At 56.9% G+C, this 114,391-nt stretch carries 103 protein-coding genes and 2 tRNA genes (2 of these 105 running past the window's edge); 60 read left to right on the forward strand and 45 right to left on the reverse strand.

Translation table 11 applies throughout. The annotated features are described in order from the left end of the window. The 3 genes from IEW65_RS02670 to IEW65_RS02680 all read left to right on the forward strand — a co-directional run. Positions 1–368: the 3' portion of a gluconokinase gene (locus IEW65_RS02670; protein WP_188638274.1), read on the forward strand. 133 nt of this gene lie to the left of the window's left edge; only the last 368 of its 501 coding nucleotides appear in the window; its start codon lies off the left edge, out of view; the stop codon is at positions 366–368. 79 nt (positions 369–447) lie between these two features. Beyond that, the gene (gene gntR / locus IEW65_RS02675; protein WP_188638275.1) at positions 448–1,443 is read left to right on the forward strand and encodes a gluconate operon transcriptional repressor GntR; all 996 of its coding nucleotides are present in this window, start codon (positions 448–450) and stop codon (positions 1,441–1,443) included. An 89-nt stretch (positions 1,444–1,532) separates the two neighbouring features. Beyond that, complete coding sequence (locus IEW65_RS02680; RefSeq protein WP_188637965.1) at positions 1,533–2,375, forward strand: MOSC domain-containing protein; 843 nt, start codon at positions 1,533–1,535, stop codon at positions 2,373–2,375. On the opposite strand, the gene IEW65_RS02685 is transcribed toward IEW65_RS02680, so the two are convergent. Further along, positions 2,329–3,234: a DMT family transporter gene (locus tag IEW65_RS02685; protein WP_188637966.1), complete on the reverse strand. Its 906-nt coding sequence runs from the start codon at positions 3,232–3,234 to the stop codon at positions 2,329–2,331. The two genes, IEW65_RS02680 and IEW65_RS02685, sit on opposite strands and share 47 nt — an antisense overlap. Positions 3,235–3,437: 203 nt before the next feature. Here IEW65_RS02685 and IEW65_RS02690 point away from each other — a divergent pair, with 203 nt between their 5' ends. The 3 genes from IEW65_RS02690 to IEW65_RS02700 all read left to right on the forward strand — a co-directional run bounded on the left by IEW65_RS02690 (position 3,438) and on the right by IEW65_RS02700 (position 5,631). Further along, on the forward strand, positions 3,438–4,226 hold the full coding sequence (locus IEW65_RS02690; RefSeq protein WP_188637967.1) for a MotA/TolQ/ExbB proton channel family protein: 789 nt from the start codon (positions 3,438–3,440) through the stop codon (positions 4,224–4,226). A 3-nt stretch (positions 4,227–4,229) separates the two neighbouring features. Next, on the forward strand, positions 4,230–5,099 hold the full coding sequence (locus IEW65_RS02695; protein ID WP_188637968.1) for a flagellar motor protein MotB: 870 nt from the start codon (positions 4,230–4,232) through the stop codon (positions 5,097–5,099). A gap of 109 nt (positions 5,100–5,208) precedes the next feature. Then, a complete protein-coding gene (locus tag IEW65_RS02700) occupies positions 5,209–5,631 on the forward strand; it encodes an OsmC family protein (protein ID WP_188637969.1) in 423 nt (140 codons plus the stop codon). Positions 5,632–5,779: 148 nt separating this feature from the next. Here the strand turns inward: IEW65_RS02700 and IEW65_RS02705 are convergent, their stop codons facing one another. Continuing rightward, positions 5,780–6,259 (reverse strand): PRC-barrel domain-containing protein, encoded by a 480-nt coding sequence (locus tag IEW65_RS02705; RefSeq protein WP_188637970.1) that lies wholly within the window; start codon positions 6,257–6,259, stop codon positions 5,780–5,782. 341 nt (positions 6,260–6,600) lie between these two features. Here IEW65_RS02705 and IEW65_RS02710 point away from each other — a divergent pair, with 341 nt between their 5' ends. Next, positions 6,601–7,566: a L,D-transpeptidase family protein gene (locus IEW65_RS02710; RefSeq protein ID WP_188637971.1), complete on the forward strand. Its 966-nt coding sequence runs from the start codon at positions 6,601–6,603 to the stop codon at positions 7,564–7,566. Between the two features lie 22 nt (positions 7,567–7,588). On the opposite strand, the gene IEW65_RS02715 is transcribed toward IEW65_RS02710, so the two are convergent. From IEW65_RS02715 to IEW65_RS02730, 4 genes are read right to left on the reverse strand one after another with little or no spacing between them, the layout of a single operon-like run. Next, a complete protein-coding gene (locus tag IEW65_RS02715; RefSeq protein ID WP_188637972.1) occupies positions 7,589–8,242 on the reverse strand; it encodes a response regulator transcription factor in 654 nt (217 codons plus the stop codon). After that, the gene (locus IEW65_RS02720) at positions 8,242–9,768 is read right to left on the reverse strand and encodes a PAS domain-containing sensor histidine kinase (protein WP_188637973.1); all 1,527 of its coding nucleotides are present in this window, start codon (positions 9,766–9,768) and stop codon (positions 8,242–8,244) included. The genes IEW65_RS02715 and IEW65_RS02720 overlap by 1 nt, the downstream gene beginning before the upstream one ends. Positions 9,769–9,771: 3 nt before the next feature. Further along, a complete protein-coding gene (locus IEW65_RS02725; RefSeq protein WP_188637974.1) occupies positions 9,772–10,440 on the reverse strand; it encodes a 2OG-Fe(II) oxygenase in 669 nt (222 codons plus the stop codon). After that, a complete protein-coding gene (locus tag IEW65_RS02730; protein WP_188638276.1) occupies positions 10,437–11,111 on the reverse strand; it encodes a CoA pyrophosphatase in 675 nt (224 codons plus the stop codon). Before IEW65_RS02730 ends, IEW65_RS02725 begins: the two co-directional genes overlap by 4 nt. A gap of 94 nt (positions 11,112–11,205) precedes the next feature. On the opposite strand from IEW65_RS02730, the gene IEW65_RS02735 reads away from it, so the two are divergent. Continuing rightward, positions 11,206–11,763, forward strand: coding sequence for an NUDIX hydrolase (locus IEW65_RS02735; RefSeq protein ID WP_188637975.1), 558 nt, complete (start codon positions 11,206–11,208; stop codon positions 11,761–11,763). Between the two features lie 8 nt (positions 11,764–11,771). Here the strand turns inward: IEW65_RS02735 and IEW65_RS02740 are convergent, their stop codons facing one another. Next, positions 11,772–12,083 (reverse strand): YqfO family protein, encoded by a 312-nt coding sequence (locus tag IEW65_RS02740; protein WP_188637976.1) that lies wholly within the window; start codon positions 12,081–12,083, stop codon positions 11,772–11,774. Positions 12,084–12,208: 125 nt separating this feature from the next. Between IEW65_RS02740 and IEW65_RS02745 the strand changes: the two genes are divergently transcribed. From IEW65_RS02745 to xylB, 10 genes are all read left to right on the forward strand, one after another. Beyond that, positions 12,209–13,162 (forward strand): sugar-binding transcriptional regulator, encoded by a 954-nt coding sequence (locus IEW65_RS02745; protein WP_188637977.1) that lies wholly within the window; start codon positions 12,209–12,211, stop codon positions 13,160–13,162. A 164-nt stretch (positions 13,163–13,326) separates the two neighbouring features. Further along, complete coding sequence (locus tag IEW65_RS02750; protein ID WP_188637978.1) at positions 13,327–14,649, forward strand: ABC transporter substrate-binding protein; 1,323 nt, start codon at positions 13,327–13,329, stop codon at positions 14,647–14,649. Between the two features lie 77 nt (positions 14,650–14,726). Beyond that, positions 14,727–15,617, forward strand: a complete 891-nt coding sequence (locus IEW65_RS02755) for a carbohydrate ABC transporter permease (RefSeq protein ID WP_188637979.1) — start codon at positions 14,727–14,729, stop codon at positions 15,615–15,617. 32 nt (positions 15,618–15,649) lie between these two features. Then, positions 15,650–16,501 (forward strand): carbohydrate ABC transporter permease, encoded by an 852-nt coding sequence (locus IEW65_RS02760; RefSeq protein ID WP_188637980.1) that lies wholly within the window; start codon positions 15,650–15,652, stop codon positions 16,499–16,501. A gap of 11 nt (positions 16,502–16,512) precedes the next feature. Continuing rightward, complete coding sequence (locus tag IEW65_RS02765) at positions 16,513–17,670, forward strand: ABC transporter ATP-binding protein (RefSeq protein ID WP_188637981.1); 1,158 nt, start codon at positions 16,513–16,515, stop codon at positions 17,668–17,670. Continuing rightward, a complete protein-coding gene (locus IEW65_RS02770; RefSeq protein WP_188637982.1) occupies positions 17,667–18,365 on the forward strand; it encodes an HAD family hydrolase in 699 nt (232 codons plus the stop codon). Before IEW65_RS02765 ends, IEW65_RS02770 begins: the two co-directional genes overlap by 4 nt. Continuing rightward, the gene (locus tag IEW65_RS02775) at positions 18,349–19,134 is read left to right on the forward strand and encodes an L-iditol 2-dehydrogenase (RefSeq protein WP_188637983.1); all 786 of its coding nucleotides are present in this window, start codon (positions 18,349–18,351) and stop codon (positions 19,132–19,134) included. Before IEW65_RS02770 ends, IEW65_RS02775 begins: the two co-directional genes overlap by 17 nt. A 7-nt stretch (positions 19,135–19,141) precedes the next feature. Then, entirely contained in the window at positions 19,142–19,762 is a 621-nt protein-coding gene (locus tag IEW65_RS02780; RefSeq protein ID WP_188637984.1) for a nucleoside/nucleotide kinase family protein, read from the forward strand. A gap of 36 nt (positions 19,763–19,798) precedes the next feature. Next, on the forward strand, positions 19,799–21,286 hold the full coding sequence (locus IEW65_RS02785; protein ID WP_188637985.1) for a mannitol dehydrogenase family protein: 1,488 nt from the start codon (positions 19,799–19,801) through the stop codon (positions 21,284–21,286). Beyond that, positions 21,286–22,770 carry a xylulokinase gene (xylB, locus tag IEW65_RS02790; protein WP_188637986.1) on the forward strand — a complete coding sequence of 495 codons (1,485 nt, stop codon included), beginning with the start codon at positions 21,286–21,288 and terminating at the stop codon, positions 22,768–22,770. Before IEW65_RS02785 ends, xylB begins: the two co-directional genes overlap by 1 nt. A gap of 85 nt (positions 22,771–22,855) precedes the next feature. Here xylB and cynS read toward each other — a convergent pair whose 3' ends face one another. From cynS to IEW65_RS02810, 4 genes are read right to left on the reverse strand one after another with little or no spacing between them, the layout of a single operon-like run. Further along, positions 22,856–23,296, reverse strand: coding sequence for a cyanase (cynS, locus tag IEW65_RS02795; protein ID WP_188637987.1), 441 nt, complete (start codon positions 23,294–23,296; stop codon positions 22,856–22,858). Continuing rightward, positions 23,289–24,245, reverse strand: coding sequence for an ABC transporter ATP-binding protein (locus tag IEW65_RS02800; protein WP_188637988.1), 957 nt, complete (start codon positions 24,243–24,245; stop codon positions 23,289–23,291). The genes cynS and IEW65_RS02800 overlap by 8 nt, the downstream gene beginning before the upstream one ends. A 10-nt stretch (positions 24,246–24,255) precedes the next feature. Beyond that, entirely contained in the window at positions 24,256–25,113 is an 858-nt protein-coding gene (ntrB, locus tag IEW65_RS02805; protein ID WP_188637989.1) for a nitrate ABC transporter permease, read from the reverse strand. A 2-nt stretch (positions 25,114–25,115) separates the two neighbouring features. Next, positions 25,116–26,540 carry a CmpA/NrtA family ABC transporter substrate-binding protein gene (locus IEW65_RS02810; RefSeq protein ID WP_188637990.1) on the reverse strand — a complete coding sequence of 475 codons (1,425 nt, stop codon included), beginning with the start codon at positions 26,538–26,540 and terminating at the stop codon, positions 25,116–25,118. 292 nt (positions 26,541–26,832) lie between these two features. Here IEW65_RS02810 and IEW65_RS02815 point away from each other — a divergent pair, with 292 nt between their 5' ends. From IEW65_RS02815 to IEW65_RS02835, 5 genes are all read left to right on the forward strand, one after another. Beyond that, positions 26,833–28,791 (forward strand): sigma 54-interacting transcriptional regulator, encoded by a 1,959-nt coding sequence (locus IEW65_RS02815; protein WP_188637991.1) that lies wholly within the window; start codon positions 26,833–26,835, stop codon positions 28,789–28,791. Between the two features lie 149 nt (positions 28,792–28,940). Continuing rightward, a complete protein-coding gene (locus IEW65_RS02820) occupies positions 28,941–30,416 on the forward strand; it encodes a TolC family outer membrane protein (RefSeq protein WP_188637992.1) in 1,476 nt (491 codons plus the stop codon). A 65-nt stretch (positions 30,417–30,481) separates the two neighbouring features. Continuing rightward, a complete protein-coding gene (locus IEW65_RS02825) occupies positions 30,482–31,750 on the forward strand; it encodes an efflux RND transporter periplasmic adaptor subunit (RefSeq protein ID WP_188637993.1) in 1,269 nt (422 codons plus the stop codon). Then, a complete protein-coding gene (locus tag IEW65_RS02830; RefSeq protein ID WP_188637994.1) occupies positions 31,750–34,938 on the forward strand; it encodes an efflux RND transporter permease subunit in 3,189 nt (1,062 codons plus the stop codon). Before IEW65_RS02825 ends, IEW65_RS02830 begins: the two co-directional genes overlap by 1 nt. Positions 34,939–35,157: 219 nt before the next feature. Continuing rightward, the gene (locus IEW65_RS02835; protein ID WP_188637995.1) at positions 35,158–35,832 is read left to right on the forward strand and encodes a hypothetical protein; all 675 of its coding nucleotides are present in this window, start codon (positions 35,158–35,160) and stop codon (positions 35,830–35,832) included. A gap of 12 nt (positions 35,833–35,844) precedes the next feature. Here IEW65_RS02835 and IEW65_RS02840 read toward each other — a convergent pair whose 3' ends face one another. After that, a complete protein-coding gene (locus IEW65_RS02840) occupies positions 35,845–36,771 on the reverse strand; it encodes an alpha/beta fold hydrolase (protein ID WP_188637996.1) in 927 nt (308 codons plus the stop codon). Between the two features lie 73 nt (positions 36,772–36,844). Beyond that, positions 36,845–37,456 carry a TetR family transcriptional regulator gene (locus IEW65_RS02845; protein WP_188637997.1) on the reverse strand — a complete coding sequence of 204 codons (612 nt, stop codon included), beginning with the start codon at positions 37,454–37,456 and terminating at the stop codon, positions 36,845–36,847. Positions 37,457–37,701: 245 nt separating this feature from the next. On the opposite strand from IEW65_RS02845, the gene IEW65_RS02850 reads away from it, so the two are divergent. Then, positions 37,702–38,733 (forward strand): succinylglutamate desuccinylase/aspartoacylase family protein, encoded by a 1,032-nt coding sequence (locus IEW65_RS02850; protein WP_188637998.1) that lies wholly within the window; start codon positions 37,702–37,704, stop codon positions 38,731–38,733. A 187-nt stretch (positions 38,734–38,920) separates the two neighbouring features. After that, positions 38,921–40,372 carry a catalase gene (locus IEW65_RS02855; RefSeq protein ID WP_188637999.1) on the forward strand — a complete coding sequence of 484 codons (1,452 nt, stop codon included), beginning with the start codon at positions 38,921–38,923 and terminating at the stop codon, positions 40,370–40,372. Between the two features lie 66 nt (positions 40,373–40,438). On the opposite strand, the gene dusA is transcribed toward IEW65_RS02855, so the two are convergent. Next, entirely contained in the window at positions 40,439–41,482 is a 1,044-nt protein-coding gene (dusA, locus tag IEW65_RS02860; protein WP_188638000.1) for a tRNA dihydrouridine(20/20a) synthase DusA, read from the reverse strand. Positions 41,483–42,468: 986 nt separating this feature from the next. On the opposite strand from dusA, the gene IEW65_RS02865 reads away from it, so the two are divergent. Together IEW65_RS02865 and IEW65_RS02870 are read left to right on the forward strand one after the other, a co-directional pair. After that, the gene (locus tag IEW65_RS02865) at positions 42,469–43,539 is read left to right on the forward strand and encodes a nucleoid-associated protein (protein WP_188638001.1); all 1,071 of its coding nucleotides are present in this window, start codon (positions 42,469–42,471) and stop codon (positions 43,537–43,539) included. A gap of 7 nt (positions 43,540–43,546) precedes the next feature. Beyond that, positions 43,547–44,995 carry a hypothetical protein gene (locus IEW65_RS02870; protein ID WP_188638002.1) on the forward strand — a complete coding sequence of 483 codons (1,449 nt, stop codon included), beginning with the start codon at positions 43,547–43,549 and terminating at the stop codon, positions 44,993–44,995. Between the two features lie 62 nt (positions 44,996–45,057). Here the strand turns inward: IEW65_RS02870 and IEW65_RS02875 are convergent, their stop codons facing one another. The 3 genes from IEW65_RS02875 to IEW65_RS02885 all read right to left on the reverse strand — a co-directional run bounded on the left by IEW65_RS02875 (position 45,058) and on the right by IEW65_RS02885 (position 46,754). Beyond that, complete coding sequence (locus tag IEW65_RS02875; RefSeq protein ID WP_188638003.1) at positions 45,058–45,480, reverse strand: PIN-like domain-containing protein; 423 nt, start codon at positions 45,478–45,480, stop codon at positions 45,058–45,060. Beyond that, a complete protein-coding gene (locus IEW65_RS02880; protein WP_188638004.1) occupies positions 45,464–46,144 on the reverse strand; it encodes a MerR family transcriptional regulator in 681 nt (226 codons plus the stop codon). Before IEW65_RS02880 ends, IEW65_RS02875 begins: the two co-directional genes overlap by 17 nt. A gap of 298 nt (positions 46,145–46,442) precedes the next feature. Further along, positions 46,443–46,754, reverse strand: coding sequence for a type II toxin-antitoxin system HicB family antitoxin (locus IEW65_RS02885; protein ID WP_268234697.1), 312 nt, complete (start codon positions 46,752–46,754; stop codon positions 46,443–46,445). A 744-nt stretch (positions 46,755–47,498) separates the two neighbouring features. Here IEW65_RS02885 and IEW65_RS02890 point away from each other — a divergent pair. Both IEW65_RS02890 and IEW65_RS02895 read left to right on the forward strand, forming a co-directional pair. Further along, positions 47,499–47,861, forward strand: a complete 363-nt coding sequence (locus tag IEW65_RS02890; RefSeq protein ID WP_188638005.1) for a helix-turn-helix domain-containing protein — start codon at positions 47,499–47,501, stop codon at positions 47,859–47,861. Between the two features lie 224 nt (positions 47,862–48,085). After that, positions 48,086–48,664, forward strand: coding sequence for a hypothetical protein (locus tag IEW65_RS02895; protein ID WP_188638006.1), 579 nt, complete (start codon positions 48,086–48,088; stop codon positions 48,662–48,664). 17 nt (positions 48,665–48,681) lie between these two features. On the opposite strand, the gene IEW65_RS02900 is transcribed toward IEW65_RS02895, so the two are convergent. Then, positions 48,682–49,206 carry a helix-turn-helix domain-containing protein gene (locus tag IEW65_RS02900; protein WP_188638007.1) on the reverse strand — a complete coding sequence of 175 codons (525 nt, stop codon included), beginning with the start codon at positions 49,204–49,206 and terminating at the stop codon, positions 48,682–48,684. A gap of 288 nt (positions 49,207–49,494) precedes the next feature. On the opposite strand from IEW65_RS02900, the gene gltX reads away from it, so the two are divergent. The 3 genes from gltX to IEW65_RS02915 all read left to right on the forward strand — a co-directional run bounded on the left by gltX (position 49,495) and on the right by IEW65_RS02915 (position 51,304). Further along, complete coding sequence (gene gltX, locus IEW65_RS02905; RefSeq protein ID WP_188638008.1) at positions 49,495–50,973, forward strand: glutamate--tRNA ligase; 1,479 nt, start codon at positions 49,495–49,497, stop codon at positions 50,971–50,973. Between the two features lie 129 nt (positions 50,974–51,102). Continuing rightward, positions 51,103–51,178, forward strand: a tRNA-Ala gene (locus IEW65_RS02910). 50 nt (positions 51,179–51,228) lie between these two features. After that, a tRNA-Glu gene (locus IEW65_RS02915) sits at positions 51,229–51,304 on the forward strand. A gap of 376 nt (positions 51,305–51,680) precedes the next feature. On the opposite strand, the gene IEW65_RS02920 is transcribed toward IEW65_RS02915, so the two are convergent. Together IEW65_RS02920 and gltA are read right to left on the reverse strand one after the other, a co-directional pair. After that, on the reverse strand, positions 51,681–52,562 hold the full coding sequence (locus IEW65_RS02920) for an NAD(P)-dependent oxidoreductase (protein ID WP_188638009.1): 882 nt from the start codon (positions 52,560–52,562) through the stop codon (positions 51,681–51,683). Between the two features lie 113 nt (positions 52,563–52,675). Continuing rightward, on the reverse strand, positions 52,676–53,962 hold the full coding sequence (gene gltA, locus IEW65_RS02925; protein WP_083026630.1) for a citrate synthase: 1,287 nt from the start codon (positions 53,960–53,962) through the stop codon (positions 52,676–52,678). Positions 53,963–54,450: 488 nt separating this feature from the next. On the opposite strand from gltA, the gene sdhC reads away from it, so the two are divergent. From sdhC to sucD, 9 genes are all read left to right on the forward strand, one after another. Further along, complete coding sequence (sdhC, locus tag IEW65_RS02930; RefSeq protein WP_229755454.1) at positions 54,451–54,828, forward strand: succinate dehydrogenase, cytochrome b556 subunit; 378 nt, start codon at positions 54,451–54,453, stop codon at positions 54,826–54,828. Next, a complete protein-coding gene (gene sdhD, locus IEW65_RS02935) occupies positions 54,822–55,169 on the forward strand; it encodes a succinate dehydrogenase, hydrophobic membrane anchor protein (protein ID WP_062373586.1) in 348 nt (115 codons plus the stop codon). Before sdhC ends, sdhD begins: the two co-directional genes overlap by 7 nt. A 3-nt stretch (positions 55,170–55,172) precedes the next feature. After that, entirely contained in the window at positions 55,173–56,948 is a 1,776-nt protein-coding gene (sdhA, locus tag IEW65_RS02940) for a succinate dehydrogenase flavoprotein subunit (protein ID WP_188638011.1), read from the forward strand. 27 nt (positions 56,949–56,975) lie between these two features. Next, the gene (locus tag IEW65_RS02945) at positions 56,976–57,686 is read left to right on the forward strand and encodes a succinate dehydrogenase iron-sulfur subunit (RefSeq protein WP_188638012.1); all 711 of its coding nucleotides are present in this window, start codon (positions 56,976–56,978) and stop codon (positions 57,684–57,686) included. A gap of 333 nt (positions 57,687–58,019) precedes the next feature. Beyond that, the gene (locus IEW65_RS02950) at positions 58,020–60,854 is read left to right on the forward strand and encodes a 2-oxoglutarate dehydrogenase E1 component (protein ID WP_188638277.1); all 2,835 of its coding nucleotides are present in this window, start codon (positions 58,020–58,022) and stop codon (positions 60,852–60,854) included. 38 nt (positions 60,855–60,892) lie between these two features. Then, positions 60,893–62,455: a 2-oxoglutarate dehydrogenase complex dihydrolipoyllysine-residue succinyltransferase gene (gene odhB, locus IEW65_RS02955; protein ID WP_188638013.1), complete on the forward strand. Its 1,563-nt coding sequence runs from the start codon at positions 60,893–60,895 to the stop codon at positions 62,453–62,455. Positions 62,456–62,568: 113 nt separating this feature from the next. Next, positions 62,569–64,008, forward strand: coding sequence for a dihydrolipoyl dehydrogenase (gene lpdA, locus IEW65_RS02960; protein WP_188638014.1), 1,440 nt, complete (start codon positions 62,569–62,571; stop codon positions 64,006–64,008). A 165-nt stretch (positions 64,009–64,173) separates the two neighbouring features. After that, positions 64,174–65,340: an ADP-forming succinate--CoA ligase subunit beta gene (gene sucC / locus IEW65_RS02965; protein ID WP_188638015.1), complete on the forward strand. Its 1,167-nt coding sequence runs from the start codon at positions 64,174–64,176 to the stop codon at positions 65,338–65,340. Continuing rightward, the gene (gene sucD / locus IEW65_RS02970) at positions 65,340–66,212 is read left to right on the forward strand and encodes a succinate--CoA ligase subunit alpha (RefSeq protein WP_188638016.1); all 873 of its coding nucleotides are present in this window, start codon (positions 65,340–65,342) and stop codon (positions 66,210–66,212) included. Before sucC ends, sucD begins: the two co-directional genes overlap by 1 nt. Positions 66,213–66,302: 90 nt before the next feature. Here the strand turns inward: sucD and IEW65_RS02975 are convergent, their stop codons facing one another. Together IEW65_RS02975 and IEW65_RS02980 are read right to left on the reverse strand one after the other, a co-directional pair. Beyond that, positions 66,303–67,319: a glucosaminyl phosphatidylglycerol flippase gene (locus tag IEW65_RS02975; protein WP_188638017.1), complete on the reverse strand. Its 1,017-nt coding sequence runs from the start codon at positions 67,317–67,319 to the stop codon at positions 66,303–66,305. Further along, positions 67,297–68,415: an N-acetylglucosaminyl phosphatidylglycerol synthase gene (locus IEW65_RS02980; RefSeq protein WP_188638018.1), complete on the reverse strand. Its 1,119-nt coding sequence runs from the start codon at positions 68,413–68,415 to the stop codon at positions 67,297–67,299. Before IEW65_RS02980 ends, IEW65_RS02975 begins: the two co-directional genes overlap by 23 nt. Before the next feature lie 361 nt (positions 68,416–68,776). Between IEW65_RS02980 and IEW65_RS02985 the strand changes: the two genes are divergently transcribed. Further along, the gene (locus tag IEW65_RS02985) at positions 68,777–69,193 is read left to right on the forward strand and encodes a CopG family transcriptional regulator (protein WP_188638019.1); all 417 of its coding nucleotides are present in this window, start codon (positions 68,777–68,779) and stop codon (positions 69,191–69,193) included. A gap of 53 nt (positions 69,194–69,246) precedes the next feature. Continuing rightward, the gene (locus IEW65_RS02990) at positions 69,247–70,452 is read left to right on the forward strand and encodes an extracellular catalytic domain type 1 short-chain-length polyhydroxyalkanoate depolymerase (protein WP_188638020.1); all 1,206 of its coding nucleotides are present in this window, start codon (positions 69,247–69,249) and stop codon (positions 70,450–70,452) included. Between the two features lie 83 nt (positions 70,453–70,535). Here the strand turns inward: IEW65_RS02990 and IEW65_RS02995 are convergent, their stop codons facing one another. Continuing rightward, the gene (locus tag IEW65_RS02995) at positions 70,536–72,476 is read right to left on the reverse strand and encodes an exoribonuclease II (protein WP_188638278.1); all 1,941 of its coding nucleotides are present in this window, start codon (positions 72,474–72,476) and stop codon (positions 70,536–70,538) included. A 180-nt stretch (positions 72,477–72,656) separates the two neighbouring features. Here IEW65_RS02995 and IEW65_RS03000 point away from each other — a divergent pair, with 180 nt between their 5' ends. The 7 genes from IEW65_RS03000 to IEW65_RS03030 all read left to right on the forward strand — a co-directional run bounded on the left by IEW65_RS03000 (position 72,657) and on the right by IEW65_RS03030 (position 80,410). Further along, a complete protein-coding gene (locus tag IEW65_RS03000; protein WP_188638021.1) occupies positions 72,657–73,460 on the forward strand; it encodes a Cof-type HAD-IIB family hydrolase in 804 nt (267 codons plus the stop codon). 120 nt (positions 73,461–73,580) lie between these two features. Beyond that, positions 73,581–74,306, forward strand: coding sequence for a response regulator (locus IEW65_RS03005; protein ID WP_188638022.1), 726 nt, complete (start codon positions 73,581–73,583; stop codon positions 74,304–74,306). 82 nt (positions 74,307–74,388) lie between these two features. Further along, positions 74,389–75,792 (forward strand): ATP-binding protein, encoded by a 1,404-nt coding sequence (locus IEW65_RS03010; RefSeq protein ID WP_229755468.1) that lies wholly within the window; start codon positions 74,389–74,391, stop codon positions 75,790–75,792. A 154-nt stretch (positions 75,793–75,946) separates the two neighbouring features. Next, a complete protein-coding gene (locus tag IEW65_RS03015) occupies positions 75,947–77,227 on the forward strand; it encodes an ABC transporter substrate-binding protein (protein WP_422822591.1) in 1,281 nt (426 codons plus the stop codon). A 99-nt stretch (positions 77,228–77,326) separates the two neighbouring features. Continuing rightward, the gene (locus tag IEW65_RS03020) at positions 77,327–78,241 is read left to right on the forward strand and encodes a carbohydrate ABC transporter permease (RefSeq protein WP_054645204.1); all 915 of its coding nucleotides are present in this window, start codon (positions 77,327–77,329) and stop codon (positions 78,239–78,241) included. Then, on the forward strand, positions 78,234–79,112 hold the full coding sequence (locus IEW65_RS03025) for a carbohydrate ABC transporter permease (RefSeq protein WP_188638024.1): 879 nt from the start codon (positions 78,234–78,236) through the stop codon (positions 79,110–79,112). Before IEW65_RS03020 ends, IEW65_RS03025 begins: the two co-directional genes overlap by 8 nt. Positions 79,113–79,288: 176 nt before the next feature. Beyond that, positions 79,289–80,410: an ABC transporter ATP-binding protein gene (locus IEW65_RS03030; protein ID WP_188638025.1), complete on the forward strand. Its 1,122-nt coding sequence runs from the start codon at positions 79,289–79,291 to the stop codon at positions 80,408–80,410. A gap of 18 nt (positions 80,411–80,428) precedes the next feature. Here the strand turns inward: IEW65_RS03030 and IEW65_RS03035 are convergent, their stop codons facing one another. From IEW65_RS03035 to IEW65_RS03050, 4 genes are read right to left on the reverse strand one after another with little or no spacing between them, the layout of a single operon-like run. Continuing rightward, positions 80,429–81,466, reverse strand: a complete 1,038-nt coding sequence (locus IEW65_RS03035; protein WP_188638026.1) for a YcjF family protein — start codon at positions 81,464–81,466, stop codon at positions 80,429–80,431. After that, positions 81,463–82,851: a YcjX family GTP-binding protein gene (locus IEW65_RS03040; protein WP_188638027.1), complete on the reverse strand. Its 1,389-nt coding sequence runs from the start codon at positions 82,849–82,851 to the stop codon at positions 81,463–81,465. Before IEW65_RS03040 ends, IEW65_RS03035 begins: the two co-directional genes overlap by 4 nt. A gap of 22 nt (positions 82,852–82,873) precedes the next feature. Continuing rightward, positions 82,874–83,065: a hypothetical protein gene (locus tag IEW65_RS03045; protein WP_188638028.1), complete on the reverse strand. Its 192-nt coding sequence runs from the start codon at positions 83,063–83,065 to the stop codon at positions 82,874–82,876. A gap of 59 nt (positions 83,066–83,124) precedes the next feature. Continuing rightward, a complete protein-coding gene (locus IEW65_RS03050; protein WP_188638029.1) occupies positions 83,125–83,994 on the reverse strand; it encodes a D-hexose-6-phosphate mutarotase in 870 nt (289 codons plus the stop codon). Between the two features lie 117 nt (positions 83,995–84,111). On the opposite strand from IEW65_RS03050, the gene IEW65_RS03055 reads away from it, so the two are divergent. From IEW65_RS03055 to IEW65_RS03070, 4 genes are all read left to right on the forward strand, one after another. Beyond that, complete coding sequence (locus tag IEW65_RS03055) at positions 84,112–84,354, forward strand: GlsB/YeaQ/YmgE family stress response membrane protein (RefSeq protein ID WP_188638030.1); 243 nt, start codon at positions 84,112–84,114, stop codon at positions 84,352–84,354. 181 nt (positions 84,355–84,535) lie between these two features. Further along, positions 84,536–87,001, forward strand: a complete 2,466-nt coding sequence (locus tag IEW65_RS03060) for a DUF1266 domain-containing protein (protein WP_188638031.1) — start codon at positions 84,536–84,538, stop codon at positions 86,999–87,001. Between the two features lie 106 nt (positions 87,002–87,107). Beyond that, the gene (locus IEW65_RS03065; protein WP_188638032.1) at positions 87,108–87,743 is read left to right on the forward strand and encodes a C40 family peptidase; all 636 of its coding nucleotides are present in this window, start codon (positions 87,108–87,110) and stop codon (positions 87,741–87,743) included. 37 nt (positions 87,744–87,780) lie between these two features. Then, on the forward strand, positions 87,781–88,971 hold the full coding sequence (locus tag IEW65_RS03070; RefSeq protein ID WP_188638033.1) for an MFS transporter: 1,191 nt from the start codon (positions 87,781–87,783) through the stop codon (positions 88,969–88,971). On the opposite strand, the gene IEW65_RS03075 is transcribed toward IEW65_RS03070, so the two are convergent. Genes IEW65_RS03075 through IEW65_RS03095 form a run of 5 tightly spaced genes read right to left on the reverse strand, consistent with a single transcriptional unit; the run spans position 88,936 to position 93,759 of the window. After that, entirely contained in the window at positions 88,936–89,571 is a 636-nt protein-coding gene (locus IEW65_RS03075) for an ABC transporter ATP-binding protein (RefSeq protein ID WP_188638034.1), read from the reverse strand. The two genes, IEW65_RS03070 and IEW65_RS03075, sit on opposite strands and share 36 nt — an antisense overlap. Then, complete coding sequence (locus IEW65_RS03080; RefSeq protein ID WP_188638035.1) at positions 89,564–90,382, reverse strand: ATP-binding cassette domain-containing protein; 819 nt, start codon at positions 90,380–90,382, stop codon at positions 89,564–89,566. The genes IEW65_RS03075 and IEW65_RS03080 overlap by 8 nt, the downstream gene beginning before the upstream one ends. A 28-nt stretch (positions 90,383–90,410) precedes the next feature. Next, positions 90,411–91,208 (reverse strand): ABC transporter permease, encoded by a 798-nt coding sequence (locus IEW65_RS03085; protein ID WP_188638036.1) that lies wholly within the window; start codon positions 91,206–91,208, stop codon positions 90,411–90,413. Beyond that, positions 91,205–92,185 (reverse strand): ABC transporter permease, encoded by a 981-nt coding sequence (locus IEW65_RS03090; protein WP_188638037.1) that lies wholly within the window; start codon positions 92,183–92,185, stop codon positions 91,205–91,207. The genes IEW65_RS03085 and IEW65_RS03090 overlap by 4 nt, the downstream gene beginning before the upstream one ends. Further along, entirely contained in the window at positions 92,176–93,759 is a 1,584-nt protein-coding gene (locus IEW65_RS03095) for an ABC transporter substrate-binding protein (protein WP_188638038.1), read from the reverse strand. Before IEW65_RS03095 ends, IEW65_RS03090 begins: the two co-directional genes overlap by 10 nt. Before the next feature lie 105 nt (positions 93,760–93,864). On the opposite strand from IEW65_RS03095, the gene nikR reads away from it, so the two are divergent. After that, a complete protein-coding gene (nikR, locus tag IEW65_RS03100) occupies positions 93,865–94,266 on the forward strand; it encodes a nickel-responsive transcriptional regulator NikR (RefSeq protein WP_188638039.1) in 402 nt (133 codons plus the stop codon). Between the two features lie 60 nt (positions 94,267–94,326). Here the strand turns inward: nikR and IEW65_RS03105 are convergent, their stop codons facing one another. Further along, complete coding sequence (locus tag IEW65_RS03105; RefSeq protein ID WP_188638040.1) at positions 94,327–94,809, reverse strand: FKBP-type peptidyl-prolyl cis-trans isomerase; 483 nt, start codon at positions 94,807–94,809, stop codon at positions 94,327–94,329. Between the two features lie 176 nt (positions 94,810–94,985). On the opposite strand from IEW65_RS03105, the gene IEW65_RS03110 reads away from it, so the two are divergent. Continuing rightward, positions 94,986–95,267 (forward strand): hypothetical protein, encoded by a 282-nt coding sequence (locus tag IEW65_RS03110; RefSeq protein WP_188638041.1) that lies wholly within the window; start codon positions 94,986–94,988, stop codon positions 95,265–95,267. A gap of 72 nt (positions 95,268–95,339) precedes the next feature. Here IEW65_RS03110 and IEW65_RS03115 read toward each other — a convergent pair whose 3' ends face one another. The 9 genes from IEW65_RS03115 to IEW65_RS03155 form a co-directional block, all read right to left on the reverse strand. Further along, the gene (locus tag IEW65_RS03115) at positions 95,340–95,807 is read right to left on the reverse strand and encodes an outer membrane lipoprotein (RefSeq protein WP_188638042.1); all 468 of its coding nucleotides are present in this window, start codon (positions 95,805–95,807) and stop codon (positions 95,340–95,342) included. 286 nt (positions 95,808–96,093) lie between these two features. Further along, the gene (locus IEW65_RS03120; protein WP_188638043.1) at positions 96,094–97,692 is read right to left on the reverse strand and encodes an isocitrate lyase; all 1,599 of its coding nucleotides are present in this window, start codon (positions 97,690–97,692) and stop codon (positions 96,094–96,096) included. A 383-nt stretch (positions 97,693–98,075) separates the two neighbouring features. Continuing rightward, positions 98,076–98,501, reverse strand: coding sequence for a GNAT family N-acetyltransferase (locus IEW65_RS03125; RefSeq protein ID WP_188638044.1), 426 nt, complete (start codon positions 98,499–98,501; stop codon positions 98,076–98,078). A 3-nt stretch (positions 98,502–98,504) separates the two neighbouring features. Beyond that, positions 98,505–99,686, reverse strand: a complete 1,182-nt coding sequence (locus IEW65_RS03130; RefSeq protein WP_188638045.1) for a cupin domain-containing protein — start codon at positions 99,684–99,686, stop codon at positions 98,505–98,507. A 50-nt stretch (positions 99,687–99,736) separates the two neighbouring features. Continuing rightward, positions 99,737–101,122, reverse strand: coding sequence for an adenylosuccinate lyase (gene purB, locus IEW65_RS03135; RefSeq protein WP_188638046.1), 1,386 nt, complete (start codon positions 101,120–101,122; stop codon positions 99,737–99,739). 55 nt (positions 101,123–101,177) lie between these two features. Continuing rightward, positions 101,178–101,816, reverse strand: coding sequence for a high frequency lysogenization protein HflD (gene hflD / locus IEW65_RS03140; RefSeq protein ID WP_188638047.1), 639 nt, complete (start codon positions 101,814–101,816; stop codon positions 101,178–101,180). Then, complete coding sequence (gene mnmA, locus IEW65_RS03145) at positions 101,813–102,970, reverse strand: tRNA 2-thiouridine(34) synthase MnmA (protein WP_188638048.1); 1,158 nt, start codon at positions 102,968–102,970, stop codon at positions 101,813–101,815. The genes hflD and mnmA overlap by 4 nt, the downstream gene beginning before the upstream one ends. A 73-nt stretch (positions 102,971–103,043) precedes the next feature. Then, positions 103,044–103,514 carry an NUDIX hydrolase gene (locus IEW65_RS03150; protein WP_188638049.1) on the reverse strand — a complete coding sequence of 157 codons (471 nt, stop codon included), beginning with the start codon at positions 103,512–103,514 and terminating at the stop codon, positions 103,044–103,046. After that, positions 103,511–104,218, reverse strand: a complete 708-nt coding sequence (locus IEW65_RS03155) for a pseudouridine synthase (RefSeq protein WP_188638050.1) — start codon at positions 104,216–104,218, stop codon at positions 103,511–103,513. Before IEW65_RS03155 ends, IEW65_RS03150 begins: the two co-directional genes overlap by 4 nt. A 314-nt stretch (positions 104,219–104,532) precedes the next feature. On the opposite strand from IEW65_RS03155, the gene IEW65_RS03160 reads away from it, so the two are divergent. The 3 genes from IEW65_RS03160 to clpA all read left to right on the forward strand — a co-directional run bounded on the left by IEW65_RS03160 (position 104,533) and on the right by clpA (position 109,814). Beyond that, entirely contained in the window at positions 104,533–106,767 is a 2,235-nt protein-coding gene (locus IEW65_RS03160) for an NADP-dependent isocitrate dehydrogenase (protein WP_188638051.1), read from the forward strand. A 308-nt stretch (positions 106,768–107,075) separates the two neighbouring features. After that, complete coding sequence (gene clpS / locus IEW65_RS03165; RefSeq protein ID WP_044627932.1) at positions 107,076–107,384, forward strand: ATP-dependent Clp protease adapter ClpS; 309 nt, start codon at positions 107,076–107,078, stop codon at positions 107,382–107,384. A gap of 153 nt (positions 107,385–107,537) precedes the next feature. Next, positions 107,538–109,814, forward strand: coding sequence for an ATP-dependent Clp protease ATP-binding subunit ClpA (clpA, locus tag IEW65_RS03170; RefSeq protein WP_188638052.1), 2,277 nt, complete (start codon positions 107,538–107,540; stop codon positions 109,812–109,814). Positions 109,815–109,986: 172 nt separating this feature from the next. Here clpA and infA read toward each other — a convergent pair whose 3' ends face one another. The 3 genes from infA to aat all read right to left on the reverse strand — a co-directional run bounded on the left by infA (position 109,987) and on the right by aat (position 111,858). Then, the gene (gene infA / locus IEW65_RS03175; RefSeq protein WP_007111068.1) at positions 109,987–110,205 is read right to left on the reverse strand and encodes a translation initiation factor IF-1; all 219 of its coding nucleotides are present in this window, start codon (positions 110,203–110,205) and stop codon (positions 109,987–109,989) included. Between the two features lie 138 nt (positions 110,206–110,343). After that, positions 110,344–111,078: an arginyltransferase gene (locus IEW65_RS03180; protein ID WP_188638053.1), complete on the reverse strand. Its 735-nt coding sequence runs from the start codon at positions 111,076–111,078 to the stop codon at positions 110,344–110,346. Between the two features lie 30 nt (positions 111,079–111,108). Next, positions 111,109–111,858 (reverse strand): leucyl/phenylalanyl-tRNA--protein transferase, encoded by a 750-nt coding sequence (gene aat, locus IEW65_RS03185; protein WP_188638054.1) that lies wholly within the window; start codon positions 111,856–111,858, stop codon positions 111,109–111,111. Positions 111,859–111,975: 117 nt separating this feature from the next. On the opposite strand from aat, the gene IEW65_RS03190 reads away from it, so the two are divergent. Beyond that, a protein-coding gene (locus tag IEW65_RS03190; RefSeq protein WP_188638055.1) for a DNA translocase FtsK crosses the window boundary here: on the forward strand, positions 111,976–114,391 show its 5' portion. The gene runs 893 nt beyond the window's last position; only the first 2,416 of its 3,309 coding nucleotides appear in the window; it begins with the start codon at positions 111,976–111,978; its stop codon lies beyond the right edge, outside the window.

Below are 114,391 nucleotides of genomic sequence, written 5' to 3' on the forward strand. Positions count from 1 at the left end.
ATGATGATGACCGCCGCGACTGGCTGGCGACCCTGGCCGGGCTATTTGCCCAGTACAATGCGCAAGATGCGTCGGTGGTGATTGCCTGCTCCGGCCTGAAACGGCGCTACCGTGACCGCCTGAGAGAGGGGGATAGTGCTCTGCGTATCCTTTACCTGGAAGGCTCCCATGAACTGCTGCGCGAGCGCTTAGAAACTCGCGCCGGGCACTTTTTCAAAGGCGATAGCATGCTGGCCAGCCAACTGGCCGACTTGGAGCCACCGCAGGCGGATGAAGCCGTAACGCTTTCTATCAGCCTTACGCCCGCTGTAATCGTAGAGCGTTTTAGCGCCACGCTGGTACCCGAACAGCGCCGCTCATTAGGCTAAAGGAAGGGATAGGCGAGGGGCCCTACTATTCGCTATGGTAGGGCCCGAGCGCCATCCACTGTACAAGGCAGCGACGCCATTGAAGAAAAAACGCCCTACATTACAAGATATTGCGGATCGCGTTGGTGCCACCAAAATGACCGTGAGCCGCTGTTTGCGCGACCCGGAGACGGTGTCGGAAGGGCTTCGGGAGCGCATTTTTAGCACCGCCGAGCAGATTGGCTACATTCCTAACCGCGCCCCCGACTTGCTATCCCGTGCCACCAGCCACTCCATTGGCGTGTTGGTGCCCTCGCTGACCAACCAAGTATTTGCTGATGTCATCGTTGGTATCGAAGCCTATACCGAGCCAGCAGGCTACCACCTAATGCTTTCCCACTACGGCTACAGCCAGGAGCTGGAGGAGCGCAGCCTTGCCTCGCTGCTGTCGTATAACGTTGACGGCGTGATTTTGTCGGACCGTGACCATACCCCGCGCAGCCTGCGGATGTTGGAAACGGCGGGTATTCCCATTGTGGAAATTATGGATACTCACCGCCCACCGCTGCAGCAGGCGGTGGGCTACGATAACGTCCGTGCCGCTTACGATATGGTCAGCGAGATGATTCGCCGAGGGCGTCGCCACGTTATTTACTTAGCCGTGCGGCTAGATGAGCGTACCCGTCAACGCGAACAGGGTTACCGCCAAGCCATGGAAGAGCAGGGGCTAGCGCCAGTAACGCTGCAGAGCAGCCAGCGCTCCTCCTATACCGTTGGGGCCGCGCTGATGCAGGAAATTCAGCGCGACTACCCCGAGGCAGACGGTATTTTCTGCACCAACGATGACGTCGCCGTGGGCGCTTACTTTGAGTGCCTGCGCCAGGGAATTAACGTGCCTGAGCACATGGCGATTGCGGGGTTCCACGGCCACGATGTGGGCCAGGCCATGACGCCACGGTTGGCCAGTGTAGTGACACCTCGCCAAGCGATTGGTGAAGCAGCGGCCAAGGCGCTATTGGCGCGTATTCGCGGCGAAGCGCTGGCGCAGAAGGTGCTGGATTTAGGGTACCGTATTGAAGCGGGCAGCACGCTGTAGCGGCCAGTCTAAAAACTGTTTGGCTGCTTACCATAACCTCGTTAGGCTAGCGTTTTATCCTGTTACGCTTGAGCGCGCGCGAGGCCGCTGTGAAGATTACTCAATTAACGGTTTATCCGGTGAAATCCCTGCAAGGGATTGATGTGACCCAAAGTGAGATCCATGCCCACGGCTTGGCCTGGGACCGGCGCTGGATGCTGGTAGATGCCCAGCAGCGCTTTGTCACCCAGCGTCAGTTGCCCGCTTTGGCCACCGTGTCGGTCGCGTTAACGTCCGATTCGCTTGTGCTGTCTCACTCCGCCGTCGAGCCGCTCTCTATTTCACTGGAAGAGCCCCAGGGTAACCTGCGGCTTGTCTCGGTATGGGACGACCACTGCAAAGCGCTACCGGAGAGCGAAGCGGTATCTGAATGGCTGGAGGCCGCGTTGGGCGAGCAGGCCAAAGGCATCAGCCTGGTCCGCTTTGCCACCACCTTTACCCGTGCGGTGGAAGAGGACTTTCTGGCAGGTGGCGAAGCCCATACATACTTTGCTGATGGCTACCCCTTTTTGATCACCACCACCGGTTCGCTGGATGCTTTAAACAACGCCCTGGTCGCAGCAGGTAATCCCCCCGTACCCATGAATCGCTTTCGGCCCAATATCGTGGTGGCGTGCGATAACGCCTGGGAGGAGGATCGCTGGGCGATGCTGGTTGCAGATAGCTACCAGTTAACGCTGCGTAAACCCTGCCAGCGCTGCAAAATTACGACTGTGGATCAACAAACCGGCACGATTCCCACGCAGGCCGAGCCGCTAAAAACGCTCTTGGCGTTGAATACCCAGCCCCATTTGAAAGGCGCGCATTTTGGCCAAAACGCCACGTTAACGGCAGGAGATGGCAGCGTTATTCGTGTGGGGGATGAGGTGACGGCAACGCCCCGCGAGGTCTGAAGCGCAACAGCTTAGTGGCAATCGCGGTGCCCAGCAGGGTAATCACCATGCCTGCCACTACCTGCAGGCTTAGGGTTTCATCCAGCAGCAGATAGCCCCACAGCAGCGCACTGACCGGTACCAAGAAAGTCACCGTCGATGTGGCGGTGGCTCCGGCGCTCGCGAGCAATCCAAAGTAGAGCAGGAATGCCAATGTGGTGCTGAGCATGGCCAGTGCTAAGGCGTTGCCCCACGCGAGCGTGCTCACCGGCTCGCTTGGCCATAGCAGTACCCCAGGAATCAGTAACACCAACGCTGACATAGCGCTGCTGCCAGCGGCGAGCACCCGCGTGGGCAAGTGGCTCAGGCGCGTTTTCGAGTAGTTGCCCGCAATGCCGTAGCAGAACGTGGCACCTAACACCGCAATGATAAACCAGCCGTCGCCGCCTAAGCTGAAGTCCAGTCGATTCGCTGAGAGTATATAGACGCCCAGTAGGGCCAGTGCCAGACCCACGTACTGCTGGCGCTGTATGGGGGTGGCAAAAAAAGCGGCCCCCAAGAGTGCGGTGAAAATAGGCGTGGTGGCGTTAATCAGCGAAGTAAAACCCGCCTCTAGGCGTGTGGTTGCCAACGCTAGGAGCGAAAACGGCAGAACATGGTTAACGATCCCCAACAGCAATAGTGGCCCTTTGTGCTGCCAGATCAAACGCAAGTAGTGCAGGCTCAGTAGCAGTGGCACCAGCAGCAGGGCACCAATGCCCATCCGCACGAACACCAATGGCACCGCCCCAAACTCAGGCGCTGCCACGCGCATAAAAATAAACGAAAGCCCCCATAACGATGAAAGCAGTACAAGGCGCAGTGCGTCGGCCGATGACATGGTGTGTCCTTACGTGGAAAAACGCCGTGTTAAATGCTCGTCAGCTTATCTATAAAGCGTACGAAAGCGAAGTAGCCATAAGGAGATAAATAGGATTGTCAATATTTGTTATGTGACTAAATTGACGTTGACGCCTATGGTGGGAGTCTCTACTGTCTCAGCCAATCGTAGGATTGCAATTGATGACCCGTTGAGGAAAAGCCGTGGATCTCGCAACGCTGATTGGCTTGGTAGGAGCTGCCGTGCTGGTGGGTGCCTCTGTCATTATGGGCACATCGCCGGAAGTGTTTATGAACCCTACCGGCTTACTGTTGGTGGTAGGGGGTAGCTTATTTGTTGTTCTCGCCAAGTTCAGCATTACACAGTTCAAGTTTGCGTTTAAAGCAGCGGCGCGGGCGTTTAAGTTTCAACTGCCCAGTATTCAAGAGAGTATTGATGAGCTGGTGGAGCTTTCGAAAGTCGCTCGCCGAGAAGGCATGATTGCCTTAGAGAGTCGGGAAGTAAACTCTCCGTTTTTAAAGAAAGGCCTGCAAATGCTGGCAGACGGCTTTAGTGCCGACATGATCAAAGAGATGATGGAGAAGGAGCGTTTACTGACCCTGGAGCGTAATGAAGCCGGTGGCCAGGTGTTCTCAGCGCTTGGCGAAGTATCGCCTGCCATGGGGATGATCGGTACGCTCGTGGGGCTTGTTCAGATGCTCTCTAATATGGGTGATCCCTCGCTTATTGGCCCGGCCATGGCGGTGGCGTTGTTAACGACCATGTACGGAGCCATGATCGCTACCATGTTCGCGAACCCCATTGCCGAGAAGCTCTGGGTGCGCATGAATCAAGAAGCCAAGATGCAAGAGCTTTGGATCGATGCAGTGCTGGCGATCAAAGGTGATAAAAATCCTCGTGTACTGGAGCAGATGCTCACCATTTACCTGCCGCCGGAGCATCGCAGCGCGGAGAGTAGCGAAGAGCGCAATGCAGCAAGCGAGCGGACCTAACCCATGGCGCAAAAGCAGACCAATATTCCTGCCTGGATGGTGACCTACGCTGACCTAATGTCACTGTTGCTATGCTTTTTTGTACTGCTGCTCTCATTTGCAGAAATTGATGCACAGAAGTTTCGTCGCGTGGCGGACGAGCTTTCCAAAGCGTTTGGAGTGCAGCGTGATATTGAGGCCATGCAGGTGCCTATGGGAACCAGCGCCACGCTCCAGCACTTCTCTCCGGCAACGCCGGATCGTACCTTACTTGAAGAAGTTCGCCAGCGCACGATGCAGCAGCAGCCTCAGCTTGAGTCAATGCGCAGCATGCTGGAAACACAGCAGCGCCAGCGTAGTCTGCAGGTGGCCAGCCGTGTGGAAGCACTTTTAGAGTCTTCATTACCCGAGGGAGTGGCCGAGATCACGGTAGATGAGTATCGGGTAGTGGTGCGCATCGCTGAAAATGGCACCTTTGGTTCGGGAACCGCTACCGTAACGCCCGCATTTGCCAGTGTGTTACAAGAGCTGGCCACGCTGTTGGGCGACCTAACCGGCACCGTGTCGATTGACGGACACACCGACAACGTACCCATTCGTACCGCTCAGTTTCGCAGCAACTGGGATCTATCGGCGATGCGCGCTGCTTCAGTGGCCAACGTGCTGGTGGAGAGCGGGGAAATAGCGCCTGGGCGGCTGCTTATCCAAGGGTTTGCAGAGACGCGCCCGCTGGCCGCTAACGACACTCCGGATGGCCGTGCGGTCAACCGCCGGGTTGAGCTAACGATCGATGCCACTACCCCCTTTGACGAGCGTGGAGAGCGTTCCATGGATGCGCTTCAGGCTGACTCCCCAGCGATATCGCCTCCTTTGGCGGCAGTAACACCGCTGTAAGGCGAGAGCGATAGAATCGTCGTCTAGAATCAGCTACGCTGAATAAGCACGGAACGTAAACCTGCGTTCACCCTGTGAGAAGCACACTACCCTAGGAAAGGAGAACAGAATGGATAGTAAAGCAAGCGCACATTGGGAAGGCGGTCTGAAAGATGGCCAAGGCAAAGTGGCTACCGAAAGCGGTGCATTGAATGCAGGCTACTCCTTTAAGCAGCGTTTTGAAGGCGAGCCCGGCACCAACCCGGAAGAGCTGATCGGTGCCGCCCACGCCAGCTGCTTCTCTATGGCCCTTTCCATGATTTTGGGTGAGAAAGGCTACACGGCAGACGCTATCGATACCCAGGCACGTGTGACGCTATCGCAAAGCGACACGGGGTTTGATATTTCCAGTATTCACCTGGATGTGGAAGCGAGCGTGAGTGGTGCCGATGAGGCCGCTTTCAAAGAAGCTGCTGAAACTGCGAAGGCGAACTGCCCGGTGTCCAAAGTGCTTAATGCAGACATCACCATGTCGGCCAAGCTGAAAGGCTAATACCCGAAGCGCTGCCAGGCGCTGCCATAGAGCAGCGCTTGGCAGCGTTTTTTGAATGGCGCTGCCGTTAACACGAGAAGGGCCTTGCCGAGTGGCAAGGCCCTTTTTGCGAGCAGCGACGGGTGAATGCCAGTGCCGGACGCTACGATTAGCTCTGGGCGTCGCTGACGTCGTCAGCGTCTTCTTCGCTGTTATTCATCTCGGTGTTGCGTTCGGTGCGAAGGTCGCTGTCGCGATCGTACTCTTGGGCTTCCTGGAGTGCTTCTTCGGAAGCATTGACGGAAATGACATACTCTTCACCGTCTTCCCCTTTTGTTAGCTCAAGAGAGTCCCATTCAATGGCGACATCTTTTTCGCCCATGCCCAGAAAGCCACCAACGCCCACCACCACGGCTTGAATCTGGCCATCTTCATCAATGATCAAGTCATTGATGGTGCCAATATCTTCATCATTTTCAACGCTGCTGCGCACCTGATTGCCCGTCAGCGAGTCGGAATGGAAGGTGTTTTCCGGTGCGTGAGTTAGGTAGGAGGCTTCCATGCTAGTGCTATTTTCGGTGGCCTGTGTGATGCCTGAAGTGACCAGCAGTGCCGGTAGTATCAGCGTGCTAAGAAAAGTCGGTTTCATCGTTATTGCTCCTTGCGTGTTGATGAAGAGACATCGCCGCACACCTGTTAATCCCCATATAACCGAGTGGCGATAACGTAGCGGCAAGCAGATGCCGCGTGCAACGGTGCCCCTGGTCGTCCTCATTGGCCCTGCACTTCGCTGTGCAAGGACACTTCTCAAGGTAGGAGCTGAAGGGTGATTTGCAATGTAAGTGGCTAACTCTTAATCAATATCAATGCCGCTAAGAACCTGTGTTAAACGCTGCGACAGTCTGACGAATTGACCGATTGCCCGTGGCTGGGCATATTCATACCTACTAGGTCTATCGCGCAGCGTGGGCCGCATAAAAAGGAGAACCCATGACCCTGACTGCACATTTATTGCCGTTTCAGCAATTTAAGCACCGTTTGGCAAGCGGTGTGGTAGCGCTAAGCACCTGGCTAATAGCAACCGGAGCCCTGGCCAGCGAGACTGAGCTGCCAAAAGGGCACTTTTTGTTACCCGAAGCAGGCAATATGATTGGGCAGGTTTATACCGTTACCGCCAGCGATGAAGATACGCTGTTGGATATTGCCCGGGAACATAATGTGGGCTACGAAGAGATTCGTATGGCTAACCCGGATGTCAGCATATGGGTGCCGGGTGAGGGCACCGAGGTGACCATTCCCAGCCAGTTTATTTTGCCGGATGAACCCCGCACGGGTATTGTCATTAACGTCGCCGAACTGCGCCTCTACTACTATCCCGAGCCAGAGAATGGCGAAGCTCCACGGGTAGAAACCTATCCCATTGGTATCGGGCGAGATGCCTACAATACGCCGCTGGGTATTACCGAAACCACCATGCGTCTGGAAAATCCGGCCTGGTACCCCCCAGCATCAATCCGCCGGGAAGCTGCCGAGCGTGGTGATCCACCGCCCGCTGTTGTGCCCCCAGGCCCGGATAATCCGCTTGGCCAGTACGCGATTTTGCTGGATATTCCGGGCTACCTGATTCACGGCACGAACCAGCCTGACGGTATTGGTATGCGCGCCAGCCGTGGCTGTATCCGTATGCATCCTGAGGATATTGAGTCCGTTTTCTGGCGCGTACCGGTGGGCACGCAGGTAAACATTATTGATGCACCCATCAAGCTGGGTTGGGGGGCCGAAGGCAACGCCTATATTCAGGCGTTCACGGCGACCGATGAGCAAGCATTTGGTATGGAAACACTGCTGAATGTGGTGGGCCTGATTGAAGAGCATGAAGGTGAAGGCCGCGCGAACTACGAGCAGGTGAGCCGCGTACTGGAAGAAGCCAATGGCCAAGTGGTGCCGTTAAGCTAGTCAGCACTGGCGAGCTTCGCCTTTAAGAGGAAGTGGGCAGTAGCGCCGGTACCAATGAAAGCGCTACTGCCTGACGCACCAGTTCAGCCACATGAGTGGCTCCCATCGCTTTCATCGCGCGCAGTCGATACACCTCGACAGTTTTGGCGCTAATCCCCATATGCTCAGCAATTTCACGGCTGGTCATACCCTCTGCCACATGAATCACGATGCGCTGCTCTTTTGGGCGCAGTGCCTCAAAGCAAGCCTGTAACTGTGCTATTGCCTGCTGTTGCTGGTGGTGCTGCTCGGCACGGCTTAATGCCCGCTGCACGACTTCAATCAGTTGCTGATGGTTAAACGGTTTTTCGATGAAATCAAAGGCACCGTTTTTCAGCGCTGTCACCGCCATGGGTACGTCGCCGTGTCCCGTCATGATGATGATGGGTAGGCTGGCATGCTGATCGACTAACTGTTGCTGCACCTGCAGCCCGCTCATCCCCGGCATGCGAACATCCAACAGTAGCGCGCCAAATACTTCAGGAGTGGCGGCTAAAAAGGCGTCACCGCTTGTAAAGGCGCGGGTGCTAAGCCCCACTGATTCCAACAGCCATACCAGCGATTCACGCAGGGCTTGGTCGTCGTCGACCACCGCAATCATGCTAGGAGATGCTGACGTGTGAGTAGACAAGGGCATTAGGCATCGGTCTCCGTTCGTAGTGCCACATCAAAACAGGCACCTTGGGGGGTGTCGGTGCGAAGGGAGAGCGCACCTCCCATACTCTCCACCAGCGTGCGGCTAATGGCCAGCCCCATGCCGAGTCCTTCGTCGCGTGTCGTGAAAAAGGCATCAAAAATCGTTTGCTGATGCGCTTGGTCGACCCCTGGCCCTTCATCTTCAATGCTGAGCGTGATCTGGCGCTGGCCGCTTCGCCGCGCACTTATGCGTACTGTCTTTGCCTCACTTATCCGTCGGCTAGCGGCCAACGCGTTAAGCAGCAAGTTAACAATGACTTGTTCCAAGGCGATGGCATCGGCGTAGATACGCGGTAATCCACTGGGAAGCTGGGCCGTGAGGGTGATGGATGCCTGCTGATACTGCCACTCACAGAGCCGGCAAGCGGCCGCGACTACGTCTGACAGCACCAGCGGGCGCACTTGGTGGCTGCGTTTACGCACGAAACTACGCAGGTGGCGCAGCCGCTGGGCGAGGCGCTGCACCTGCTCATCAATGCGCTCCAGTGGTAGCTGCAGATCGCTTGCCGGGGGAGTGGGGTGCTGTTGGCACTTTAACAGCGCACCGCTGGTGTAGTTGGCAATCGCGCCTAAGGGCTGGTTTAGCTCATGGGCGATATTGGAAGCAAGCTCGCCTGCGGCAGCCAGCCGATTGGCGTGGGCAATTTGTTCTTGGTGACGTCGCGCCTGAGCCTCGGCCGCTTTGCGGGCGCTAATATCACGATTCACCAGGGCATAATGGCCCGGCTCGGCCCCTCGGCTGCGATGGGCTAATACCACGCTGAGCACCGGCACGCTGCCGCTCGCGGTGCGCATACCCAGCTCGCCGCTCCAAGAGCCGTAGCGTTCAACGGCAGGAAACACCACCTCATGCAGCAGTCGCAGCGACTCCTCCTGATAGAGTTCGCTCAGCGCGGTGGGCGCGGTGGTGGGCAGAGAAAAGCAGCGGCGGGCGGCTTCGTTAGCACTAAACACCTGCTGATGTGGCCCTAAAAACAGCACGTAGTCGGTGGTGGACTCGACCACTTGGGCTAAACGCTCTCGCGTGGCTTCTGCCTCAATGCGTCGCCCGACATCTCTGGAAACGCACAGGATATCTAACAGCTCGCCAGTGGTGGGATCACGCCGAGTACGGCTGGTGGTTTCAAACCAAACGTAGTGGCCTGCTTTAGCACGAAAACGGTAGGTTTGCTGGTAGAAGCCGTCGTGGTAGTACACCCGCGGCGATTTATTGAGCAGGTCGCTTAAATCCGCCGGATGAAACAGCTGGTAGGCGGAGACGCCGATCAGCTCGTTGGGCTCGTAGCCGAGCAGCTCCCGGGCAGCCTGGGAGGCATACAGAAACGTGCCGTCCCGTGCGTGGCGAGAAATGAGATCGGTGGTGCTCTCGGCGAGCCATTGGTAGTGGCGCTTTTCTTCTTCAAGCACGGCGTTGCGCGATTCCAAAGCGGCCACTTTCGCTGCTAGGGCGGCGTCTGCATCGCTCATAAATTAGCGCGCAGGGTCTAGCACCCCACCCATCGATGCGTTGCGGCGGAACCAGCCCGCAATGCTGGCGCGGGGCTGGCGGGTGGGCAGCACTTCGTGGGGGATGGTTTCCGATAAAAAGCAGGCAAAGGTGCCGGCTTCGGGCACCACGCGGGCGACTTCCAGGGTGGGATCGTCCGGGTGATAAATCACCATTTCGCCGCCGCCATCGCTCGGCCAGTCGGGGTTTAAGTAGCCTACGGTGGAAATCACTCGGTTGGCGCGCCCGCGAAAGCTGTCCAGGTGACGCTGGTAGAAGGCACCGGCGGGGTAATGGGCAAAGTGGGCCTCGTACTCAAACAGGCCAAGAAACAGCGCTTGGTTGAGCGACTGCTGCAGTTCCGCCATGGCGTTTAAATAGCGGCGTTGGGCTTCGCTCTCCCGGTCTAACCAATGGATAGCATCGCCTCGGATATCTTTACGCAGATGGTGCTGCTGGCCTCGGCCAATGCCCGCTTCATCCAGCGCATCGTGTTCGGCTAGGTGGTGAATCTCGCGGTGCAGCGCTTGACAGAGTGCCGAGTCGATCACCCCTTTGCCCACATACCAACCCTGTTCCACCAGCGCGTCGACCAGCTCCAAATGGGCTTTTGGATCAAGGGCGGGTGCATCCAGTTCAGATAAAGCGATCATTTAGTGGTTCTCGTAACGGGCGTTGGGGCGGCCGAGCGGCGTTGGCGGCTTCTGTTCGGCGTGTGGCGCTCAGGGTAATGACGGAGTGCTCCGGGAGGGCGCTGATAAAGATCAATGCCCATGCCAAACCCTTCGGCTAACAGCTCGACCAGCATCATTGCGGAAAGCCCCCAAATCACGTGGCCCTCTACCCGGTAGCTGGGCACATAGTGGGCAACGCCATCGACGGTAATCACATCGGTATGGGTGCGTTGGTCGTTTAAAAAGTGGCTGAGTGGGACTTCAAAAATAGCGTCTAACTCTGCGGGGTCAGCTACCAGCGGCAGGTCGGGCGGGATAATGCCGACCCAAGGCGTCACACGAATGCCGTGCAGCGAAATCACGTCGGACAGTCGCCCCAGAGGCTGCACCAACCCAGGGGCGAGCGCAATCTCCTCCTCCGCTTCCCGTAGCGCCGTGGCGTACAGGTCAGTATCCTCTGGCTCACGCTTGCCGCCCGGAAAAGCCACTTGACCGCGATGGGTGTTTAGGTGGCTGGCTCTGCGTGTAAAAAGCAGTGTGGGGGCAGGGCGCTCCACAATCGGCATCAGCACGGCGGCTTCTGGCAGCGCTACGTGGTCTAGCCGTTGAGGGGTATGCTGTTGCAGCTGTTGGCGCAGTTTCTCTAACATAGGGATTCCCGTTGCTTTGCTCTCTTTTACCCAGCCACGGTGATCATCGTCAAGCACGTTGATGCCTCGACCCACCAGCCGTAGAGAAAACGCGATGAACTTTTGTAGTCAGTGCGGTGAGAAAGTCCGATTTGCCGTTCCCGAAGGTGACGACCGCCCACGCTACCTATGCGACGGCTGTGGCACTATCCATTACCAAAACCCGCGGATCGTAGCAGGCACGCTGCCTGTCAGCGGTTCCAAAGTCCTACTCTGCAAGCGGGCGATATCCCCACGCAAAGGCTACTGGACGCTACCTGCGGGCTACATGGAGAACGCTGAAACCACGCAACAGGCCGCCACGCGAGAAACCTGGGAAGAGGCGTTTGCGGAGGTCACGCTGGGAGATTTGTACACGCTGATTGATCTACCGCATATCAACCAAGTGTATATGATTTTCCTGGCCGACTTGTTAGGGGGTTTCAGCGCAGGGCCAGAGAGCCTGGAGGTGGCACTGTTTGAGGAAGACGAGATCCCCTGGGACGCACTCGCTTTCCCCACCATCGAGCGCACGCTGCGCCACTACTTTGCCGACCGGGAAAGCGCTGTTTTTCCGCTCCATACCAGCAAAATTACGCCCGAAGATCGCGAGCGCTATGTGGGCAGCGCTTAGTGCGTTACTTAAAGGTTGGCAAGCTGCCAGACATCGTACGCCACTTCTTCATAGGGGTGAGCCAGCTTGAGGGCGGCAATGGCGGCCTGGATATGTTCGTCGGCGCAGACCAGTTCGACCTTGAACTCCTCGACAGTTTCCAGTGTGCCGACCTGCCCAATATGCGGTTCGGCACCCTTCATTGGGCGGAACTGTCCGGTGCCCCGGGTTTGAAAGCACACATGCTCGTAGTCGCCAATGCGACCAGCGCCAGCTTCAAAGACAGCGTTTTTGACGCTTTCAACATTCTCAATGGGAACAAAAAACGCGAGTTTATACATGCCAAGCTACCTCTGTGCATCGGGATACGTCGTCAGGTGCCCATGTTAACGGATAGGGCACTACTGGTCTTGGCGTAGGCTTTGTATGATGAGGTTTTTTTAAGCATAAGGCGGCGAGCCAATCCATGGATAAGTTTGAAGTAAAGCTCGATCAGGCGGCGCGAGCCGCCTGGATGTCCTACGTGGGTGGGATGACTCAGGACGAGATTGCCACCCAGCTTGGCGTATCAAGGCCCGGTGTGCAGCGCTTGCTGGCGTTGGCGCGCCAAGAGGGGCTGGTGAAAGTGCACATTGACCATCCCATCTCGACCTGCATGGCCTTAGGCAGCTTACTACGCGAGCATTTTCAGCTGACCTACTGCGATGTGGTGCCTGCCGACACCCACGCCCCCGAAAGCGCTGCGTACTATTTGGCGGTGGCGGGGGCTGAGCGCATTGCGCGGCTGGTGGAGCGCAGCGAGCCGCTGACGCTGTCTCTGGGTACCGGGCGCTCGGTGCGTGCGGCGGTGGAAGCGCTTAGCCGTGTGGAGCGGCCGCAGCATCGCTTTGTCTCGCTGGTGGGTAACGTAGCCCGTGACGGCTCCGCTAACCGCTATGACGCCGTGATGGTGCTGGCGGATAAAACCGGTGGCGAGCGCTTTTTACTTCCCGCGCCGGTGGTGGCGGAGTCGCTGGCGGAGAAAGAAGCCATGCTGTCGCAACGTTTGTTTAAAGCGATTGCCGATGTGGCGCGAGAGTCGGAAGCGGCGTTTATCGGCATTGGTCGCATTGACCGCCAAGCCACGCTTTTCCAAGACCACTTCATTAGCGAAAGCGAGCTGGATGAACTGCTGGGTCGTGAAGCCGTAGGGGAGCTGCTGGGGTGGCCGTTGAATCGGCGTGGCGAAGTGATTGATTGTTCGATTACGCGACGAGTCACGAGCCTGCCGCTTGAACGCTTTGGCAAACACCTGATGGTGGGCATTGCCGGTGGCCGAGATAAAGCCCCCGCTATTTTAGCCGCGCTGCGCGGTGGCTGGTTGAAAGGGTTGATCACCGATGAGATTGCCGCCAGGCATATTGTCGAGGCGATGAAATGACGCGTCACTTCGCGCTTGCAACATGCAAGCGATTGAATGAATTAGCATAAAGTCTAACTCGGCAAGCTTTGCTTTTTTTTGGTTCGCGTACGATCATTTGTTCGGTTGATGATCAATAAGATCAAGGCAACAACAATGCCAACATTTGCCAAGAGGAGTGCTGTATGCGTCTCGCACGTCATTTGCCCGTCACGACCCTAGCGGCTGCCATCGCATTGGCTGGCCACGCCCAGGCTCAAACCGAGATCACCGTCGCCACGGTGAACAATAACGACATGGTCATCATGCAGAGCCTGACCGATGCCTTTGAGCAAGCGCATCCAGATATCACGCTGGACTGGGTGGTGCTTGAGGAGAACGTGCTGCGTCAGCGTATGACCACGGATATTGCCACCGGCGGTGGGCAATTCGACGTGATGACCATCGGTACCTATGAAGTGCCTATTTGGGCCGAGCGCGGCTGGCTTGAGCCGCTGGATAGCCTCCCCGATGACTATAACGAAGACGATCTGCTGGCATCGGTACGCGATGGCTTGAGCCTGGACGGCACGCTGCACGCGCTGCCGTTCTATGCGGAAAGCTCCATGATGTATTACCGCACCGATCTGTTTGAGCAGGCAGGCATTGAGATGCCCGAGCAGCCCACCTGGACGCAGGTGCGCGACTGGGCTGAACAGCTTCACGGCAGCGAAGATGGCTTAGCGGGTATTTGCCTGCGCGGCAAGCCGGGCTGGGGCGAGAACATGGCGTTTGTGTCGACGCTGGTGAACACCTTCGGCGGACGCTGGTTCGATGAGCAGTGGAACCCAGAGCTCAACTCCGAGGCGTGGAATAACGCAATTTCGTTCTACGTGGATCTGCTCAGCAACTATGGCCCACCCGGCGCAAGCTCCAACGGCTTTAACGAGAACCTCGCGCTCTTCTCGCGCGGTAACTGTGCCATGTGGGTCGATGCTACCTCAGCGGCAGGCAAGCTCTACGATGAGAACGAATCCGACGTAGCAGGCACGCTTGGCTTTGCGCCAGCGCCCATCGCAGAAACCCCCAAAGGTTCCCACTGGCTGTGGTCTTGGGCGCTGGCCATCCCAGCCTCTTCTGAGCATAAAGAAGCCGCTCAGGCGTTCATTACCTGGGCCACATCGGAGGAGTATATCGAGCTTGTGGGTGAAACAAACGGTTGGACCAGCGTACCGCCTGGCACCCGCGAATCCACCTACGCTAATGAGCAGTACACAGAAGCCGCGCCATTTGCCGCCTTTGTGCTAGATGCCATTAAAGAGGCCGACCCCACCGACTCCAGCCTAGAACCAAACCCCTACGTGGGCGTGCAGTTTGTGGGTATTCCTGAGTTCCAGTCGATTGGCACCCAGGTAGGCCAAACCATTGCGGCGGCGCTTACCGGTGATACATCGGTGGAGCAGGCGTTGGATAACGCCCAGCGCGCTACCGAGCGCACGATGCAGCGAGCGGGCTACATCGAACGTTAATGCACTCCTGCGCCTGCCCGGCCACGGGCAGGCGCTTTAGTTGGTTCTAGCAGGTCAGTTTTCTTGCAGGTATTTCCATGAATAGAACACGTGCTTCTGGCCGTACGGTCGGCGGGCTGAGAACGCTTTCGCTTCAAGCGCCCGCCGTAACGCTGCTGCTGCTCTGGATGATTGTGCCCCTCGGCATGACCATCTGGTTCTCTTTCCAGCGCTACAACTTGCTCATGCCTGATATGACAGGCTTCGCCGGGCTAGAGAACTATGAGTACCTGCTGACCGACCCCGCGTTATGGTCGGCTATGGGCACCACGCTGCTGCTGGTGGGCTGGGTGCTGGTGATTACCGTGGTGGGCGGCACCCTGTTGGCGGTGCTGTTTCAACAGGATTTTGCCGGGCGGGGCATTGCCCGCGTATTGGCGATCTCCCCCTTCTTTGTCATGCCAACGGTGAGCGCGCTGGTATGGAAAAACATGATGATGCACCCCTCTAACGGGGTATTGGCGTGGTTAGCACAGTCGCTGGGGCTGCCCGCGTTGGACTGGTTCTCATCGCTACCGCTGACCTCCATCATCATTATCGTCTCATGGCAGTGGCTGCCGTTTGCGCTACTGATCCTGCTGACGGCGATGCAGTCGCTGGATGAAGACCAAGTGGAAGCCGCGCGGATGGATGGCGCGGGCCCCTTGGCGATTTTCTTCTTCATTACGCTGCCGCACCTGAAGCGTGCCATTAGCGTGGTGATCATGATTGAGATGATCTTCCTGCTGACGATTTTTGCCGAGATCTTTGTGACCACCTCTGGCGGGCCGGGGCTTGCCACCACCAACTTGGCCTATTTGATCTACATCCAAGCGCTGCTGGATTTTGATGTAGGCATGGCCTCGGCGGGTGGGGTGATCGCCATCATTCTTGCCAATATCGTCGCGATTTTCCTTGTCCGTATGGTCGCTAAGAACTTAGAAGACTAACCCCGGCACCAGGGCGTCTTGGGAGCATTTCAATGACAACGCATCGTAATAGCGCGCCAGCACACACTCGCTCGTTGCCCATCCGGCAGCTGGTGTTAACCCTGCTGGGCTGGTCCATTGCGCTGATTATCTTTTTCCCCATCCTCTGGATGGTGCTAACGGGGTTCAAAACCGAAACGGCAGCGATTGCCGACCCCAGCTTTATTTTTTCGCCCACGCTCGAAAGTTATCAAGCCGTTCAGGCCCGCTCGGGCTATGCACGCTTTGCGTTAAACAGCGTTGCCATCGCGTTTGGCTCCACGTTGTTAGCCCTGCTCATTGCCATTCCCTCGGCTTACGCCATGGCCTTTTTGCCCACTAAACGCACCAAAGGCACGCTGCTGTGGATGCTCTCCACCAAAATGCTGCCGCCGGTGGGTGTTCTGGTGCCTATTTATCTGATTTTCCGCGATGTTGGGCTGCTGGATACCCGCACCGGGCTGATCATCATTTACACCCTGATGAACCTGCCCATTGTGGTGTGGATGCTCTACACCTTCTTTAAAGATATGCCCAAAGACATTCTTGAGGCGGGACGTATGGATGGGGCTTCCACCCTGCAGGAAGTGTTCTTTCTGCTGCTGCCGCTGACCCTGCCAGGGATTGCGTCGACCGGGCTGCTCTCGGTGATTTTGAGCTGGAACGAAGCGTTTTGGAGTCTCAACCTCACCTCGTCGAAAGCCGCGCCGTTGACCGCCTACATTGCCTCGTTCTCAAGCCCCGAAGGGCTGTTCTGGGCCAAGCTATCGGCGGCTTCTACCATGGCCATCGCCCCCATCCTAATCCTCGGCTGGATGACCCAAAAACAAATGGTGCGCGGCCTGACCTTTGGCGCCGTCAAGTAAAGGAGTTCCCCATGGCAACCTTACAACTCAAGAACATTACCAAGCAGTTTGGCGACACCAAGGTCATCAAGGGCATTGATCTCGACGTTAACGATCGTGAGTTCGTGGTGTTCGTTGGCCCCTCGGGCTGCGGTAAATCCACGCTGATGCGCATGATCGCGGGGCTGGAGAGCGCCAGCGACGGCGACATTTTGATCAATGGTCAGCGGATGAACGAGGTAGGCCCCGCCGACCGGGGCTTAGCGATGGTGTTTCAAAGCTACGCGCTGTACCCGCACATGACGGTTGAAGGCAACATGGGCTTTAGCATGCGCCTAGCCGGGGTGCCCAAAGAGGAGCGCCGCGCCAAAGTGCTGGAAGCTGCCAAAATTCTTCAGCTTGAACCGCTGCTGGACCGCAAGCCCAAAGCGCTGTCTGGCGGCCAGCGCCAGCGGGTGGCGATTGGCCGGGCGATTGTGCGCAACCCTAGCATCTTCCTGTTCGACGAACCGCTCTCCAACCTGGACGCGGCGCTGCGGGTACAGATGCGTATTGAACTGGCGCGGCTGCATGAAGAGCTGGATGCCACGATGATTTACGTGACCCACGACCAGATAGAGGCCATGACCATGGCCGATAAAATCGTCGTGCTGCACGATGGCGTGGTGGAGCAGGTAGGCTCGCCCATGGCGCTCTATCACCACCCGCGTAACCGCTTCGTGGCGGGCTTTATCGGCTCGCCTAAGATGAACTTCTTCAGCGTTGAGCAGCACTCCATTAGCAGCGACGGCGTCACCGTGCGCCTGCCCGGCGGGCGGCCCTGCACCATTCCGGTAGCAGGCGAGCAGCTCGCCCGCGACGAAGCGCTGGAGCTGGGCATTCGCCCTGAGCACCTGCAGCTGGATGAAAACGGCCCGCTGAGTGGCCAGATTAAAGTGCTGGAGCGCTTGGGCGGGCAAACCTCGCTGTACGTGCAGATGGGCGAGCTGCTGATCACCATCATGGCCGATGGCGACGTGGCCTACCGGGTGAACGATACCGTTCAGTTCGGCTTTGCCGCCGAGCGTGCTCATCTGTTTGATGCCCAGGGCGTGGCGCTAGAGAGCCTGTCACAGCACCCGCTGGCCAGCCTAACCCGTCAGGATAACCGAGCGGCGACCGAGCCTGCTGCACCAGGGGGGCAGGTATGAAGGCGCTGATTTTTGATTGCGACGGCGTCCTGGTGGATAGCGAAGCCTTAGCAGAAGAGACCTTGGAAGCCCACCTTGTGCAGTGGCTGCCGGATCTGGATATTCCCACGCTGCTCAGCCAAGCCCTGGGCATGACGACCGCCGACATTCTTCGCCATCTAGCGCAGTTAAGCCGCCACCCGCTGCCGCCCAATGCCTCTGAGGTCGTCGATAGTGCGATTGAAGCGCGCTTGGCCCGGGAGCTAACCCCCATTGATGGGGTTCACGACGCCGTTAGCGGTATCGATTTACCGAAAGCCGTGGTCTCCAACAGCCGCCGCTGCCGCGTGCTGGCATCGCTTGCGACGACGCAGTTGGAAGCGGCGCTGGGCAATGTGCCGATCTTCACCGCCGAGCAGGTCGACAAGCCCAAACCTGACCCTGCGATTTACCGCTTGGCCGCGAGCGAGCTTGGCTGCCCGCCCAGCCGTTGCCTAGTGGTTGAGGATAGCGTGGCAGGCGTTACCGCTGCCCATGCCGCTGGCATGCAGGTGATTGGCTTTGTGGGCGCAAGCCATCTTGATGAAGAGCAGCCTAACCGCCTGCTCGCGGCGGGCGCTTGGCGAATTTTGCCCCATATGTGCGGGCTTCACGCCTTAGTGGACGAGTGGCAATTACATCTGCAAGGACAAGATAACAATGAAACTACTCAATAAGCGTGCCGTGATTACCGGCGGCGCCCGCGGCATCGGGCTCGCCATTGCCCAGCGTTATTTGGCTGAAGGGGCCATTGTCGTGGTGGCCGATATCGATGCCAACGCCATCGAAGACGCACTCACCACGCTGCAGCAGAATGCCAGCGCCGAGCGGGTGATGGGCGTGGTGTTGAACGTGTGCGACCAAGGCTCTATCGATGCCATGGTGGGGAGCGTCACCGAGCGCTTTGGCGGCATTGATATTTTGGTCAATAACGCGGCGGTGTTCGATATGGCCCCGGTGCTGGATGTCACCGAGTCAAGCTTCGACAAACAGTTCGCGGTGAACACTAAAGGCATGTTTTTCACCCTGCAGGCCGTAGCCCGCGCCATGGTGGCCCAAGGCCAGGGGGGCAAAATTATCAATATGGCCTCTCAGGCGGGCAGAAGAGGTGAGCCGCTGGTGAGTGTTTACTGCGCCAGCAAAGCCGCCGTGATTAGCCTGACCCAGTCCTGCGGGCTCGATTTGATTAAACACCGCATCAACGTCAACGGCATTGCCCCCGGCGTGGTGGACACCCCGATGTGGGAAGAGGTTGATGCGCTGTTTGCCCGTTTTGAGAACCGCCCGCTGGGCGAGAAAAAGCGCCTAGTGGGCGAGGCGGTGCCCTATGGTCGTATGGGCCTGCCCGAAGATCACACCGGTGCTGCCGTGTTTCTGGCCAGCCAAGATAGCGATTACGTCGTCGCCCAGACACTCAATGTCGATGGCGGCAACTGGATGAGCTAAGACGCCCATGAGCCCTGATCTTGTTTCGTTAAGTCACCAACTGTTGGATGCCGCCGAAGGCAAGGCGCGCTTTATGGTTGCCCTGGCGGGGCCGCCGGGGGCCGGAAAATCCTACCGCAGCGCGCTGCTCTGCGAGGCGATTAATCAGCTGCGCCCAGGGCAAGCAGCGGTGGTGCCGATGGATGGCTACCACTTCGATAACGCCGTATTAGGCGATGAGCAGCTGCCAGTGAAAGGCGCGCCCCACACCTTCGATGTGGAAGGGCTGCACCACGACTTAGCGCGCATTCGCCGGGCGGATAAGCCGGTGGCCGTGCCGGTCTTTGATCGGCCGCTGGACCTTGCCCGTGCCGGTGGGCGGCTGATTACCCTCGCGCATCGCATTGTGATTGTGGAAGGCAACTACCTGCTGCTGGACCAAGATCCGTGGCGTTCGCTGCACGCGCTGTTCGATTGGACGCTAATGATCGACGTGGACGACGCCGTGCTGGTGGAGCGGTTGGTGAATCGCTGGCTGTGTATGGGCCAAAACCATAGCGGGGCCCTTGAGCGCACCCACCAAAAAGACATGCTGAACGCTGAGCTGGTGAAAACCGCTAGCGTGGCACCTGATCAGCGCTGGCGCTAGGACGCGCTTGCCCAGCCAATAACCCGGAGAGTGACGATGACTCAGCTTAACAACCACAACGTGGGTGCCCTCAGCGCGGCGGTTGAGACGCCGACCTATGATCGTCAGGCCGTGACGCCTGGTATCGTCCATATTGGCGTCGGTGGTTTTCATCGTGCCCATCAGGCGATGTACGTGGATGCGCTGATGAACCAGGGCGAGGCGCTGGAGTGGGGCATTGTGGGCGTGGGGGTGATGCCCGGCGATAAACGCATGCAGCAGGCCCTCGCTGCACAGGACTACCTCTATACGCTTGTGGTCAAGCACCCCGACGGCGAATATCAGCCTCGGGTGATTGGCAGCATGGTGAGCTACCTGTTTGCCCCAGAAGACCCCGAGGCGGTGATCGAAGCCATGGCCGACCCCGCCATCAAGATTGTGTCGCTCACCGTGACAGAGGGTGGCTACAACTTTCATCCGGTCACCGGAGAGTTCAACCTAGACGCCCCCCAGGTGCGCGACGATCTCGCCCATCCCGAGCGCCCCTCCACCAGCTTTGGCTTAGTGGTGGAAGCCCTGGTGCGCCGCCGGGCACGGGGTATTGCACCGTTTACGGTGATGTCGTGCGATAACATTCAAGGTAACGGCGATGTCGCCAAACGCATGTTCAGCGCCTACGCCCGCGCCCGCAGTGCACAGCTGGGCGACTGGCTGGCCGCCGAGGTAGCGTTCCCCAACGCTATGGTGGACCGCATTACGCCGGTGACCGCGCCCACGGACATCGAAGAGCTCTCCCAACGCTTTGGCGTTGAAGATGCCTGGCCCGTGGTGTGCGAGCCCTTTACCCAGTGGGTGCTGGAAGATCACTTCCCCTTGGGCCGCCCGGCGTTCGAGAAGGTCGGCGTTCAGGTCGTTGATGATGTTGAGCCGTACGAACTCATGAAGCTGCGCCTGCTCAATGCCAGCCACCAGGCGCTGACCTACTTCGGCTATCTGGCGGGCTACCGCTACGCCCATGAGGTGTGCCAAGACCCGCTGTTTGTCGAATTCTTGCTCGGCTACATGCGCGAAGAGGGCACGCCGACGCTGGCCCCCGTGCCGGGGGTGGATTTAGAAACGTATCGGCTGACCCTGATTGAGCGCTTTGCGAACCCGCAAATCAGAGACACCTTGGCAAGGCTGTGCGCCGAAAGCTCGGATCGCATTCCTAAATGGTTAGTGCCGGTGATTCGCCAGCAGCTTGCCCAGGGCGGTGAAGTTGAGCGCAGCGCCGCCGTGGTGGCCAGCTGGGCACGCTACGCCGAAGGCGTCGATGAGCAAGGGGGTGCCATTGAGATTGTGGATCGCCTGCGCGAGCCGTTAATGGCCATTGCCGCCAATAACCGCACGCATCCAGCGGCCTTTGTGGAAAATCGCGAGCTGTTTGGCGACTTGGCGGATCAGCCTCGCTTTCTTAATGCCTACTTGAAAGCGCTGACGTCGCTGCATGAACGGGGCGCACGGGCTACGCTTGAGGCTCTGGTCGCGTCCAAAGGAACGTTGTGATGTATATCGGGGTGGATTGCGGTACGCAAAGTACCAAAGTCGTGGTAGTGGATGTGGAGCGGGGCGTCATTCTGGGCGAGGGCAGCCGCCCGCATCGCCTGGATGAAGGGGAGCACGGCCGCCGGGAGCAGGCACCGGCGGAGTGGCTGGCAGCGCTCAAAGGCGCGTTCTTTCAAGCGATAGAGCGCGCGGGTATCGATGCTAAGCAGGTGCGCGGTATAGGCGTGTCTGGCCAACAGCACGGCATGGTAGCGCTCGATGCCGATGGCGTGCCGGTGTATCCCGCCAAGCTGTGGTGCGATACCGAAACCAGCGCTCACAACAGCGTGCTGGTGGAAACGCTGGGGGGCGAAGCGGGCTGCCTGGAGAAGCTGGGCCTGGTGCTGCAAACCGGCTATACCGCCTCCAAAGTAGCCTGGCTACGTGAGCATCACCCGGATGCCTATCAGCGTATTGCCACGCTGTTGCTGCCCCATGACTACCTAAACTTCTGGCTGACCGGCGAACGGGTTACCGAGGCAGGCGACGCCTCGGGCACCGGTTACTTCGATACCCGCGCCCAGTGCTGGCAGAAAGAGGTGTTTGCCGCCATTGCGCCAGAACTTGACCCTGACCGCGTACTGCCGCGGATTATTGCAGCCCATGAACCCGCTGGCCATGTGCGCCCATTAGTGGCTCAGGAGCTGGGGCTGAGCGATAACGTGGTGGTCTCCTCCGGCGGCGGCGACAACATGATGGGGGCGATTGGCACCGGCAATATTACCCAGGGGCTGGTCACGCTCAGCTTGGGCACTTCCGGTACGGTGTGCGCTTACTCGCCTAGTTCGGTGGTGTGCGACAGCGCCATGGTGGCGAATTTTTGCGCCAGCCACGGTGGCTGGCTGCCGCTGATTTGTACCATGAACGTGACCTCGGCCACGACTCGCGTGCGTGAGCTGTTTGGGTTGGACTTGGCCACCTTTAGCGAACAGGTCGCCAGCGCCCCCATTGGTGCTGAAGGTGTCACCGTGCTGCCGTTTTTTAACGGCGAGCGGGTGCCCATGCTGCCTGATGCCACGGGCGATTTTCTTGGTTTAACCAGCCGTAACATGACCCAGGCCAACCTCTGCCGAGGCGTGATGGAAGGCGCAACCTTTGGCCTGCGCTATGGGCTGGAGCTGTTGGGTGAGCTTGCCGCAGGCACCAGCCAAATTCGCCTGATTGGCGGCGGGGCGAACAGCCCGGTTTGGCGGCAAATGGTCGCTGATATTACCGATACTCAGGTGATCTGCCCTGAGATTACCGATGCCGCTGCGCTGGGCGCGGCCATTCAAGCAGCTTGGTGCGACCTACAGCCAGAGGGCGTTAGCCTGGCATCGCTTTGCGAGCGTTTGGTGCATCTGGATGCGGCCTCGCTGGCGGAGCCAGATGGCGAGTGTGTGGCCGCCTATGAAGGGGCCTATCAGCGCTATTTGGCTGCGCTAACGCAGCGTCACTCGCTTTAGAAATAACTCTATAAATAACAACGCCAGCACCTTGATCATCGAAGGGTGCTGGCGTTCGTGTATTAGCGTGTTTTATGCAGGCTGCTTACCAGGATTTATAAGGCAGGAATTTGCCGTTCAGGGTCAGCAGTACTCGGTCGCCTTTCGGATCTTCGATTTTGTCCACTTCCATGGTGAAGTCGATGGCGCTCATGATGCCGTCGCCGAACTTCTCCTGCACCACGTCTTTCAGCGTTTCACCGTACACGCCAACCACTTCGTAGAGACGGTAAACGAACGGGTCTTGGGGGATGGCTTCATCCCACGCTTTTGTTGGGAAGGCCGTGAGCGCAGTGGCTACGTCGCCATCCACTTCCAGCGCGTCGCAGAGCTTATGGGCGATATCGGCGCTGGCGCTGTTCATGCCGTAACACGCAGAGGCGACCCATACCGGTGACATGCCGACAGCGCTGGCAATGTCGTCCCAACTCATTTTTTTACGGGCTTTGGCAGCCAGCAGGGTATGACGCATTTCGAGCTTATCCATGACGGACCTCCTTGGGAGTGAACTTCACTAGGTTTTCTTGTGGTTCGGTGGCAGGGGATGCCGGGGGTGAATCAGTGGTGGCCTCGGCATCCTCTAGTTGCACCGGGTTGACCGGCGTGGGATAGCGCAGGCCTTGGCCGTCGAACTCCTGGGTGCGCAGCTCGCTGGAGCGGTTCACCAGGAAATCGACCAGGTAATTACGAATTTTGTAGAAGTGCGGGTGTTTGACGATGCTCGCCCGCTGGCGTGGCCTGGGTAGGTCTATCTCCACCGCTTCGGCGATGCGCGCCTGGGGGCCGTTAGTCATCAGGAAGATGCGGTCGGCCAGTAAGATCGCTTCGTCCACATCGTGGGTGATCATGAACACGGTTTGCTGATCTTTGCTCCAGATTTTGATCAGCTCGTCTTGAATCACCCCTCGGGTCAGCGCATCCAGCGCGCCAAACGGCTCATCCAACAGCAGCAGTTTGGGCTTGGTGGCAAACGCCCGGGCGATGCTCACCCGCTGGCGCATACCGCCAGAGAGCTGGGAGGGCTTGCGGTCTACCACCTCTTTCAAGCCGACCATCTCTAGGTACTTCATGCTGTGGTCGGTGACTTCTCGGTCGCTCCACCCTTTCCAGCGGGCGCGTACGCCAAAGCGAACGTTCTCCAGCGCGGTGAGCCAGGGCAGCAGGCTGTAGTTTTGAAACACCACGCCACGCTCAAGGCCAGGGCCGCTGATCTCTTTGTTCTCCATCACCATGGAGCCTTCCGAGAACTGATCCAGCCCGGCGAGCGCGTTCATAATGGTGGATTTACCGCAGCCAGAGTGGCCGATGATGCATACAAACTCGCCCTTCTTGAGCTGAAAGCTAATGTTCTCAAATACCGTCAGCGGTTCCGCCTCTTTACTGGCTCCGGGGAAGCGCTTGGCGGCTTTTTGTACCTCTACAAAAGCATGACTCATGGTCGGCTCCTTATTCGGCGTAAGTGACAAAGCGGGCAATATAGGCAAGCGACATATCCAGCAGCATGCCCACCACGCCGATCATCAGGATGGAGAAGATCACGCTGGTTAAATCGAGGTTGTTCCACTCGTTCCAGACGTAGTAGCCAATGCCGGTGCCACCGACGAGCATCTCAGCGGCTACGATAACCAGCCAGGCGATGCCGATGGAGATGCGCATGCCGGTCAGAATGGTGGGTGCGGCCGCAGGCAGAATCACCTTGAAGGCCGTTTGCAGCGACGACAGCTCATGGGTGCGGGCCACGTTGACCCAGTCGTTGCGCACGCCTGCCACGCCAAAGGCAGTGTTAAGCAGCATTGGCCAAATAGAGCAGATAAAGATCACGAAGATGGCGGAGGCTTCAGAGTCGCGAATGATGAACAGCGCCAGCGGCATCCAGGCCAGCGGCGAGATAGGCCGCAGCACCTGAATAAACGGGTTGAGCGCTTTGTACGCCAGGGGCGACATGCCAATTAAAAAGCCAATCGGAATTGCCACCAGCGCGGCCAGCAGGTAGCCGCTGAGCACGCGGTAGAGCGAGTAGCCCAACTGAATGCCAATGCCTTTGTCGTTGGGGCCTGCATCGTAAAAGGGGTTAGAGAGCTCCTGCCATGCTTTCACGGCGATTTCCGAGGGCGGCGGTACTTTGGCGCTCTCATCGGCGCCTGCCAGCAGCTGCTCATACTCGCTTAGCGCTTCGCCGCCGCCCAGGAGTGGCGATTGGTTTAATCCTTCCCAGACGCCCAGGCCAACCACGAGCAGCATAATGGCGAGAATCGTGGCACGAGCATTAAGGCTTAATTTCCATTCGGTGGTGGTGCGATCCATGGTTAGCCCCTCCGAATAGCGAAGCTTTCGACGTACGCTTCAGGCTGGGTGTAATCAAAGGTTTTACCCATGATTTGGTAGTTGCGAGCGGTCTCTTCCGGGGCGTCGTAGCCAAGCTCACGCATCACGGTTTGAGCATCAGTGGCCAGGTACACATCCCGAGCAATCTGCTGATAATCCACGTCGCCTTCGATATAGCCCCAGCGCTTCATTTGCGTGAGGATCCACACCGCCATGGAGTGCCAGGGGAAGGGGTCGAAATCAATGCGGTCCGGCACGTTCTGCACGCCGCCTAAACCGTCGGCAAAGCGCCCGGTGAGTACCTGCTCAATCACCGTGACCGGCTGGTTGAGATAGTTCGTGGGTGCGATGGCTTCCGCGATCTCTGAACGATTCGCGGGGTCGGAGGAGTACTGGGTGGCATCGATAATCGCCCGCAGCAGCGCACCGTAGGTGTTCGGGTTTTCGCGAGCAAAGCGGGCGCTGGTGGCAAAGGCGCAGCAGGGGTGGCCGTCCCAAATCTCTTTGGTCAACAGGTGAATAAAGCCGATGCGTTCAAACACCGCGCGCTGGTTGAAGGGGTCGGGGGATAAGAAGCCGTCGATATTGCCTGCCCGCAGGTTGGCGACCATTTCGGGGGGCGGAATCACCCGAATCTGGATATCTTGATCCGGGTCTAGGCCGTGCTCGGCCACGTAGTAGCGCAGTAGGAAGTTGTGCATGGAGTACTCGAACGGTACGCCAAAAATGAAGCCTTTCCACTGCTGCGGGTCGCGCTTATCCAGGTGGTCGTTATGCAGCACAATTGCCTGACCGTTGATATTTTCTACCGCAGGCATAATGAACGGCTCAGGGGTAGAGCCTGCACCGAGGGTCATGGCCAGCGGCATGGGCGTTAGCATGTGCGCCGCGTCGTATTCGCGGTTCAGCGATTTATCCCGTGCCACCGCCCAGCCTGCGGTTTTAATCACCGAGACATCCAGGCCGTAGCGCTCATAAAAGCCCATCGGGTGGGCCATGATGATGGGCGTGGCACAGGTAATCGGAACGAAGCCGACATTAAGCTGAGTTTTCTCAAGCGGCCCTAAACTCTCTTTCACCGCAGCTTTAATCGAATCCAGGGGGAACAGGCTCGCCAGAGCGGCGGCGGCGGTGCCGCCACCTACCAGCTTCATAAACTGGCGGCGGTGCATGTCGCTATGGCCAAACATGCCGCGCACCAGCGCGCTTTCGACCATGCGATCCATCACATCATCGGCACTGCTCGGCGTGGACGCTGCTGTCTTCGCGGTTGGCTGAGTAGACGACGTAATAATGCTGGGTTGGGAAGAGTGGCACTGATGACAATCGCACTGCCGTCCGTGAATCAGTGATTGGCGATGATCAAACGGGTTGCCAAGACTGCTGTGGTCGTTGTTATCTTTCATGGACGTTCACCTCACAGGAGCAAAAGGGCTTTAGGCTGCGCCGTCTTGGTGCGAAACGTGTCCCTGCGGCGCTACTTAGTAGATAGCGACTTACGTGCCATAACGGCTGTTTTTTATTTTTATTTATATATTTCAGTGGTTTGTATTTTTTCAGGTTGACGTTTAGTGAAAGAGAATAAGTAACGAAATTTCGTTAATAACGATATTTCGTTGTTTAAATAACGAAAGTTCGTGATTGGCCCGTTGTTTGTATGGAGTAAGCGACATCCTGCTGGTAAATGAGGAGCCTGCGATGCACGCTGCCACCCTGAAAGATGACGCTCACCCGCCCTTAACGCTGATGGCGCACCACACGCCGCTGGCCATGGTGATTATTGATCCACTCAATGACCGCTTAATCGACGCCAATACCGCCGCGTGCCAACTGCTGTTGATTCATCATGAGCAGCCGCTCGCGACCCCTTTTAGCCACCGTTTAAGCGCTTCATTGCCGCTATGGGTCAGCTTTACCGACGAAGTGCTGACCACCGGCCAAGGGTGGTCGGATGATTTAGTGCTGCTGGATAGCGTGCGCCAGCCTCGCCGTGTCGAGGTCTATGGGCAACGCTTACACGACTCCTCTCAGCTATTGCTGACGGTGATTGATCGAAATAAAGCCGAGCAGCGCCGCGCTAAGGCGGAGCTTAGCCGCCAGCACCGCCAGGGGGAGGTGGGCTGGCAGCGGGTCGAGCAGGTATTTGAGCGTATTGAAAAGCAGAATCAGCTGATTCTCAGCGCTGCCGGGGAGGGTATTTACGGCTTGGATGCGGAGGGTAAAACCACCTTTGTAAACCCAGCCGCCGAACGCATTCTCGGCTGGAGCACGGAGGATATGGTGGGCCACGATGCGCATTTAATGTTTCACCACACCCACGCCGATGGCAGCCACTTTCCAGTACAGCAGTGCCCTATTCACGCCTCGTTTAGTGATGGCCAGGTGCACCATGTGGATGACGAAGTGTTCTGGCATAAAAACGGTGAAGCCATTCCCGTGGAGTACACCAGTACACCGATTTTTGAAATGGGCCGCCTAGTAGGGGCCGTTGTGCTGTTTCGCGATATTCGCGAGCGTAAGCGCGCCGAGCAGCAGCTGCGCGATGCGTTGGAAGAGGTGGAGTCGCTCAAGCGTCGGTTGGAGTTGGAGAACCAGTACCTGCAGGAGGAGATTAAAGCGGAGGTGAACCACCGCAATATCGTCGGCAACAGCCCGGCGGTTGCCAAGCTAATTCAGCAGATTGCCATGGTCGCGCCGACCAGCGCCAACGTGCTGATTAGCGGTGAGTCCGGCACTGGCAAGGAGCTGATTGCCCGGGCGATTCATGCGGGCAGTACCCGCAGCGACCGGCCATTGATCCGCGTGAACTGTGCCGCGATTCCCCGTGATCTATTTGAGAGTGAGTTTTTTGGCCATGTAAAAGGCGCGTTTACCGGTGCGGTACAAGACCGGCCAGGGCGCTTTGAGTTGGCCCACGGCGGCACGCTGTTTCTGGATGAGGTGGGGGAGATCCCGCTGGAGCTGCAAAGTAAGTTGCTGCGCGTGCTGCAAGATCAGCAGTTCGAGCGGGTGGGGGATAACCGCACCCGCGAAGTGGATGTGCGGGTTATTGCTGCGACCAACCGTGAGCTTAAAGAGATGATTGATGCTGGCGGGTTTCGTGAAGATCTCTATTTTCGCTTAAACGTTTTTCCCATCGATTCCGTACCGCTGCGCAAGCGTATAGAAGATGTTCCGCTGCTGGCGCGCCACTTTTTGCATCGTGCCTGCCTGAAATTCAATAAGCCGGGGGTGCGCATTCCACCGGCACAGCTAGAGGTACTGACCCGCTACCCATGGCCCGGCAATATCCGCGAGCTTGAAAACGTGATTGAGCGCCAGGTGATTGTCACCCAGGATCAGCGGCTCTCGTTTGATGATCTTTTACTCACAGAGGCACCGCAACGTCACACTAGCTTAAACGTTGAGGCGCAGGATAAGGCCGTGTCGCCCGACTTCCCAATGACAGAACAAGCCGTGTGCCAGCACCAGCGCGACAATGTTTTAAAAGCGCTAGAAGCGGCCAATGGCAAGATTTCTGGCGTAGGTGGCGCTGCCGAATTGCTAGGCATTAAGCCCACTACGTTGGCATCTAGGCTACATAAGTGGGGCATCGACCCTCGGCAATGGCGTAAGCGTCGTAGCGAAAGCGCCTCAGCCAACGGTGCCTTGGACTAAGGTAAGGAATGATTGGCTTGACAAGCGTGTTGTACACACAAATTTGCCAAGTTCAAGTCTAGCATACATACATGAATGTAACTATAATGCCACTCTTTCAGAATAGCGCTCTACCGCGCGCTCTTACGTTGACACCTAGAGGCAATCCCATGCGACTAGCACACTGGGCAGTCAATGCCCCCCTTCGTCCGCTGCTGTTAGCAGTGCTCACGTCTTCTTTTATCTTGCCTGCCCAAGCGGCGGACCTGGTAACTATTACTCGTGATGCGCTGAATAATAATGCGGCACTGGCATCGGCCCGGTCTGAATTTTCCAGCGTAGAAGCGGCGCGAGACGTAGCCCGCGGTGGGCTTTTGCCTCAGGTAAATGCTTCGGGCAGTGCGGTTCACAACCAGCAGTTTGAGAGCCAGGGCTCTGCTCGCTCTGTTGGCACCGGAACGGAGACAGGGGCCAGCGCGGGCGTGGGTGTCAACGATGATAGCTACAATACTGTGTCGCTTACGCTAGAAGCCACTCAGGCGCTGTTCAACGCCGTGACGCGACAGGAAGTGAGCCAAACAGAGCGCCAGATCGACCAGCAGGTTTATTTACTGGCCGCCACCGAACAGCAGCTGCTGATCGATGTTGCCAGTGCTTATTTTGATATCTTACGTGCTCACGAGGTATTAGAAGCGCGGCTGGCGCAAGAGCGCGCCATTGGCCGACAGCTTGAGCAAGCCCGTGAGCAGTTTGAAGTGGGTCTGATTGCTATTACCGAAGTGGAAGAAGCGCGGGCGAGCTTCGATCAGTCTCGCGCAGACCGCATTGCCGCAGAGAGTAACCTACAAGTCGCGTTTGAGGTGTTAGAGCAGCTCACTGGCCAGCGTTACGCCAGCATTGAAGCCCTTGGCGACAGTATGCCCATTGCGTTGCCAACCCCCACTGATCGTAACTACTGGGTAGAGCAAGCCCTTGAGCGTAACCCTCAGGTGCTTGCCCAGCAGGCAGGTATTGAAGTGTCCCGCGTGGGTGTGGAGCTTGCGCGTGCGGGCCGCTTGCCTACGGTTCAAGCGTTTGCCAACTATCAGTATGCCGATAGCGACAGCGATTTGGTCAGCGGCTACGACACCTCCGCCCAGGTAGGCGTCTCAGCGAACGTGCCGATTTACACTGGCGGCAGCACCAGTGCCAGCATTCGCCAGGGCACCTTCCAACTGGAAAGCAGCCAGTACGACTTCGAGTCTCAGCGCCGTACCACCATCCAGCAGGTGCGCTCGCTTTACACCCAGGTGAGTAACAACGTTGAAACGGTCGAAGCTCGCCAACAGGCGATTGTTTCCAACCGAAGCGCCCTGGAAGCGACTCGCGCCGGTTACGAAGTGGGCACACGTAACATCGTGGACGTGCTGAACGCCGAGCAGAATCTCTACAACGCCATCGCGAACTACGCAGAAGCGCGTTACGACTACGTGGTCAATCTGCTGTCGCTGCGCCAGCAATCGGGTCTGCTCGACGTGGAAGCCATTGAAGAAGTGAACGCATGGCTCACCGGCGATGATGTCAACTTCACCCTGCCGGAAAGCGGCGAACCCGACACCTATCAGCGCGCCATGGATATTGGCGCACCGCCGACGCCAGGCGCTTAACCATCGCTGTGCGTGCCACTGTGGCTACCGGTTAATGTTTAGAAAAATGAATGGGAAATCGACGCATGAAAAGAGTGATTCACTCAGGTAGAGCGAGTTTAGTGACGCTGATAGCCGCGTTGGCGCTTACGGCATGTGGTCAGGAGCAGCCACAAGAAGAGCAGGGCCAGCAGCAGGAAGCGCCGCCCCACCCGGTGGAAGTCACTGAGATAGCGCGTCAAGACATACCGCTGGATAAATCGTACCCGTCGCTGCTGCGCAGCGACAGCGAAGTGACGCTGGTGGCGCGAGTGAGCGGTTTTCTGGAGGAGCGGCATTTCGAGCCGGGCCAAATGGTGGAGCAGGGCGACCAGCTTTATACCATTGAGCCCGACTTGTATCAGGCCACCGTTAATCAGCGTGAAGCGGACCTGCAAAGTGCCCGCGCTGAGCTAGCCCGTGCCCAGCGTGATGCCCAGCGTTTTGAACAGCTGCTCAGCCAGAACTCTGTCAGCCGTCAACAGTACGACCAAGCACTGGCCGAGCAGCGCGTGGCGCAAGCTAACGTTGCCCAGGCAGAAGCAGCGCTCACCAGCGCTAATCTGGATTTAGGCTACTCCAATGTGACCGCCCCGGTCTCTGGCATGATCAGCCTAAGCCAGATTAACGTTGGTAACTTGGTTAACTCGGGCACTGAACTAGCCACGATAACGCCGCTGGACCCGCTGGAAGTTCGCTTTCAACTACCTCAGCGTGATGCGTTTGAGCTGCGTCGCCAACTCGGCAATAGCGGCAACGCGTCTGATATTACCGCCCGCCTGCGTGTCCCTGGCCTGGATGGAAGCGAAGGCAGTGAGCTTGAAGGCCGTCTGGACTTCCTGAGCTCACGCGTAGACACGGGTACCAGTACGGTTCAGGCATCGGCGACGTTTGCCAACCCGGATGGTGAGGTTTTGCCAGGACAGTTTGTGCGCGTTCGCATTGAAGGCTTGAAACGCTTTGACGTGCTAGCCGTGCCTGAAATTGCCGTCACTCAAGGTCTGATGGGGCCTTTAGTGTACGTGCTGGATGACGAAAACAAGGCCCGTGAGCGCACTGTACAGCTGGGTGAGGTAGCGGGCCCGTGGCAAATTATCCGCAATGGCCTAGAGCCAGGTGACCGTGTGGTTGTGGGCGACCCCGCGGGTTTACAAGCGGGTGTTCTCATTGATCCCCAGTCGTTTGATGGTGATGCATCTAACGTGGTGGAAGAGGTTGAGCAGGAAGAAGCCCAAGAAGAAGCGCAGGCGGCCGAGGCGATGCAAGAAGCTGATGGCGCACAACCCGCTGCTGAAGGGGAAGAGGGCGCGCAATAATGAATTTCTCTAACTTCTTTATCAGTCGTCCGATTTTTGCCACGGTACTGGCCATTATCGTGACGCTGGTGGGCGTGATGTCGATGCGGGTGCTGCCCATAGAGCAGTATCCCAGTGTCGTACCGCCTACGGTGGCGGTACAAGCCCAGTTCCCAGGGGCGGATGCTGAGACCGTAGCACAAACGGTGGCTGCACCGTTGGCAGAGGCCATTAACGGCGTTGAGGACATGCTGTACATGACCTCTAATAGCGCCGACAACGGCACCATGAGCTTAAGCGTGGCGTTCAACATCGGTACAGATGGCGATATCAACACGATTAACGTCAATAACCGTGTGCAGGGAGCGCTTTCGCAGTTGCCCGAGGCCGTGCAGTCCCAGGGTGTTACCGTTGAACTTCGCTCAGACTCTATCTTGATGCTGGTGGCCTTGACCTCGCAAAGCGGGGATTACGACAAGGTCTACATGCAGAACTACGCCACGCTCAACATTCTAGATGAGCTGCGCCAAGTACCGGGGGTAGGTAACGCTGAAGTACTGGGTGGCGGTGAATTCGCCATGCGTATCTGGATGGACCCTGACAAACTGGCGCAGTACGACTTAACGCCCAGCGAAGTGGCGAATGCCATTCGTGCCCAGAATACCGAAATTCCAGCCGGTAACTTGGCCGCCACGCCGCAAAGCGAGCCGCGTGCTTATACCTATACCATCACCGCCGGTGGACGACTGTCGAGCACGGATGATTTCCGTGAAATCTTCCTACGTACCAATCCGGATGGCTCGTCGCTGCGCCTGGAAGACGTCGCACGTATCGAGCTGGGTGCTTCCTTTTACGGGGTCGATGCACGCCTGAATGGCGATGCTATGACGCCGATTATCATCAACCAGCAGCCAGGGGCAAACGCGCTAGAAACCGCTGATGCGGTGCGTGCCACGATGGAAGAGCTGGCGGAACGTTTCCCGCCAGGGCTCGAGTACGTGACTCCTTACGATACGACGCTGTTCATTGATGCTTCGGTAGAAACGGTGATCAAGACGTTTATCGAAGCGTTCCTGATCGTTATCGTGATTCTGTTTATCTTTCTGCAGAACTGGCGCTTTACCGTCATCGCGATGTCGGTGGTGCCGGTATCGGTAATTGGTACCTTCGCGGGCTTCTATCTGTTCGATTTCTCGATCAACTTGCTGACGCTGTTCGCTCTGGTGCTCTCGATAGGTATCGTGGTGGATGACGCGATCCTGGTGGTCGAGAACGTTGAGCGGGTACTCAGCGAAGAGGATGATATTAGCGTTCGGGATGCGACGATTCGGGCCATGAAGGAGGTTGGTGGACCGGTTATTGCGACCTCGCTGATCATGGCAGCGGTCTTTGTGCCGGTGGCCTTCCTGGGTGGTTTTACTGGTCAAATCTATCAGCAGTTCGCGATTACCGTGGCTATTTCGGTAGCGTTATCCGCGCTGATGGCATTGACCTTTACCCCGGCCCTATCGGCTATCTTCATCAAGCACAACCTGCATAAAACCAAGCAATCGGCGTTTAAGCGCGCGATCACCACGCCGCTGCGTCTGTTTGACCGCTTCTTTGCGGGCTTTACCGCCGTGTATATGTGGTTTGTGAAGAAGCTGGTGCACTTCTGGGTGCTGGCCTTGGCGCTTACCGTTGCCGTCGGCGCGGGTTCCTATTGGCTGTATGCGAATACGCCCTCGACGCTGGTGCCGGAAACCGACCAAGGGATCGTGCTAGCCAGTATCTCCTTGCCGGATGCCGCATCGCTGAGCCGTACGCAGGCGTACATGGCGGAACTGAGCGAGCAGATCGAAGCGATCCCAGGGGTAGAGTACTCCTCTGCGGTGGCGGGCTACGACATTCTGTCCAGCGCGGTGAACACCGCACGCGGCATTATGTTTATCAACATGAAGCCGTGGGCCGAGCGTGAACTCACCGCCAATGAGCTGGTAGGTCGCATTATGCAACTGGGTGCGAGCATTGATGGTGGTTCGGCGATGGCCTTTAACGTGCCGCCGATCATGGGGCTGTCCACTACCGGTGGTTTCACCGGCTACCTGCAGTCGTTTGACGGTGCCTCCACACGGGAGCTGTATGAAGCCTCGCTGCAGATCATGCAGGCCGCGAACCAGCACCCTGTGCTAAACCAAGTGTTCAGTACGTTTAACGTGAACGTGCCCTCATACCGGGCTGACATCGATCAGCAAAAAGCGCTCAGCTACGGCGTCGCGCTGGAGAACATCAACTCCGCGCTGGCGAATACGTTTGGTAACGGGTTTGTGAACTACTTCAGTTATCAAAACCGCAACTTCCAGGTGTACTTACAGAACGAAGACGAGTTCCGTAAAACGCCTGAAGACGTGAACAGCGTTTACGTACGCGGTGGTAACGGCGAGCGCATTCCTCTCTCAGAATTTGTGACGCTGGAACGCCAAACGGGGCCTTCAGTGGTGTCACGGTTTGGGGTGTATGCGGGTGCTCAGTTCCAGGGTAACCCGGCAGCGGGCTATAGCTCCGCCCAAGCCATCGCAGCCATGGAAGAAGTGGTTCAAGAGACGCTGGGCGATAACTGGGGCATGGGCTGGACCGGTACGGCGTATCAGGAATCCAACCTGGGTAATACCGCAACGCTTGCGATTGTGTTCGGTATCTTGATGGTGTTCCTGATTTTGGCGGCACAGTACGAGAGTTGGTCGTTGCCGTTGGCGGTACTTACCGCAACGCCCTTTGCTTTCCTAGGCGGTATTGGTGGCATTGTGCTGCGTGGCCTGGATACCAGTGTCTACGTTCAGATCGGCATGCTCGTGGTCGTCGGTTTGGCGGCGAAGAACGCGATCTTGATTGTCGAGTTTGCTGAGCTGCAGCGTAAGGAGCTTGGCAAAACGATTCGCGAGGCGGCGATTACTTCAGCTGAGCTGCGTTTCCGCCCCATTGTGATGACCTCGCTGGCGTTTATTTTCGGTACCTTGCCGTTGGCATTGGCAACCGGTGCCAGTGATGTCAGCAGCCACCATATCGGTACGACGGTGGCGATGGGGATGGCGTCGGTGGCGATTCTGGGCAGTCTGTTTATTCCCAGTTTCTATGCCATGATCGCGACGGTATCGGATTGGCTTTACCGCAAGCGGCATCCCAACAAGGTTAGCCAAGAGCAAGCCGCGCTGGGCCACGAGCACTCTTAACCGTCTTCGTTAGGCCTACCACGGGCACCCTGATAACAGGGTGCCCGTTTTTTTTGCCAGCTAACTGACAAGGATCAATCGGAGCGCTTTATAAGCCAATAAGATGAGCTACGCTAATGAAGTGACCATCGTTTTCAGCTTGTGCTAATAAACGCTAATAAATAAAGCTTCGGTCAGGCGAAAACAACACTGGGCAACATGCTCAGAGGAGAACACGCCATGCAAACGTTTATTTCTGCTGCTCTGCAGTTTCCTACCATCGTTTTTACCTTTCTGTTGGCGCTCATCGCGCTTTACTGGCTGCTGGTACTGGTCCGGCTAGCTCCGTTAGAGCTATTTGAACGCGATAGTTTGCGCGATGACCATATGGCCAGCACGTTGGTATCTCTTGGGTTTGCGGGCGTTCCTGCCACGCTGGCGCTTAGCTTTTTGGTGCTGTTTGCCGGGGCGCTGTCGCTGGCGACTGAGCTGCTTGCGCTGCGCTGGCTGTCGCTGGGGATGCTGAGAGTGCCGGTGGGCGTACTGGTGGTGTGGGCGTCGCTGGCAGTGGCTTCACCGATAGCCGCGGCTGTGTGCCATGCTATTCAGCGTGCGCTTCACCGCTACCAACCCTTCAAGCGCCGCTGCTTGCTGGGGGCGACAGTCGTCGTCGCGGAGCGTCAAAACGATGAGTCTGCGAGCGCCACACTGCTCAATGAACCCAACAGTACGGTCAGGCTGCACTGCAAGGCTGGCGATTGCCCACAGCCAGGCGAGCGCCGTGTGCTGGTGAAGTATTTGGCCGAGGAGGGTGCATATCGCAGCGTTTTAGAACAGCATTACCTGGATACGCGTGTGCGTATCAATAAGCTTCGCCTGCAGCATAAGCACCACCCCAACGGTTACTCCACCTGATACGTGCTTGCGTCAATGAAACCAGTGCCGCCACTGTTTCGTCAGCCAGTTCAGTAGAGAGGGCGAGGCGGTGGCGATAGGTTCATGCTCGCGATGATGGCTCAGCGGAGTATTGAGGAAATGGCGGATGGGCGTGACCTGTTCAGGGCAATTGAGCATCGGTGCATGCCCGCATCCCGCTGCGGTCAACGTTGTTAGCGATGGCTGTACGTCGGCCATTTTGGGTAGCGTCTCGGCGTCGAGCAGTGTCGAGGTCTCGCCCCGAATTACCATAAGCGGGCAGCGAATCTTCGCCCAGTCGGCCCAGGTATCCCGGGGTGTATCGTGAATAAACTGCTCGCCGATTCGTGGGTCGAAATGGTAGGTCCAACTGCCATCGGGCAAGCGGCGGGCGCTATTAAGGGCCAACGCGCGCCACTCCTGTTCGCTGGTAATGCCGAAGCTGGCGTAGTGTTTGGTCAACTCTGCTTTTAGATCAGCAAAGCTATTAAAGCGGTGGGTCACGCCAAAGTAACTTGAGAGCGCAATCAAGCCCTCTTTGTTTAACTCTGGCCCTACATCGTTAAGAATCAGACGGGATATGCGCGAGCGATGCTGCTCATCTGAGGCGATCAGCATGCCCAGCAAACCGCCCATAGACGTGCCGAGCCAGTCCACCTGTTCGAGCTGGTAATGATCCAGCAGCGCAATGGCGATGGTGATGTAGTGGCTGTAGAGATAGTCGTGGGCGGGGAACAGCGACCAGCTGGACAACCCACGTCCCGGTGTGTCTGGGGCGATAATCCGCCATTCGCTGCCCAGTTCCTGGGCCAGTGCGGCAAAATCACCGCCGTGGCGGGCAAGCCCGTGCCAGGCAATCAGCGTTCGTGGCGCAGTGGGGTTCCAGATGCGTACGGCGATATCCAGTTCGCGTACGCGGATAAACTCTAATGCATCCATACACGGCTCCTTTCAAAAGGTAAGCTCAGTATAGGCGCAATGCTGCAGTGCAGTAGAGAAGTGTTGTTGACGACTAGCGCTGAAGCATAGTGATTAAGGCATTAATCAATTCGCCACCGCGGTCTCGAAGACGGAAGGCGTCGGGGTTGCGTAGCCAGTCGTGGAATAAGCCTCCCAGCGTGGACTGCATCAGCCGCGTAGCCACTTCGGGCGTTATATCTTCGCGTAGCAGCTGTTGCTGTTGAGCAAGCTGAAAAACCGCCAGCATCTCATCGAAACACTCCTCAGCAATCTCGTCCTGCATTTCGATAGGGTTAATATCGCTAAAGAACTCACAGCGGTGCAGCAAGATAGATAAGATGCGTTGATGGGAGGGCTGTTCCAAGCGGTTTAACCCCGCTAAGCAGGCAAGCCGAATAGCCTCCAGCGGCGACACCGTTGGGTCGGTGTTATTGACCTCTTCCATTAGCGACTGGAAGGGCATGCGAACCCGTTGCACCAGCGCCATGAACAGGTCGCCTTTATTCTTGAAGTGCCAATAGACAGCGCCTCGAGTAAGGCCGGCATGGCGGGCAATTTGCTCCAGCGACGTGCGCGCAACGCCTTTAGCGAAAAACACCTCTTCAGCAGCATCCAACAGCGCTTCGCGAGTTGCAGCAGCCTCCGCTTTGGTTTTTCTTGCCATGAAACCATTACCTCAATATCGACACGTGATGACGCTATTTTATCTGAAGTGATGCCTCTTTTACATTCAAAACTGTATGGATAGTCGCTTAAGTTGATAATACAGGTTATCAAGCTCGTTATTTGGTGCTAAAAAGCGTATAAGATTTATTTGAAAACACTGTTTTAAAATGCTGTTTTAACATCCTGTGGCCACACTGCTCTGGCTAGTCAGGGTCTGTCTCATCGTACGTTTAAGGAATGGCAATGGCGCGAGCACCTTTCACTCTAGCTGGGCATACCGTGATGCCTGGGCAACGTTTACAAATTGATGTGCCGGTGGCGCGCCTATATACCCATACGCCGCTGCATATTCCGGTCGAAGTGGTGCATGGCCGTAAAGAGGGCCCGGTGATGCTGGTGTGCGGCGGTATCCACGGTGATGAAATCAACGGCGTGGAAATTGTGCGTCGTTTGCTGCGTTCCAAAGCGATTAACAGCCTGCGCGGCACGCTGATTGCCGTGCCGGTGGTCAATGTGTTCGGCTTTTTACAGCAGACTCGCTATCTTCCAGACCGGCGCGATTTGAACCGCTGCTTCCCAGGGAGTGAGAAAGGCTCGCTGGGTGGCCGTATCGCGGCTCTATTTCGTGAAGAGATCGTCGACCACGCCACGCATATTATTGACCTTCATACCGGTGCCATTCACCGTACCAATTTGCCGCAAATCCGCGCCCAGCTGAGTGCGGGTAGCGAAACCGAGCGCATGGCAGATGCCTTTGGCGCGCCGGTGATTTTGAACGCTGAACTACGCGAAGGCAGCCTGCGCCACTACGCCCAGAATCGTGGTATCCCGGTACTCACTTATGAAGCAGGGGAAGCCCTGCGTTTCGACGAGTGGGCGATTGCCCCCGGCGTAAGAGGCGTACTACGCGTTATGCGTCGTTTGGGCATGCTAGCAGGCGAGCAGCGCCGCCGATCAGTGGCACCCGCAGAGCTTGCCAATGGTTCTAGCTGGGCGCGTGCGCCGATTGACGGCATTTTACGCCCCAAGGTACGTTTAGGCGCACGGGTAGCCAAAGGCGAAGTGTTGGGCAAGGTAGCGGATCCGTTTGGCAACGATGAAGACGAAGTGCGCTCCATGGCTGACGGAATCGTGATCGGCATGAGCCGCTTACCGCTCGCCAACGAAGGGGAAGCGCTCTACCACATTGCCCGTTTCGACGAGATCGAAGAGGCCGAGACGGCCATCGAAAGCTTCCAGTCCAGCTTAACGCCTCCGCCAGACGCGATGTATTGATGCTTTTTGATAGATAAATGCTATTGGGCTAATAGCCCGGCATCCAGCGCCATGGATGGCGCGACAACGGCTTGTTGACTATACCTGTGTGGGTGCCGCCTTAGCCTACGTTAAACACGGCTTAAGAAGACGGTGCTTTCCAGTGGTACAGACCGTGCCATGTCGAGCGTGACAAGGAGGAAGAGCAATGAGCAGCAGCCAGCATCCCACCACTAATGAAGCAGGTATTCCGGTATCGAGCGACGAGCATTCACTGACGGTAGGCGCGGATGGCCCGATCGTCATGCACGATCACTACCTGATGGAACAAATGGCGGCATTCAACCGGGAGATGATCCCCGACCGCCAGCCCCACGCTAAAGGCAGCGGTGCCTTTGGTCATTTTGAAGTCAGCCAAGATATTAGCCGTTACACCAAAGCGAAATTTCTGCAGCCGGGCACGAAAACCGATGTGTTGATCCGTTTTTCCACCGTGGCAGGGGAGAGCGGTAGCCCAGACACCTGGCGCGACCCGCGCGGCTTCTCGATTAAGTTCTACACCGAAGAAGGCAACTTTGACATGGTGGGTAACAACACCCCCGTGTTCTTTGTGCGTGACCCAATGAAGTTCCAGCACTTCATTCACTCCCAAAAGCGCCGCGCCGATAATGGCCTGCGCGACCACGATATGCAGTGGGACTTCTGGACGCTGGTGCCTGAATCCGCCCACCAAGTGGCGTGGCTAATGGGCGACCGCGGTGTGCCCGCCACATGGCGGCATATGAACGGCTACTCCAGCCACACTTATATGTGGGTGAACGAGGAGGGGGAACGGTTCTGGGTGAAGTATCACTTTAAAACCGATCAAGGCATTAAGTGCATGACCCAAGAGCAGGCCGACCAGATGGCCGGCAGCGATGCGGATTACCACCGCCGCGACCTGTTCGAATCGATCAAGCGCGGGGATTACCCTACCTGGACGCTGCACATGCAGATCATGCCGTTTGAGGATGCCAAGACCTACCGCGTTAACCCCTTCGACCTTACCAAAGTGTGGTCGCATAAAGAGTACCCGCTGATTGAAGTGGGCAAGCTAACGCTAGACCGCAACCCCACAGATTTCCACAGCGAGATCGAGCAGGCGGCATTTGAGCCCAACAACATGGTGCCGGGCACCGGGCTTTCGCCGGATAAAATGCTCTTGGCTCGCTCTATTTCCTACGCCGATGCCCACCGTGCGCGGTTAGGGGTGAACTACAAGCATATTCCGGTTAATACGCCTAAGTGCCCCGTGCACAGCTATGGCCAGGGCGGTGCAATGCGCATTCGTCACTCCACCGACCCGGTGTACACGCCTAACAGCAAAGGTGGCCCCAAGGCAGACGGGCAGCGCTACCCGGAAGATGCGGTGTGGTCGACGGATGGGCAATTCGTGCGCGCCGCGTATACGCTGCGCAAAGACGACGATGACTGGAGCCAAGCGCACGCATTAGTGCGTGAGGTGATGGACGATGCTCAGCGCGACCGGCTGGTTTCCAACGTGGTAGGGCACCTTTCCGATGGCGTGACTGAGCCGGTCTTGGAGCGCGCCTTTGAGTACTGGCGCAATATCGACCAAGAAGTAGGTGAACGTATTGAGCAAGGCGTTCGCGCGCAGTAGTCACTCAAAAGAAAACGCCCAACGATACATCGCTGGGCGTTAGTGAAACCGTCAGCCCGTCGGCCGTTAGGTCACGGGCTGGCTGTTTATTTGCTCGTCGATAGGCTCCGCTTCAAACTCAGGCTCGCGAACCAAGCCAAGCGCGTCATCAAACAAGCGTAAGCCCGCACCCTCTTTATGTGCGTGCTCCGAGAGATGACGACGGAATCGACGCCCGCCAGGACAGCCCTGGAAAAGCCCCAGCAAATGCCGCGTAATGTGGTTCAGCTTGGCCCCTTCATCCAGCCGCTGCTGAATGTACGGGCGAAACGCCGTGGCCGCTTCCAAACGTGTACGGGCAGGGCCGGGCTCGCCAAAGAGGTGCTCATCCACACCCGCTAGTAGCCACGGATTTTGGTACGCCTCACGACCCACCATCACGCTATCCACCTGCTCAAGCTGCGCTTGGCACTCCGCCAGAGTTTTAATCCCGCCGTTGATACCAATATGCAGCTCAGGATGGCTCTGCTTTAAGCGGTGCACGCGAGGGTAATTGAGCGGCGGAATATCGCGATTCTCTTTTGGCGACAGCCCCTGCAGCCACGCCTTGCGGGCGTGCACGGTAAACACTTCACAGCCTGCTGAGGCCACAATATCAATAAACCGCGCTAAATCTGCGTCTTCATCTTGGTCATCAATACCAATACGACACTTCACCGTGACCGGAATCGACACCGCCGCCTGCATAGCCTTCACCGCAGCGGCCACTTTTTCAGGGTGGCCCATTAGGCACGCGCCAATCATATTGTTCTGCACCCGGTCGCTGGGGCAGCCAACGTTCAAGTTGACCTCATCATAGCCCCACGCCTGCGCAATCGCCGCGCACTCCGCCAGCTCACCCGCATCGCTGCCCCCCAACTGCAACGCAATCGGATGCTCCACCTCGCTATAGCCCAAAAAGCGCTCGCGAGGAGAACCATGCAGCACCGCACCCGTGGTCACCATCTCGGTATACAGCAGCGCCCGCTTGGTGAGTGTGCGTGCGAAGGCGCGGTAGTCGCGGGTCGTCCAGTCCATCATGGGGGCGACGGAAAATCGGCGGGCCGCATCTGCTGGGTTTTGTTTCGTCATATTAATCACTTGCATACTTGGTATGCGATGTAAGTACACACATCTATTGCCCTCTGATCGCGGCTATTTGCTAAATGAACCGTAGCACCATGACCTACCATGGTGGCTATCAGAAGTGGTGGGCGCGTTGGCGGGCAATTGTACGCAAGAAAGGGGTGGCAGCACAAAATAAGTCACTGCGCTTTGATACGCGTGTGTTAGCGCTTCAATAATTCCTCCTGACATCGCTGTTGTTCATAACTCTTGCTGGATACTGATTATTTTTACAGTATAGGGTCTAGGCGTGGTGCGGTGCATAGCTCATAATGGAGCCAACAGGAGAAAGCGAATGCTAGTGAGCTCCTAGCGGCCTGCCGTGGTGGGTCTGTCTGTAGCACCCCGCGGTAGCAGATATAGACCGGCGCAAGTTTCCGCCTAGCTGTTTTCTGGTTGAGATCAGCGACGAGGTGCCCCCAGGTGGGCCATAGATGGAAGGCGATGTGCTGATAGTGGATGAAGCCCACTCGTATGGTCACGACGATCTGATGGTGAGGGCTAGTTCCGATTATTCAAAACCAACCGCGTCGGCAGCCGCTGCCGCTTGCTGCCACCCTCAGGTGGGGAAGGGTACTTCATTACCGCGAAGCAGTTTCGCGGAGTGGTGGTCAGGCCGGCGCGGTGTTGGGCGGTGTAAGCCATTTCTTACAAAAGTATGGCGAAAGGCTTACATCATCGGTTAAGTTTATTTGTCATAGTGACCTTGTCGCCCAATAGAATGCGTTGTTCTAGCTCTTCGTCAGAATATTGCGACAATAAAAATCCCCGGCCATGTGGAGTGGCTGGGGGGTGTATTGGATCATGGCCTGAGCGGTACGGCTGGTTGCCCCAATGCTGGTATGCACGCGGGAGTAAGTGCACCAGGCATGCTGTGAATGGAGTGGCCGTTCTAATTGGCCGTTATAGCCAGCGGCGGAAGATTTTTAATATCAGAATAAAAGGGACTCAACATGGTGGGACAACCGTTAGACGGAGTACTTAATCAGGCGCAACGTAACACGCTAGAAATCGTAGATTTCATTTTTCATATCATTGACCCCGAGGCTCCTGGGAAGGTAATAAAGCTCGACGAGGTTCAGCTGCAAGATAAACAGAAAACTTTCTTTCTTGATAGGCTGAGGGACATCGCTGAAGGCACACAATATGTTTTTAATCCCGATGCAGTGAATCTGCAGGAACAAAGTCAACAGCTCATTGAGGATCGTGATGGATTCGTTGAGCTTTCATACCTAATGACTCAAGAGTTTGCACGTCTCCACCGTGGTCAAATGTCGGCGGGTGTTTTCATTGTCTCAGTGGTTAAGTACCTAGCCGATGCACATGATTGGCAACAATTAGCGTTCCTAGTAAAGATGGATCAACAGGAATCATTTGCTTACAGCTATGAAGAGATAGACGGTCGGAGATTAGCTGTTGTCAACGAAATTCCCAATGCTCTCAACGAGAATAAACATGCGATTCAAAAGAGTGCGTTAATCGATCCTGTAAATCAGTTTGCTTGGGATGTATTGGCCTTTGATCGTGTCAAAAAGCCAGTATTGAGTGATTACTTCCAGTCTTTCCTAGGCGTAATTGAACGACAGCAGGATGCAGCATTAACCCGGATGGCTTATTCAGCAGTTCGGAAGTGGGCTAAAGATGTACCCCGGGATCAACTTCCTCCTGGAGAAGATGTAAACACTTACAGAGAAAGAGCTCTTAATTACCTAAACGACCATGATACTTTTGAGACGGATGCATTTCTTGATTCAGTAGTAAAAGATGAAAATGCTGAGCGAAAAGCACAGCATATGGGGGCACTACGAGATGCCTTAGCTGAAAATGGCGTAGCGGGCCAAAGCTTTCGGCCTCGTCCCGATTCCCTGCCTAAAAAGCAGCGCAAACAGGTCTATGAGACCTCAGAAGGTGTTACGATAATATATGAAGGCAGTCGTGAGGAAGCCGGCATGCACATTGAAGATATAGATGGTGGCGGCAAGCGTATCACTATCGAAACCCACCAGCTAACGCCTAAAGGTTAGAGCCGCAATGTATCCTGTTTTGGATCTGCTCCAGGCCATTGATGATCTTCGCCCTCATGCATCGCAAGAAATTGATGAGGGCTTACGCTTGATTATGGAAGGTGATGAGCTTAGCGCATCTGTGCGGGAAAGGCTGTTGAGCGTATTTAACCACATTGAGCGATTAGGCATTGAATCGCCAATGCTGAAAATCGTTGATACTGGTGACACTATTGATGCAGAAGATCTATCTACAAGCGATTTTGATGGTGAGCCTTGGCGTTTAATCTTAGGTAAAACGCCCATAGCAGGTTGCCTCCGAGCAAGAGGCGATGAGACAACATTACTGTTCTTTAGTGTTAATGGTTTCCAGCAGTGGCTTATGAACTGGGACCCTTGCTTGTACCCTACAGGCAATGTCCCTGACTTTGCGAAGCCCGTGACAATAAGAGTTCAAGGGCTTTCGCAAAGTGTTGGAGGACCACTTCTCTGGGTTATGCCTCCAGGAGCGCCATGCCCTAACGTTGAAACAATTAGCCTGCCCGAATCTAAAGAGGTTCATGGATTAATTCATACTAACGCTACCCGTGGTCTTCGGGTTTGCCCTATGGGATATGCTCTAACCTGGGGAGATTTAGAAAATCCAGAAGTAGCTCCATTGGTTAAATTGAGCTCAATGGTAATGTCTGTTTGTCTTGTGCAAGAATTACGCTGTATTGAAGGTCGTTATGAAGCTACCCTGAAAGGCACAAAGCGTATTTCTATGCCGTTGTATGATGAAGATCAGATTGTAAGCGCTAAGACACTAAAGATTTTAATCGAGGCAGTTCTCTGGGTATATGAAGAGAGACCCGAAACTCGCCTCAGTCTAGTAATGGACAGGTTGTCAATCGATATTGAGCGAGAACAATCTTTGCTTTCAGGTATGGAAAATCACCTCGGAGCCGCTCTGTACCAAGCGCGTGATAGCTATGCATTTGTTATTCTAGAGCGTAAAGACGCCTACCATAAAGAAGTGCGCGAGCTTATGAAGGACATGAAATCTCATGCAGATTTATACGCTGCGAAGGTCCGTGAACTTGTTAATTCGCTCACACGTGATGCACTTGGTATTTTATTTTTTGTTGCTTTTTCGTTCATTGCCAAATTCGATAAGAACAACTTCGCAGACCTATTGGTTAGCGCTGAGTTGGCATTTTTGGTAAAAGTTCTGTCTTGCTATTTATTACTGTCATTTGCTCTTCAATTATCTGCACACTGGCGAGATGTTTTGCTTGCTGATCAAGAAAGCAAAGCATGGCTCGATGTATTACAGCACTATTCATCACAGGCGGATAAGCAAAACCGTTTTCTGCAGCCTATCGATAAGCGGCGAAGAACTTTCTATTTTTTCTTGTTTATTACAGGTTGTGCTTATTCATTACTAGCTTGGGCAACATGGAACTTGCCAAAGATCATTGAACCTTGGATTGGTTAGCTATAATAAATGACAATAAAGGAAAGCCCCGCTAATTTTGCGGGGCTTTTTGTACAAAACGATCAATTAACAGCTTTCCTACGTCCCTTTAGCTTGGGGGATCTTACCCAAGTCAGGTCGTAGTGCATGGGGCCTGTTGTCTGAATCACTTCTTTTGATATGACGGGCCACCATTCAATCAAGCGCAGCGCGGTTTGCCAGACGTTTTTCTTTTTCCAGTCCTTACCCAGGTTAATTGTGGTAATCCCGCAATATTCGAAGGCAAGCATTTCCGGGTCACCTTTATTGAAGCGATCCTTCGACAGGATCACCCAGGTTTCCTCTGATTGTTGAAGGCGTTCAAGCCACACTTGATCAGGCACACCATGACCACCGTTAAAGGTTTTGGCATGCACGACGGTATGGCTTTCTGTACAGAGTTGGGCTAAGTGGTTAAGAGCGCTGGCAATGTGATGGCTGATATTTTCGTCAATGAAGAAGTGCACCCGATAAAATCCTTTTTTCGAATTTCACGGCGCGTTCTACTTCCTCTTGCGTCACGTCATACGCACGGGCTGCTGCATCAGCGCTGCCTTCTACCTCGGCCGCCTGGGCCAGTGTGGCCGTGGGCATGTGGCTAGGCAGCACGATGGGCTTGCCGAAGGCAAAGCGAGGATCAACCACAATGTTCTCGTCTTCGGGATCAGGCTTCCAGCGAATGGGGTAGCCAGATGGGTCGAACTCAATATCCGCTTTCAGCGAAGGGGAGATCACTGAGTGAAATACGTTTTGACGTTTCACTAGGTCAGTGATGGCCATTTCGCCGCTGTCTTCCAGCACTTTCAAAAACACTTTCTTGCCATCGGTGCTGAGCTGGGGATTGATCAGGGGATAGTCACGCTGCAAGTAGTCTCTGAGTACGTGCAGTGCTTCACGAATCACCGGCAAGCTCACGTTGTGGCGACGGAATTGCTCTACCGCACGCAGTTCTAGAAGGTCTTTAAAGCTCAGCGTGTCTTCTGCGCCAAGCGCTTGGGGCTCAGGTTCCCATAACGGACCTTTGGCTGACCGCTCAGGCATAAGCCAGCGGCGGATCTTCTCCGCGTCTACGCCAATGAGGCGTTCTGCTTGCCTGGGGCTGTAAAGCCCGATGTTAGTGAATGCGGTCATGGTCTACCCCCCAGCGTGCGCTAGGTGTGAAATGCGGCGGCTTGTGCGTGGTGTCTTTTTGAGTCTTTTACGCTGTTATACATGGCTATAGTCTGACACTTTAAGTGTACAGCGCAAGGAATATCGGCCACAAAAAGTGTCATTTTGACACCTTTCGTGTTGCACTGCGTCAACTTATCTTGTGTGGTTTTTCTGGTTAAGTAACTGTTTTTTAAAAACAGTATTTTAAGTGGTCGCGTTGCCCGCTGGGATGCATCCACCAAAAAAGCCCCGCGCGTGCGGGGCTGTTGCGTGAGGGTTAGCTGGCTTGTTTGTTCCTGGCCAGTTCGGCCATGGCGACGCGGGAGAGAAAGCCGGAGCGGGTTTTGTCGCCGGGGTGGCGGGCGACGAAGTCGTCGATCTGTTTGACTAGGAGGTCGGGCAGGGTGACGTTGATCTTGTGGCTTTTGCCCAGGTAGGGCGTCACGTCGATATCGACGACGGCCCAGATCCAGCCGGTGAAGTCGGGGTTGTCCATATGGTGTTCGATGGACGTGGCTTCGGGGATGGGGTCGCCGCACTCGACCGCGACTTCCAGCCAGCCATCAATGGCTTCTTTGGCGTTGGCCAGGGCGTTGCATCAATTTGAGCCCACAAAGATGATTTTTAGGCATTTTAATACTTCTCAATCGTTATAGTAAAAATTGCGGCGGCTAGCGGCATCAGCGCGGCGCTCGGCGTTTTGGAGCGCGCGCTGTACCTGTTCATTGAGCAAGCGTGCCAGCGCTTGCTCATTGATGCCGGGGGCGGCGTGTACTTCGATGTTGATACCGCCGTGAATTACTAGCCTGCCGTTGGCGTGGCTTTGTAGCGGTGGGCGGGCGTCGATCTGTATCGCGCTGGTGTCGATGCGCAGCGTGTCGAATGCAAGCGGAAGAGATAGGTGTTTAGCGAAGTGGTAGCGTCGTCGGGTATTAATGTGGTGGTTTACGCCGTGTTAGCAGGGCAGAGAGTGGGCTTTTTTAGCTTTTAGCTAAAATTTTTCGATATTTTTTCGCTGTTAGCTATAATGATGGTGATGAAAACGATCACTTACCGTAAAAGCGCGTTAAAGGTGTTGCAGCGAATGCCACGGCCGGAGTCGAGGCGCATACAAGGCAAAATCAAGGCCTATGCGGAAGACCCGGAAAGCCAGCGCAATAATGTGAAAGCGTTGAAGGGGAGCGGGTATATTTGCCTGCGGGTAGGTGATTGGCGGGTGATCCATCGACGAGCGCGGCGATGTGCTGGATATCATTAACATCGGTGCCCGTGGCGGTGTGTATCAATAGCGCACCCATAATGCGCCCATAACAGCCAATGAACAGGAGGCGGCATGAGCGTCCCTCAAATTATTCAAACACCCACCGGTGAGAGATTGGTGGTGCTACCTGAGCAGGAGTACCACGCGCTGCTTGCGCGGTTGGAAGATCAAGACGATATCAACGCAGCCAACGCTGTCGTAGCGCGCGGTGAAGAGTCGTTTCCCGAGGCGGTCGTGGATGCACTGCTGGAGGGTGTGGCCCCTGTGAAGGTGTACCGCGAATACCGTGGGCTGCGTGCAGGGGAGTTGGCGACAAAAGCAGGCATTAGCCAGGGCTACCTTTCCGAAATAGAGTCGGGTAAAAAAGGCGGCTCGCTGAGTGTGCTGAACCGCATTGCGGCCGCTTTAGAGGTTGAGTTACGTGACCTAACTTAACGTCCATTTTTTCCTTGTGGATAGTTGAGCAGCGCCTCGCCTTAAACGGCGGGGCGTTTTAGTTGGTGGGGTACGCGCTGCTGTGCCGACTGTCTATAAGAGCGGACCGTTGATGTGCGTTCGCATAAACCCCTGCATCACATTGCGTATTTTGTGGTCAAAAGCGGTATGGTGAGAGCCATTGCTGGGTAGGCAAGCGTGGATCATTGAGATGAGGAGTCGTTATGGGGAAAACGCTAGGTTATGTTGGCGTGGCGCTAGTGGGGACCCTGCTGCTGTCCGGCTGTAGTGGGCCTGAGGAAGAGGTTGCACAAACCCAACCACATTCCGTAGCTGAGGAGCGTGCTTCTGAACCGGAGCCGCCAGCACAGCAGGTGGAGCCGCTGGATGTCGCTATTTCTACTTCTGCATCGCTCCGCGCTGATCGTCGTTTAATGGTGGAGGGCAATACGAATTTGCCCGATAACGCGCAGGTGCAGGTAATTATCGAGCGGGAGCTGAGTCGCGTACGTTGGCAAGCGCGCACCAGCGTGGTGAACGGTCAGTTTGAAGCGGGCCCGTTTGGCTCTGGAAGCGGGCTGCCGGACGGCGGTTATGTCGTCACTGTGCAGTTGGGCGAAGCCACCGTGCAGCCCCTAAGCGTACAGGCGCGTATTGGTACGCAGGGCGAACACTTGGCGGGAGAGCTCGTCAGCCAATCCCGCCACGGGTTAGGGCAGGTAGCCACCTACTCGCGCCGTTTCTTGGTGGGCAGTGAACCAAGACGAACGCGCGACCAGGTGGATGTTATTGAGGACAACTAAGGGGGGAGGTAGTTGCTTTAGGCAGGACACCAGTGCGCTAACAGCACCGCATGAATCGAGGTGTCGCTGGGCGCTTTTGCAAAGTGCTCAATGACAAAACGGTCATCACGCTGGATAAGGTAATGGCCTGCTTTGTGGAACACATGCGTTGGGCCAAGCAGGAGCAAGTCACCGGATGCAACGGGTGAGAAATCCGTGTCTTTGTCAGGCGTGGCCATCACGCAGGGCGCTTTCCAATCAATCTTCAGCGGCAGATGATGCGGGACAGTAATCGTTGTAGCCTGAACCTGTTCCCAGGGGAGGGGACCTGTATGGCTCAGGGTTAACAGTTGAGGCGCACTGTCACCTTCTAAAAGGGTAGCCAGCGAACAATCAAGGGCATCGGCGAGCGCCACTAAGCGCTCGTGACCGATCTGTTTGATCGCCCCGGACTCCCAGTAAGAAATGGTGACATCTGACACGCCAACTTTACGAGCAAGGGCAGCTTTGTTGAGCTTGGCCCGAAGCCGCAGTTGCTTGATACGTGAGCCTAGCGATTCCATTTCATTTTCCTGTCGATGAGCTAAATCAGCTCGTTGAATGTACTTCCGCCCTCATAGAGCGGCGCTCTGATCATGCAGAGAAAGGTGCAACCTGTTCTCATGTATGAACACGAATCATAGGTACTACGCCATACTAAGCGATTGTGCTTTAACGCGCATCTTCCTATCAATGATCCTTAAGCTTTCGATCAGACGCTTTTAAGGCAAACTCGTTCCCTTACGAAGGCTGTTGGTTGCTCTAAGGGTGCGTATAATGACGCCACGCTTAATAGCCAAAAGGACATGTTGATGACCGTACGTACTCGCATCGCGCCTTCTCCTACCGGAGATCCGCACGTAGGCACTGCCTATATTGCGCTGTTTAATCTTTGCTTTGCTCGTCAGCATGGCGGCCAGTTCATTCTGCGAATTGAAGATACTGATCAGGTACGCTCTACCCCTGAATCAGAACAGATGATTCTCGACTCTCTGCGTTGGTTGGGGCTTGAGTGGGATGAAGGCCCGGATGTAGGCGGCCCTCATGGCCCTTATCGGCAAAGCGAGCGGGGCGACATTTACGCGCAGTACGCCCAGCAGCTGCTAGATGCGGGGCACGCCTTTAAGTGCTACCGCACCAGCGAAGAGCTGGATGAGCTGCGTGAATCACGTAAAGAGGCAGGCCTGCACTTAGCGCTAAAGCCCGCCGATTTAGCCATGGGCGCAGGTGAGCAGGCGCGTCGTGAGCAAGAGGGCTGGCCGTATGTGATCCGTATGAACGTGCCCAGCGAAGGCGCGTGCGTGGTGAACGATATGCTGCGCGGTACGATTGAGGTGGAGTGGGCGCAGGTGGACGCGCAAATCCTCATGAAGTCAGACGGTATGCCCACGTACCACCTAGCCAACGTGGTGGACGACCACTTGATGGGCATTACCCACGTGCTGCGTGGCGAGGAGTGGATCAATTCCGCGCCTAAACACCAGTTGTTGTATGAGTATTTTGGTTGGGAAATGCCGCAGCTGTGCCACATGCCACTACTGCGTAATCCTGATAAGTCTAAGCTCTCCAAGCGTAAAAACCCGACGTCGATTAACTACTATCGCCGGATGGGCTTTCTGCCACAGGCGGTGACTAACTATCTCGGGCGCATGGGCTGGTCGATGCCCGATGAGCGCGAAAAATTCAGCTTGGCCGACATGATGGCAGAGTTTGATATTCAGCGTGTTTCCCTAGGCGGGCCTGTGTTTGACCTGGAGAAATTGACGTGGCTAAACGGCGTTTATATCCGTGAAGACCTGGATGACGATGCACTGTTGCAGGCACTGCGCGAGTGGGCGTTTAACGATGCTTACGTGAAGCAGATTTTGCCGCAGGTACGCCCACGGGTAGAGACGCTTTCACAAGTAGTTCCGCTGGCAGGTCACTTCTTCTCTGGGTTACCTACGCTCACGAAAGATGATTTCGACAGTGTGAAGCTGGATAACGAAGAGCTGGTCAAGCTGCTGCAGTTCTTGGTGTGGCGTTTTGAAAACGTCCCGGCGTGGCATAAAGAGGCCCTGCTCGCGGAAGTCAAAGCCTTGGCAGAGCACTTTGAGCTAAAAATGAAGGCGTTCCTGGCACCGGTGTTTATTGCGATTACAGGCAGCACGTCAAGCACGTCGGTGATGGACGCCATGGCTATTTTAGGCTCAGACGTGACCCGTGCACGCCTGCGTAGCGCGATTGAGGTGCTGGGTGGTGTTTCGAAGAAGCAGGCGAAACGCTTCGAGAAAGAGTACCGCGACCTGTAAGTTATCATCGTTATTGTCGATAGAAGAGCGCCGCGCAATCGTAGCGTGAGAGCGTGGCGTTTTCTTCGATAAATAGGCTTGACGAAGATCAGGCGAATCAGTAATATACGCTCCGTCTTCAAGACATGTGGGGCCTTAGCTCAGCTGGGAGAGCGCAACACTGGCAGTGTTGAGGTCAGCGGTTCGATCCCGCTAGGCTCCACCAATATCGGCTACGCTGATACTGTACTGTCGAAGGCTTTTTAGGTCAGATACGTCCCATTCGTCTAGTGGTCTAGGACACCGCCCTTTCACGGCGGTAACAAGGGTTCGAACCCCTTATGGGACGCCACCTCGTTTTATCTGCTTCCTCAAAATATTCTGATTAGCAAATAGCAATGAGTCTTCTCAATTGCTTATTTTGCATTCCTGTCGTTTAGAACTTGCGTCTATTTCACGCGTTTTTTATCAATATTGTGCTTGACTTGTCCACTTTTGCATTTCTGTGAAGGGGGTTGTGCACAACCACATAAATATGACGCAAAAAATCAGCGATTTAGCTTAATCTCTTTAAAATCAATAGCTTATATTAGGTCAAAAAATGACCAATTTAAGGCTGGGTCACTGTTCATGGCGATTCTGGGACGTTTTCTAGTGGTTGTGAACAGGGTTATCCACAGATAGTGTGGAAAACCCTGTCCAGGCTGGCAGTGCCAGAAAGTCAAGCGTTATTCAGGCTTGCGCAGACGCTTTAATAACGATGAAGTATCCCAGCGGCCGCCTTCCATCCTCTGTACGTCGGCATAAAATTGATCAACCAGCGCGGTGACGGGAAGGGTGGCATTTAGCCTGCGTGCTTGCTCTAGGCAAATGCCCAGATCTTTACGCATCCAATCAACGGCAAAGCCGTGATTGTACTCATTGGCAATCATCGTTTTGTGGCGGTTCTCCATCTGCCATGAGCCCGCGGCACCTTTGGAGATCACATCAATCACTTGATGCTGATCTAGCCCTGCCTGTTCCGCAAAATGCAGCCCTTCTGCCAGACCCTGTACTAAACCAGCAATGCAAATTTGATTGACCATCTTGGTGAGCTGGCCGCTGCTGGCGGGTCCCATCAGTGTCACGGCCCGGGCGTAATGATTGAGAAGGGGAGCGACCGCATCGAAGTGCGCCTGCTCGCCGCCACACATAATCGTCAGCGCGCCGTTCTCAGCGCCTTGCTGCCCGCCGGAAACGGGAGCATCGATAAACGCTACGCCCTGTTCACGGCATGCCGTATTCAGCTCCAAGGCCAAATCTGCCGATGCAGTGGTGTGGTCAACAAGGTAGCTGCCGCTGGCCATGGTGGTGAGCACGCCATCGCTCCCCGTGGTGACCTGACGAACGTCGTCGTCATTACCGACACATACCAGGACTAAATCAGCGCCTTTGGCGGCTTCAGCAGGGGTGGTGTGCGCTGTGCCGCCAAACGCCTTGGCCCACGCCTCTGCCTTGCTCTGGGTGCGGTTATACACGCGGGTGGTCAGGCCTTGCTTAGCAAGGTGGCCCGCCATGGGGTAGCCCATTACGCCTAGGCCGATAAAGGCAACAGTGGTTATGGATTGCATAAAACACCTTTGTTGTTGGTAAGTCGTGGGTTGAGAGCAAACAAAAGGCCACCCTTGGGTGGCCTTTGTCATCCTATGTATCCATCAGAGTGGATCGATGCGTCAACAGTCGATCACTTTGTTGGATAGTCACGTTTTTCGTGACCAATATACAGCTGGCGCGGACGGCCAATTTTGTAGCTTTCGCTCAGCATTTCGTGCCAATGAGAGATCCAGCCAATGGTGCGCGATACCGCGAAGATCACGGTGAACATATTAGTCGGAATGCCCATGGCTTTCAGAATAATGCCGGAGTAGAAGTCCACGTTCGGGTACAGTTTGCGCTCGATGAAGTACTCATCTTCCAGAGCAATCTGTTCCAAGCGCTTAGCGATTTTGAGCTGCGGGTCGTCAGCCATGCCGAGTTCGGCAAGCACTTCATCGCAGGTCTCTTTCATCACTTTGGCGCGCGGGTCGAAGTTGCGGTAAACGCGGTGACCAAAGCCCATCAGCTTGAACGGGTCGTTCTTATCTTTGGCTTTATCCACGAAGCGCTGAATGTTCTCTTCTGAGTCGTCGCCGATCTCATCAAGCATATTCAGTACGGCTTCGTTCGCACCACCGTGCGCCGGGCCCCACAGTGCCGCGATGCCAGCACTGATACAGGCAAACGGGTTGGCACCGGTAGAGCCTGCTAAGCGAACAGTAGAGGTAGAGGCGTTCTGCTCGTGGTCCGCATGCAGCATAAAGATGCGGTCCATGGCTTTCGCGTATACCGGATTGATTTTGTACTCTTCGCACGGGTTGCTGAACATCATGTAGAGGAAGTTCTCTGCATAGCTCAGGTCGTTGCGCGGGTAGTTGAAGGGCTGGCCAACGTTATACTTGTGCGACATTGCTGCCAGAGTGGGCATTTTCGCAATGAGGCGAATAGCGCTGATCACCCGATCTTCTTCCTGGGTGATGTCCATATGGTCATGATAGAAGGCTGCCAAGCCGCCTACCACACCGCACAAAATCGACATCGGGTGCGCGTCACGGCGGAACCCTTTGAAGAAGTTGTTAATCTGGTCGTGCACCATGGTGTGATTGCGAATGCGTGATTCGAAATCAGCGTACTGCTCATCATTGGGCAGCTCACCAAACAGTAGGGTGTAACAAACTTCTACAAAATTAGACTCTTTCGCCAGTTGATCAATGGGGTAGCCGCGGTGCAGCAGTACGCCCTTGCCGCCATCAATGTAGGTGATTGCGGACTGGCAGGAAGAGGTGGCCATAAAGCCGGGGTCGTAGGTAAACAGGCCTTCAGCACCTAAGCCGCGCACGTCGATGACGTCGGGGCCAAGTGTGCCGGAATACATGGGTAGCTCGATCGTTTTATCAAGACCGTCTACCGTCAATGTCGCTTTCCTGTCAGCCATGCTGGCCTCCTTTCGAATTCGGTTTGGGACGTAAAGTCGTTGTTTCGCATACCGCGCCGGCGAAAAGGCTTGCCCACTATAGAAGTGTGCGACATTTTGTCAATTAGCCTAAGCGCTAGGTATGCTTGTACAGACATTGTTGTTTTGAATAATTTTTGTATATGATGAACTGGGTGTTCATAATAGCTAAGTGCCAGAGGATTGACGATACGTTACCAGGCTTATCAAACCATCAATCTCCTGTCACTATAACCATGCTGCATCGCAAAATCGACTCGGGTTGGCGGCATTTTTCTTGCACCATGGTCGAGTTAAGCCTGAGATCGGTTTGTCAGCAGGGGCTAAGGTTCTTATAATCCACGGCGCGCGACCGGCAGGTAGGTGGTCGTGCCCGACTTGGCAACGGCCGAGCCCCTTCCAGCAACCACTGCCCGCTCGGGCTATGCCCGACCTGTCGCAGAGCGGGCCAAGAGAGTGTGTATAACGCCGTGAATAGCAAACGACCCGTAAACCTAGACCTAACTACGATACATTTCCCACTGCCGGCGCTAACGTCGATTACACACCGTATTACGGGTGTCATCCTGTTCGTTGGTCTGATCTTCGCTTTTTGGGCGTTGGGTAAATCCCTGTCATCTCCGGCTGGCTTTGATGCTGTCAGCAGTGCCTTAGCTAACAACTTCTTCGCCAAGTTCGTTGCGTGGGGGCTGCTGTCTGCCCTGGCATTCCACTTTGTGGCGGGCACTAAGCACCTGCTGATGGACGCCAATATTGGTGTGACCTTAGAAGGTGGCGTTAAAAAAGCACAGGCTACCGTTGTAGTGAGTGCGGTTCTGATTATTCTGGCAGGAGTTTGGGTATGGTAACCAACATCACAAGTTTTGGCCGCAGTGGTCTATCCGACTGGCTGATGCAGCGCGTGTCTGCAGTGATCCTGGCCCTTTATACGGTCTTCGTGGTTGCCTACCTGCTGTTTAACCCGAACCTGGATTACTACACCTGGAGCGGCCTGTTTGAGCAGACGTGGATGCGTATTTTCTCGCTACTCGCGTTTGTTTCCATCGCCGCGCACGCCTGGATCGGTCTGTGGACAGTCACCACCGATTACCTCAAGTCCACTCGCCTGCGCGTGGGTGCCCAGACGCTGATCATTCTGGCCATCTTCGTGTACCTGGTGTGGGGCATTCAAATTCTGTGGGGAGCTTGATACATGTCTAACCTTCGTAGCCTGACATTTGACGCCATCATCATCGGTGGCGGTGGCTCTGGCCTGCGTGCTGCGCTTGAACTGGCGAAATCCGGTAAGAAGACAGCCGTACTGTCCAAAGTGTTCCCGACACGCTCTCACACGGTTTCTGCTCAGGGTGGTATTACCTGTGCGATCGCGTCTGCTGATCCAGATGACGACTGGCGCTGGCACATGTACGACACGGTCAAAGGCGGCGACTATATCGCTGACCAGGATGCCGCTGAGTACATGTGTTCTGAAGGCCCCAAAGCGGTGTTTGAACTTGAGCACATGGGCCTGCCGTTCTCGCGCTTCGATAACGGCCGTATTTATCAGCGTCCGTTCGGCGGTCAGTCGAAAAACTTTGGTGAAGGCGGTCAGGCAGCACGTACGTGTGCGGCCGCTGACCGTACCGGTCACGCGCTGCTGCACACCCTGTACCAGAACAACCTCAAGAACAACACCACGTTCTTGAACGAATGGTACGCGGTCGATTTGGTCAAGAACGCCAGCGGTGATGTCGTGGGCTGTATCGCCATGTGCATCGAAACCGGTGAAGTGGTTCACGTTAAATCGAAAGCCACGGTTCTGGCCACTGGTGGTGCAGGCCGTATCTATGCCTCTACCACTAACGCTCTGATCAATACCGGTGACGGCATCGGCATGGCGCTGCGCGCCGGCTTCCCGATGCAGGACATGGAAATGTGGCAGTTCCACCCGACCGGTATTTACGGTGCGGGCACCCTGGTCACTGAAGGTTGCCGTGGTGAAGGTGGTTACCTCGTCAATAAAGACGGCGAGCGTTTCATGGAGCGCTACGCGCCCAACGCCAAAGACCTGGCAGGCCGCGACGTTGTTGCGCGCTCCATGGTGATGGAAATCCTTGAAGGCCGCGGCTGTGGCGAGAAGGGCGACCACGTATTCCTGAAGCTTGACCACCTGGGCGAAGAAGTCCTTGGCAAGCGTCTGCCGGGTATCGTTGAGCTGTCCAAAACCTTCGCCCACGTTGATCCGGCGAAAGACCCGATTCCGGTCGTTCCGACCTGCCACTACATGATGGGCGGTATTCCGACCAACATTCATGGCCAAGCAATTACCCAAGACGAAAATGGCAACGACCATATCGTTAACGGTCTGTTTGCCTGTGGTGAAGCGGCGTGTGTATCGGTACACGGTGCTAACCGCCTGGGCGGTAACTCACTGCTTGACTTGGTGGTCTTTGGCCGTGCGGCAGGTATGTTCATCGAAGGCGCGCTGAACGAAGGTATCGAGTACCTCGACGCTTCTGAGTCAGACATCGAATTCGCGATGAAGCGTATTACGCGCTGGAACGAGTCTGAAGAGGGCGGCGAGAGCATCCCTGAGCTAAAAGCGCAGCTACAAGACATTATGCAGAACTCTTTCGGTGTATTCCGCGAAGAGAAAAACATGCAAGAGGGTGTCAAAAAGCTGGCGGACCTGCGTGAGCGTATTGGTAAAGCCCACCTGCCGGACAAATCCAACGCCTTTAACACCGCACGTGTGGAAGCGCTGGAGCTGGACAACCTGATGGAAGTGGCAGAAGCAACGGCGATTGCTGCCCTTGAGCGTAAAGAGAGCCGTGGTGCCCACTCGCGCTACGACTACCCTGACCGTGATGATGTCAACTGGCTGAAACACTCGCTCTTCTTCCCAGCGACCAAAGAGCTGAAGAAGCGCGACGTTAACTTCAAGCCAAAAACCGTTGATACGTTCGAGCCTAAGGTTCGCACCTACTAATCTCCGCACTGACGAGAGGGAGTCACCATGTCCAATCTTCAGGTATCCGTATACCGTTATAATCCGGAAACCGACTCCGCGCCCTATATGCAGGAGTTTCAGGTCGATACCAAAGGCCGCGATCTGATGGTGCTAGATGTACTGCACCTGATGAAAGAGCAAGACAGCGGTTTGGCCTATCGCCGTAGCTGCCGCGAAGGCGTGTGCGGTTCCGATGGCATGAACATGAACGGCAAAAACGGCTTGGCGTGCATCACGCCGCTGTCAGACGTTGTGAAAGGCAACAAGCTGACGCTGCGCCCGCTGCCGGGTCTCCCGGTCATCCGCGATATGGTGGTTGACATGGGTCTGTTCTATAAGCAATACGAGCGCATCCAGCCGTACCTGCAAAACGACACGCCAGCGCCCGCCATTGAGCGCCTGCAGTCGCCAGAAGAACGCGACAAGCTGGATGGCTTGTACGAGTGTATTCTGTGCGCGTGCTGCTCTACGTCGTGCCCATCGTTCTGGTGGAATCCGGATAAGTTCGTAGGCCCTGCAGGCCTGCTGCAGTCTTACCGCTTCCTGGCCGATAGTCGCGATACGGCTACCCGCGAACGCCTCACTAGCTTGGAAGATCCGTTCTCTGTCTTCCGCTGTCGCGGCATCATGAATTGCGTGGCGGTATGCCCGAAAGGTCTCAACCCGACCCGCGCAATTGGTAAAATTCGTGAAATGTTGCTCGCAGACGCTACGTAACTACCTAATCCTATGAAGAAAAAGCGTCTACCACGTAAGTTGCAGCATAAAGCTACTTAAATCGTGGCGCTTCGCTTGTTATCATAGGGGCAGTCATGGTGCGGCGACGCGTCGCACCATGACCAGCCAAGTTTAAAAGCCGGTGCTTTAAGTACCGGCTTTTGAGCATGAACTGGTAATGAAACGCGTCGCAAATACGTGTATGAACAAGGGCTTCCGGCCTCCGGTCGGCGCCGCCGGCAAACGTCCCGCCCCGCCGGCAGGGCAATAGCGATGTCGTTGCTAGCATGCAGCGATGCCGATACCACCCCATCAGTGCAGGGTGACCGAGAGATGCAACAAGGCATAATGGAGTTGATGTGGCGTTCCTCTCACGTTAGTGGTGGCAATGTCCACTACGTGGAAGCGCTTTACGAGCAGTACCTCGCCGATCCTGATTCTGTCTCAGAAGAATGGCGCAGCTATTTTGATCAGCTGCCACGTTCTGAAGGCAGTGCCTCCCACGATGTTCCACTAAGCCCCATTCGTGATCAGTTCTACCAGCTGGGCCGTGAAAGCCGCCCGGGCCGGGTAGTCGCCGCCTCCGACAGCGGTGAGAACAAAAAGCAGGTCAAAGTCCTGCAGCTGATCAACGCTTATCGCTTCCGTGGCCATCAAAAGGCCAATATCGACCCGCTTGGGCTGCGTAATCCCACCCCCGTCCCCGACCTCGATTTGTCGTTCCATCAGCTTTCTAAAGCTGACCTCGACACCGAGTTCCAGACCGGTTCGTTTTTCCTTGGTATTGATAAAGCGCCGCTGCGCGAGATCGTTGATGCGTTGGAGCAGACCTACTGCCGCTCCATCGGTTGCGAGATCATGCACATCGTGGATACCGAAGAGAAACGCTGGCTACAGCGTCGGTTTGAATCGGTTCGCAGCGCACCTAAGTTCAGCGACGACGTGCGCAAGCACGTGCTGGAGCGGCTGACCGCGGCAGAAGGTTTGGAAAACTACCTGGCATCTAAGTACCCAGGTACCAAGCGTTTTGGTCTGGAAGGCGGTGAATCGTTCGTACCGATGATGGACGAACTGATTCAGCGAGCAGGCGGTTACGGCACTAAAGAAGTCGTGATTGGTATGGCCCACCGTGGCCGTTTAAACCTGCTGGTCAATATTTTGGGTAAAAACCCAACGGATTTGATCGACGAGTTCGATGGTAAGAAGGTCATTGAGCGCGGTTCTGGTGACGTTAAATATCACCAAGGCTTTAGTTCCAACGTGATGTCCCCGGGTGGGGAAGTTCACTTGGCGATGTCGTTCAACCCGTCGCACCTAGAAATCGTAGCGCCGGTTGTCGAGGGCTCTGTACGCGCTCGTCAAGACCGCCGTAACGACGACGAAGGCAGCAAAGTTCTGCCGATCAACGTCCATGGTGATGCCGCTTTCGCCGGTCAGGGCGTGGTGATGGAGACATTCCAGATGTCTCAAACCCGTGCCTACAAAACGGGCGGCACGGTGCATATCGTCATCAACAACCAAGTGGGCTTTACGACCTCTAACCCCTTGGATGCACGCTCCACGGAATACTGTACTGACATTGCTAAAATGGTTCAGGCGCCGATTTTCCATGTTAACGGCGATGACCCTGACGCAGTGATCCATGCGACCCAAGTGGCGCTGGATTACCGCCAGCAGTTTAAGAAAGACGTTGTGATTGACCTGGTGTGCTACCGCCGCCGTGGCCACAACGAGGCTGATGAGCCGTCAGGCACCCAGCCGATGATGTACGCCAAGATTAAAGACCACGCCTCCTCGCGCACGCTGTATGCGCAGCGTTTGGTGGAGCAGGGCGTCATCTCTGAAGAAGATGCTAAGGCCATGGTAGAAACCTACCGTGATGACCTAGTGGCTGGTAATCACGTTGCCAATGCGCTGGTACAAGAACCCAACACGTCGCTGTTTGTGGACTGGGCGCCTTACCTGGGGCATGAGTGGACCGGTGACGCTGACACGACGTTTGATATGAAGCGCCTTCAGCAGCTAGCCGCGAAGATGTGCGACATTCCCGACGGTGTCGATGTTCAGCGCCAAGTGGCCAAGATCTATGAAGACCGCCGCAAAATGCAGGCGGGCGGTATGGGTCTCAACTGGGGCTTTGCGGAAACGCTGGCCTACGCCACGCTATTGGACCAAGGCCACCCGATCCGGATTACCGGTCAGGACGTAGGTCGCGGTACGTTCTCTCACCGCCATGCGGTGGTGCATAACCAAAAAGATGGCTCCACCTACGTGCCGCTGCAGAACATGTCTGACGGCCAGCCACGTTTCACTATTCACGACTCCTTCCTGTCGGAAGAAGCCGTGCTGGCGTTTGAGTATGGTTACTCGACCACCGCCCCGAATGACTTGGTTATTTGGGAAGCGCAGTTTGGTGACTTCTTCAACGGCGCCCAGGTGGTGGTGGACCAGTTTATCTCCTCGGGTGAGACCAAGTGGGGCCGTCTGTGTGGTTTAACCATGCTGCTGCCGCATGGCTATGAAGGCCAGGGTCCTGAGCACTCCTCTGCCCGTTTAGAGCGCTTCTTGCAGCTGTGCGCTGAGCACAATATGCAGGTGTGTGTACCAACCACGCCCGCGCAGATTTATCATCTGCTGCGCCGTCAGGTCATCCGGCCGCTGCGCAAGCCGCTGGTGGTCATGTCACCGAAATCGCTGCTGCGTCACAAAGAAGCAGTGTCGAGCCTGGAAGATCTCGCCCATGGCAAGTTCCACATGGTACTGCCAGACCAAGCGAATCTCGCCGCCGACAAAGTCACTCGCGTGGTGATGTGTGCTGGTAAGGTCTACTACGACCTGGCTAACTGGCGCGCTGAAAACGAGCGTGACGATACGGTGATCATTCGTTTAGAGCAGCTCTATCCCTTCCCGAAAGAAGAGCTTCTGGAAGTGCTCCAGACGTACGCCAATGTGGAAGACATCGTGTGGTGCCAGGAAGAGCCGCTGAATCAGGGCGCCTGGTACTCCAGTCAGCACCACATGCGTGCCGTGGCCGATATGTTAAAAGACGGCCTAGGACGTGAGTTGAAATTCGCAGGGCGTCCCGCCTCGGCTGCTCCGGCAGCGGGCTACATGTCCGTCCACACTGAACAGCAGCGCCAGCTGGTGGAAGACGCTTTTAACCTATAAGCGCCCACCGGATTTAGAGAACATATAAGGGAAACGACATGGCTATTGATATCAAAGCGCCAACCTTTCCGGAATCCGTTGCCGAAGGCACTGTAGCTGCGTGGCATAAAAAGCCGGGCGACAGCGTCGAGCGTGACGAGCTGATTGTTGAAATCGAAACCGACAAAGTGGTGCTCGAAGTCGTCGCACCGGAAGCGGGTACCCTGACCGACGTGATGGCCGAAGAGGGCGATACCGTTGAGTCTGAGCAAATCTTGGGCAAAATTGGCGATGCCAGCGCGTCTAGCAGCAAAGAAGATAGCGCTTCTAAAGAGAGCTCTTCTAGCGATAGCAGCGCTGAAAAAACCGAATCAAAAGCAGAGTCTAAGCCTGCTGGCGGCGGTAAAAAGCACGATGTAAAAGCGCCTAGCTTCCCTGAGTCTATCCAGGAAGGCACCGTTGCCACTTGGCACAAGAAAGTAGGCGAAGCGGTTAAGCGTGATGAAGTGCTGGCCGACATCGAAACCGACAAAGTCGTGCTGGAAGTAGTCGCACCTGCTGACGGCGCTCTGGCTGAAATTAAAGCCGAAGAAGGCAGCCAAGTAGAATCGGAAGCGGTTCTGGCGATCTTTGCTGAAGGTGCCGGTGGCGAAAGCGGCGGCGATTCAGCGCCCGCAGCCGCCGATACCAGCAACGACGATGAAGGTGCCGATGAGAAAGTCGGTGACAAAATCCTCGCGCCTGCGGCACGTAAAATGGTGGCCGAGCACGATCTGGATGTTTCCAAGATCGAAGGCACCGGCAAAGGCGGCCGCATTCTGAAAGAAGATGTTCAGAAAGCTGTGAAAGACGGGTCTGCTAAGAAAGCGACCAAGTCTTCTGCACCGGCCAAAGCCGCTGCAGCGCCTGCGGTTCAGGGTGAGCGTGAAGAGAAGCGCGTACCGATGACCCGTCTGCGTCAAACCATCGCTAAGCGCTTGGTTCAGGCACAGCAAACCGCTGCCATGCTGACCACGTACAATGAAGTGGACATGACTGAGATCATGGCCCTGCGTGCTCAGTACAAAGATACCTTCCAAAAGACCCACGACATCAAGCTGGGCTTTATGGGCTTCTTTGTAAAAGCGGCTTCTGAAGCGCTCAAACGCTTCCCGGACGTGAATGCCTCTATCGACGGTACCGATATCGTCTACCACGGTTACCAAGATATCGGTGTTGCAGTATCCACCGACCGTGGCTTGGTCGTACCGGTTCTGCGTGACACCGACAGCATGAAAATTGCTGACGTTGAACGCACGATTGTCGATTTCGGCAAGCGTGGCCGTGACGGTAAGCTGGGTATGGACGACATGATCGGCGGTACCTTCACGATCACCAACGGTGGTACGTTCGGTTCCTTGATGTCCACGCCGATTATCAACCCGCCGCAAACCGCTATCCTGGGCATGCATAAAATCCAGGATCGCCCCATGGCGGTGAATGGTAAGGTCGAGATTCGCCCGATGATGTATCTGGCGCTCTCCTACGACCACCGCATGATTGACGGTAAAGATGCGGTAAGATTCCTGGTGACTATTAAAGAGCTGCTGGAAGACCCGGCTCGCTTGCTGCTGGACGTATAACGAAGCGCGCTGATCCGCCTTCGCTGTTAATTAAACGTTCTATGCAATCGCACTTTGCCTCCCGCCTGGTTTAGATCAAAACGGGGGGAGGCAACCAAGCTAAAGGAGCCAACATGGCTGACAAGTTTGATGTGATCGTTATCGGTGCAGGACCTGGTGGCTACGTAGCGGCTATTCGCGCTGCGCAGCTGGGCCTGAAAGCCGCCTGTGTTGAAAAATGGATTGGTAAAGAAGGCAATGTCGTTCACGGTGGTACGTGTTTGAACGTTGGCTGTATCCCATCCAAAGCGTTGCTTGAAGCCTCGCACAAGTTCGTCGAAGCCAAGCACGATTTCGATGATATGGGTATCAATGCCGGCGACGTCACCATGGACGTTAAAAAGATGATGGCTCGCAAGGACAAGATCGTTAAGAACTTGACCGGCGGCATCTCTGGCCTGTTCAAAGCCAACGGCGTTACCGCGATTGAAGGCACCGCGAAAGTGGTTTCTGGCAAGCAGGTTGAAGTCACTGGCCTGGACGGCAACACCACCACGTATGACGCTGACAACATCGTCATTGCGGCAGGTTCTGTGCCGGTGGAAATTCCGCCGACGCCGCTGACCGAAGGCCTGATTGTTGACTCCACCGGTGCACTGGAATTCCAGGAAACGCCGAAGCGTCTTGGCGTTATCGGTGCCGGTGTTATCGGCCTTGAGCTGGGCAGCGTATGGAACCGTTTAGGTTCTGAAGTGACCGTACTGGAAGCGATGGACTCCTTCCTGCCGATGGTCGACACCGCGATTGCCAAAGAGACCCAGAAACTGCTCAAGAAGCAGGGCATGGATATTAAACTGGGCGCTCGTGTGACCGGTTCGGAGTCAAAAGGCGAAGAAGTTGTCGTCAAGTACACCGATGCCAACGGCGAACAGGAAATGACCTTCGACAAACTGATCGTTTGTGTTGGCCGTCGCCCCTACACCAAAGGCGTCATCGCTGACGGTGTGAGCGTTGAGCTGGACGAGCGCGGTTTCATCTTCGTTGACGACCAGTGCCGCACCAATGTGCCGGGCGTTTACGCCATCGGTGACTGTGTACGCGGTCCGATGCTGGCGCACAAAGCGTCTGAAGAAGGCATCATGGTGGCGGACATCATCGCCGGCCATAAAGCCGAGATGAACTACGACACTATCCCGAACGTGATTTACACCTTCCCGGAAGTGGCGTGGGTCGGTATGACTGAGCAAGATGCCAAGGCGAAGGGCATCGAAGTCAAAACCGGTAGCTTCCCCTTCGCGGCCAGCGGCCGTGCTATGGCGAACAACGCCACCGAAGGCAGCGCCAAGATCATTGCCGATGCGGAAACTGACCGCATCCTCGGCATGCACATCGTGGGTCAGCACGCGGGCGAAATGATCGCCCAGGGCGTGATCGCGATGGAATTCGGCTCTAGCGCTGAAGACCTCGCGCTGACCTGCTACGCGCACCCGACCATGTCGGAAGCCGTGCACGAAGCGGCACTTGCGGTAGAAGGCCATGCAATTCATATGGCAAACCGTAAGAAGCGTAAGTAATTCGCTAAGCAACAACCAAGCGCCACCGTCAGGTGGCGCAACACTTTCAGCCCTGCACGGTAGCTTGTAGGAAACTGAAAGTACGGGGATGATCAGGGCGGGACAGATACGCTGTTAAGTCAACTGATCATCGTTCGAGTCACATGCAACCAATGGCATGAATCGATGAACCTTCACGAGTATCAAGGCAAACAGCTGTTTGCTGATTATGGTCTGCCAGTGTCCAAAGGCTTTGCCGTGGACACTCCCGAAGAAGCGGTAGAAGCGTGCAAAAAAATCGGCGGCGACATGTGGGTGGTTAAAGCCCAGGTTCACGCTGGTGGCCGTGGTAAAGCGGGCGGCGTTAAGCTGATTAAAGACCCGGCAGAAGCGAAAGCTTTCGCCGAGCAGTGGCTGGGTAAAAACCTGGTGACTTACCAGACTGACGAAAAAGGTCAGCCGGTTGCTAAAATTCTGGTAGAGACCTGCACCAACATCGCAGACGAGCTCTACCTGGGTGCGGTTGTTGACCGTACTACCCGCCGCGTGGTCTTCATGGCCTCTACCGAAGGCGGTGTTGAGATCGAAACCGTCGCTGAAGAGACGCCGGAAAAGATCCTCAAAGCTGAAATCGATCCGCTGGTCGGCGCACAGCCCTACCAAGCTCGCGAGCTGGCCTTTGCGCTGGGTCTGGAAGGCGATCAGGTGAAGCAGTTCACCAAGATTTTCCTGGGTCTGTCTAAGCTGTTCCATGACAAAGATCTGGCACTTCTTGAGATCAACCCACTGGTCATCACTGACGAAGGCAACCTGCACTGCTTGGATGCCAAACTGGGCCTGGATAGCAACGCCCTGTACCGTCACCCGGACCTGCAGGCCATGCGCGATCCTTCCCAGGAAGATCAGCGTGAAGCCGACGCGGCGAAGTGGGAACTGAACTACGTAGCCCTCGACGGTAACATCGGTTGCATGGTAAATGGCGCAGGCCTGGCCATGGGCACCATGGACATCGTCAACCTGAGTGGCGGCAAGCCCGCTAACTTCCTGGACGTTGGCGGCGGCGCGACCAAAGAGCGCGTAGCAGAAGCGTTCAAGATCATTCTGTCTGACGACAACGTGAAAGCTGTTCTGGTGAACATCTTCGGCGGTATCGTTCGTTGCGACATGATTGCTGAAGGCATCATCGGTGCCGTTGAGCAAGTGGGCGTTAACGTCCCGGTTGTCGTTCGCCTGGAAGGTAACAACGCTGAATTGGGCGCTGAAAAACTGGCGTCTAGCGGTCTGAACATCATCGCTGCTACCAGTCTGACCGACGCGGCTCAGCAGGTTGTTAAAGCAGCGGAGGGCAAGTAATGAGCATCCTGATCGATAAGAACACCAAGGTCATCTGCCAAGGTTTCACCGGTGGCCAGGGCACGTTCCACTCCGAGCAGGCGATTGCCTATGGCACGCAGATGGTCGGTGGTGTTACGCCGGGCAAAGGCGGCCAGACGCACCTGGGCCTGCCCGTTTTCAACACCGTGAAAGAAGCGGTTGAGAAAACCGGTGCAGAAGCCAGCGTGATCTACGTACCGGCACCGTTCTGCAAAGACTCGATCCTTGAAGCCGCTAACGCTGGCATCAAGCTGATCGTGTGCATCACCGAAGGCATCGCAACCCTCGACATGCTCGAAGCGAAAGTAAAATGCGACGAGCTGGGCGTACGCCTGATCGGCCCGAACTGCCCGGGCGTGATCACTCCCGGTGAGTGCAAAATCGGCATCATGCCGGGTCACATCCACCAGCCGGGCCGCGTAGGTATCGTTTCCCGCTCTGGTACCCTGACCTACGAAGCCGTTAAGCAGACCACTGACCACGGTTTCGGTCAGTCTACCTGTGTCGGTATCGGCGGCGACCCGATTCCGGGTTCCAACTTCATCGACATCCTCGAGATGTTCGAGAAGGACCCGAAAACCGAAGCGATCGTGATGATCGGCGAAATCGGCGGCACCGCCGAAGAAGAAGCCGCGGCTTACATCAAAGCCAACGTTTCCAAGCCGGTGGTTTCCTACATTGCCGGTGTGACTGCACCTCCTGGCAAGCGTATGGGCCACGCGGGCGCCATCATCTCTGGCGGTAAAGGTACTGCCGATGAGAAATTTGCGGCCCTCGAAGACGCCGGTGTCAAAACCGTTCGCTCTTTGGCGCAAATTGGTGACGCGCTGAAAGAAGTGACCGGCTGGTAAGCTGCGCACTTTTTTTGTGACGCTGAAAAGGGCACCTTCGGGTGCCCTTTTTGCGTTTGAGGAGGTTAAGTAAGGAAAACGGTGAGGTGGCTAGCGCTGACGCAGCAGGCGCGCGCTGTAGAGCAGGAGCAGCGGCGCGCCGGCGGCAAGGTACAAGTGGTAGCTAATCAGCCGCCAGACCAGCACGGCGGCCGCGGCCTGCTCCCGGCCCATCAAGGGCAGCAGCAGGCTTCCCACCCCCACTTCAGCCGCCCCCGCGCCGCCAGGCAGAAAGCTGAATTGGCTAGCGGCCATGGCCAACATCTGGGTTAAGAACGTCCAGAGCCAGTCGGCGTGCCCACCGATGCCAATCACCGCTAGGTAAAGCAAGCTGTAGCGCAGCAGCCAGTGCAGGGTCGTGAGTGCCAGCATCGCTGCCAACGTGGCTTTGGGCAGCGCCAATGTAATACGCAGCGCGTACCGGCAACGTAACAGCCGCCGGACCAGCCAGCGCCTGCGGCTAGGGCGAATCCAGGCCAGCCGCTGACGACGAGAACGCAGCAGGCGAGGCAAGTACCCCATCATCAGCGAGACGCCCACCGCTAACAGCGCGAGCCCCAGTAATGAGAGCTGCACCAGCCCCTGGTGTGGCCACTGGGCATCACCGAATACCGACATCGCTACCAAACCGCTCAGCATCAGCAGAAAGAACAGCAGGTCGCACCCCTGGTCGATGAGAAACACGGCGGTGCCTTTTGAGGGCGAAAAACCCCGCTGGGCCAGTAGTAACAGCAGGGTGGCCGGGCCGCCGCTACCGCCCGGTGTGGCGCAGAGTGCGCACTTCGCCGCCAGCTCAATGCCCAGCGCACCGCGCTGCCCAAGCTGGCCTGCACGGCCGTTCAGCATCAGGCGCAGCCGTGCGGCGTTTAAGTTCCAGCACAGCGCCGCCATAGCAATTATCAGAACCAGTAGGCCAATGGGAAACTGCGCCACATGCTCAAACGCTTGGCTGCCCCCCGCAAGCGATGTGAGCACCAGCGGTGCCACCAGGGCAGCGAGCAGTAGAACGCCGTGTAGCGGACGAAAGCGCAGCAGCCGTTGGGGTTTAGCGGCGGAGGGCAAGGGCATTAGGCTGTTCGAGTCCACAGAGGTCGACATAGTGCGTGAGCAGCGAGCCAATCACGCTATCCCAGCTAAACTGGCGCTCCACAAAGTGGCGCGCGTAGCGTCCGCTGGCGGCAATATCGTTGCTAAACAGCGCGGAGCAGGCGTCCGCCATCGCGTTAGGGTCAAGCGGCTGACAGAGCACGCCCGCGCCCAGCGGTACGTTCTCGATCAGCGCGCCTGCCCGCGCGCCAATCACCGGCAGGCCGCTGGCCATCGCTTCCTGGGCCACCAGCCCAAAGGTTTCGCGGGTGCCCGCATGCAGCAGCGCATCGCTACTGGCCAGCGCCCTGGCCACTTCATGGCTACCGCAGCAGCGGTTGACTACCGTGACATTGCTGGGCACTTGAGTCGGCATGCCCGGCCCCATCAGCAGCAGGTGGTAGTCGCTGCCAAGCGCCCGCATGGTGGCGAGTAGCACGTCGATATTTTTCTCGCGCGAGAAGCGGCCAACAAAAATCAGCAGCTTTTTATCTTCAGGAATGTTCATGGCCGCACGGAAGCCAGAGTCGCGCCGTGAAGGGTGAAACTGCTCTAAATCAACCCCCAACGATTGCACGCGCACGTTGGGCACGCCCCACTCGGTGAGTCGGTTAGCCATGGCGTGGCAGGGGGCCAGCACGCTATCAAAGCGCTGGTAAAGATCCACCACGTAGCGAATCAGCCGTTGGCGAACATGGCGGCCAAAGCGGTCGCCCATCAAGTGGGGTAGATCGGAGTGGTAGAAACCCACCACCGGCACGCCCAATTGCTGGCCAGCGTCCAGCGCTGCCCAGGCCGTAACGTAAGGGTCGCCTGCTTCGATTAACGTGGGGGAGAGGTGGATCAGCGCGTCGCGCCAGGGGCGGCGGCGCACTGGAAATCGGTAGCCTTGGCCAAGAGGTAGATGCAGCGCGGGCAGCGTGTGGTGGTCACCTAAACTATCACGCTCTGCTCCGGGCACCAGCAGGCTGGTGCGTAGGTTAGCCGTTCGGGAGAGCACGCGATGCTTAGCCTGTAAGTAGGTGCGAACGCCGCCGCTTGCCGGGGCGTGGAACATGGTCACATCGGCAATGTGCAAGGTAACCTCCGATCCACATGGGTGTCATCGAACTACCTTAGGATAGAAATAAGTCAATTCAGCGACAATTGAGCCGCCACTTTTTATTTCCTGCCAACCGCTCCAGCTTTTTATTCCATCCCCTTTGACACTTTATCCCCATTCCCATCTCTAGCTTGGTTGCCGATGGACGTTCTCTTGTGCGTATTGGTTGACTGTTTGCCGAACTAGGCTAATATAACATCCATATGGATGGTATATGGATTCCAATTAGATGGTTTTTAGGTTGGTGACGTGCTTATGTTGGCGGCACGGTGTCAGAAACCTCACATCAAGCAACATCCACCCGCCGATTGATGATTTAGCGCAACGAGGAAGATACATGAGCGTGCATGAACTGCGCCGTAAGGGCGGTGATTCCAGTGAGAAGATCACCATTAACCTGGGGGTTGTGGATCTGGGGCAGATCGATCTGCTGGTTCAGGAAGGGTTTTACTCCAACCGGACCGATCTGATTCGCACCGCTATTCGCAATCAGCTAGCGACCCATGCCGAGGTCGTCAAAGAGACTGTGAGCCGTAAGGCATTTGTGTTGGGCCTTGAGCATTACAGCCGTGCGGATCTAGAGGCGCTGCAGTCAGCGGGGGAGACGTTGCAAATTCAAGTGCTGGGCATGGCCAGCATTGCCGACGACGTGACGCCCGAGCTTGCCCTCGCCACCATCGAGTCCGTGGTGGTATTGGGCGCACTCCATGCCAGCAAAGCGGTGAAAGCCGCTCTGGCGGATCGCATCCACTGAACGACCCACTCAATAAGCGCTGACCACGCCATCATTGAATAAGGATATTGAAAATGATCGATGCCACGATGACGAAGCGAATGGAAGAAGCAACGCGGCTCACCCGCGCGGGAAAGCTACAAGAGGCCATGGCGATTCTCCAGGGCGGCACTCCCGACGTTAGAAGCGCAGAAACGACGGATAATTCTTATCAGCAAGGCGATACTTTTGACGGGACCTGCGAGGTCATTGATGAAGAAGCCACTGTATCGCAGCCAGAGCCTTCTGAGTCGCCAAGGGGCGCATTCTCGCCCGGTAATATTCAGATGCCTGCAGCATGGCGCGATAAGTGGATGAAGTTTCGTGGTGGCATGGCGCAACCCGAGCAAGCGCCGAACTCCAGCGAGAAACCGCAGCCAGGGGCGTTCACTGCCGGTCGGTTTACCCACTCTGTGGGGTCGCGTGATTACAAACTGTATATCCCTAGCGGCTATCATGGGCAAGCACTGCCGCTGGTAGTGATGCTGCATGGCTGCACGCAGAACCCTGATGACTTCGCTGCCGGAACCGAGATGAACCGGCTAGCTGAAGAGCAGCTGTGCTGTGTACTTTATCCGGCTCAGCCGATGACCGCGAATAGCTCGAAATGCTGGAACTGGTTCAAGGCTGAAGACCAGCAGCGTGAGAGAGGTGAGCCCGCCATCATTGCTGCCATGGCGCGCCAGATCATTGATACCCACGGGCTAGATGAAAAACGCGTCTATGTGGCCGGGCTTTCTGCAGGCGCTGCCATGGCAACCACCCTGGCGATGACCTACCCAGATCTGTTTGCGGCGGTAGGCGTGCACTCCGGGCTACCCCACGGCGTCGCCCAAAGCCTTCCCGATGCGTTAAGTGCCATGCAAGGGGGAGCAGGGCCTCTTGGCGGTGGTAAAGCGAAAGGCACCCAATGGGAGTCGGAAGTGCCCGTGATTATCTTTCATGGAGATCGTGACACCACCGTGCACCCGAGTAATGCGCAACGCGTGGCCGCCCAGTACCGTCAATCGCGCCTAGCAGGGGCGGCAGTGGAGCAGGGGAATGTGGCGAATGGCCACTCCTATACGCGTACCACGCACCATGACGCGAAGGGTAAACCCCATATGGAGCAGTGGCGCATTCACGGCGCGGGCCACGCTTGGTCAGGGGGCAGCGCTAAGGGCAGCTATACCGACCCTAAAGGCCCCAATGCCACTCAGGAAATGCTGCGTTTCTTCTTGCAGCACCAGCATGCTGGATAACCCCTCTCACCTATACTGCCTGCACAGACACAACAACGGCGCCCTAGAGCGCCGTTGTTGTGTGGTGGTGCTTCGGAAAAATCCTAAGCGGCGGGCTTGGCGACCAGCGAGCGAGTCTCTTCACGAGCTTCCGTGAGTGATACGCGCAGGCTATCGCCTAGCTTAAAGCGCTCTTCGCCTTCGATCTGAATGCGGCCCTCTTTATCATCAATCACCACTTTATCGCGGTCACTGTGCATCAAGGGGGCAGGTACGAACGCCGTCGCACCGTTCTCGATCAGGCGAACTCGCATGCCGCCACGGTTGATCGCCATGATCTCTGCGTCGAAGGTGTCCTGATTCTGCGCGGCTGGAGTCAGGTAGCGCACGTAGAGCCAATCTTTCACATCGCGCTCAGCCATGCGGTTCAAGCGGCGGCGCTCTGTGAGCTGCTCGGTGAGCTGCTGGCTGGCTTCTGCCGGAGCCTGCTCGCCCTTCAGCACGCGCTTGATCAAGCGATGGTTGACCATATCGCCATACTTACGAATCGGCGAGGTCCAGGTAGCGTAAGCGGGTAGGCCCAGGCCGAAGTGCGGGCCAGGCTGAGCCGACATGCTGGTGAAGCCCTGGAAACGGCGCAGGCGCGCATCCAGCCAAGCGTCGTCGCGGCTCTCAAGCGCACGCTTCAACTCTTTATAGTGGGCAAGCTCGGTGAGCGCTTCCTGGGCCACTTCGATTTCCTGAGTCGCCAGGAACTCTTGTGCCGCTTCGGCTTTTTCCGGCTCGAAAGCGCGGTGTACGTTGAAGATGCCGTGGCCGATATGGCTGGCCAGGAAATCCGCACAGCAGGCGTTGGCGGCAATCATCGACTCTTCGATCATGCGGTTGGCAATGCGGCGGTCTTCGGTATGAATCCCCAGCACGTTGCCCGCTTCATCCAGATCAAACACGTAATCAGGACGATCTTTAAATACCAGCGCGTGCTCGTTACGCCACGCGGTACGCGCTTCGGTCAGCTCACGCAGGGCGTGTAGCTGCTCGGCAATATTATCTGCCGGTGCCCAGTCGCCTTGGCCTTCAACCCAGTCAGAGACGCGCTCGTACACAAGCTTAGCGTGGGACTTCACGTTGGCCGCAAAGAAGCGGTAGTCGCCCAGACTGCCGTCGGCGTTAATGTTCAGCGTGCAGGCGAGAGCAGGGCGCTCTTGGCCTTCCCACAGTGAACACAGGTCATCGGCCAGCTGCTCGGGCAGCATGGTCACGTTCTGGCCTGGCAGGTACACGGTAAACGCACGGACGCGGGCTTCCAGGTCGGCAGCGTGGCCCTCTTCCACATAAGCGGTGGGGTCGGCAATCGCCACGCTCAGCTGCCAGCCGCCTTCCGGACGGGCAACCACGTGCAGCGCGTCATCCATATCGCGGGTTTTTTCACCGTCGATAGTGAAGTACGGCTGCTCGGTGAGGTCTTCACGGGTTAGGCCTTCATCGTGCAGCGGCCAGTCGCTGCCGGCATCCGGGCACTCTTGCTCCAGCGCGTGGCGAGCAAGCGTCACGCGCCACGGCACGGCCGGGTTATCGGCTTTGGCCACTAGCTCATCAATCTGGGTGAAGAAGCCGCGATCGTTCTCTTTTAACGGGTGGCGCACCAAACGCGCCACGACCCAATCGCCATCGGCAATGGAGTCTTCATCCAGACTGTTTTTGATACGTGCTTTTAGCACGTTGCGAATCGAGGGGTGATCCGGCACCACCGCAAGGCGGCCTTCGCGCTTTTGCACGCGCGCCACGAAGCGGTCTAAACCGGCTTCGATGAGCTTTTCAGGCTCTACCGACTTTTTATCGCCGTTCTCATGAATCACGGCTTCAACACGGTCGCCGTGCAATACCTGCTTCATGGCGGGGGGCGGCACGAAATAGGATTCGCCGCTATCAGTTTCAAGAAAACCAAAGCCTTTTTCAGTGGCTTTGATCACCCCTTCAGCGCGCGGGGTGGTTTCACGGATCTGTTGCTTGAGCTGGGCAAGCAGGGAGTTGTTTTGAAGCATGTGTTCAATCAGTTGGCGAGAGTAGGTTGCCACTATACGGATTCCCACTGGCCGCGCCAATCGTTGCCCCTGGGGAAGTGGCGACGGCGACGGCAGGTCAATGACTTACTTACGGTTGGCTGAATCGGTTAAGCTGACCGAACCGCCCGTTAACTCTGCTAACGCACAAGGAGCGCTTTTATGACCCCTCGCCTGATCGTTTCCGACCTGGACGGCACGCTGCTGGGCAGCGACCACCGGTTACATGACAGCACCGTGGAGGTGCTCCGAGAGTTGGTTCAGCAGGGGCACCATCTGGCGCTGGCGTCGGGTCGCCACTACCTCGATATGCGCGTGTTCCGCGACGAGCTGGGCGTACCTGCTCACCTGATCAGCACCAACGGGGCCTACACCCACGACCCGGACGATGGCTTGGTTAGCGCGTCGCACTTAACCCCGGAGCATGCTCACACGCTGATTCATTTACCCCGGCCTCCCCAAGTGCGCCTCAGCCTTTACCGCGAAGCGGGCTGGCATGTGGATGCCGAAGCACCGCATCTGCTTTCGCTACACGCGTCCACTGGCTTCACTTACGACATAGTTCCCCCAGAGCAAATGGATATCAACGGCGTAGGGAAGGTGCTTTATTTAGGTGACCCAGAAGCGTTAGCAGAGCTGGAAGATCAGGCCCAAGCGGCCCATGGTGAAGGGCTACACATTACCTACTCCACGCTGGACTCGTTAGAGATCATGGCGGGTGGAGTGAACAAAGGCGTGGCGCTAGCGGCGCTGCTGGAGTCGCTTGGACTCACCGCGGCTGACTGCCTCGCCTTTGGCGATAACCTCAACGACACCGAAATGCTCACCCTGGCAGGCGAGGCCCAGGTGATGGCCAACGCCCACCCGGCGCTGTTTGACCGTGTGCCAGGTGCCCAGCGTATCGGCCACCACGGCGAAGCGGCGGTGGCGAAGTGGTTACAAAAGCGCTTTGAGCTATCGCGTTAAGCGAGTGACGTTGACCTGATGAGCGCTCTGCCACCTTAGTCGATAGCCGCTTGCGGTAGGCGGAGCGCTCCACCATCATCTAGCCCCTAAAACGATAATAACCCAGGGGCGCTTTCCACGATGACAACCACGCCTGCGACCTTGATGGTGGTCGACGATGACCCAGAGATCCGCGAGCTGCTGGCGGATTACCTGGGGCGGCACGGTTACCACGTGCTGACCGCGGAAGGGGCAAGCGCGCTTTATCAGCAGCTTGCCGAAAAAACGCCAGATTTACTGATTGTCGATGTCATGATGCCGGGGGATGACGGCTTTACCATCTGCCGTGAGCTGCGCAAAACCAACGACACCCCCATCATCATGCTCACCGCCAGCGCTGACGATACCGACCGTATTTTGGGCCTGGAATTAGGGGCCGACGATTATATCGGCAAACCCTTCAACCCCCGCGAGCTGCTGGCGCGCATCAAAGCGGTACTACGCCGCACGCGCCCGGCGGCTGCAGCGGCCGCCCCCCATGAAGCGCGCTGGGTACGCTTTGGTGAGTGGCAGCTCGACCGAATGACGCGGGAATTAGTGGATCACACCGGCGAGCGCACCGCGCTTTCCGGGGCAGATTTTCAGCTGCTCCAAGTGTTTTTAGAGCGCCCCGCCCAGGTGATTACTCGCGATGATCTCTACACCCTGACCCGTGGCCGCGATGCGCCGCCGCTGGATCGTTCGATTGACGTGCACGTATGTCGGCTACGCCAACGCTTAGGTGAAGATGCCCAGCATTCACAGCTGATTCGTACCGTACGCGGGGCGGGCTACGTGCTCACGGCCAGGGTAGACGCGGCGTCGTGACGTCGTGACGTTGTGGCGGCGCTGGCTAAAACGACACTCGCACTGGCTGCCCGGCAGCCTGCGCGGGCGCTTTGTCATTATCATGATTGCTGGGGTGCTGGCCGCCCAGGTAGCGAGCTATACCATTTGGACCTCCCAGGTGCGGGCCAGCCAGCTCGAACAGCTCGATGAGCTATCCAGCAACATGGCGTTTAGCATCGCCTCCACCATGAAGTTTTTCCGTTCTCTGCCGGTGGACTATCGGCATATCGTGCTCGACCAGCTGCGCAGCATGGGCGGCACGCGCTTTTTTGTCAGCGTGAACGAGCGGCGTATTCCCGTGGCGGACATCGGCAGTGGCCCGGAAAAAGAGGTGGTGGTCAGCAACGTGCGCACCATTCTTACCCAGCAGCTATCGATTGACGATGTGGTGGTGGAGTTTTCCCGCCCGGAAACCCTAAGGGTCTTCAATAACGAAGTGCTGCTTTACGACCTGCCGCCCCGCTGGGGCCAGCACAGCCTGTTAATGGAGCCGCTGTCGCCGCCCATTCTGGTGGTGCAGTTAGAGCTTGCTCCGGATACCTGGCTCTATGTCGCCACGCTGCTGGGCGTGCCGGATATTTTCAGCGGCTACCGCTGGCTCTCAGAAGAGCGGCTGCTGGCAGGCATTGTCGTGCTGCTCACCGTGCTGGCGCTGTCGCTATTGGGCATTACCAGCGTGACGCGGCCGCTGGCAAGGCTCTCCCGGGCGGCGCGCCAGTTAGGCGATGACCTGGATAGCCCGCCTTTAAAAGAGAGTGGCCCCAAGGAGGTAGCGGCCACCGCCGTAGCGTTTAACCGCATGCAGCGGCGTATCCGCGAGCAGGTGGAGGAGCGCGAGCGGCTCTTCTCAGCGATCTCCCATGACTTAAAAACGCCGATTACTCGCATGCGCTTACGGGCCGAAATGCTGGATGACCCGCTTCAGCGCGAGCGCTTCTGCGCCTCGCTGGATGAGCTATCCGAGCTGGTCAAAGGCGCGCTGGCCTCGGTCAAGGGGTTAGACCTGCATGAAGAGCCGCAGCCAACGGATCTCAACGCGCTAACGACCGAACTGGCCGAGGCGCTGCGCTTGCAGGGGGGCGAAGTGCAGGTGGCAGGGCAGGTGGCCCCATTAACGGTCAAACCGCTGGCGATGAAGCGCTGCCTGGCGAACCTGCTAGAAAATGCGGTGTTTTACGGCCAGCGGGCAAGGGTAACGCTGGAAGAGCAGGCGGGCCTGGTGCGCCTACATATTCACGACAGTGGCCCGGGTATCCCCCAAGAGCAGCTGAGTCGCGTGTTTTCACCCTTTGTACGCCTGGAGGTTTCCAGAAGCCGCCACACCGGCGGAAGCGGCCTGGGGCTAGGCATTGCCCGGCATATCGCCCGTGCTCATGGGGGCGATATTACCCTTACCAATCACCCCGCAGGCGGCTTGTTGGCCACGCTAACGCTGCCTCGCCAATCAAGTGTTACAGACTTGTAATACTATGCAGGACTCGGTAACTCCCGTTATGCGACTCGCTGTCGTACTCTGCTAAAAGCCGTTTTACACCGCGTGTGTCACGGCATCACAACAGCGACAGCCGCCAAGCCTTTCAGGCTGGTGTTCGCGATAACAACAATAGCAGGAGCTACCCATGCTGATGAAGCAGTTGCCCACGTTTAAAAAATCCGCCCTCGCACTGGCCTTAGCGGCAGGCACCGCCATGGCCGCAGGCACTAGCCAAGCAAGCGACGTCGAAGTACTCCACTGGTGGACATCCGGTGGTGAAGCCCGTGCGGCCAACGTTCTGAAAGAACTACTCGAAGCTGAAGGTTACGGCTGGCAGGACTTTGCGGTGGCCGGTGGTGGCGGTGAAACCGCCATGACGGTTCTCAAATCCCGCGCTATGTCAGGTAATCCACCCTCCGCCGCGCAGATTAAAGGCCCGGAAATTCAGGAGTGGGGCGAGCTTGGCCTGCTGGGTGATTTAAATGAAGTGGCGGATGCCGAAGGCTGGAACGACCTGTTACCAGAGATTGTGGCCGATATTATGCGTTACGACGGCCAGTACGTAGCCGTGCCCGCGAACGTACACCGGGTTAACTGGCTGTGGGCCAACCCGGACGTGCTGGAAGCCGCTGGCGTAGACATGCCTACTACCCTCGACGAGCTGTTTGCCGCCGGGGAAGCCATTCGTGAAGCGGGTTTTGTACCGCTCGCCCACGGTGGCCAGTCTTGGCAGGATGCTACCGTGTTTGAAAGCGTGGTGTTAGGCAGCCAAGGCACCGAGTTTTACCAGCAGGCGCTGGTGGAGCTCGACCCGGAAGCCCTTGGGGGCGAGCAGATGGTCGCCGCACTGGAAGACTTCAAACGCCTGCGCGAGCTGATGGACGAAGGCATGCCGGGCCGCGATTGGAACATTGCCACCGCGATGGTCATTGAAGGCGTGGCGGGCTTTCAGCTGATGGGTGACTGGGCGAAGGGGGAATTCACCGCCGCAGGCCTGACCGCCGGTGAAGACTATCTGTGCGCCGCCGCTCCAGGCACCGAAGACGCCTTTACCTTCAACATCGATAGCCTGGCCATGTTCCGCGTGACCGATGATGCCGAGCGTGAAGCCCAGCACACGCTGGCGCGCTTGGTGTTAGAGCCTACCTTCCAAGAAGCCTTCAACCTTGCCAAAGGTTCTATTCCCGCACGCCCTGATCTGGATATGAGCGAGTTCGACAGCTGCGCCCAGCAGTCGATGGCTGATTTCCAACGTACCGCTGAAGAGGATGGGTTAGTGCCCAGCATGGCCCACGGCATGGCCGTTCGCGCCGATGTTCAGGGGGCTATCTTTGACGTTGTGACTAACTACTTTAACGACGCCGATATGCCCGCTGAAGAAGCTGCTCAGCGACTGGTCAGTGCCGCTGAAACCGCCTCGTTTTAAGCGCTTTCATTCTAATAACCGCGCTTAAACAGCCCTGAAGGTAAGTCACCCGCGCCGCCGCAACGGCGGCGCTACTGGTTGACTGGCGAGGAATTCCCCATGAGCGAAACCCCAACGCGCACCGCGTTGCGGCCTACGGCCTCTGGTCGGCTGCAGGCTTGGCTGCCAAGGCTAGTGCTGGCGCCGTCCGTCGCGGTGTCTCTGTTTTTTGTTTACGGCTTTATGCTGTGGACCTTTGTTCTATCACTCACCAGCTCGCGGATGCTGCCCAGCTACGACTTTGTTGGGTTTGGGCAGTACGCACGGCTGATGGCCAACGAGCGCTGGTGGGTAGCGTCTACCAATCTGATGATCTTTGGCACGCTGTTTATTGTCATCTGCTTAGTGCTGGGTGCGCTGCTGGCGATGCTGTTGGATCAAAAGATTCGCCAGGAGGGCGCGCTGCGCACGGTGTATCTCTACCCCATGGCGCTGTCGTTTATCGTCACCGGGGTTGTGTGGAAGTGGCTGCTGAACCCGCAGCTAGGCATCCAGGCGATGGTGCGCAGTTGGGGCTTCGAGTCGTTTGAGTTCGACTGGATCGTTGACCCGGATATGGCGATCTACACCTTGGTTATAGCCGCCGTTTGGCAGGCCTCTGGCTTTGTGATGGCGCTCTTTCTAGCCGGGCTGCGCGGTATCGACGACAGCATTATCAAAGCTGCCCAGCTCGATGGCGCAAGCCTGCCGCGTATCTACTGGCGGGTGGTCATGCCCTGCCTGCGCCCGGTGGTGTTCAGCGCGGTGATGATTCTGGCCCACATTGCGATCAAGAGTTTTGACCTAGTGGTGGCACTGACCGGCGGTGGGCCGGGTTACGCAACGGACTTACCCGCCACCTTTATGTACACCCACGCCTTTAACCGCGCGCAAATCGGCCTGGGCTCTGCCAGTGCCATGCTGATGCTCGGCGGTGTGCTGGCCATCCTGATTCCTTACCTTTACTCCGAACTAAGGAGCCGCAAACATGGCTAATGTGATTCGTCGCCAAACGCCTGCGGCCCGGATGTGGCGGGGCGTGCTGTACGCGGTACTGATCATCGCCGCGCTGTTCTACGTGCTGCCGCTGGTGGTCATGTTGATGACTTCCATCAAACCGCTGAGCGAAATCAGCGCCGGTACGTTGCTTTCATTACCGCAAAACCCGACGCTCGAACCTTGGACAAAAGCCTGGGGCGAAGCTTGCACCGGCATGCGTTGTGAAGGTGTGGGCGGTTATTTCTGGAACTCCTTTGCCATCGTCATTCCTGCGGTGCTGATCTCCACCGCCGTGGGAGCGCTGAACGGCTACGCCCTGACCAAATGGCGCTTCAAAGGCTCCGAGCTGGTCTTCGCGCTGATGCTGTTTGGCTGCTTTATTCCGTTTCAGGTCGTACTACTGCCCATGGCGCAAACCCTGGGCTGGCTGGGGCTTTCCAGCTCGCGGGCGGGGCTGATCCTGGTGCACGTGGTGTTTGGTATCGCCTTTACCACGCTATTTTTCCGTAACTTCTACGTGGGCATTCCCAACGAGCTGGTGTCGGCGGCCAAGCTGGACGGTGCCGGGTTCTTCCGTATTTTTTGGCGCATCCTGCTGCCGGTGTCGGCCCCTATCATCGTGGTCTCGGTGATTTGGCAGTTCACCCAAATCTGGAACGACTTCCTATTCGGCGTGGCGTTCTCGGCACACGATACTCAGCCGGTTACCGTGGCGCTCAATAATCTGGTGAACACCTCCACCGGCGTGCGCGAATACAACGTCGATATGGCCGCCGCCATGATTGCCGCACTGCCCACCCTGGTGGTGTACGTGCTGGCGGGTAAATACTTCGTGCGTGGGCTAACGGCAGGCTCCGTAAAGGGCTAATAACAACTAGGTGCATGGCAGTCGCAGGTAGAGGTCAGCATCACCCCGTAGCGGGGGTCTTTCGCCAGGACGGCGAAAGTAGCGCCCAGGGAAGGGTTTAAAGCGCCCCCGCCAAGGGGTGATCTGACCGGTGCCAATGCGCTTCTTGCTAGCCCCCTTAGAACAGGATTTTGATCATGGCAGCGTTAGAGATTCACAACGTACGCAAAGAGTTTGGCAGCGAGCGGGTGCTGAAAGATGTCAGCATTTCCATTGATTCTGGCGAGTTTTTGATTCTGGTGGGGCCATCCGGCTGTGGTAAATCCACGCTGATGAATGCCATTGCAGGCCTTGAGCCGGTCACCAGCGGCAATATCTATATTGACGGCGAAGACGTCACCTGGCGCACCCCCGCCGAGCGCGATATCGCCATGGTGTTCCAGTCCTACGCCCTGTACCCCAGTATGACCGTTCGTCAAAACATCAGCTTCGGCCTAGAGATGCGCAAAGTGCCCAAGGCCGAGCGGGAAGCCGCCGTGGAGCGGGTGGCCGATCTACTGCAAATCTCCCACCTGTTAGAGCGCAAGCCCGCCCAGCTCTCCGGTGGCCAGCGCCAGCGGGTTGCCATGGGCCGCGCCTTAGCGCGGGAACCTAAGGTCTACCTGTTCGACGAGCCGCTCTCAAATCTGGACGCCAAGCTGCGCGTAGATATGCGCACCGAGATCAAGAAGCTCCACCAGCGCCTGGGCACCACCATCGTCTACGTCACCCACGACCAAGTAGAAGCCATGACCCTGGCGGACTGTATCGCGGTGATGCGTGACGGGCATATTCTGCAGCTAGGCAGCCCCGATGAGGTCTACAACAACCCGGTGGATATGTTCGTGGCGGGTTTTATGGGCTCGCCATCGATGAACTTCATCCGCGCCACGCTGGAAGCAGACGGTGACGGCTATGCACTGCGCATTGCTACCCCCGACGAAGCCGACCTGCTGCTGCCGTGGCCAACGGCACGCCACACGGCAGGGCTAGTGGAGCAGCTCAATAAGCCAGTGATTCTGGGCCTGCGGCCCGAACATTTTAGTGAAGAGGATGTGCGGCTGAGCGAGCAGGCCGAAGGCACGCTGCTGGAAACCAAGGTCAGCGTGGTGGAGCCGACCGGTGCCGATATTCTGCTGCGCTTGCCGCTGGGTGAGCAGGAGATTACCGCGCGGGTCGGGCCAAAGTGCCAAGTGGTGCCAGGCGAGCGTTTGGCACTGAGGGTCGATATGTCCCGGGCGGTGCTGTTCGATGCTGAAACCGAGCAGCGGCTGGCCTAAGCCGCTGGGTGAGCGGTATTAGTCGCTGTTGCGCGCGGCGGGGGCGGGCTCTTTGTCCAGCCGTTTGATCTGACGCCAGAGGTCCTGGCGAAGGTCGGCTAGTTTGGGCTGCTCTTCTGGTGTAAAGGCCACCGGGCGGCACAGCCGCTGCGCGCGAAGGCCCAGGCGGGCGCTCAGCAGTCCCGTCGCTAAGCCTTGGCCTGCTCTTGCCGAAAGGCGGCCTGCCAAGTCCAGCGAGAGCATGTCCATGCTGGCATCGGTAGCCAGCTCGCTGGCACCTGCAAAGGCCATGTTGTGCAGCACGTGGCGAAATAGCCGCAGGCGGCTGGCGTAGCCAAGCTCCAGGCCGTACAGGCGGCTCAACCGATCCACCATGGCAAGGCTGCGCCACGCTACCAGCGCCATATCCACCAGGGTTAGCGGGCTTACCGCCACCATAATGGCGGTTTCCCCCGACATCCGCGTGATCAGCCGCTGGGCTTCACGGTCACGGGGGGCCAGCAGGTGGTAGCGCAGCAGGGTTTGAATCTCTTCACCGCTATGATGCGGCTGGCACGCCCGCTGAAAGGCCAGCCAGTGTGGGTCGTCATTACTTAACGCCAACTGCTGCTTCAGCTGTTCTGCCATGGCTTGGGCCTGCTTGCTGGAGCGCTGGGGAAGCTCAGCAAGGTCTGCACGTAGCTGGTCGTGGCGCTTTAAGCGCTGCAAACGGCCCAGCTCCTTGAGAAGCGATACCCCGCCCAGCCCAATCAAGCTCATGCCAAACAGCTGCCACGCCATGACCATCCACTGAGACTGGGACAGCGCGTCAGGAATGCCGGTCGCCAGCTCTATCGTGCCGAGTGTGGCACCGCCTGCCAAGGCAAACATCAGCCCCCAGCGGCGTTTGCGGGGCGCGCCAAGAGTCTCTTCCGGCAGCGCTTTTAGCTCGGCTTGGGTCGCCAGCGGCTGGTGCGATTCGGTGGCCGCAAAGCGTTCGTGCTGGCGCAGGGTTTCCTGGGTAGGTTCGGGCGGTGCTTCGGTGTGGAAGTCGCGGCGGGGCTGAGGGTTGCTCATGTCAGTTTGTCTCCAATCAGCCAGTCAAGTGCGGCGTCCATACGGATGTGGGGCAGTGCCTCGCTATCGGCGGGCATCGGGCGAAAGCTGGGGAAATCAAACCCTTGCTGCTGCCAAAAATCGGCTTTGGGTAGGCGGCTGGGCACATCACCGGGGTACACCAGCACGTCTTCACCTTCTAACGTGGTGCCTTTCAGCGCCGGGGTCCGCTTGCCATCGTGAAGCACTTCGCGGGCCTCAGTGGCACGTATGGCGGCCAGCGACAGTGCTTTGACCGGAATATCGGCAAAGCGTAAATCTTTTAGCGGCTCTGCTAACAGCGCTTCTAACAGCTGCACCACGTGAGTGTGCTGGTCGGGAGTCACGTGGTCCGCTTTGGTGGCGGCAATGGCAAGACGGTCAATTTTCGGCGCAAACAGCCGGGTGAGCAGGCTGCGCTTTCCGTAGTCAAAGCTGTGCATCAGCTGGCGCAGCGCACTGGAGAGGTCCTCGAAGCGCTCTGGCCCGGCGTTAAGCGCGCCCAGCACATCCACCAGCACAATCTGGCGGTCAAAGCGGCGAAAGTGGTCGCGGTAGAATGGGCGAACCACCTGCTGTTGGTAGTAGCGAAAACGCGCCGCCAGTGTGGCGTACAGGCTGGTGTCAGGCAGTGCATCCAGGGTCTCTTTAGGCGCACTGAGCCCCAGTAGCGGAAAAAACTGCAGCACGGGTGCGCCGTCCAACTCGCCGGGCAGCAAAAATCGCCCCGGCTGAAGGTCAGAGAAGCCCGCCTGCTTGGCGCGCCGCAGACCTAATGCGTAGGCCTCGGCCAGCGTGGCAAGCTGTGCTTCGTCGGCTTCCGCTGTGGGGTCAAGCTGTTCTGCCTCGGCCAGCCATTCACTAAACAGCGCTCGGCGATGGGGGCCTTCGTGCTGGGCCTGGCTCTGGCTCCAGCTGTAAAAGTCGTGCTGCAACAACGGTAAGTCCAGCAGCCATTCACCGGGGTAGTCGAACAAATCCAGCGTCAGGTGGGCGATATCCGGCGTGAACCAGCCCTGCTGGGCAGGGCGGTAGCGCAGCTGTAAACGCAGCTCACTAATACCCCGGGTAGGCTCAGGCCAGCGCGGCGGCGTGTCTCTTAGCGAGGCCATGCCGGGGTCATAGGGGAAACGGGGCACGCCTAAATCGGGTTGATTTAAACGCTGGGCACCCAGCAGTCGACCTTCACGGGCAACGGGGAGTAAATCAAGCTGTGCTTCTACACCGGCATGGCGTAGCTGATTGACCAAGGAGGTCAGAAACGCCGTTTTGCCTGCCTGCGAAAGGCCGGTCACGGCCAGTCGTAGCTGGCGGTCTCGGCCACGCTCTAAAAGGTTACTGAATTCGCGACTCAACGGCTGGCGCATGATACATGTCTCATGGGTAGTCTTACTGGCGTAGCATAAGGATTAGCTGATAAAACATAGGCATCGTGGCGATCTGAAAACCAATCACGGCAATGACATAGCCCGGCCATTTGCGCGACATTTTTTGTGCCAATGTCAGGCCTACAATACAGACCACCATCCCCACTAGATTAAAAGCCAGTGTGGCAGCCTCAAGTACATCTTGAGGATTCATAGTCGCTCCTTAACCAGCAAATTAAAGACTACCTTACCAACAGATTGATGAATCCAAGGTTAACCGCGACTTAATGTCGTCGCTAACAAGTGTTGAGCACCGGGTACCAGCCATACAGGGTCTAGACGCGTATTGGCCGCTTCCACGCATAAAAAGTGCTTGGCAGCGTCAGCAGGCGTATCGCTAGGCAGCTCGCTATCCGGGTGCCAGACCACCGTTGAGTCGCTGGACTGCTTGCCAATACGCAGCGTGCGCAGGCCATCGTTAAGCTGCACCGCTTCATTGGTGTGATAAATGCGGTCTACCGGGCCACGAATAGCCAGCGTGCCTTGCTGTTCTGATTCGGCAAAGCCGCGCAGTTTATCTAGGTAGCGTGCTCCAGCTAAGCCTTCTAAGCGGCACTGGTGGACATCATCTACGGCAAGATAAGTATGCAGCGCACCGCTGGTTTTGACGGGGGCGTCGCCGATATTTTCGCTAATCACTTCAACGTTGAGACGTTGAGCATTTGCTTGGATGACCACTCTCGCCGTGAGTTGGCTATGCAGACGCTCTTGTGGTGAGAGGTGTACTTCAATACCTTCCGCATGGTCGTCAACGGCATCTAAGCGCCATTGGGCATGGCGGGCCAGCCCGTGAAAGGGGCCATTACGTTCTGGGCTTTCATCGGCATAGCGCTCATCAGCAAACCAGGGCCAGCAGAGAGGTATGCCGCCGCGGATGGTGCCTGGCAGCGCCTGCGGGGTAGGGGTGACCCAAAGCCAAGCGGTGTCGTCGGCTGGCTGGAAGTGCAGCACTTGCGCCCCTTGCAGGCTGATCGCCATTTCTCCCCAGGACATATTAAATAGCGCTACGTCACGCCCTTGCCAAGAGGCCTGCTGGTGGCCATCAACACTGCTAAGTAGCTGTTTAAGGGAGTCGGGGATCATAGAAGGTTCCTTGTGGGAAAAGGCAACAAATGGGCAGAACAGTAGCGCCGTGTGCTATGGTAGGACAAGCATAGGTTGAAGGTAAAACCCCAAGCTGAGTGAAACCAAGGAGGTTGTATGGGCTTTATTGCATGGTTAATTATCGGTGGTTTAGCTGGCTGGATTGCTGGCAACATCATGCGCGGCGGCGGTTTTGGCGTATTAGGCAATATTGGTGTAGGTGTGATTGGCGCACTGGTCGGTGGTTTCCTATTTAGTTTGCTGGGTTTGCAAGCGGGCGGTTTTATTGGCTCGCTGGTCACGGCAACCGTAGGCGCGGTGGTCTTATTATGGGTGATCAGTAAAGTTAAAAGCGCTTAGCGTCACCCACGCTTCGCGTCTTATGCTGCCCGGCCTTTGCGCCGGGCAGCGCTGTTTTGTGTAGCGGCTATCGGTCTTGGCAACAGATTCCGTTACACTATGCCGCTTTTGGCAGCCCGGCTCGGCTGCTCTATTTTTGTATGGCTTTCATTGATTGCTTTCTGTTTCTTCGAGGTGTCTTTTGGTCGACGCACTAAATGCCTGGTGGGCTCAACAGCTCGTGCTGTGTGATTGGGCTTTTACACCGCACCCACTCGCGGTGGATGCGGTAGCGGCGGAACAACGCCTGCTGCAGCTGGGTATTGCCGATCGTGGCGCGTTGGCAGACCAGTTGTTTTTTGCACTCGGCGCACCGGCTAACAGTGCAGATATGCTGTTGGGCGCACTCGAGTGGGCAGCACTGGCGGGTGCGGCTGGGTGGTTAACTCAGGCGCAGGCCACCACCTGGGCACACCATATAACGCGTCGGATTACCGCAGACTATAGCGATCAGCGAGCGTGGTTGGCGGACCTGCGCCGTGCGCTAGGCGCAAAAGGCTGGGAAACCGGTGCCGATGACCGCTTTATTGATGCCTGCCAAGCGTTGTCTGATCTCGAAAGTGAAGGCGAAGGGGTTACTTGGCAAGCCCTGGACGCCGCGCTTGCCCGCCTGCCTGCTCCCGCCTCGCTATGGCCGCAAGCGCCAGAAGCCACTCCTTGGCGGTTGAATGCCCTGTTTCGACCGGTTGTGATGTATCCGGCCAACGCCGCCGATTGGCCAGACGCCATCGAATGGTTAGAGCGCATTTGGCAGGTGTATGACCGCGAACAATTAATAGAAGTAATGCTATGGCTGAGTGCCCAAGGCGAGCGTCAGCGCTGGGATATTGAAGCCCGCGAGCTTTTGCCCATGGATCATGCCCAGCGTCAGGAGTGGCAGCGTGGCGCGTTAAACGATGCCCCTTACGCTCCGGTACTAACTACCTTTGTGAATCAAGGTGAGCCATTAGAGTGGGCCGCCTGGGATTGGCTGCGGTTAGTAGAGTTAGCGTGGGCGGGTGCCTGCTGTGGCTGGCTAAGCCAAGCGGAAGCCGATGACTTAGCGGCTCATGCGGCTGACTTGGTGGGTCGACGTTACCATGACTGGCACGCCGTGCTGAAAGCCTACATGCGCGGTCAGAGTCTATTTGAAGGCGTAGACCGCCGCGGTATGACGCCCAGCGCACGCCATAAGCTGCTAATGCATGCGCCCTATAGCCCATGGAAGCACACGCTGAGCGCGTTATTGGATGATGCTACCCGCGAAGCCTCCCGCACGCGTATCAAAGCGTGGCGTAATACCCCGCATCACTGGCTGCTGGCCCTGGCGGGTGTGCGTGAGCCGGATGTGATGCTGCGTCAGTTAAATCCTGCCGCTCCCATTGCTGAAGAGCGGCGCGCGGATGCGGCGGTTTACCTACAGGATTCATTGGGCCTGCATGCCGATGAAGGCCATCAGGTGCTGGCGCGCTACTGGTTGCCTGCCCAGGCACACCATTTGAATCAGTTAGCCGCGGATGCCGTGCACGGCGTGATGCCACCATCGCAAACGCGTTTTGGCCAGCCAACGCCCGATGAGTTGAAGCAGCGTAACGCGGTCAAAGGGGTTAGCCGCCACGCCGCGACGATTCACATGGCCGAGAAATTCGCCTTTTACCTGCATATGGCGCTCGATAGCGGCTTGTTTGAGCAAGCGCCGCTTATGGAGCACGCCAACGCGTTGCGTAGCTGCCTGTGCCGTTTTTATGCCTCTCCAAAGCGCCTGTTAGAAGCCTGGTTTGCTTGGGAGAGCTGCCTGCCCGAGCCGGAGCACGATTCGTTGATTAATGAAATTGCCTGGCACCTGGAAGACCCCGGCAGCCTGTTTCATTGGCTGGATTGGCGACCAGATGCTTGGTGCGAACCGGGTGAGCGGCCGACCCTGAGCCACTTTACGGCGATGTCGCTAGTCGGGCCGCTGAACAGTGCGGTGTGGAGCGAGCCGCAGCTGGAGAGCCCCCGGGAGTGCGCAGATATCCGCGAATGGGTAGAGAGCCATTACCACCTGACCAGCGCTGATGACATGCAGGAGTTTTTAACCTTCATGCTGGAGGCAGGTGACCGGCAGGAGTACCAGATTAACTACGCGCCCTACACGCTGAACCCGGAGCGCTTGACAGCCGAAATCGCCATTTTGGAATCCGGTGACTGCGCAGAGGATGAGCGTCATCACCTGCTGCGGCTGCGCCGGGTAAGCACCAATGAAGACGGCTGTAATGATGTCGACATGGCGGCATGGGACATTGCGCAATTGGTAGATCTTGCCATTGCCGCACGGCAGCTAGGTTGGCTTGATAAGCAGGCATTCGCTCAGGTGCTAGACCGCGCCTACCAGCTAGCAGCGGATCACTACTCCGGTTGGCAAGAGTACGCAGCTGGCATGTATGCAGGCTTCTCATTTTTTATGGGCGAAACCCCCGAACGGGAGAGCTTTTTAGCGGGCTTCCGGCAGGCGCTAGTGGCGTGGCTCTGCGGCGCTCCCATACTGGCGGGCCCATGGGCGAGTCTCGATTTTCCGGGCAATAAGCCACGCCATTTTGCGCCGCTGCATATTGATACGCTGCCGGGTGATCAACGAATCTTACATTAGGCTCGCCAAGCATAGGATAACTAGCTTATAGTCCAAGGTTTGAAAAAAATGAGTTTTCTCATGTTTGGGTCTTTTTCTTTTTTAATTCTGTCACGAGGTTAATCGCATGGTTGCGTTGCCACACCCCGCTGTGACCGCTGTCCGTGTTGTAAGTGTTTGTGTCGCCGTTGCTTTTTTAGCTGGCTGTGCAGGCTCCGCCTCACGCCAGGGCATGGAAGCCCCCGAGGACTATTTCTCGATGTCGCTTCCCGGCATGGAAGGAGCCACTCCCCAAATGTCGCCCGCTGATCCAATCAATGCTCACCTGCGTAACCTGCAGACCCCCCCGCCAACAGTCGTGCGCCAAGCGCTGTTAGCGCAGCATCAGCGGTGGGCAGGAACGCCTTATCGGATTGGAGGGACGACGGATCGAGGGATCGACTGCTCCGCCCTGGTAAGAAACGTTTTCCGCGATACCTTTGACGTAGAGTTACCCCGTTCTACCCAAGATCAAGTGCATGAGGGACGCCCGATCGACCGCCAAGAGCTGCAGGCGGGCGATCTGGTCTTCTTCCGCCCACCCGGACGCTACAACCACGTGGGCATTTACGTCGGCAATGGCTATTTCCTGCATGCTTCCACGTCGAAAGGCGTGATTATTTCCAGCCTGGATAATAGTTACTGGCAGCGCTACTACTGGCAGTCGCGTCGTGCTCTAGAGCCGACCAACCTCGCCCAGCTCAGCAGCCGTTTCATGCCGTAAGTGTTCGCCGTGAGCGTTGGTTCACGTTGGAAAGGCCATGATTGAAGCAAAAACGCGCGCCTGGTGGCGCGCGACGGCGGCCCTATGTTTAGGGTCGTTTTTGGTATTTATTAATCTATACGTGCCGCAACCGCTACTGCCGGGCCTGAAAGAGGCTTACGGCGTTTCTACCTTAGGCGTCAGCCTGCTGATGTCGGTATCTACGCTCTCTTTGGCCCTGGCACTGCTGGTGTTTGGGCCGCTCTCCGATGCGATTGGCCGCGAAAGCATCATGCGTATTACGCTGCTCTTGGCGGGCGGTTTATCGCTTGCGCTAGCCTTTGCACCCACCTTTGAAAGCCTATTACTGCTGCGCTTGCTGCAGGGCTTTGTGCTGGGTGGCCTGCCTGCCGTGGCGATTGCCTGGATGGGCGATGAGTTCGATAAAACCGCCTTACTGAGCGCCGTAGGGCTCTATATCGGAGCCAATTCATTAGGTGGCATCAGCGGGCGTATCGTTGGCGGTGGGGCGGCGGCAATAGGCGGGCCTAGCGCTGCGTTCCTGGCGGTGGGGGCCATGACCGTGGTGGGCTGCATCATTTTTTGGCGGCTACTGCCCAATAGCCAAGCGTTCACGCCAAAGCGCTTTCAACTGCGCCAAGCGGCGGGGGACCTGCTCGGCCATTTGCGCTCGCCGGTGCTGCTTGCCGCCTACTGCCTGGGCGGCATTAACTTTCTGATTTTTATTAACCAGTACAGCTATATTACTTTCCGTTTGGCGGAGGCACCCTATCGACTGGCGGCGAGCGGTTTAGGCCTGATCTTTCTCACCTACCTAGGCGGCACCTTTGGCTCGACGGTGTCGGGTAAGTTAGCGGGGCGCTTTTCTCCCGCCCGCTGCATGAGTGCGGGCATTGTGATTCTGATGTTGGGCACCGCCGTGACTCTGGCGGACTCGCTGGCGCTCATCATTCTAGGCTTAACCATTAACGCCTTCGGCTTCTTTTTGGCGCACTCGTTGGCGTCTAGCTGGGTAGGGCGCTACGCCCAAGGCGCACGGGGCAGCGCCTCGGCGCTCTATCTGGTGTTTTACTACCTCGGTGCCAGCATTGGCGGGTTTTGGCTGGAGCCTTTTTGGCGCTGGTCCCAGTGGCAGGGCGTGGCCATCGGCTCGTGGCTGCTGCTGTGCGTAACGTTGGCCATCGGTGTTGGCCTATGGCGCTTCGAGCTCCGTGCTACTAACACGTAAGCTGCCGCCTGCCAGATGCCACCGTTGGTTGCACAGCCGGTTGAGTAGTGCTGTGTCGTGACTAATCACGATGACGCCAAGCTGATGGCGTTCAGCGTGCGCTTTAAGCGCCTGCCACAGCGACAGCTGAGTGATGGGGTCCAGCATGGTGGAAATCTCATCGGCCACCACATAGCGGACACCGGGGGCGAGGGCGCGCAGCACGCACACTCGCTGTAGCTCGCCTCCGGATAGCGCATTAGGAAAACGCTTCAGCCATTGCGGCTCAATGCCAAAACCCTCTATCAGCGTATCTGGCGGTGTCCACGCTTCCTTCAATATCTTTCCTACCCGCCAGCGCGGGTTTACCGCCAATTCAGGCGACTGCGGCAACCACTGAACGGGTCGTACCCCTCGTGCAGGCAGCAAAGAGCCGTCTATGGTCACGCTGCCCTGGTGGGGCGCTAGCTGGCCTGCCAACAGCTTGCCAAGCGTTGATTTCCCCGCTCCTGAATCGCCGCTTAGCCCTAACCACTCGCCGGGCGCAAGACGTAGGGAGATATTCGTTAACAGCGGCGAGCCTGACGCAAAGCGAAACGATAGTTGATGGGCTTCAAGCAAAGGCAGGCTCCTGACATAAGACGCTGGGCTGCGTGCTGAACGCGTTATCCGGTAGTGCCTGCCACAGTGACCGCGCATAGGGACTTGTCAGCTGTTCGCCCTGGCCACGAAACGCTTGAGCCGTTGCCGTCTCTATACCTCTACCCTGGTACATTACAGTGACTCGGTCGGCAACGGGCAGGGCGTGGCGCAGGTCGTGGGTAATCAGCATCACCGCTTTGCCCTCGCGTGCGATGGCTTTTAGCTTTGCCAATACGCGGTCACGCTGTGTGGGGTCAAGGCCCACGCTGGGTTCATCGGCAATCACTAGCTGGGCGTTACTGACCTGGGCCATGGCGATGAGTACGCGGCGGGCCATGCCGCCCGAAAGTTCGTGGGGGTAGTGGGTGGCGGCGTGGCTTAGCTGGTAGTGGGCCAGCAGCTCATCTGCTCGCTGCTGGGCCGCTGGGCGTCCCAATCCTGCCCGTTGGGCCGCCCAGCGCACCTGTTGACGGCTCCGTGCGAGAGGATCAAGAGCGCTTAATGATTGTGGAATGAGCGCTAGCTGACGGCCACGAAGCTGACGTTGGCGCGCAGGGGTTAATGGCGTCGCCTGAAAATGCAAAGCCCCTTCCAGCCTGGCCGCCGAGGGCAACAGTCCCATAATGGCAGCCGCCAATAGGCTTTTACCGGCACCGGACGCACCAACAACGGCATGCACTTCGCCGGGTGCTATGTGCAGCGAAAGCGCGTCAATACAGGTTGTCCACTCTTGTCGCCACCAGTGGGGGTAGTGGGGAAGTTGCAGGATTAGCCGGTCGATGTGCAGCATGGCAAGTTCCTTGAGTGAACAGTGGTGCCTACAGCGCTTTGCGTAGTAGCGCGGCGAAGCGCTCAATGGCTAGAACCATGAGCAGTAAACCCAGCCCAGGAAAAACGCCGAGCCACCAGTAACCGCCGGTGAGGTAGCGCATAGCATCGGCCAGTAAGACGCCGATGGCGGGTTGGCTCGGGTCGAGGCCAACACCTAAAAAGGTGAGCGCGGCTTCATGCAAAATGGCGTGGGGAAACAGCAGCAGCGCGCCGACCAAGCAGTGGGGCAGCAAGTGGGGCAGCAGGTGGTGCCACACAATAAACCCCTGGCGTTTGCCGAATCCTTTGGAAATCGCTACGTACGGGGCATGGCGTACGCTAAGTAGCTCTGCTCGGAGCACCCTAGCAAGGCTGGGCCAGTGGGTCAGCGCGACGGCGATAATCACCGCCTGGGTTCCGCCGCCCAAAGCAAACGCTATCAGCAGCAGTAAAATCAGATGCGGCACGCTCAGCAGCGTATCAATCAGCAGGCTGACCAGTGCATCTAGCGTTGATGACAGCATGGCAAGGCTTGCAAGACTTAAAGCAATCAGCGTGCCCAGCAACGCAGCGCTAAGGCCTACCCAGAAACTCAGAGAAAGCCCGGCTAGCGTGCGTGCCCATAACTCACGGCCCAGGGCGTCAGTGCCCAGCCAATGGCTGGCGCTAGGAGGCATCAAGCGTGCCTCAAACTGCATATGAAGAGGAGTATCGCCCAACCAAAAACGGCTGCTAAGCAGGAGCGCTACCAGTAGGCAGAGTACCCCTGCATAGCCTGCTGCCAGTAAGCGCGGTTGGTGGTTCATCGCTGCCCCTGCGCGATTCGCGGGTCAGCAAGGTGATACAGGCCATCGGCGATGAGGTTGCCGATGCTTACAAACAGTGCGGTAAATAGCGCAATCGCGAGCAGCAGCGGCACATCGCTTCTTAAGCCTGCCGCTACGGTGGCCTGACCAAGCCCAGGGTAAGCAAAAACTTGCTCAATCAGCAGTGAGCCGCCAAACAGCTCGCCAAGTGAGGCAAACGCCAGGGTAATGGCGGGCAGGCTGGCATGGCGAATGCCATGACGCCAGGCAATGTCGAAGCGGCTCGCCCCCTGGGCAAAGGCGTGCAGCGCGGTCTCTGAGCGCATAAACGCCACCATTTTGGCACGTGTGTGCAGTGTAATCGTGGCCATGCCCAGCAGTGCCAGTGTCGCAATCGGTAAGATCAGATGATGTAGCCGTGTTAGCGGATCAACCTCTTGCCTGAGGACGCCCGCGGGCCCCGCGCAGCAGGTGGGTGTCCAGCCGAGCGTTACTGAAAAGAGCAGTAGGGCCAGCATGGCAAGCCAAAAGGTGGGCGTCGACGCGGTGACATAGGCATAGCCGCTAATGAAGCGGTCAAGCCAAGAGCCCTCTTTACTGCCTGCCGCGATGCCCAGGATCATTCCCAGGAGTAGCGCCAGCAGCCACGCGCTGAACAGCAGAGCCAATGAACGCTGAAAGCGCTGTTGAATCACCTCGCTGACGGGCTGGTTATAGATATGGCTCCAGCCAAGCTCTCCGCTGAGCACGTGACGCAACCAGTGACTAAATTGAACACTTGCCGGCGCATCGAATCCCCATTGTTCAGCAATCAGGGCGCGCTGTTCTGGGCTTACTTGGGCCATCTGTGGGCCAAGATAGGCGTCCACTGGGTCGATGGGCGAGAGCATCATCAGCCCAAACGAAACCGCTGCCACGCACAGCAAGACAAGCATCAGCCGCAGTATACGGCTGGCTAGCCATGCCGTTAATCGCATGTCCAGCGCCATTCGAGCAGATTGGCGGTTACAGGCCAGCCGTGGCCGTGGGGGGCAACGCCTAGCTTGCCTAAATCCAGACAGCGGTTAGTGGCATACACGTGGGCAAGATTGACCATCCAAGCCCAACTGGTATCGCCTTGAAGTCCGTAACCAGTGTTGCCGTCCCACTGAGCGGCCCGCCAGTGTTGATTGGCTTCTTCAGCGTTAGCGGCGGCTTGTGCGGTATCCAAGTGGTGGTCGACTGTTTCGTTGGCGTAGTAACCACTGTTGTAAAAACCAACCCCGGCGTGCTCGCTATGGAACAGATAGTAAATTTCCTGCGGACTTTGGCTGCCAAAGCCAAACACGATGGCGTCTTGGTGCAGTGCTTCTCTCTGTATCTCATCCCAGTAGCGGCCGGTGGGTTGCATCTCGATGCCGAGCGGCCGCACCATTTCGGCGCTCACCTGGGCGAGCTGTTGGCGCGTGGTGTCGCTTGATGGATAGGTGAGACGAAAGCGTGCAGGCTGGCCGTTTTTAAAACGCAGCTCGTCCTCGTTCTGACGAACCCAGCCCGCTTCATCGAGTAGGGCGTTAGCGCGGGCAAGATTAGGCGTTGCCACCTTCTCATCTTCATGGCTCCAGGGAAGGCCATCGGCTGGGCCAAAGGCGGGACGGCCAAAGCCGTTTAACGCGACATCCACGAGCGTCTCACGGTCGAGGGCTAAATTGACTGCCTGACGAATCGCGAGATCGGCCGTTACGTTATTTCCAATCGGTGCACCGTTGGCAGCTTGTTCATCCTCATCAGGCTGCATGGGGAACAGAATGCCGCGGTTGTCGACGCTCTCCATAATGACCCGCTGCATTTGGTTGGGTATGTTTTTCGCTAATGCTTGCGGTATCGCAGCGAGATCCACCTGGCCCGCATGGGCAGCACTGAGGGTGGCGGCTTCATCCGTAAATAGAAACACTAACCGCTCAAAGATTGGCGTGGGGCCATAAAAGTAAGGGTTACGCTCAACAATCAACTGCTCTCCCTCTTGCCACTCGACAAGCTGATAAGGGCCTGACCCCAGCGGCTGCCTGCCATACCCTTCGCCGTAGCCGTTGTCGCGTTCTGCGTCAGGCACAATGCCCAGTGTCATGAGTTGATCAATAAAGGTAATGCGCGGTGTGGTAAGCGTGAGCTCGACAGTGTTACCGTCGACGGCTCGGGCACTGTCCAGCGCGCTAAGATCCGCGCGACCACCGGCCTCTGCGGCGGCGTTAAAGGTGAAGGCCACATCCTCAGCGGTAAGGGGAGTGTTATCGGAAAAGCGCACGTCTGTGCGTAACGTGAGGGTCCAGGTAAGGCGATCTTCAGAAAGTGCCCACTCGGTGGCTAAACCAGGTTGTGGGGTTAAATCCTGTCCAAGGGTCAGCAGTGTGGATTGAAAGAGCGGGTTGCCGTACTGGCCCCACCCAAGCAGCGGGTTAAACCCTTGCTCTGGTTCGCCGCCAATCGCCAGCACTAGCTGGTCTTTAGCTGATGCTGGCGCGCTTAGCGCCACGCATGCGGCCGCTAGAGCCAGTATGATAGTGCGACGCATAAGACACCTTTTAAGGCTGATAGTATGATGTTTTTACAATAACATCATACTATCAGCGCTGGAAGTTGCGGCAGGACACCACCCCGGATCAGCGAAGGAGAGAGTATGCAGCGGGTAACCGTAACGCTGGATGAGGATCTGTTAAGTGACGTCGATGCACTGATGGCGCTGCGTGGCTATCAAAATCGCTCGGAGGCCATTCGCGACCTGACCCGTCATGGACTAAAGCAGGCAAAAGAACAAGTGGCACCTGATGCGCCATGCATGGGGGCATTGGTGTATGTTTATGACCATGCGGCGCGAGATTTATCAAAACGGTTAACTCGACACTCCCACGACCACCATGATTTAACGCTTTCAACGCTGCATGTGCATATCAATCACGATAGCTGCCTGGAAGTCGCGCTGTTAAAAGGGCAGGGAAGTGCACTAAAGCAGTTTTCTGACGAAGTGACATCGTCGCGCAGCGTTCGCTACGGTCAGCTTGTGTTGATTCCTAATGAGTAAGCTAAATAGCGGCCATTAAAAAGGGCGGCTCATTGGCCGCCCCTGATAGCATGCGAGAGCTTAGTGCTCAACGCCGCCTTCGCCGTGCACGTGACCGTGCTCAACTTCTTCTTGGCTTGCCTCGCGAACGGTCGCAATCTCAACATCAAAGTTGAGGTGCTGGCCTGCCAGCGGGTGGTTGCCATCTACTACAACGGTGTCGCCTTCGACTTGCTTGACGGTCACCATCAGCGGGCCACCTTGAGTCTGGGCTTGAAACTGCATGCCCGGCTCAATGCTTTCGACGCCTTGGAATGCATCGCGCGGTACTTCTTGCATCAGCTGCTCTTGAACTTCGCCGTAACCTTCTGCAGGGGCAACTTTAACGTTCAGTTTGTCGCCAGCTGCACGACCTTCAAGCTCTTTTTCCAGGCCCGGAATGATATTGCCAGCACCGTGGAGGTACGTCAGCGGCTCGCGGCCCTCAGAACTATCTAGCACCTCACCTGCATCGTTGGTCAGGGTGTAGTGGAACGCGACAACCGAGTTTTGCGCAATTTGCATTGATTAACCTTTCGGTGAGTGCATGTCCCAACATGGTAACGCGTGTGGGCCAGCTTGTCAGGGGGTAAGCCGGGTTTTTCCACCCCCAAGCCTTTAGCGGTATTGCGCCTGGGGGTGTCCAGGGATACCCTACAGCGACCACTTTTCCACCTGACATACACTCACTGGAGTCTGTTATGACCATCTTCTTGATTTGGGTTGTTGCGTTTGTCCTGATTGCTTATTTTGCTAATAAGCGTTGGGAAAGCGGCGTTAGCCAAGGGCTGGACAAAATGTTGCCTAGCGTGCTGAAAAGCCACGGCGACAACCGCTATATGTGGATAGCTGCCATTGCGGTGCTGGGCGCGACGACATTGATCCGCCCTGTGGATGTACTGCTGGTGGCTATTTTGCTGGCATTAATTGGGTTAGCGGTGTTCAAACTGGCCAACTGGGCTAGTAACAAAGTTACGCATTAAGAGTCATGCTCTAAAAAGCAAAACAGCCCGACCATGTTGATGGTCGGGCTGTTTTTTTTTACAGGGTATTAATTAATAGGGTGCGACGCTCAAGTTGGCACCGCTACCAATTAAACGAACCCGTTGACCTGCTTGATAGGCACGGTCTGCGCGCTGTACGACGACGACATCGGTTCCATCATCGCGACGAACTTCAATTTCAAGCGCATTAACACGGTTAACGCGGTCTTCAGCGGCAGTACCTGCGACCGCACCACCCAATGCACCGGCAACGGTCGCCAGCTGACGTCCAGTGCCGCCGCCAATCTGATTACCTAAAATACCGCCAATCACTGCACCACCGCCTCCGCCAAGCAAGTTACCAGTGCGGCTATCTGCCTGGATTTGAACTTGTCTAACTGCCACGATGGTGCCGTAGGTAACGCTCTGGCCCGTTTGCGCTTGGTTGCCGCGATACACATCGCCGGAATAAGTAGAGGTATTGGCGCAGCCTGCCAGTGTCAGAATGCTTAATGCAGCAACGGGTAGTAAACGTTTCATTAAAACCTCCAGTAGGTATCAGCAGCTAGCGTCAGCATTGATGGCTGCGAATCGATTGCAAAACGTTGCATACAGCTTGTTTTAGAACAGCGTTCGTTAAAAGATAACGGAATCGTGCAGCTTTGACCAGCTATCCAGAAAAAAGGTCACAAAGAAGAGTGTAGACAGGCATTAAGAAAGCAGTGTGCAAAAATGTTGCACCCTGTTAGGGAAATGAAAAGTGCCAAAAGCAGTTGCCAAAAAACAGGAGGCCGAGGCCTCCTGTGCGTGACGCATTGGTCGTGTATTAACCAAATTGGTTCATGGTGTTGTCTTTGCCGCCTGCTTTAAGAGCAGCGTCGCCGTGGAAGAACTCTTTATGGTCGTCGCCGATGTTAGAGCCTGCCATATCCTGGTGCTTAACGGTGGCAATACCCTGACGAATCTCTTGACGTTGCACGCCTGCGACGTAGGCCAGCATACCTTCGTCGCCGAAGTAGCCCTTGGCTAAATTGTCGGTGGATAGCGCGGCCGTGTGGTAGGTGGGCAGCGTAATCAGGTGGTGGAAAATACCGGCTTCGCGTGCGCTGTCGCGCTGGAAGTTGCGGGTCCACTCATCCGCAAGCTGGCCAAGCTCTGTGTTGTCGTACTCGACGCTCATCAGCTTATCGCGCTGGTAAGCTGATACATCCTTACCTTCTTTCTCCCACGCATCAAATACTTGCTGGCGGAAGTTCAGCGTCCAGTTGAAGGAGGGCGAGTTGTTGTACACCAGCTTAGCGTCCGGCACTACTTCACGAATACGGTTGACCATGCTGGCAATTTGGCCAACGTGAGGCTTCTCGGTTTCGATCCACAGCAGATCCGCACCGTTTTGTAGGCTAGTAATACAGTCCAAGATGACGCGATCTTCGCCGCTGCCCGCTTTGAACTGGTACAAGCCTGAGGCAAGGCGCTTGGGTTTCACCAGCTTGCCATTTTGCTTGATCACCACGTCACCGTTATTAATATCGGCGGCGTTTTCAATCACATCGCCATCCAGGAAGCTGTTGTACTGGTCGCCCAGGTCGCCCGGCTCATGAGTGACGGCAATTTTCTGCGTTAGGCCTGCGCCTAGCGAGTCGGTGCGGGCGACAATGACACCATCGTCTACGCCGAGCTCAAGGAAGGCGTATCGCACCGCGTTGATTTTGGCCAGGAAGTCCTCGTGGGGGACGGTGACTTTGCCGTCCTGGTGGCCACACTGCTTCTCATCCGATACTTGGTTTTCAAGCTGGATGCAGCAAGCACCGGCTTGAATGAATTTTTTGGCCAGCAGGTAAGTCGCTTCTGCGTTCCCAAAGCCTGCGTCGATGTCGGCAATGATCGGCACGATATGAGTTTCGTAGTTGTCGATCTTGCTGATTAGCTCTTGCTCTTTCGCGTTGTCACCCGCGGCTTTTGCGTCATCCAGGGCGCGGAACAGGTGGTTGAGCTCCCAGGAGTCTGCTTGCTTCAAGAAGGTGTAAAGCTCTTCAATCAGATTAGCGACCGAGGTTTTTTCATGCATGGACTGGTCAGGCAGGGGCCCAAACTCAGAGCGCAGCGCGGCGACCATCCAGCCAGAAAGGTAGAGGTAGCGGCGTTGAGTGGTGCCAAAATGCTTTTTGATGGAGATCAGCTTCTGTTGGCCGATAAAGCCGTGCCAGCACCCTAGCGATTGTGTGTACTGTGAAGTATCGGCGTCGTAGGCGGCCATATCGTCACGCATGATTTTGGCCGTGTAGCGGGCAATGTCCAAACCGGTATGAAAACGGTTCTGGGCACGCATGCGGGCGGCGTATTCAGGTTTGATCGCTGACCACTTGCCGCCTTGAGCTTCGCGCAATTGGGCCATGGCTTTGATATCGTCGAGCAGTCCTGACATGAGCTGATTCCTCCGGGGTTTTATCATCGTTCGCACGTTAACTTATTCTTATGCTGCACCTGCGAGATAGATTCCAGCATTGTTCAATTTCGCAGCGCTGTCTCTACGCCAATCGTCTCTTAGTAAAACGTCGCGGCTAGGCGCTTTGCTTCATACAGCGTAGTGAGCTAATCACTAGGTCGTTCGTTAACGCTGCAGTGCAATAACTATCTACCAGGGGAAGGTATTCAACAATTGTCACTTGGGGGCACACGGCGTTGTAGTCCGACGACAGCGACTACGCCAAACGCCCTGTTTGTGTAGTCGTTTTCCGTCATAACGAGCCAGTAGGCATAAAAAAAGCGCCACACAAGGTGGCGCTTTGGTAGGGCAGGCGAGGCAGATTACAGCGCGAGCACCATCTCTCGATGGGGAATGCCCGCATCCATAAACACATCGCCGTGTGCGACAAACCCCAGGCGTTCATAGAAGGCGAGGGCATGCAGCTGGGCGCTAAGCGCGGCGTGAGTGTGTCCTGCTGCGCGAGCGGCCTCAATGGTGGCTTCCATTAACTGGTAGCCAATACCAGTGCCGCGTGCGCTGCTTAGCACAGCGACGCGACCAATATGGCCATCGGGCAGTAGACGCGCTGTGCCCACCGGCTTGCCATTGAGCATGGCGAGAAAGTGCAGGCAATCCGCGTCGCGGCCATCCCACTCTTCCTCTTGTGGAACGCGCTGCTCGTCAATAAAGACCACCCGGCGAATCAGCGAAGCTGCCTCTCCCAGTGTCTCCCAATTACCACGCTGAACGGTTGTGACTGCAGCCACGCCTTACTCCTCGTCGTCGCCTTCGCCCATGAAGCCGAGGCTGCCCGTATTGATCAGCCGCGTGAGCAGGGCGGCGGCACCGTCGATTTCCAGCACTTCTTCGTACATCGGTGTGGGGTCAGCAAGGCGTTTTGCCAGCGTGTCAGAGCAGGCGTGCCCGTCGCCATCGACAAACAGCGTGGTGCCTGTGGCATCGCTGCGCCAGGCAAAGCGCGAACCCGGCATATGGAACAGCGGCTCACCGTGTTGTAGTTGAGCAACAAGGTCAGCTTCGCTCATCGGCTCTTCAAGAGGCACGACTTGATCCATATATTTGGGTTGGGTCATCACACGACCAAACCATTGGGCCACCTGCTCAGGGTTATCCAGCGTTGCGAGCATAAACTGGCGCATGCGCTCAACGGCGGCATCGTCTAATTCGCCAAGCGCTTCTGCCGGGGCCATGCCCGCATCGCTGTAGCGCTGAGAGTCAGACATTTGCTCGCCGACGTAGTCGGCGTAGGACGTAATCGCTTCGTCTGCAGAAGGCGCACGGAAACCCACCGAAATGGTCATGCAGTCGTCGGTTTGGCTGACGCCGTGATGTGCCCAACCGGGGGGTAGATACAGCATGTCGCCCGGTGCCAGCGTCCAGTCAGAGTCTGCTTCAATCTCGAAAGATTCCAGAATGCGCAGGTCAATGCCCTGGATAATGGCGGCATTATCCTGCTGTTTGCCGCCAAGCTGCCAACGACGGTGGCCGCTTGCCTGCAGTAGAAACACATCATACTGGTCGATATGCGGGCCTACACTGCCGCCGGGCGGGGCGTAGCTCACCATGATGTCGTCCAACCGCCAGCTGGGTAGGAAATCAAACTCTTCCATTAGCGCCGCAATCGAGGGCACATAATGATCCACTGCTTGAACCAGCAGGCTCCAGTGGCCTTCGGGTAGGCGCTCGAAGGTGGCGTCGTCAAACGGCCCGTGGGACACCTGCCAGGGGCCATCGGGACCGTTCTCTTCTACTAGCCGGGCTTCGACGCCGGGCTCACAGGCAAGACCTGCCAGTTCGTCGGGGTCGATGGGGCTGACGAAATCAGGGATAGCGCCACGAATCAGCAGTGGCTTCTGCTGCCAGTAGTTGGCCAAGAAGTCTGCTGGCGTTAAATCGCCCAGCAGGGTGAGTGGCTTATCGTGATGACTCATGGCGTTATCCTAGTTCAAGTGAGCGCTACGTCAGTGTCGCAGGGCGTCGTTTAGAGTGCAGCAAGCCGCTGGTTAAGTGCTTCGGCCTGGGCCTTCGCATTACCAATATAGCTGGCGGGCGAAAGAGCCTTCAGCTCATTTTTGACCGTCTCGGGCAGCTCAAGGGTATCAATAAAGGCCGCAAAGCCTGCCTGATCAATACGCTTGCCGCGGGTGAGTTCTTTGAGCTTCTCGTAGGGCTTTTCAATGCCGTAGCGACGCATAACGGTCTGGATCGGCTCGGCCAGCACTTCCCAACTGTTGTCCAGGTCTTCTGCTAGGCGCGACGGGTTAGCTTCCAGCTTGCTGATGCCCTTAAGGCTGGCGTGGTAGCCAATCAAGCCATAGGCCAAGCCAACGCCTAAGTTGCGCAGTACGGTGGAGTCGGTCAGGTCGCGCTGCCAGCGAGAAATCGGCAGTTTCTGTGCCAGGTGGCTCATCACCGCGTTGGCGAGGCCCAGGTTGCCTTCTGAGTTTTCAAAGTCAATCGGGTTGACCTTGTGCGGCATGGTAGAAGAGCCGATTTCGCCTTCCACAGTGCGCTGCTTGAAGTAGCCCAGGGAGATATAGCCCCACACGTCGCGGTCAAAATCGATCAAGATCGTGTTGTAACGGCAGATCGCATCGAACAGCTCGGCAATGTAATCGTGAGGTTCAATTTGCGTGGTGTAGGGGTTGAAGCTTAAGCCCAGGCCTTCCACGAAGGTACGCGCGTTGGCTTCCCAGTCGATATCCGGGTAGGTGGTCAGGTGGGCGTTGTAGTTGCCTACCGCACCGTTGATTTTGCCCAGAATCTCTACACTTTCGATCTGCTTCAGCTGGCGCTTGAGGCGATACGCCACGTTGGCCATCTCTTTGCCCAGCGTGGTGGGGCTGGCGGTTTGGCCATGGGTGCGTGACAGCATCGGCTGGCCTGCATGGGCAATCGCCAGTTTGGCAATCTCATCGGCGACTTCGTGCATTGTTGGCAGCATGGCTTTCAGGCCGTCTGCCAGCATCACGCCGTAAGAGAGGTTGTTGATGTCTTCACTGGTACAGGCGAAGTGGATAAATTCGGTAACGGCGTTCAGCTCTGCCTGGCCTGCAATCTTCTCTTTTAAGAAGTACTCCACCGCTTTCACGTCGTGGTTGGTAGTGCGCTCAATCTCTTTAATGCGCTCCGCGTCATTGACCGAGAAGTCACGAATAAGCTGCTCCAGAAACGCGGTAGCTTCTGCGGAAAGCGGCGGGACTTCGACAATCTGGCCGTGTTCAGCAAGGCGCTGCAGCCAGCGCACTTCCACAATCACGCGTGCACGGATCAGGCCGAATTCGCTGAAGTGTTCACGTAGCGCGGCGGCTTTGGCGCCGTAGCGGCCGTCAACGGGAGAGAGAGCGGTCAGAGCAGAGAGTTGCATGGCTTGGTTTCCAGAGTGGTCAAAGTCGGAGGTCAAAAGTGAGGTATCGTGGCGGCTAGCTGAAGTTATCCAGCGCTTGGCGTAATGCTTTGCGCTGAAAAACCAGCTTCCAGCGGCGGCCGCCCTGCTGATGCCATAGCAGCGCAAAGCGGATACCCGCCATTAAGCAGGCGCGTACCCGTTCTGGCATCATGCGGGTTTGTAAGAGCGACGGGTCGCCCTGTACCACAATGCGCGTTTTAAACGTCGAGATGGTCTCTTGGTAGGTTTCGCCTAAGCTGGCAATGACGTTTTCGTGGGTGGTGCCAAAGTGTTCTGCTTGACCCTGTACATGGGTCAGTTTTTGGCCTAACACGTCCATCATTTGGCGGTCGGTGCGCAGCTTGTTCATCAGCAGTAGCAGCGAAAAGCCGTAGCGCAATACCACCGGGTTGGCCTGCTTTCGGCCCACCAGCGCTTCTAGCGTATCCAGCCCGCGGCGCAGGTTGTTCGGGTGGCCGCCATAAATAGCTTCAAAACTTTCTGGATTGGTGTCTACCGTCGCGTTGATCAGCGTTTCCCACGCACGGGTATCAACTTGCCCAGTGCGGGCGAGCTCATCCACTAGGCTTGCTGCTTGAAAGACCCCCGCCAGCGCGAGGGCCTGGCGGGCGGCGGGGGTGTCGGGCGCACGGTGAATAGGGGTTGCGCTCATGCAGCGGCCTCCGAGGCGTTCCAGGTGGCGCGAATAACGCCGCCGCCTAAGCAGATGTCGTTATCGTAAAGCACCAGCGACTGGCCGGGCGTGACCGCCCACTGGGGGTCGTCAAAAATAACCTCAACGCTGCCATCGGCCTGGGCGACCATTTCGCAGGGGCAGTCGCTTTGGCGGTAGCGGGTTTTGGCGGTAAACCGGCCTTGCTGAACCGGCGGCTTACCGGCTACCCAGTCCATCGCCTCGGTGGCGAGAGCATTGGTGTAAAGCAGCGGATGATGCTTGCCTTGCACCACGATCAGCACGTTGCGCTCGAGATCTTTTGCCGCCACGTACCAGGGGTCTTCGGAGTAGTTGGCCAAGCCGCCAATACCCAACCCTTGGCGTTGGCCGAGGGTGTAATACATCAAGCCCATGTGCTGGCCGATTTCATCGCCTTCGGGGGTCTCGATAGTGCCTGGCTGAGCAGGCAGGTACTGCTGTAAGAAGTCGCGGAAACGACGCTCACCGATAAAGCAGATGCCGGTGGAATCTTTTTTCTTCGCGGTGATGAGGTCGTGCTGTTCGGCTAGTGCGCGCACTTCGGGTTTTTCAAGCTCGCCGACGGGGAACAGCGTACGAGCAATCGCTGCTTCCGGCACCGCATGCAGGAAGTAGCTTTGATCTTTATTGCCATCCAAGCCTTTGAGCAGGCGCGGTAGGCCATCGCGAATGCCCTGGCGTACATAGTGGCCGGTGGCAATTTTGCTGGCCCCCAGCATCTCGGCATACTCCAGGAATACCTTAAACTTAATTTCCCGGTTACACAGGATGTCAGGGTTGGGCGTACGGCCCGCTTTGTACTCCGCCAAGAAGTGCTCGAACACGTTGTCCCAATACTCGGCAGCGAAGTTAGCCGTGTGCAGCTTGATACCCAGCTTGGCGCACACCGCTTCAGCATCGGCGAGATCCTCCTTCGCCGTGCAGTATTCGGTGTTGTCGTCTTCATCCCAGTTTTTCATAAACAGGCCCTCGACCTCGTACCCCTGTTGGAGCAGAAGGAGAGCAGAAACAGAGGAGTCGACGCCGCCAGACATGCCGACAATCACTTTGCCGGTGGCAGCGGTGTGGGTGTCTGGCGCGTTCTGGGTGGCTGTGCCATCGGTGGATGTCATTGGCATCCTCAGTTGAAGTGGTGTGCAATTGGGCGGCGATTATACACGATGGGGGCTCGATGCTTCGAGTGCTTCACTCTTGGATCACCGCAAGCGGGAAGTGACGGTGGTTCAGGGCATCGTCAATGCGTTTTAGCACCAGTGGGCTTCTTAACCGCTGAGCGGCTTCAAGTGCCACGATCTCATCGCGTGTTAGCCAATGGGTAGCCACAATGGCTGGGTCAAGCGACGTGGTGAGCGGCTGTTCCGGTATGCCGGTAAACCCATGGCTATGAAACGTTTCTCCCTCGGGTGTGTGAAAAACGTATAGCCCTAGATAGCCGGTGAGCGACACCTGCCACGCCGTTTCCTCTTGCACTTCCCGCTGTATGGCGGCCACGGGCCCTTCGCCGAGCTCCACGTGTCCGGCAGGTTGATTAAATACCGTGTGCGTGCCCCCTTTGGCTTCTTCCACCATCAAAAAGCGCCCGTCCTGCTGGATGACACAGGCCACTGTGCTGCGAATGATCGGCCGAGCAGTAGAAGGTAGAGAGGATGTGGTCATTTTTTTGGACCTCTCGTGCTGGTGCTCCGTTTGGGCGCTGCTTTGGCGGCCCGTGCTTTCTTGGACGCTGGGTTTTTGGGCGACGCGCTTTTCGATACGCCGTTTTTCGACACGCCGTTTTTAGACATAGAACGTGGCTGTCTGGCGTTGTCTGGGCGTGGGGCGTGCAGGGTCTCTTTGCGCCATTCGCCGGGTGCCAGGTCGCCAAGCTGCCAAGGACCAATGGCCGCACGAACCAGGCGCAGGGTAGGGAAGCCTACATGAGCGGTCATACGCCGCACTTGGCGGTTGCGGCCTTCACTAATGGTGAGTTCTAACCAACTGGTGAGAGGGTGGCGTTTGGGGTCAATCGGCGGCTCACGTTCAGCAATAGCAGGCGGTGCTATACGGCGCGCTTTGGCGGGGAGGGTCGGGCCATCTTTTAACGTAATGCCTGCTTTGAGCGCGCGGATGGCCTCATCGGTAATGTGGCCTTCAAGCTGCACCCAATAGGTTTTTGGCTGCTTGTGTTTGGGGTGGGCAATGCGGTGAATAAGGCTGCCATCATCACTGAGTAGCAGCAGGCCTTCCGAGTCAAAATCAAGGCGGCCAGCGGCGTACACACCTGGGGCGCGAATCACCTCTGCCAAGGTGGCTCTTCCCTGGCTATCGGTAAACTGGGAGAGCATACGGTAGGGTTTGTGCAGTAAATATAGGGTGCTCATCGTCTCACAAGCTGTCTCAAGAACTAGAGGTGGAGGATTTGTCGACAATCGCTCATGCGGTTAAAGTGCAGCGCTGGTATAATCTGGCGCAGCTATTTGAGATGAACCGTTGGCATTGAGATGACCACCGTTTTCATCTGTCGTCATCGTTACCGTAGTAACCACCGAGTGACCAGTCGTACCACCGACTGACCAAAGGGGCAGCGCATACAGGATGCTCCACCCGCTTCGCGGCATGGCTAATCGTTGAATGAGCCGCGTAGCTCAGGATTTTTTATAATCACAGCGACTGAAAAAAAGAGGTTAACGCAAAAATGTCTAAAACGCCGAAGATCATTTATACGCTCACCGATGAAGCTCCTGCGCTCGCTACCTACTCTCTCTTACCGATCATTGATGCCTTTACCGATTCTGCGGGTGTTGAAGTAGAGACTCGCGATATTTCTCTTGCCGCCCGCGTACTGTCGCAGTTCCCAGACGTGTTGAGCGATGAACAGCGCGTAAGCGATGACCTAGCAGAGCTAGGTCAACTGGCGACCACACCAGAAGCTAACATCATCAAGCTGCCTAACATCAGTGCTTCTGGCCCGCAGCTGAAAGCCACGATTAAAGAGCTGCAAAGCCAGGGCTACCCGCTGCCGGAGTACCCGGAAGAGCCGAAAAACGACGAAGAAGCGTCCATCAAAGCGCGTTACGACAAAGCCAAAGGCAGTGCGGTAAACCCGGTGCTGCGTGAAGGTAACTCTGACCGCCGTGCGCCGAAATCGGTCAAGAACTACGCCCGCAAATACCCGCACCGCATGGGTGCGTGGAGTGCAGACTCTAAGTCACACGTTGCTCACATGAGTGAAGGCGATTTCTACGGCAGCGAGCAGTCCGCCGTTATGGAAAAAGCCACCAAGCTGACCATTGAGCTGCAGCAAAAAGATGGCACCAACGTGGTGCTGAAAGAGAACCTCTCTGTGCTGGAAGGCGAAGTGATTGACGCCGCCAGCATGAGCAGCCGTCGTCTGCGCAGCTTTATCGACAGCCAAATCAGCGATGCTAAAGAGAGCGGCGTCCTGTTCTCACTGCACCTGAAAGCTACCATGATGAAGGTCTCCGACCCGATCATGTTCGGCATCGTGGTGGAAGAGTTCTATAAAGACGTGTTGGAGAAGCACGCCGACGCCCTGAAGAGCGCTGGCTTCAACCCCAATAGCGGTATCGGCGATCTCTACAGCGCTATTGAGAAGTTGCCTGCTGACCAGCAGGAAGCCATCAAGGCAGATGTAGACGCCCTGTACCCAACGCGCCCGGCAATGGCGATGGTCAATTCCCACAAGGGTATTACCAACCTGCACGTGCCCAGCGATGTGATCATCGACGCCTCTATGCCGGCGATGATTCGTGATTCGGGCAAAATGTGGAACGCCAACGACGAGCTGCAAGACACCAAAGCAGTGATTCCTGACCGCTGCTACGCCACCATTTATCAGGCGGTGATTGAAGACTGCAAACAGCACGGCGCGTTTGATCCGACCACTATGGGTAGCGTTCCTAACGTTGGCCTCATGGCGCAGAAAGCGGAAGAGTACGGCTCTCACGACAAAACCTTCCAAATGCCTGCCGATGGCACCGTGGTGGTGACCGACGATTCTGGTCAAACGGTATTCAGCCACCCCGTGGAAGCGGGCGATATCTGGCGCATGTGCCAGACCAAAGATGCCCCGATTCAAGACTGGGTGAAGCTGGCGGTGACTCGCGCTCGTGATAGCGGTGCCCCGGCGCTGTTCTGGCTGGACGCCAACCGTGCCCACGACGCACAGCTGATCAAAAAGGTCGAAACGTACCTGAAAGATCACGACACTGCTGGCCTGGATATCCGTATTCTGGCCCCGGTCGACGCAATGAAGGTCTCTCTGGAGCGTATCCGCAAAGGTGAAGACACCATTTCCGTCACTGGTAACGTACTGCGTGATTACCTGACCGACCTGTTCCCGATCATGGAGCTGGGCACCAGTGCCAAGATGCTCTCTATCGTGCCGCTGATGAACGGTGGTGGCCTGTTTGAAACCGGCGCTGGCGGTTCTGCACCGAAGCACGTTCAACAGTTCCTGGAAGAGAACCACCTGCGTTGGGACTCGTTGGGTGAGTTCCTGGCCCTGGCAGCGTCGCTTGAGCACCTGGGCAGCACCTTTGGCAACGCCCGTGCAACGCTGCTGGCGAAAGCGCTGGATGAAGCGAACGGCCAATTCCTGGACAGCAACAAGTCTCCGTCGCGCAAAGTGGGCGAGCTGGACAACCGTGGCAGCCACTTCTATCTGGCGCTCTACTGGGCCGAGGCGTTAGCGGCTCAGGACCAAGATGCCGAAATGAAGACGCTGTTCGCTCGCCTGGCTGAAACGCTGAAGGCGAATGAAACCGCTATTGTGGACGAGCTCAACAGTGTTCAGGGGCAGTCGGTAGATATTCAAGGCTACTTCCACCCGAACGGTGAGCTGGCTAGCCAAGCCATGCGTCCAAGCAAAACGCTCAACGACGCACTGGCGATGGTTGCTAAGGGCTAAGTGCCCTACGCCTAGTCACGCGCTGCGTGCGGTTATACCCCCTGCCTGCTTTGCGGGCAGGGGTTTTTTGTTTAGCCCAGTGTGATAATTTTGAGTTTTTCATGAACCCTTATTGATGGCGCGCGTCTTATACAGCAGATAGATGTGTGTACAACTGATTTGTGCGAAGATCGAGTGACGTTCGCACATCGCCTTTGCGTTTAAGGCACCGCCCGTCAGCCGAGAGAAGATGATCCTTGCTGCTTATGCTTAATACAGAAAGCCCTTACTTGGCGGCCACCGTAGAGGCAGGCATGACACGCCCTGGCATGCCCGAGCATGACGATGACCTAGCGGTGCAGTCAGCCGAGCCAGCGTTGGCGCAGCCACCCCTGTACAAAGTGGTGCTGCACAATGATGACTACACCCCGATGGAGTTTGTCGTTGAGGTGCTACAAGGCTTTTTTAATATGGATAGCGAAAAAGCTGTGCAAGTGATGCTGGCCGTACACACGCAAGGGAAAGCGACCTGCGGCATTTTTACCCGAGACATCGCTGAGACCAAAAGTTATCAAGTGAATGAGTATGCCCGTGAGTGCGAGCACCCGTTAATGAGTGATATCGAGGCTGCTGATTGAGCGTATTGCAGTGAGCAGCGTTGAAAAAAAGTAGCACAGGGGCTTGCAACCACACCGTTTGTACCCGATGTTGAAAGTGCCGGTCGATTAAACTGATCCGACGCAAGCCCTAGGTGGCGATATGCCCTAGGTAGTAGCGAAAAGGGGACTGCCATGCTGAGCAAAGAACTTGAACTGACCCTGAACACGGCCTTCACCGTGGCTCGCTCAAAGCGCCACGAATTCATGACCGTAGAGCACCTACTGCTAGCACTGCTGGACAATGCTTCTGCGGTTGATGTGCTGAAGGCGTGCGGGGCAAACCTCGACAAGCTGCGGTCCGATCTGCAGGATTTCATTAACTCGACCACACCACTGATCCCTGAAGGTCAGGGTGACCGTGAAACGCAGCCTACGCTGGGCTTCCAGCGCGTGCTGCAGCGTGCTGTATTCCATGTTCAATCTTCTGGAAAAAGCGAAGTGACGGGCGCTAATGTGCTGGTTGCTATTTTTTCCGAGCAAGAGAGCCAAGCGGTTTACTTCCTGAAACAGCAGAGTGTGGCGAGGGTAGATGCAGTCAATTACATCGCCCACGGCATCTCCAAAGTCTCTGGTCATGGCCCGTCGCCCTCTCCTTCATCTCAAGAGAATGACGATGCCGAGGAGGGCAGCGCCGAAGGGGCAGCTCATCCGTTGACCGGCTACGCTACCAACCTCAACGAGCAGGCGCGTCAGGGTAAAATCGACCCTCTGATTGGCCGCGACCATGAGCTTGAGCGCGTAGTGCAAATTTTGGCGCGTCGTCGTAAGAATAACCCGCTGCTGGTGGGGGAGGCCGGTGTAGGTAAAACCGCCATTGCTGAAGGCTTAGCCAAGCGCATTGTTGAAGAAGATGTGCCGGAAGTCATCGCCGATGCGGTGGTGTACTCGCTGGACATGGGCGCACTGCTGGCCGGTACCAAGTACCGTGGCGATTTTGAAAAGCGCCTCAAAAGCCTGCTAAGCGAGCTGCGCAAACAGCCCAACGCCGTTTTGTTTATCGATGAGATTCACACCGTGATTGGTGCGGGTGCTGCATCGGGTGGTGTGATGGATGCCTCCAACCTGCTAAAACCGCTGCTCTCTTCTGGCGAGCTGCGCTGCATCGGTTCAACAACGTTTCAAGAGTTCCGCGGTATCTTTGAAAAAGACCGTGCCCTGGCCCGTCGTTTCCAAAAAGTCGATGTGCTGGCACCGTCTGTTGAAGACACCATCAAAATCCTCAAAGGGCTGCGTTCGCGCTTTGAAGAGCATCACGAGTTGAAGTACACCGATGGTGCTCTAGAGAGTGCTGCTCGCTTGGCGGATCGCTACATCAATGATCGCTTCCTGCCCGATAAGGCGATTGATGTCATTGACGAAGCTGGCGCGCATCAGCGCATGCTGCCGCCGGAAGTGCGTGCTAACACGATCGATGTGGAGCAGGTAGAAGCAGTGGTTGCCTCTATCGCCCGTATTCCACCGAAAAGTGTGTCTAGTTCGGATCGCAAGCAGCTTGAGAAGTTAGATCGCGACCTGAAAATGCTGGTCTTCGGTCAAGACGAGGCCATTGATTCACTGTCGGCTGCGATCAAGCTGTCACGCGCAGGCCTGAAGTCGCCTGACAAGCCGGTCGGTAGCTTCTTGTTTGCAGGCCCCACTGGGGTGGGTAAAACCGAAGTTGCTAAACAGCTGGCGCATATCATGGGCATCGAACTCGTCCGCTTTGATATGTCCGAGTACATGGAGCGCCACACCGTATCGCGGTTGATCGGTGCGCCTCCAGGCTATGTTGGGTACGACCAAGGCGGCTTATTAACAGAAGCGGTCACCAAACAGCCACACTGTGTATTGCTGTTGGATGAGATTGAAAAGGCTCACCCGGAAGTCTTTAACCTGCTGCTGCAGGTCATGGACCATGGTCGTCTGACGGATAACAACGGCCGCGAGGCGGACTTCCGTCATGTGATTCTGATTATGACCTCTAACGCAGGGGCGGAGCAGGCGTCGCGTCGTTCTATCGGCTTCCAGCACCAGGATCACTCAACCGATGCAATGGAAGTGATTCGCCGCACCTTCTCGCCAGAGTTCCGCAACCGCTTGGACGGCATTATCCAGTTCCATGCGCTGCCCACCACCGTGGTGCGCAATGTAGTCGATAAATTCCTGATCGAACTACAGGCGCAGTTAGACGAGAAGCGTGTACAGCTAGAGGTTGACGACACCGCGCGGGATTGGCTGGCTGAAAAAGGCTACGATCCGGATATGGGTGCACGGCCAATGGCTCGCTTGATCCAAGAGAAGCTTAAAAAGCCGCTTGCAGAGATGATTCTGTTTGGCGAACTGGCAGAGCACGGTGGCATTGTGCATGTCAGCTTGGAGGAGGGAGAGCTACACTTATCGACAGAGTCTGAAATGGCGGATGCGCCCTGAAAAGGGCGCTAAGATACCGACAAGCAGTAAGGTAAGTAACCACTAGCAAACGCACAGCGCCCTGTCTTCGACGGGGCGTTGTCGTTTCCAGGGAGCGGCACCGTATTTACGTGTTACTAACAGGCATGGGGCGTTTCTGCGAGCAGACGTTGCTTGAGGGCGAGATCAAGGCTTAGCGCGAGCGGTAAACAATACGGCCTTTGGACAGATCGTAGGGCGTCAGCTCTACCTTAACCTTGTCGCCAGTCAGAATACGGATGTAGTTTTTACGCATCTTGCCAGAGATATGAGCGGTCACAACGTGGCCGTTTTCCAGCTCAACCCGGAACATGGTGTTGGGAAGGGTATCAACAATAACGCCTTCCATTTCAATATGATCTTCGCGTGCCATATAGGCAGATCCTCACTTATTTTACATCGTGGATAGTCGAATGATTGCTTCCATAAGCGCTAGCACAAACCTACACGCCTAAGAAACAGCGCTATATTGTGCCGTAAGCCTGCCGTCAAGGCAAAAAAGCTGGCTAGATTAGCGAATTAAAGGCCGCCAATGCCGTCCGTCCAGCAGCTCAATGGGCGAAAAGGCCTGCTTGTAGCGCATCTTACGGCACTCCTCAATCCAGTACCCTAGATAGAGGTGTGGCAGATTTTTTTCTTGGCATAGTGCAATCAGCTGTAAAATAGCCAAGGTACCCAGCGAGCGCTTCTCCAGCGCGTCATCTACTTTAAAAAATGTATAAATAGCCGAAAGGCCATGCTCAAGATGGTCAAATGCAGCGACAGCAACCAGTTCACCCTCTAGATACATTTCCATCAAGTGTGCGTAGGGCTCTTCAAGGGTTAAAAAAGTGCGGTACTGGTCTCTGCTGGGCGGATACATATCGCCGTCTGCGTGACGCTGGCGAATATAGTCGGCGTACAGCGCATAATGTGTCGCGTCAAAGCGGGCAGCAATAACACGAATATCAATATCGGCATTCCGTCGCCAAATTTTTCGTTGTGTGCGGCTGGCGCTGAATTCGCCCACCGGAATCCGCACTGAGCGACACGCATTGCAGCCTTCGCAGTGGGGGCGGTATAAGTGGCGTCCGCTGCGACGAAACCCAAGCAAAGAGAGCGAGTCGTACACCCCAGGCACCGGTGACTCCTGAGGGTCTAAAAACAGCGTGGTAGCCTCTTTGCCAGGCAAATAGCTACAGGCATGCGGAACGGTTAGGAAGAAGCGCAAATCCCGCACGGGGCGGCGAGGAGCGTTACTACTCACGGCTTGCCTCCTTGGTAAAAAACAGCACGATTACTCTGCGTTAGCGTCTGAAGGTATTGCTGCCAGCCACGGCGAGGCGGGCACCCACGGTGCTTGATGAGCAGCGAAAGGTAAGTGAAACGCCTTTTCTGGCAACCATTGTTCAAGATAGTTGATGAACGTGCTGCGGGCGACTGTTGTTGCTCCCAGGCTTTCCAAATGCGGGGTGTGCATTTGGCAGTCGATCAGTTTTCCGCCATGGGCATGCATAGCACCTGCCAGGTGGGCAAGGGCAATTTTAGAGGCGTCGGGTTGGCGTGAAAACATCGATTCGCCGAAAAACACTGGGCCCATCGCCACGCCATACAAGCCGCCAACCAACTCGCCGTTGTGATGTACTTCCACGCTGTGGGCAATACCCAGCGCATGTAGGCGCTGGTAGGCTTCGCGCATCTCGGGATTAATCCAGGTGCCTGGTTCATGGTGACGTGGCGCCGCGCATGCCTCAATCACCTGGGTAAACTGTTGATCTACGGTCACGCTAAAGCCACCATGTCGCAGTCGTTTAGCTAGGCTACGGCGTCGTTTAAACTGAGCGGGTAGCAGTATCATGCGTGGGTCGGGGCTCCACCATAAAATAGGGTCATCGTCGCTGTACCAAGGAAAGATACCTTTCCGGTAAGCGTCAACCAGCCAGGCTGGTGTAAGCTCTCCACCGGCGGCTAGGAGGCCGTTGGGCGACTCTAACGCCTGCTCGGTAGAAGGAAAGTAAGGGTGTGGCGATGAGAGCCAAGGTAGCATCGCTTGCTCCTGTTGCTAGTGGCTTCTATAGAAGCGCTGTGACGGCGGAAGGATGCTCGGTATGATGCAAACTCGCAAGTGGATTAAAGACACCGTGTGGTGTAAAGGGAGAATCGCTTGAAAGTAAATAAGGCGGTAGACAAGCGAACGCAGCGACAGTCGCGTCAGTCACCATCTAGTAGTCATTCATCGACGCGGGTGAATGCCGCAAAGGATAAGGCGCGCCGTTTTGGCCTGCGTCTGCAAGGTTCCGCCCGTGAAGGGGTGGTCGTTGTGATGTTAGCACTTTGCGTCTTTTTGTTATTGGCGCTGTTTAGCTATCACCCAGCGGATCCAGGCTGGTCGTATCAAGGTCCAGAAACAGATGTACGCAACTGGATGGGTCCGGTCGGCGCATGGCTTGCCGACGTGCTTTATTCACTGCTTGGGGCAAGCGCCCTGTGGTGGCCCGGTATGTTTGGCTATGCGGCTTGGTGGCTAATGCGCTCACGCCAGGTGCGCTTCGAGTTAGACCCCGTCGCGATTGCCGTGCGCGCGGGTGGCTTGGTGCTGCTGATGTTCGGCACGACCATGCTGGGCGCGCTGCACTTCTATCACCCAGACAGCATCCTTCCCTATGCCTCAGGCGGCATCTTAGGAGAAGGGCTAGTAGGCACGTTGAAACCGCTAGTTAGTAGCGGTGGGGTGGGTTTGATTGCCGCCGCATTGATACTTATTGGCTTCCCGCTGTTTAGTGGCATGTCGTGGCTACAGGTGGCCGATGAAGTGGGGCGTAAACTGTGTCGTATTGGCGGCTGGTTTAGCGCTCGCCGTGCCAAAGGTCGCGAGAGGCGGGCTGAGCGTGCCTCTGTGCGCGCAGCCGCTAAAGCCGCTGCTAAAAAAGTAAAACAGCGCTCTTGGGCCGAGCCTAGCGATACCAGTACGGATGCGGTGGATGAGGAAGAGGAGGTGCCCTCCATTAAGGTCGCACCCCGCGCCAGCGAAGCACCTGTACCGTCGGAGCGCAGCGCCGTGAGTGAGCGCTCACCGACAGGCCGCCGTGAGCGCCGCGAACCAAGCTTCTCAGCGCCAGAAGAGGAGTCGCAAGAGGCTCCCTCTGTGACGGATACCTCCATTCCCTGGGAGGCCGCCTCGCTATTGAGCGAGCGCCATGCGACCGCTCATCACCGTTCGCCAGCACCAGCGACTGTCATGCCGGAGCCCGAGGCCGCTAAGCCTGCGCCTGAGCCCGCCGCGCCTAGCGAACCGCTGATGCCGTTATCTGCCAAAGAGGCGGAGCCTGCGCCCGCGCCAGTGGAAGAGCCTGAACAAGCGCCTGCGCAAGCCTCTGCGAAAAGCCCTGTCAGCGAACCTTCGCCGGAGCCCGTTCATGCGGCAGCCGAGCAAGCGCCAGCGCCTAAACCCGCGGTGCCGGTTGAGGAGCCCGTATCACTCACGAGTACGCCAGCCGAGCCAGCACCGGCGCCAGAAGCGCAAGACGACGAGCTCTATGCAGCCTCCGTACCGCTACGGGCTTTCCGGGATGAGCCAGCGCCAGCGCCTACAGAGGCAACGGCCCCTGCGGCGTTCACCAGTCGCCCCGAGCCAGAAGCTGAGCAAGCGCCTGAGCCCGTTCGCCCAGAGCCGGTGTCGCTACGTAGCGACGCCACTCCGCCAGCTTATCAAGCACCGCCTATCGCCGCCGAGCCCCGTCGGGAGCGCGTGCCGGAAGTCGTGCCGGAGCCTGTGTGGGACGAAGATGAGGATGATGAGCTGCCCGTCAGTCCGGTGGTGCCGCCCGCACCCCCTGCGGCCAGCTCACGCTATGAGCCAACGTTCTCAACCGAACCCGCTGAAGCGGAAGCGGATAACGGCCCAACGCTGTGGACCGTTGAGCATTTGCAGAGCCAGCGCCCAGCGTTTGAAACGCTCTCAGAGCCCGAAGGCGATGTGCCGAGTTTGCAGCTGTTAACGCCCCCAGAGCCGCATCAGCCTAACTACACTGATGAACAGCTCGCCGATATGGCCGAGCTTCTCGAAGTGCGGCTGCGTGAGTACGGTGTTAAAGCGGAAGTTGTTGATACTTGGCCTGGGCCTGTGATTACGCGTTTCGAGATTAAGCCGGCCGCCGGGGTGAAAGTTTCTAAGATCAGCAATCTGGCGAAAGACCTTGCCCGCTCGCTGATGGTGAAAAGCGTTCGCGTGGTAGAGGTGATTCCCGGTCGGCCAACGGTGGGTATTGAAATACCTAACCCGCACCGCGCGATGATTCGCCTGCGTGAAGTGATCGACTCTGATCGCTATCAGCAGGAGAGCTCGCCGCTGACCATGGCGCTGGGTCAAGATATTGGCGGCGGCCCGGTGGTGGCTAACCTAGGCAAGATGCCCCACCTGTTAGTGGCCGGTACCACCGGCTCGGGTAAGTCGGTGGGGGTCAATGCGATGTTGATCTCTATGCTGCTCAAGGCCAAGCCCGATGAGCTCAAGCTGATCATGGTGGACCCTAAGATGCTGGAACTGTCGGTCTACGATGGTATTCCGCACTTGCTGGCAC

Source organism: Vreelandella lutescens, assembly GCF_014640815.1.
Taxonomy (GTDB): Bacteria; Pseudomonadota; Gammaproteobacteria; order Pseudomonadales; family Halomonadaceae; genus Vreelandella; species Vreelandella lutescens.

What these genes read in the sequence shown, in the direction of transcription:
- IEW65_RS03000 (WP_188638021.1), top strand. Translation starts at nt 72,657, where the DNA reads ATGACCCCTCGCCTGATCGTTTCCGACCTGGACGGCACGCTGCTGGGC.
- IEW65_RS03090 (WP_188638037.1), bottom strand. Translation starts at nt 92,185, where the DNA reads ATGCGATTAACGGCATGGCTAGCCAGCCGTATACTGCGGCTGATGCTT.
- IEW65_RS02785 (WP_188637985.1), top strand. Translation starts at nt 19,799, where the DNA reads ATGACTCAGCTTAACAACCACAACGTGGGTGCCCTCAGCGCGGCGGTT.
- IEW65_RS02850 (WP_188637998.1), top strand. Translation starts at nt 37,702, where the DNA reads ATGGCGCGAGCACCTTTCACTCTAGCTGGGCATACCGTGATGCCTGGG.
- IEW65_RS03045 (WP_188638028.1), bottom strand. Translation starts at nt 83,065, where the DNA reads ATGAATCCTCAAGATGTACTTGAGGCTGCCACACTGGCTTTTAATCTA.
- IEW65_RS02800 (WP_188637988.1), bottom strand. Translation starts at nt 24,245, where the DNA reads ATGAGTCATGCTTTTGTAGAGGTACAAAAAGCCGCCAAGCGCTTCCCC.
- IEW65_RS02870 (WP_188638002.1), top strand. Translation starts at nt 43,547, where the DNA reads ATGTATCCTGTTTTGGATCTGCTCCAGGCCATTGATGATCTTCGCCCT.
- IEW65_RS03120 (WP_188638043.1), bottom strand. Translation starts at nt 97,692, where the DNA reads ATGTCAGGACTGCTCGACGATATCAAAGCCATGGCCCAATTGCGCGAA.
- IEW65_RS02770 (WP_188637982.1), top strand. Translation starts at nt 17,667, where the DNA reads ATGAAGGCGCTGATTTTTGATTGCGACGGCGTCCTGGTGGATAGCGAA.
- IEW65_RS02990 (WP_188638020.1), top strand. Translation starts at nt 69,247, where the DNA reads ATGATCGATGCCACGATGACGAAGCGAATGGAAGAAGCAACGCGGCTC.
- IEW65_RS02845 (WP_188637997.1), bottom strand. Translation starts at nt 37,456, where the DNA reads ATGGCAAGAAAAACCAAAGCGGAGGCTGCTGCAACTCGCGAAGCGCTG.
- sdhA (WP_188638011.1), top strand. Translation starts at nt 55,173, where the DNA reads ATGTCTAACCTTCGTAGCCTGACATTTGACGCCATCATCATCGGTGGC.
- mnmA (WP_188638048.1), bottom strand. Translation starts at nt 102,970, where the DNA reads ATGACATCCACCGATGGCACAGCCACCCAGAACGCGCCAGACACCCAC.
- sucD (WP_188638016.1), top strand. Translation starts at nt 65,340, where the DNA reads ATGAGCATCCTGATCGATAAGAACACCAAGGTCATCTGCCAAGGTTTC.
- IEW65_RS02900 (WP_188638007.1), bottom strand. Translation starts at nt 49,206, where the DNA reads ATGGAATCGCTAGGCTCACGTATCAAGCAACTGCGGCTTCGGGCCAAG.
- IEW65_RS02820 (WP_188637992.1), top strand. Translation starts at nt 28,941, where the DNA reads ATGCGACTAGCACACTGGGCAGTCAATGCCCCCCTTCGTCCGCTGCTG.
- IEW65_RS02740 (WP_188637976.1), bottom strand. Translation starts at nt 12,083, where the DNA reads ATGTATAAACTCGCGTTTTTTGTTCCCATTGAGAATGTTGAAAGCGTC.
- IEW65_RS03095 (WP_188638038.1), bottom strand. Translation starts at nt 93,759, where the DNA reads ATGCGTCGCACTATCATACTGGCTCTAGCGGCCGCATGCGTGGCGCTA.
- ntrB (WP_188637989.1), bottom strand. Translation starts at nt 25,113, where the DNA reads ATGGATCGCACCACCACCGAATGGAAATTAAGCCTTAATGCTCGTGCC.
- IEW65_RS02815 (WP_188637991.1), top strand. Translation starts at nt 26,833, where the DNA reads ATGCACGCTGCCACCCTGAAAGATGACGCTCACCCGCCCTTAACGCTG.
- gltX (WP_188638008.1), top strand. Translation starts at nt 49,495, where the DNA reads ATGACCGTACGTACTCGCATCGCGCCTTCTCCTACCGGAGATCCGCAC.
- IEW65_RS03110 (WP_188638041.1), top strand. Translation starts at nt 94,986, where the DNA reads ATGACCATCTTCTTGATTTGGGTTGTTGCGTTTGTCCTGATTGCTTAT.
- IEW65_RS02715 (WP_188637972.1), bottom strand. Translation starts at nt 8,242, where the DNA reads ATGCCCTTGTCTACTCACACGTCAGCATCTCCTAGCATGATTGCGGTG.
- IEW65_RS03030 (WP_188638025.1), top strand. Translation starts at nt 79,289, where the DNA reads ATGGCAGCGTTAGAGATTCACAACGTACGCAAAGAGTTTGGCAGCGAG.
- IEW65_RS03005 (WP_188638022.1), top strand. Translation starts at nt 73,581, where the DNA reads ATGACAACCACGCCTGCGACCTTGATGGTGGTCGACGATGACCCAGAG.
- IEW65_RS02810 (WP_188637990.1), bottom strand. Translation starts at nt 26,540, where the DNA reads ATGAAAGATAACAACGACCACAGCAGTCTTGGCAACCCGTTTGATCAT.
- IEW65_RS02895 (WP_188638006.1), top strand. Translation starts at nt 48,086, where the DNA reads ATGGGGAAAACGCTAGGTTATGTTGGCGTGGCGCTAGTGGGGACCCTG.
- IEW65_RS03040 (WP_188638027.1), bottom strand. Translation starts at nt 82,851, where the DNA reads ATGCGCCAGCCGTTGAGTCGCGAATTCAGTAACCTTTTAGAGCGTGGC.
- IEW65_RS03105 (WP_188638040.1), bottom strand. Translation starts at nt 94,809, where the DNA reads ATGCAAATTGCGCAAAACTCGGTTGTCGCGTTCCACTACACCCTGACC.
- IEW65_RS02760 (WP_188637980.1), top strand. Translation starts at nt 15,650, where the DNA reads ATGACAACGCATCGTAATAGCGCGCCAGCACACACTCGCTCGTTGCCC.
- IEW65_RS02705 (WP_188637970.1), bottom strand. Translation starts at nt 6,259, where the DNA reads ATGAAACCGACTTTTCTTAGCACGCTGATACTACCGGCACTGCTGGTC.
- sucC (WP_188638015.1), top strand. Translation starts at nt 64,174, where the DNA reads ATGAACCTTCACGAGTATCAAGGCAAACAGCTGTTTGCTGATTATGGT.
- IEW65_RS02730 (WP_188638276.1), bottom strand. Translation starts at nt 11,111, where the DNA reads ATGTTAGAGAAACTGCGCCAACAGCTGCAACAGCATACCCCTCAACGG.
- IEW65_RS03020 (WP_054645204.1), top strand. Translation starts at nt 77,327, where the DNA reads ATGAGCGAAACCCCAACGCGCACCGCGTTGCGGCCTACGGCCTCTGGT.
- IEW65_RS02775 (WP_188637983.1), top strand. Translation starts at nt 18,349, where the DNA reads ATGAAACTACTCAATAAGCGTGCCGTGATTACCGGCGGCGCCCGCGGC.
- IEW65_RS02780 (WP_188637984.1), top strand. Translation starts at nt 19,142, where the DNA reads ATGAGCCCTGATCTTGTTTCGTTAAGTCACCAACTGTTGGATGCCGCC.
- IEW65_RS03085 (WP_188638036.1), bottom strand. Translation starts at nt 91,208, where the DNA reads ATGAACCACCAACCGCGCTTACTGGCAGCAGGCTATGCAGGGGTACTC.
- clpA (WP_188638052.1), top strand. Translation starts at nt 107,538, where the DNA reads ATGCTGAGCAAAGAACTTGAACTGACCCTGAACACGGCCTTCACCGTG.
- odhB (WP_188638013.1), top strand. Translation starts at nt 60,893, where the DNA reads ATGGCTATTGATATCAAAGCGCCAACCTTTCCGGAATCCGTTGCCGAA.
- IEW65_RS02995 (WP_188638278.1), bottom strand. Translation starts at nt 72,476, where the DNA reads ATGCTTCAAAACAACTCCCTGCTTGCCCAGCTCAAGCAACAGATCCGT.
- IEW65_RS03150 (WP_188638049.1), bottom strand. Translation starts at nt 103,514, where the DNA reads ATGACCACATCCTCTCTACCTTCTACTGCTCGGCCGATCATTCGCAGC.
- IEW65_RS02835 (WP_188637995.1), top strand. Translation starts at nt 35,158, where the DNA reads ATGCAAACGTTTATTTCTGCTGCTCTGCAGTTTCCTACCATCGTTTTT.
- IEW65_RS02710 (WP_188637971.1), top strand. Translation starts at nt 6,601, where the DNA reads ATGACCCTGACTGCACATTTATTGCCGTTTCAGCAATTTAAGCACCGT.
- IEW65_RS02880 (WP_188638004.1), bottom strand. Translation starts at nt 46,144, where the DNA reads ATGACCGCATTCACTAACATCGGGCTTTACAGCCCCAGGCAAGCAGAA.
- IEW65_RS02720 (WP_188637973.1), bottom strand. Translation starts at nt 9,768, where the DNA reads ATGAGCGATGCAGACGCCGCCCTAGCAGCGAAAGTGGCCGCTTTGGAA.
- IEW65_RS02745 (WP_188637977.1), top strand. Translation starts at nt 12,209, where the DNA reads ATGGATAAGTTTGAAGTAAAGCTCGATCAGGCGGCGCGAGCCGCCTGG.
- IEW65_RS03035 (WP_188638026.1), bottom strand. Translation starts at nt 81,466, where the DNA reads ATGAGCAACCCTCAGCCCCGCCGCGACTTCCACACCGAAGCACCGCCC.
- xylB (WP_188637986.1), top strand. Translation starts at nt 21,286, where the DNA reads ATGTATATCGGGGTGGATTGCGGTACGCAAAGTACCAAAGTCGTGGTA.
- IEW65_RS02700 (WP_188637969.1), top strand. Translation starts at nt 5,209, where the DNA reads ATGGATAGTAAAGCAAGCGCACATTGGGAAGGCGGTCTGAAAGATGGC.
- IEW65_RS03065 (WP_188638032.1), top strand. Translation starts at nt 87,108, where the DNA reads ATGGTTGCGTTGCCACACCCCGCTGTGACCGCTGTCCGTGTTGTAAGT.
- IEW65_RS03080 (WP_188638035.1), bottom strand. Translation starts at nt 90,382, where the DNA reads ATGCTGCACATCGACCGGCTAATCCTGCAACTTCCCCACTACCCCCAC.
- nikR (WP_188638039.1), top strand. Translation starts at nt 93,865, where the DNA reads ATGCAGCGGGTAACCGTAACGCTGGATGAGGATCTGTTAAGTGACGTC.
- IEW65_RS02865 (WP_188638001.1), top strand. Translation starts at nt 42,469, where the DNA reads ATGGTGGGACAACCGTTAGACGGAGTACTTAATCAGGCGCAACGTAAC.
- IEW65_RS02920 (WP_188638009.1), bottom strand. Translation starts at nt 52,562, where the DNA reads ATGCAATCCATAACCACTGTTGCCTTTATCGGCCTAGGCGTAATGGGC.
- IEW65_RS03055 (WP_188638030.1), top strand. Translation starts at nt 84,112, where the DNA reads ATGGGCTTTATTGCATGGTTAATTATCGGTGGTTTAGCTGGCTGGATT.
- IEW65_RS03160 (WP_188638051.1), top strand. Translation starts at nt 104,533, where the DNA reads ATGTCTAAAACGCCGAAGATCATTTATACGCTCACCGATGAAGCTCCT.
- IEW65_RS02750 (WP_188637978.1), top strand. Translation starts at nt 13,327, where the DNA reads ATGCGTCTCGCACGTCATTTGCCCGTCACGACCCTAGCGGCTGCCATC.
- IEW65_RS02825 (WP_188637993.1), top strand. Translation starts at nt 30,482, where the DNA reads ATGAAAAGAGTGATTCACTCAGGTAGAGCGAGTTTAGTGACGCTGATA.
- IEW65_RS03050 (WP_188638029.1), bottom strand. Translation starts at nt 83,994, where the DNA reads ATGATCCCCGACTCCCTTAAACAGCTACTTAGCAGTGTTGATGGCCAC.
- dusA (WP_188638000.1), bottom strand. Translation starts at nt 41,482, where the DNA reads ATGACGAAACAAAACCCAGCAGATGCGGCCCGCCGATTTTCCGTCGCC.
- IEW65_RS02765 (WP_188637981.1), top strand. Translation starts at nt 16,513, where the DNA reads ATGGCAACCTTACAACTCAAGAACATTACCAAGCAGTTTGGCGACACC.
- IEW65_RS02685 (WP_188637966.1), bottom strand. Translation starts at nt 3,234, where the DNA reads ATGTCATCGGCCGACGCACTGCGCCTTGTACTGCTTTCATCGTTATGG.
- IEW65_RS02840 (WP_188637996.1), bottom strand. Translation starts at nt 36,771, where the DNA reads ATGGATGCATTAGAGTTTATCCGCGTACGCGAACTGGATATCGCCGTA.
- IEW65_RS03070 (WP_188638033.1), top strand. Translation starts at nt 87,781, where the DNA reads ATGATTGAAGCAAAAACGCGCGCCTGGTGGCGCGCGACGGCGGCCCTA.
- IEW65_RS03115 (WP_188638042.1), bottom strand. Translation starts at nt 95,807, where the DNA reads ATGAAACGTTTACTACCCGTTGCTGCATTAAGCATTCTGACACTGGCA.
- IEW65_RS03155 (WP_188638050.1), bottom strand. Translation starts at nt 104,218, where the DNA reads ATGAGCACCCTATATTTACTGCACAAACCCTACCGTATGCTCTCCCAG.
- lpdA (WP_188638014.1), top strand. Translation starts at nt 62,569, where the DNA reads ATGGCTGACAAGTTTGATGTGATCGTTATCGGTGCAGGACCTGGTGGC.
- IEW65_RS02950 (WP_188638277.1), top strand. Translation starts at nt 58,020, where the DNA reads ATGCAACAAGGCATAATGGAGTTGATGTGGCGTTCCTCTCACGTTAGT.
- IEW65_RS02890 (WP_188638005.1), top strand. Translation starts at nt 47,499, where the DNA reads ATGAGCGTCCCTCAAATTATTCAAACACCCACCGGTGAGAGATTGGTG.
- IEW65_RS02830 (WP_188637994.1), top strand. Translation starts at nt 31,750, where the DNA reads ATGAATTTCTCTAACTTCTTTATCAGTCGTCCGATTTTTGCCACGGTA.
- gltA (WP_083026630.1), bottom strand. Translation starts at nt 53,962, where the DNA reads ATGGCTGACAGGAAAGCGACATTGACGGTAGACGGTCTTGATAAAACG.
- IEW65_RS02945 (WP_188638012.1), top strand. Translation starts at nt 56,976, where the DNA reads ATGTCCAATCTTCAGGTATCCGTATACCGTTATAATCCGGAAACCGAC.
- infA (WP_007111068.1), bottom strand. Translation starts at nt 110,205, where the DNA reads ATGGCACGCGAAGATCATATTGAAATGGAAGGCGTTATTGTTGATACC.
- IEW65_RS02755 (WP_188637979.1), top strand. Translation starts at nt 14,727, where the DNA reads ATGAATAGAACACGTGCTTCTGGCCGTACGGTCGGCGGGCTGAGAACG.
- IEW65_RS03130 (WP_188638045.1), bottom strand. Translation starts at nt 99,686, where the DNA reads ATGAGTCATCACGATAAGCCACTCACCCTGCTGGGCGATTTAACGCCA.
- IEW65_RS03010 (WP_229755468.1), top strand. Translation starts at nt 74,389, where the DNA reads ATGATTGCTGGGGTGCTGGCCGCCCAGGTAGCGAGCTATACCATTTGG.
- IEW65_RS02975 (WP_188638017.1), bottom strand. Translation starts at nt 67,319, where the DNA reads ATGCCCTTGCCCTCCGCCGCTAAACCCCAACGGCTGCTGCGCTTTCGT.
- purB (WP_188638046.1), bottom strand. Translation starts at nt 101,122, where the DNA reads ATGCAACTCTCTGCTCTGACCGCTCTCTCTCCCGTTGACGGCCGCTAC.
- IEW65_RS02725 (WP_188637974.1), bottom strand. Translation starts at nt 10,440, where the DNA reads ATGATCGCTTTATCTGAACTGGATGCACCCGCCCTTGATCCAAAAGCC.
- IEW65_RS02855 (WP_188637999.1), top strand. Translation starts at nt 38,921, where the DNA reads ATGAGCAGCAGCCAGCATCCCACCACTAATGAAGCAGGTATTCCGGTA.
- IEW65_RS02695 (WP_188637968.1), top strand. Translation starts at nt 4,230, where the DNA reads ATGGCGCAAAAGCAGACCAATATTCCTGCCTGGATGGTGACCTACGCT.
- IEW65_RS03015 (WP_422822591.1), top strand. Translation starts at nt 75,947, where the DNA reads ATGCTGATGAAGCAGTTGCCCACGTTTAAAAAATCCGCCCTCGCACTG.
- IEW65_RS02985 (WP_188638019.1), top strand. Translation starts at nt 68,777, where the DNA reads ATGAGCGTGCATGAACTGCGCCGTAAGGGCGGTGATTCCAGTGAGAAG.
- sdhD (WP_062373586.1), top strand. Translation starts at nt 54,822, where the DNA reads ATGGTAACCAACATCACAAGTTTTGGCCGCAGTGGTCTATCCGACTGG.
- clpS (WP_044627932.1), top strand. Translation starts at nt 107,076, where the DNA reads ATGCCCGAGCATGACGATGACCTAGCGGTGCAGTCAGCCGAGCCAGCG.
- aat (WP_188638054.1), bottom strand. Translation starts at nt 111,858, where the DNA reads ATGCTACCTTGGCTCTCATCGCCACACCCTTACTTTCCTTCTACCGAG.
- IEW65_RS03025 (WP_188638024.1), top strand. Translation starts at nt 78,234, where the DNA reads ATGGCTAATGTGATTCGTCGCCAAACGCCTGCGGCCCGGATGTGGCGG.
- cynS (WP_188637987.1), bottom strand. Translation starts at nt 23,296, where the DNA reads ATGGATAAGCTCGAAATGCGTCATACCCTGCTGGCTGCCAAAGCCCGT.
- IEW65_RS02735 (WP_188637975.1), top strand. Translation starts at nt 11,206, where the DNA reads ATGAACTTTTGTAGTCAGTGCGGTGAGAAAGTCCGATTTGCCGTTCCC.
- hflD (WP_188638047.1), bottom strand. Translation starts at nt 101,816, where the DNA reads ATGAGCGCAACCCCTATTCACCGTGCGCCCGACACCCCCGCCGCCCGC.